General features: G+C 70.5%; 111 protein-coding genes, 1 tRNA gene and 1 pseudogene (1 of these 113 only partly in view). 57 read left to right on the top strand and 56 right to left on the bottom strand.

What is annotated here, in order from left to right; all coding sequences use genetic code 11:
* Positions 1-48: 48 nt before the first annotated feature.
* Positions 49-1,560 (bottom strand): M20/M25/M40 family metallo-hydrolase, encoded by a 1,512-nt coding sequence (locus N912_RS54495; protein ID WP_051580738.1) that lies wholly within the window; start codon positions 1,558-1,560, stop codon positions 49-51.
* 103 nt (positions 1,561-1,663) lie between these two features.
* On the opposite strand from N912_RS54495, the gene N912_RS0125190 reads away from it, so the two are divergent.
* Positions 1,664-2,857 (top strand): MFS transporter, encoded by a 1,194-nt coding sequence (locus N912_RS0125190; RefSeq protein WP_028924576.1) that lies wholly within the window; start codon positions 1,664-1,666, stop codon positions 2,855-2,857.
* On the opposite strand, the gene N912_RS0125185 is transcribed toward N912_RS0125190, so the two are convergent.
* Positions 2,835-3,626, bottom strand: coding sequence for a DUF72 domain-containing protein (locus N912_RS0125185; protein ID WP_245645413.1), 792 nt, complete (start codon positions 3,624-3,626; stop codon positions 2,835-2,837). The two genes, N912_RS0125190 and N912_RS0125185, sit on opposite strands and share 23 nt — an antisense overlap.
* 51 nt (positions 3,627-3,677) lie before the next feature.
* Positions 3,678-4,067, bottom strand: a complete 390-nt coding sequence (locus tag N912_RS0125180) for a cupin domain-containing protein (RefSeq protein WP_028924574.1) — start codon at positions 4,065-4,067, stop codon at positions 3,678-3,680.
* A 49-nt stretch (positions 4,068-4,116) separates the two neighbouring features.
* Between N912_RS0125180 and N912_RS0125175 the strand changes: the two genes are divergently transcribed.
* Entirely contained in the window at positions 4,117-4,935 is an 819-nt protein-coding gene (locus N912_RS0125175) for a serine hydrolase domain-containing protein (protein WP_028924573.1), read from the top strand.
* Here the strand turns inward: N912_RS0125175 and N912_RS0125170 are convergent.
* The gene (locus N912_RS0125170; RefSeq protein WP_156993971.1) at positions 4,901-6,403 is read right to left on the bottom strand and encodes a WS/DGAT/MGAT family O-acyltransferase; all 1,503 of its coding nucleotides are present in this window, start codon (positions 6,401-6,403) and stop codon (positions 4,901-4,903) included. The two genes, N912_RS0125175 and N912_RS0125170, sit on opposite strands and share 35 nt — an antisense overlap.
* Before the next feature lie 51 nt (positions 6,404-6,454).
* Here N912_RS0125170 and N912_RS0125165 point away from each other — a divergent pair, with 51 nt between their 5' ends.
* Genes N912_RS0125165 through N912_RS60675 form a run of 3 tightly spaced genes read left to right on the top strand, consistent with a single transcriptional unit; the run spans position 6,455 to position 11,450 of the window.
* Complete coding sequence (locus N912_RS0125165; RefSeq protein WP_084211175.1) at positions 6,455-6,748, top strand: PepSY domain-containing protein; 294 nt, start codon at positions 6,455-6,457, stop codon at positions 6,746-6,748.
* A 55-nt stretch (positions 6,749-6,803) separates the two neighbouring features.
* Entirely contained in the window at positions 6,804-10,676 is a 3,873-nt protein-coding gene (hrpA, locus tag N912_RS54490) for an ATP-dependent RNA helicase HrpA (protein ID WP_084211174.1), read from the top strand.
* 48 nt (positions 10,677-10,724) lie between these two features.
* Positions 10,725-11,450, top strand: coding sequence for a J domain-containing protein (locus N912_RS60675; RefSeq protein ID WP_028924570.1), 726 nt, complete (start codon positions 10,725-10,727; stop codon positions 11,448-11,450).
* Between the two features lies 1 nt (position 11,451).
* Here N912_RS60675 and N912_RS54480 read toward each other — a convergent pair whose 3' ends face one another.
* Entirely contained in the window at positions 11,452-12,198 is a 747-nt protein-coding gene (locus N912_RS54480) for a DUF899 domain-containing protein (RefSeq protein WP_037066329.1), read from the bottom strand.
* Between the two features lie 195 nt (positions 12,199-12,393).
* Here N912_RS54480 and N912_RS54475 point away from each other — a divergent pair, with 195 nt between their 5' ends.
* From N912_RS54475 to N912_RS0125135, 3 genes are all read left to right on the top strand, one after another.
* Positions 12,394-15,912 (top strand): AAA domain-containing protein, encoded by a 3,519-nt coding sequence (locus N912_RS54475; protein WP_156993969.1) that lies wholly within the window; start codon positions 12,394-12,396, stop codon positions 15,910-15,912.
* The gene (locus N912_RS0125140; protein ID WP_425415315.1) at positions 15,909-16,751 is read left to right on the top strand and encodes a hypothetical protein; all 843 of its coding nucleotides are present in this window, start codon (positions 15,909-15,911) and stop codon (positions 16,749-16,751) included. Before N912_RS54475 ends, N912_RS0125140 begins: the two co-directional genes overlap by 4 nt.
* A 71-nt stretch (positions 16,752-16,822) precedes the next feature.
* Positions 16,823-17,794 (top strand): zinc-binding dehydrogenase, encoded by a 972-nt coding sequence (locus N912_RS0125135; protein WP_425415314.1) that lies wholly within the window; start codon positions 16,823-16,825, stop codon positions 17,792-17,794.
* Positions 17,795-17,836: 42 nt separating this feature from the next.
* On the opposite strand, the gene N912_RS0125130 is transcribed toward N912_RS0125135, so the two are convergent.
* Entirely contained in the window at positions 17,837-18,997 is a 1,161-nt protein-coding gene (locus N912_RS0125130; protein WP_028924567.1) for an acyl-CoA dehydrogenase family protein, read from the bottom strand.
* Positions 18,994-20,991: an acetyl/propionyl/methylcrotonyl-CoA carboxylase subunit alpha gene (locus tag N912_RS0125125; protein ID WP_028924566.1), complete on the bottom strand. Its 1,998-nt coding sequence runs from the start codon at positions 20,989-20,991 to the stop codon at positions 18,994-18,996. The genes N912_RS0125130 and N912_RS0125125 overlap by 4 nt, the downstream gene beginning before the upstream one ends.
* Positions 20,992-21,041: 50 nt before the next feature.
* Between N912_RS0125125 and N912_RS0125120 the strand changes: the two genes are divergently transcribed.
* A complete protein-coding gene (locus tag N912_RS0125120) occupies positions 21,042-21,290 on the top strand; it encodes a ribbon-helix-helix protein, CopG family (RefSeq protein ID WP_028924565.1) in 249 nt (82 codons plus the stop codon).
* Complete coding sequence (locus N912_RS0125115) at positions 21,287-21,739, top strand: type II toxin-antitoxin system VapC family toxin (protein WP_028924564.1); 453 nt, start codon at positions 21,287-21,289, stop codon at positions 21,737-21,739. The genes N912_RS0125120 and N912_RS0125115 overlap by 4 nt, the downstream gene beginning before the upstream one ends.
* On the opposite strand, the gene N912_RS0125110 is transcribed toward N912_RS0125115, so the two are convergent.
* Together N912_RS0125110 and N912_RS65260 are read right to left on the bottom strand one after the other, a co-directional pair.
* Positions 21,718-23,283 (bottom strand): carboxyl transferase domain-containing protein, encoded by a 1,566-nt coding sequence (locus tag N912_RS0125110; RefSeq protein ID WP_028924563.1) that lies wholly within the window; start codon positions 23,281-23,283, stop codon positions 21,718-21,720. The genes N912_RS0125115 and N912_RS0125110 overlap by 22 nt on opposite strands.
* An 87-nt stretch (positions 23,284-23,370) precedes the next feature.
* A complete protein-coding gene (locus tag N912_RS65260) occupies positions 23,371-23,910 on the bottom strand; it encodes a hypothetical protein (RefSeq protein WP_084211173.1) in 540 nt (179 codons plus the stop codon).
* Positions 23,911-23,982: 72 nt separating this feature from the next.
* On the opposite strand from N912_RS65260, the gene N912_RS0125100 reads away from it, so the two are divergent.
* The gene (locus tag N912_RS0125100) at positions 23,983-24,918 is read left to right on the top strand and encodes a LysR family transcriptional regulator (RefSeq protein ID WP_028924561.1); all 936 of its coding nucleotides are present in this window, start codon (positions 23,983-23,985) and stop codon (positions 24,916-24,918) included.
* Between the two features lie 5 nt (positions 24,919-24,923).
* Here the strand turns inward: N912_RS0125100 and N912_RS0125095 are convergent, their stop codons facing one another.
* Positions 24,924-25,394: an NUDIX domain-containing protein gene (locus N912_RS0125095; RefSeq protein WP_028924560.1), complete on the bottom strand. Its 471-nt coding sequence runs from the start codon at positions 25,392-25,394 to the stop codon at positions 24,924-24,926.
* Positions 25,387-26,760 (bottom strand): helix-turn-helix domain-containing protein, encoded by a 1,374-nt coding sequence (locus tag N912_RS0125090; RefSeq protein WP_211261375.1) that lies wholly within the window; start codon positions 26,758-26,760, stop codon positions 25,387-25,389. Before N912_RS0125090 ends, N912_RS0125095 begins: the two co-directional genes overlap by 8 nt.
* Positions 26,761-27,105: 345 nt before the next feature.
* Between N912_RS0125090 and N912_RS0125085 the strand changes: the two genes are divergently transcribed.
* Together N912_RS0125085 and N912_RS0125080 are read left to right on the top strand one after the other, a co-directional pair.
* Positions 27,106-28,071 carry a helix-turn-helix transcriptional regulator gene (locus N912_RS0125085; protein WP_028924558.1) on the top strand — a complete coding sequence of 322 codons (966 nt, stop codon included), beginning with the start codon at positions 27,106-27,108 and terminating at the stop codon, positions 28,069-28,071.
* The gene (locus tag N912_RS0125080) at positions 28,068-28,655 is read left to right on the top strand and encodes a class I SAM-dependent methyltransferase (RefSeq protein ID WP_028924557.1); all 588 of its coding nucleotides are present in this window, start codon (positions 28,068-28,070) and stop codon (positions 28,653-28,655) included. Before N912_RS0125085 ends, N912_RS0125080 begins: the two co-directional genes overlap by 4 nt.
* Here the strand turns inward: N912_RS0125080 and N912_RS0125075 are convergent.
* Positions 28,652-29,197 carry an SRPBCC family protein gene (locus tag N912_RS0125075; protein ID WP_028924556.1) on the bottom strand — a complete coding sequence of 182 codons (546 nt, stop codon included), beginning with the start codon at positions 29,195-29,197 and terminating at the stop codon, positions 28,652-28,654. The genes N912_RS0125080 and N912_RS0125075 overlap by 4 nt on opposite strands.
* A gap of 111 nt (positions 29,198-29,308) precedes the next feature.
* Here N912_RS0125075 and N912_RS0125070 point away from each other — a divergent pair, with 111 nt between their 5' ends.
* Entirely contained in the window at positions 29,309-29,728 is a 420-nt protein-coding gene (locus N912_RS0125070) for a hypothetical protein (RefSeq protein ID WP_028924555.1), read from the top strand.
* On the opposite strand, the gene N912_RS0125065 is transcribed toward N912_RS0125070, so the two are convergent.
* On the bottom strand, positions 29,703-30,899 hold the full coding sequence (locus N912_RS0125065; protein ID WP_051580735.1) for an MFS transporter: 1,197 nt from the start codon (positions 30,897-30,899) through the stop codon (positions 29,703-29,705). The two genes, N912_RS0125070 and N912_RS0125065, sit on opposite strands and share 26 nt — an antisense overlap.
* A 55-nt stretch (positions 30,900-30,954) precedes the next feature.
* On the opposite strand from N912_RS0125065, the gene N912_RS66500 reads away from it, so the two are divergent.
* Positions 30,955-31,536, top strand: coding sequence for a TetR/AcrR family transcriptional regulator (locus N912_RS66500; protein WP_037066323.1), 582 nt, complete (start codon positions 30,955-30,957; stop codon positions 31,534-31,536).
* A gap of 21 nt (positions 31,537-31,557) precedes the next feature.
* Positions 31,558-32,967: a dihydrolipoyl dehydrogenase gene (lpdA, locus tag N912_RS0125055; protein ID WP_028924552.1), complete on the top strand. Its 1,410-nt coding sequence runs from the start codon at positions 31,558-31,560 to the stop codon at positions 32,965-32,967.
* A gap of 54 nt (positions 32,968-33,021) precedes the next feature.
* Here the strand turns inward: lpdA and N912_RS0125050 are convergent, their stop codons facing one another.
* From N912_RS0125050 to dapA, 6 genes and pseudogenes are all read right to left on the bottom strand, one after another.
* Positions 33,022-33,651 (bottom strand): LysE family translocator, encoded by a 630-nt coding sequence (locus tag N912_RS0125050; protein WP_051580734.1) that lies wholly within the window; start codon positions 33,649-33,651, stop codon positions 33,022-33,024.
* Positions 33,648-34,163 carry a YbaK/EbsC family protein gene (locus N912_RS0125045; protein WP_028924550.1) on the bottom strand — a complete coding sequence of 172 codons (516 nt, stop codon included), beginning with the start codon at positions 34,161-34,163 and terminating at the stop codon, positions 33,648-33,650. The genes N912_RS0125050 and N912_RS0125045 overlap by 4 nt, the downstream gene beginning before the upstream one ends.
* The gene (locus N912_RS0125040; protein ID WP_028924549.1) at positions 34,153-34,455 is read right to left on the bottom strand and encodes an ArsR/SmtB family transcription factor; all 303 of its coding nucleotides are present in this window, start codon (positions 34,453-34,455) and stop codon (positions 34,153-34,155) included. The genes N912_RS0125045 and N912_RS0125040 overlap by 11 nt, the downstream gene beginning before the upstream one ends.
* Before the next feature lie 33 nt (positions 34,456-34,488).
* Positions 34,489-34,812 carry an ArsR/SmtB family transcription factor gene (locus tag N912_RS0125035; protein ID WP_028924548.1) on the bottom strand — a complete coding sequence of 108 codons (324 nt, stop codon included), beginning with the start codon at positions 34,810-34,812 and terminating at the stop codon, positions 34,489-34,491.
* A pseudogene (locus tag N912_RS54470) lies at positions 34,812-35,165 on the bottom strand (SRPBCC domain-containing protein); the annotation flags it as partial. The gene N912_RS0125035 and the pseudogene N912_RS54470, both read right to left, overlap by 1 nt.
* A 25-nt stretch (positions 35,166-35,190) precedes the next feature.
* Positions 35,191-36,054 carry a 4-hydroxy-tetrahydrodipicolinate synthase gene (gene dapA / locus N912_RS0125025; protein WP_028924547.1) on the bottom strand — a complete coding sequence of 288 codons (864 nt, stop codon included), beginning with the start codon at positions 36,052-36,054 and terminating at the stop codon, positions 35,191-35,193.
* Between the two features lie 55 nt (positions 36,055-36,109).
* Here dapA and N912_RS0125020 point away from each other — a divergent pair, with 55 nt between their 5' ends.
* Together N912_RS0125020 and N912_RS0125015 are read left to right on the top strand one after the other, a co-directional pair.
* A complete protein-coding gene (locus N912_RS0125020) occupies positions 36,110-36,574 on the top strand; it encodes a GNAT family N-acetyltransferase (RefSeq protein WP_037066316.1) in 465 nt (154 codons plus the stop codon).
* 107 nt (positions 36,575-36,681) lie between these two features.
* Complete coding sequence (locus tag N912_RS0125015) at positions 36,682-38,115, top strand: M20/M25/M40 family metallo-hydrolase (protein WP_211261374.1); 1,434 nt, start codon at positions 36,682-36,684, stop codon at positions 38,113-38,115.
* Here N912_RS0125015 and N912_RS0125010 read toward each other — a convergent pair.
* Positions 38,100-38,585 (bottom strand): NUDIX domain-containing protein, encoded by a 486-nt coding sequence (locus N912_RS0125010; RefSeq protein WP_028924544.1) that lies wholly within the window; start codon positions 38,583-38,585, stop codon positions 38,100-38,102. The genes N912_RS0125015 and N912_RS0125010 overlap by 16 nt on opposite strands.
* A 109-nt stretch (positions 38,586-38,694) precedes the next feature.
* Between N912_RS0125010 and N912_RS0125005 the strand changes: the two genes are divergently transcribed.
* Positions 38,695-40,128, top strand: a complete 1,434-nt coding sequence (locus tag N912_RS0125005; RefSeq protein WP_028924543.1) for a M20/M25/M40 family metallo-hydrolase — start codon at positions 38,695-38,697, stop codon at positions 40,126-40,128.
* A gap of 16 nt (positions 40,129-40,144) precedes the next feature.
* Here the strand turns inward: N912_RS0125005 and N912_RS0125000 are convergent, their stop codons facing one another.
* The 3 genes from N912_RS0125000 to boxC are packed head-to-tail and all read right to left on the bottom strand — an operon-like array spanning position 40,145 to position 43,656.
* A complete protein-coding gene (locus N912_RS0125000; RefSeq protein ID WP_156993967.1) occupies positions 40,145-40,504 on the bottom strand; it encodes a hypothetical protein in 360 nt (119 codons plus the stop codon).
* A gap of 45 nt (positions 40,505-40,549) precedes the next feature.
* Positions 40,550-41,962 (bottom strand): benzoyl-CoA 2,3-epoxidase subunit BoxB, encoded by a 1,413-nt coding sequence (gene boxB, locus N912_RS0124995; RefSeq protein WP_028924541.1) that lies wholly within the window; start codon positions 41,960-41,962, stop codon positions 40,550-40,552.
* A gap of 5 nt (positions 41,963-41,967) precedes the next feature.
* Positions 41,968-43,656, bottom strand: a complete 1,689-nt coding sequence (boxC, locus tag N912_RS0124990) for a 2,3-epoxybenzoyl-CoA dihydrolase (protein ID WP_028924540.1) — start codon at positions 43,654-43,656, stop codon at positions 41,968-41,970.
* A gap of 223 nt (positions 43,657-43,879) precedes the next feature.
* Here boxC and N912_RS0124985 point away from each other — a divergent pair, with 223 nt between their 5' ends.
* Genes N912_RS0124985 through N912_RS0124975 form a run of 3 tightly spaced genes read left to right on the top strand, consistent with a single transcriptional unit; the run spans position 43,880 to position 48,150 of the window.
* On the top strand, positions 43,880-44,440 hold the full coding sequence (locus N912_RS0124985; RefSeq protein WP_084211171.1) for a cupin domain-containing protein: 561 nt from the start codon (positions 43,880-43,882) through the stop codon (positions 44,438-44,440).
* Between the two features lie 44 nt (positions 44,441-44,484).
* Positions 44,485-47,649 carry a carboxyl transferase domain-containing protein gene (locus N912_RS0124980; RefSeq protein ID WP_028924538.1) on the top strand — a complete coding sequence of 1,055 codons (3,165 nt, stop codon included), beginning with the start codon at positions 44,485-44,487 and terminating at the stop codon, positions 47,647-47,649.
* Positions 47,650-47,706: 57 nt separating this feature from the next.
* Complete coding sequence (locus tag N912_RS0124975) at positions 47,707-48,150, top strand: SRPBCC family protein (RefSeq protein WP_028924537.1); 444 nt, start codon at positions 47,707-47,709, stop codon at positions 48,148-48,150.
* Here the strand turns inward: N912_RS0124975 and N912_RS0124970 are convergent.
* The 3 genes from N912_RS0124970 to N912_RS0124960 form a co-directional block, all read right to left on the bottom strand.
* Complete coding sequence (locus tag N912_RS0124970; RefSeq protein ID WP_028924536.1) at positions 48,147-49,673, bottom strand: class I adenylate-forming enzyme family protein; 1,527 nt, start codon at positions 49,671-49,673, stop codon at positions 48,147-48,149. The two genes, N912_RS0124975 and N912_RS0124970, sit on opposite strands and share 4 nt — an antisense overlap.
* 5 nt (positions 49,674-49,678) lie before the next feature.
* On the bottom strand, positions 49,679-50,662 hold the full coding sequence (locus N912_RS0124965) for a phosphotriesterase family protein (protein ID WP_028924535.1): 984 nt from the start codon (positions 50,660-50,662) through the stop codon (positions 49,679-49,681).
* A gap of 125 nt (positions 50,663-50,787) precedes the next feature.
* A complete protein-coding gene (locus tag N912_RS0124960) occupies positions 50,788-51,255 on the bottom strand; it encodes a MarR family winged helix-turn-helix transcriptional regulator (RefSeq protein ID WP_028924534.1) in 468 nt (155 codons plus the stop codon).
* A gap of 86 nt (positions 51,256-51,341) precedes the next feature.
* On the opposite strand from N912_RS0124960, the gene N912_RS0124955 reads away from it, so the two are divergent.
* Positions 51,342-51,713: a VOC family protein gene (locus N912_RS0124955; protein ID WP_028924533.1), complete on the top strand. Its 372-nt coding sequence runs from the start codon at positions 51,342-51,344 to the stop codon at positions 51,711-51,713.
* Here N912_RS0124955 and N912_RS0124950 read toward each other — a convergent pair.
* Positions 51,697-53,865, bottom strand: coding sequence for a tetratricopeptide repeat protein (locus tag N912_RS0124950; RefSeq protein ID WP_051580732.1), 2,169 nt, complete (start codon positions 53,863-53,865; stop codon positions 51,697-51,699). The genes N912_RS0124955 and N912_RS0124950 overlap by 17 nt on opposite strands.
* Positions 53,862-54,197, bottom strand: a complete 336-nt coding sequence (locus N912_RS0124945; RefSeq protein ID WP_028924531.1) for a hypothetical protein — start codon at positions 54,195-54,197, stop codon at positions 53,862-53,864. Before N912_RS0124945 ends, N912_RS0124950 begins: the two co-directional genes overlap by 4 nt.
* A 57-nt stretch (positions 54,198-54,254) precedes the next feature.
* Here N912_RS0124945 and N912_RS0124940 point away from each other — a divergent pair, with 57 nt between their 5' ends.
* Positions 54,255-55,388 (top strand): DNA cytosine methyltransferase, encoded by a 1,134-nt coding sequence (locus tag N912_RS0124940; protein WP_037066312.1) that lies wholly within the window; start codon positions 54,255-54,257, stop codon positions 55,386-55,388.
* Positions 55,389-55,465: 77 nt separating this feature from the next.
* On the opposite strand, the gene N912_RS0124935 is transcribed toward N912_RS0124940, so the two are convergent.
* Positions 55,466-56,794: an amidase gene (locus N912_RS0124935; protein ID WP_028924529.1), complete on the bottom strand. Its 1,329-nt coding sequence runs from the start codon at positions 56,792-56,794 to the stop codon at positions 55,466-55,468.
* Between the two features lie 206 nt (positions 56,795-57,000).
* Between N912_RS0124935 and N912_RS0124930 the strand changes: the two genes are divergently transcribed.
* Positions 57,001-57,603 carry a hypothetical protein gene (locus N912_RS0124930; protein WP_028924528.1) on the top strand — a complete coding sequence of 201 codons (603 nt, stop codon included), beginning with the start codon at positions 57,001-57,003 and terminating at the stop codon, positions 57,601-57,603.
* A gap of 312 nt (positions 57,604-57,915) precedes the next feature.
* On the opposite strand, the gene N912_RS0124925 is transcribed toward N912_RS0124930, so the two are convergent.
* From N912_RS0124925 to N912_RS54465, 4 genes are all read right to left on the bottom strand, one after another.
* On the bottom strand, positions 57,916-58,188 hold the full coding sequence (locus N912_RS0124925) for a DUF6295 family protein (protein WP_028924527.1): 273 nt from the start codon (positions 58,186-58,188) through the stop codon (positions 57,916-57,918).
* Between the two features lie 7 nt (positions 58,189-58,195).
* Positions 58,196-58,936 carry a dienelactone hydrolase family protein gene (locus N912_RS0124920; RefSeq protein ID WP_028924526.1) on the bottom strand — a complete coding sequence of 247 codons (741 nt, stop codon included), beginning with the start codon at positions 58,934-58,936 and terminating at the stop codon, positions 58,196-58,198.
* 61 nt (positions 58,937-58,997) lie between these two features.
* Positions 58,998-59,777: a polyphosphate--glucose phosphotransferase gene (gene ppgK, locus N912_RS0124915; RefSeq protein WP_028924525.1), complete on the bottom strand. Its 780-nt coding sequence runs from the start codon at positions 59,775-59,777 to the stop codon at positions 58,998-59,000.
* A 3-nt stretch (positions 59,778-59,780) separates the two neighbouring features.
* Positions 59,781-60,644 carry a helix-turn-helix transcriptional regulator gene (locus tag N912_RS54465; protein WP_037066309.1) on the bottom strand — a complete coding sequence of 288 codons (864 nt, stop codon included), beginning with the start codon at positions 60,642-60,644 and terminating at the stop codon, positions 59,781-59,783.
* Positions 60,645-60,740: 96 nt separating this feature from the next.
* Between N912_RS54465 and N912_RS0124905 the strand changes: the two genes are divergently transcribed.
* A complete protein-coding gene (locus tag N912_RS0124905) occupies positions 60,741-61,808 on the top strand; it encodes an aldo/keto reductase (RefSeq protein WP_028924524.1) in 1,068 nt (355 codons plus the stop codon).
* A gap of 16 nt (positions 61,809-61,824) precedes the next feature.
* Here the strand turns inward: N912_RS0124905 and glgA are convergent, their stop codons facing one another.
* Both glgA and pgm read right to left on the bottom strand, forming a co-directional pair.
* Positions 61,825-62,982: a glycogen synthase gene (gene glgA, locus N912_RS0124900; RefSeq protein WP_028924523.1), complete on the bottom strand. Its 1,158-nt coding sequence runs from the start codon at positions 62,980-62,982 to the stop codon at positions 61,825-61,827.
* Complete coding sequence (gene pgm / locus N912_RS0124895) at positions 62,979-64,628, bottom strand: phosphoglucomutase (alpha-D-glucose-1,6-bisphosphate-dependent) (RefSeq protein ID WP_028924522.1); 1,650 nt, start codon at positions 64,626-64,628, stop codon at positions 62,979-62,981. The genes glgA and pgm overlap by 4 nt, the downstream gene beginning before the upstream one ends.
* A gap of 134 nt (positions 64,629-64,762) precedes the next feature.
* Here pgm and N912_RS0124890 point away from each other — a divergent pair, with 134 nt between their 5' ends.
* From N912_RS0124890 to N912_RS54460, 3 genes are read left to right on the top strand one after another with little or no spacing between them, the layout of a single operon-like run.
* A complete protein-coding gene (locus N912_RS0124890; RefSeq protein WP_028924521.1) occupies positions 64,763-65,290 on the top strand; it encodes a DUF6879 family protein in 528 nt (175 codons plus the stop codon).
* A complete protein-coding gene (locus N912_RS0124885) occupies positions 65,274-66,134 on the top strand; it encodes a helix-turn-helix domain-containing protein (protein WP_028924520.1) in 861 nt (286 codons plus the stop codon). The genes N912_RS0124890 and N912_RS0124885 overlap by 17 nt, the downstream gene beginning before the upstream one ends.
* A 55-nt stretch (positions 66,135-66,189) precedes the next feature.
* Positions 66,190-66,462, top strand: a complete 273-nt coding sequence (locus N912_RS54460; RefSeq protein ID WP_037066306.1) for a hypothetical protein — start codon at positions 66,190-66,192, stop codon at positions 66,460-66,462.
* Between the two features lie 107 nt (positions 66,463-66,569).
* Here the strand turns inward: N912_RS54460 and N912_RS0124875 are convergent, their stop codons facing one another.
* The 3 genes from N912_RS0124875 to N912_RS67085 form a co-directional block, all read right to left on the bottom strand.
* Positions 66,570-66,932, bottom strand: coding sequence for a nuclear transport factor 2 family protein (locus N912_RS0124875; protein WP_028924519.1), 363 nt, complete (start codon positions 66,930-66,932; stop codon positions 66,570-66,572).
* Between the two features lie 84 nt (positions 66,933-67,016).
* Complete coding sequence (locus N912_RS65840) at positions 67,017-67,898, bottom strand: HhH-GPD family protein (RefSeq protein WP_028924518.1); 882 nt, start codon at positions 67,896-67,898, stop codon at positions 67,017-67,019.
* Positions 67,899-68,070: 172 nt separating this feature from the next.
* A complete protein-coding gene (locus tag N912_RS67085; protein ID WP_028924517.1) occupies positions 68,071-68,877 on the bottom strand; it encodes a hypothetical protein in 807 nt (268 codons plus the stop codon).
* Between N912_RS67085 and N912_RS60670 the strand changes: the two genes are divergently transcribed.
* Complete coding sequence (locus tag N912_RS60670; RefSeq protein ID WP_425415312.1) at positions 68,867-69,808, top strand: hypothetical protein; 942 nt, start codon at positions 68,867-68,869, stop codon at positions 69,806-69,808. The genes N912_RS67085 and N912_RS60670 overlap by 11 nt on opposite strands.
* Positions 69,809-69,811: 3 nt before the next feature.
* Here the strand turns inward: N912_RS60670 and radA are convergent, their stop codons facing one another.
* Positions 69,812-71,188, bottom strand: coding sequence for a DNA repair protein RadA (radA, locus tag N912_RS0124855; protein ID WP_028924516.1), 1,377 nt, complete (start codon positions 71,186-71,188; stop codon positions 69,812-69,814).
* 4 nt (positions 71,189-71,192) lie between these two features.
* Entirely contained in the window at positions 71,193-71,729 is a 537-nt protein-coding gene (locus tag N912_RS54450; protein ID WP_169747945.1) for a copper chaperone PCu(A)C domain-containing protein, read from the bottom strand.
* A 323-nt stretch (positions 71,730-72,052) separates the two neighbouring features.
* Between N912_RS54450 and N912_RS0124845 the strand changes: the two genes are divergently transcribed.
* The 3 genes from N912_RS0124845 to ispF are packed head-to-tail and all read left to right on the top strand — an operon-like array spanning position 72,053 to position 73,706.
* Positions 72,053-72,541 carry a CarD family transcriptional regulator gene (locus N912_RS0124845; RefSeq protein ID WP_028924515.1) on the top strand — a complete coding sequence of 163 codons (489 nt, stop codon included), beginning with the start codon at positions 72,053-72,055 and terminating at the stop codon, positions 72,539-72,541.
* Positions 72,542-72,546: 5 nt separating this feature from the next.
* Positions 72,547-73,224, top strand: coding sequence for a 2-C-methyl-D-erythritol 4-phosphate cytidylyltransferase (ispD, locus tag N912_RS0124840; protein ID WP_028924514.1), 678 nt, complete (start codon positions 72,547-72,549; stop codon positions 73,222-73,224).
* Positions 73,221-73,706 (top strand): 2-C-methyl-D-erythritol 2,4-cyclodiphosphate synthase, encoded by a 486-nt coding sequence (ispF, locus tag N912_RS0124835; RefSeq protein ID WP_028924513.1) that lies wholly within the window; start codon positions 73,221-73,223, stop codon positions 73,704-73,706. Before ispD ends, ispF begins: the two co-directional genes overlap by 4 nt.
* A gap of 39 nt (positions 73,707-73,745) precedes the next feature.
* Here ispF and N912_RS0124830 read toward each other — a convergent pair whose 3' ends face one another.
* On the bottom strand, positions 73,746-74,048 hold the full coding sequence (locus N912_RS0124830) for a muconolactone Delta-isomerase family protein (RefSeq protein ID WP_028924512.1): 303 nt from the start codon (positions 74,046-74,048) through the stop codon (positions 73,746-73,748).
* A 95-nt stretch (positions 74,049-74,143) separates the two neighbouring features.
* Here N912_RS0124830 and cysS point away from each other — a divergent pair, with 95 nt between their 5' ends.
* Both cysS and rlmB read left to right on the top strand, forming a co-directional pair.
* Positions 74,144-75,547: a cysteine--tRNA ligase gene (gene cysS, locus N912_RS0124825; protein WP_028924511.1), complete on the top strand. Its 1,404-nt coding sequence runs from the start codon at positions 74,144-74,146 to the stop codon at positions 75,545-75,547.
* Between the two features lie 8 nt (positions 75,548-75,555).
* Positions 75,556-76,527, top strand: coding sequence for a 23S rRNA (guanosine(2251)-2'-O)-methyltransferase RlmB (gene rlmB / locus N912_RS0124820; RefSeq protein ID WP_028924510.1), 972 nt, complete (start codon positions 75,556-75,558; stop codon positions 76,525-76,527).
* A 34-nt stretch (positions 76,528-76,561) separates the two neighbouring features.
* On the opposite strand, the gene N912_RS0124815 is transcribed toward rlmB, so the two are convergent.
* The 3 genes from N912_RS0124815 to N912_RS0124805 form a co-directional block, all read right to left on the bottom strand.
* Complete coding sequence (locus tag N912_RS0124815) at positions 76,562-77,404, bottom strand: metal ABC transporter permease (RefSeq protein WP_037066299.1); 843 nt, start codon at positions 77,402-77,404, stop codon at positions 76,562-76,564.
* Positions 77,401-78,186 (bottom strand): metal ABC transporter ATP-binding protein, encoded by a 786-nt coding sequence (locus N912_RS54445; protein ID WP_245645420.1) that lies wholly within the window; start codon positions 78,184-78,186, stop codon positions 77,401-77,403. Before N912_RS54445 ends, N912_RS0124815 begins: the two co-directional genes overlap by 4 nt.
* A gap of 113 nt (positions 78,187-78,299) precedes the next feature.
* On the bottom strand, positions 78,300-79,226 hold the full coding sequence (locus tag N912_RS0124805; protein ID WP_028924508.1) for a metal ABC transporter solute-binding protein, Zn/Mn family: 927 nt from the start codon (positions 79,224-79,226) through the stop codon (positions 78,300-78,302).
* 191 nt (positions 79,227-79,417) lie between these two features.
* On the opposite strand from N912_RS0124805, the gene N912_RS0124800 reads away from it, so the two are divergent.
* Positions 79,418-80,521: a LacI family DNA-binding transcriptional regulator gene (locus N912_RS0124800; RefSeq protein WP_028924507.1), complete on the top strand. Its 1,104-nt coding sequence runs from the start codon at positions 79,418-79,420 to the stop codon at positions 80,519-80,521.
* On the opposite strand, the gene N912_RS0124795 is transcribed toward N912_RS0124800, so the two are convergent.
* The 3 genes from N912_RS0124795 to N912_RS0124785 are packed head-to-tail and all read right to left on the bottom strand — an operon-like array spanning position 80,518 to position 84,140.
* Positions 80,518-81,942: an alpha,alpha-trehalose-phosphate synthase (UDP-forming) gene (locus N912_RS0124795; protein WP_028924506.1), complete on the bottom strand. Its 1,425-nt coding sequence runs from the start codon at positions 81,940-81,942 to the stop codon at positions 80,518-80,520. The genes N912_RS0124800 and N912_RS0124795 overlap by 4 nt on opposite strands.
* A 10-nt stretch (positions 81,943-81,952) precedes the next feature.
* On the bottom strand, positions 81,953-83,467 hold the full coding sequence (locus N912_RS54440; protein ID WP_245645411.1) for a threonine/serine exporter family protein: 1,515 nt from the start codon (positions 83,465-83,467) through the stop codon (positions 81,953-81,955).
* A gap of 10 nt (positions 83,468-83,477) precedes the next feature.
* Entirely contained in the window at positions 83,478-84,140 is a 663-nt protein-coding gene (locus N912_RS0124785; protein WP_037066294.1) for a GOLPH3/VPS74 family protein, read from the bottom strand.
* Between the two features lie 74 nt (positions 84,141-84,214).
* Here N912_RS0124785 and N912_RS0124780 point away from each other — a divergent pair.
* Both N912_RS0124780 and N912_RS0124775 read left to right on the top strand, forming a co-directional pair.
* Positions 84,215-84,289, top strand: a tRNA-Thr gene (locus N912_RS0124780).
* Between the two features lie 541 nt (positions 84,290-84,830).
* The gene (locus N912_RS0124775; RefSeq protein ID WP_156993964.1) at positions 84,831-86,318 is read left to right on the top strand and encodes a hypothetical protein; all 1,488 of its coding nucleotides are present in this window, start codon (positions 84,831-84,833) and stop codon (positions 86,316-86,318) included.
* Positions 86,319-86,539: 221 nt separating this feature from the next.
* Here the strand turns inward: N912_RS0124775 and N912_RS63730 are convergent, their stop codons facing one another.
* Complete coding sequence (locus N912_RS63730) at positions 86,540-87,079, bottom strand: hypothetical protein (RefSeq protein WP_156993962.1); 540 nt, start codon at positions 87,077-87,079, stop codon at positions 86,540-86,542.
* Positions 87,080-88,297: 1,218 nt separating this feature from the next.
* Here N912_RS63730 and N912_RS67080 point away from each other — a divergent pair.
* The 4 genes from N912_RS67080 (at position 88,298) to N912_RS0124760 (ending at position 90,007) form a co-directional block, all read left to right on the top strand.
* Positions 88,298-88,489, top strand: a complete 192-nt coding sequence (locus N912_RS67080) for a BRO family protein (protein WP_084211163.1) — start codon at positions 88,298-88,300, stop codon at positions 88,487-88,489.
* 400 nt (positions 88,490-88,889) lie between these two features.
* Positions 88,890-89,147 carry a helix-turn-helix domain-containing protein gene (locus tag N912_RS0124770; RefSeq protein WP_028924503.1) on the top strand — a complete coding sequence of 86 codons (258 nt, stop codon included), beginning with the start codon at positions 88,890-88,892 and terminating at the stop codon, positions 89,145-89,147.
* 212 nt (positions 89,148-89,359) lie between these two features.
* A complete protein-coding gene (locus N912_RS0124765) occupies positions 89,360-89,545 on the top strand; it encodes a hypothetical protein (protein WP_028924502.1) in 186 nt (61 codons plus the stop codon).
* A gap of 9 nt (positions 89,546-89,554) precedes the next feature.
* Complete coding sequence (locus N912_RS0124760) at positions 89,555-90,007, top strand: hypothetical protein (protein ID WP_028924501.1); 453 nt, start codon at positions 89,555-89,557, stop codon at positions 90,005-90,007.
* Here the strand turns inward: N912_RS0124760 and N912_RS0124755 are convergent.
* The gene (locus tag N912_RS0124755) at positions 90,000-91,226 is read right to left on the bottom strand and encodes an IS110 family RNA-guided transposase (protein ID WP_028924500.1); all 1,227 of its coding nucleotides are present in this window, start codon (positions 91,224-91,226) and stop codon (positions 90,000-90,002) included. The two genes, N912_RS0124760 and N912_RS0124755, sit on opposite strands and share 8 nt — an antisense overlap.
* A 336-nt stretch (positions 91,227-91,562) precedes the next feature.
* Here N912_RS0124755 and N912_RS63725 point away from each other — a divergent pair, with 336 nt between their 5' ends.
* Together N912_RS63725 and N912_RS0124735 are read left to right on the top strand one after the other, a co-directional pair.
* Entirely contained in the window at positions 91,563-91,856 is a 294-nt protein-coding gene (locus N912_RS63725; protein WP_156993960.1) for a hypothetical protein, read from the top strand.
* 490 nt (positions 91,857-92,346) lie between these two features.
* On the top strand, positions 92,347-92,730 hold the full coding sequence (locus tag N912_RS0124735; protein WP_028924496.1) for a hypothetical protein: 384 nt from the start codon (positions 92,347-92,349) through the stop codon (positions 92,728-92,730).
* A 244-nt stretch (positions 92,731-92,974) separates the two neighbouring features.
* Here N912_RS0124735 and ribD read toward each other — a convergent pair whose 3' ends face one another.
* Complete coding sequence (gene ribD / locus N912_RS62305; protein ID WP_084211161.1) at positions 92,975-93,856, bottom strand: bifunctional diaminohydroxyphosphoribosylaminopyrimidine deaminase/5-amino-6-(5-phosphoribosylamino)uracil reductase RibD; 882 nt, start codon at positions 93,854-93,856, stop codon at positions 92,975-92,977.
* A 22-nt stretch (positions 93,857-93,878) separates the two neighbouring features.
* A complete protein-coding gene (locus N912_RS67075; protein WP_483826445.1) occupies positions 93,879-94,952 on the bottom strand; it encodes an NsdA family TPR-like regulatory protein in 1,074 nt (357 codons plus the stop codon).
* A 207-nt stretch (positions 94,953-95,159) separates the two neighbouring features.
* Here N912_RS67075 and N912_RS66495 point away from each other — a divergent pair, with 207 nt between their 5' ends.
* From N912_RS66495 to N912_RS0124710, 4 genes are all read left to right on the top strand, one after another.
* Positions 95,160-95,285: a hypothetical protein gene (locus tag N912_RS66495; protein WP_281176290.1), complete on the top strand. Its 126-nt coding sequence runs from the start codon at positions 95,160-95,162 to the stop codon at positions 95,283-95,285.
* 420 nt (positions 95,286-95,705) lie between these two features.
* Positions 95,706-95,945 (top strand): putative ATP-grasp-modified RiPP, encoded by a 240-nt coding sequence (gene tgmA, locus N912_RS0124720; protein WP_028924493.1) that lies wholly within the window; start codon positions 95,706-95,708, stop codon positions 95,943-95,945.
* Between the two features lie 26 nt (positions 95,946-95,971).
* Positions 95,972-96,916, top strand: a complete 945-nt coding sequence (locus N912_RS0124715) for an MvdC/MvdD family ATP grasp protein (protein WP_051580726.1) — start codon at positions 95,972-95,974, stop codon at positions 96,914-96,916.
* Entirely contained in the window at positions 96,913-98,040 is a 1,128-nt protein-coding gene (locus N912_RS0124710) for a protein-L-isoaspartate O-methyltransferase family protein (RefSeq protein WP_051580725.1), read from the top strand. Before N912_RS0124715 ends, N912_RS0124710 begins: the two co-directional genes overlap by 4 nt.
* A 100-nt stretch (positions 98,041-98,140) precedes the next feature.
* On the opposite strand, the gene N912_RS0124705 is transcribed toward N912_RS0124710, so the two are convergent.
* The 3 genes from N912_RS0124705 to N912_RS63720 form a co-directional block, all read right to left on the bottom strand.
* Positions 98,141-99,037, bottom strand: coding sequence for a tyrosine-type recombinase/integrase (locus N912_RS0124705; protein WP_211261372.1), 897 nt, complete (start codon positions 99,035-99,037; stop codon positions 98,141-98,143).
* 311 nt (positions 99,038-99,348) lie between these two features.
* Entirely contained in the window at positions 99,349-100,407 is a 1,059-nt protein-coding gene (locus N912_RS0124700; RefSeq protein WP_037066280.1) for an XRE family transcriptional regulator, read from the bottom strand.
* The gene (locus N912_RS63720; protein ID WP_064745374.1) at positions 100,404-101,048 is read right to left on the bottom strand and encodes a hypothetical protein; all 645 of its coding nucleotides are present in this window, start codon (positions 101,046-101,048) and stop codon (positions 100,404-100,406) included. The genes N912_RS0124700 and N912_RS63720 overlap by 4 nt, the downstream gene beginning before the upstream one ends.
* Before the next feature lie 349 nt (positions 101,049-101,397).
* Here N912_RS63720 and N912_RS0124690 point away from each other — a divergent pair, with 349 nt between their 5' ends.
* Positions 101,398-102,321: a dihydrodipicolinate synthase family protein gene (locus N912_RS0124690; RefSeq protein ID WP_037066277.1), complete on the top strand. Its 924-nt coding sequence runs from the start codon at positions 101,398-101,400 to the stop codon at positions 102,319-102,321.
* 17 nt (positions 102,322-102,338) lie between these two features.
* Here the strand turns inward: N912_RS0124690 and N912_RS65255 are convergent, their stop codons facing one another.
* The gene (locus tag N912_RS65255) at positions 102,339-102,749 is read right to left on the bottom strand and encodes a DUF5666 domain-containing protein (protein ID WP_156993958.1); all 411 of its coding nucleotides are present in this window, start codon (positions 102,747-102,749) and stop codon (positions 102,339-102,341) included.
* A 710-nt stretch (positions 102,750-103,459) separates the two neighbouring features.
* Here N912_RS65255 and ectA point away from each other — a divergent pair.
* The 8 genes from ectA to N912_RS0124645 all read left to right on the top strand — a co-directional run bounded on the left by ectA (position 103,460) and on the right by N912_RS0124645 (position 111,677).
* Positions 103,460-104,047, top strand: a complete 588-nt coding sequence (gene ectA / locus N912_RS54430; RefSeq protein WP_342670875.1) for a diaminobutyrate acetyltransferase — start codon at positions 103,460-103,462, stop codon at positions 104,045-104,047.
* A 127-nt stretch (positions 104,048-104,174) separates the two neighbouring features.
* Entirely contained in the window at positions 104,175-105,422 is a 1,248-nt protein-coding gene (gene ectB / locus N912_RS0124675) for a diaminobutyrate--2-oxoglutarate transaminase (RefSeq protein ID WP_028924486.1), read from the top strand.
* The gene (locus N912_RS54425) at positions 105,422-105,856 is read left to right on the top strand and encodes an ectoine synthase (protein WP_051580722.1); all 435 of its coding nucleotides are present in this window, start codon (positions 105,422-105,424) and stop codon (positions 105,854-105,856) included. The genes ectB and N912_RS54425 overlap by 1 nt, the downstream gene beginning before the upstream one ends.
* A 44-nt stretch (positions 105,857-105,900) precedes the next feature.
* Positions 105,901-107,499 carry an AMP-binding protein gene (locus N912_RS54420; RefSeq protein ID WP_211261371.1) on the top strand — a complete coding sequence of 533 codons (1,599 nt, stop codon included), beginning with the start codon at positions 105,901-105,903 and terminating at the stop codon, positions 107,497-107,499.
* Positions 107,499-108,731, top strand: a complete 1,233-nt coding sequence (locus N912_RS0124660) for an acyl-CoA dehydrogenase family protein (protein WP_028924485.1) — start codon at positions 107,499-107,501, stop codon at positions 108,729-108,731. The genes N912_RS54420 and N912_RS0124660 overlap by 1 nt, the downstream gene beginning before the upstream one ends.
* A 13-nt stretch (positions 108,732-108,744) precedes the next feature.
* Positions 108,745-109,488: an enoyl-CoA hydratase/isomerase family protein gene (locus N912_RS0124655; protein ID WP_028924484.1), complete on the top strand. Its 744-nt coding sequence runs from the start codon at positions 108,745-108,747 to the stop codon at positions 109,486-109,488.
* 92 nt (positions 109,489-109,580) lie between these two features.
* Entirely contained in the window at positions 109,581-110,531 is a 951-nt protein-coding gene (locus tag N912_RS0124650; RefSeq protein WP_037066274.1) for a VOC family protein, read from the top strand.
* Between the two features lie 3 nt (positions 110,532-110,534).
* Positions 110,535-111,677 (top strand): acyl-CoA dehydrogenase family protein, encoded by a 1,143-nt coding sequence (locus N912_RS0124645; RefSeq protein ID WP_028924482.1) that lies wholly within the window; start codon positions 110,535-110,537, stop codon positions 111,675-111,677.
* Here the strand turns inward: N912_RS0124645 and N912_RS54415 are convergent.
* On the bottom strand, positions 111,674-112,289 hold the 3' portion of the coding sequence (locus N912_RS54415) for an SGNH/GDSL hydrolase family protein (protein WP_211261370.1). The gene runs 194 nt beyond the window's last position; only the last 616 of its 810 coding nucleotides appear in the window; the start codon falls outside the window, past its right edge; it ends in the stop codon at positions 111,674-111,676. The two genes, N912_RS0124645 and N912_RS54415, sit on opposite strands and share 4 nt — an antisense overlap.

The following is a 112,289-nucleotide window of genomic DNA, read 5'->3' as shown; positions in this document are numbered from 1 at the left end:
CCGACTCACCCTGACAAATATCCCGACTCGCGGGCGCTTTTGGGGGTGTCATGGGGTACGGAGGGGCGCTAGGACGCGGTACATGAGGTCGTGCGCGTGGTGGAGGGCGTCGGCGCGGACGCGTTCGTCGTTGCCGTGCATGCGGACGATGGTGTCGTTGTCCACGGGGTAGGGGTAGATGCCGTAGACGGGGATGCCTCGTTCGCGCCATGGGCTGGAGCTGGTGCCTGCCTCGAACGGGCCGGGGGTTACGGGGACGCCGGCATAGGTGTCCTTCAGGGCCTGTTCCAGGGCGCGGTAGACGTCGGTGTCGGTGCCGGACGGGGTGTTGGTCAGGCGCCCTTCGTACTGGGTGAGCAGCTGCTCGGGGGTCTGCTGGCCGAGGCCGCGCGCGGTGAGCTGGAGCTTGAGCTGGTTGTCGCCACCCAGCGTGGCGCGCATCTGGTCCAGGGTGCCGGCCACGGACGGGCCGCCGGGGATCAGGCGCAGGTTCATGATCGCGGAGGCGGAGCCGGGCATGACGTTGGTCCGGTACCCGGACTGCTCAATGACCTGTGTGATGGTGTGGCGCATCAGCGCGTTGTGCAGCCAGGGGTACGGGCTGAGCTGCACGACCAGGTCGCCGGCGCGGTTGCGTTCGTTCTGGTCGCCGGCGCCGAGGAGGATCCGGACGGCGGAGGCCAGCTGGGGGTTGTCGGTGGCGGCGGCCAGCGCCTCGAAGTAGGGGCGGGCGGTCGGGGTGATGGCCACCGGGGGCTGGTAGTCCGCGAGCCGGCCGATGGCCCGGTTCAGCCTGATGATCGCGGAGTCGGGCATCGGCTTGGACGAGTGCGTGGTGGTGCCGGTCGCGGTCAGCTCCACGTTGGCCGCCGTCTTGTCGATCACGGTGACGGCGGCCAGCATCGGCGTCACGCCGTCGGACCTGGTCAGGATCCAGCCGCCCTCGGTGATCACGGCGCCGGCGTCGATCTTCGCCCAGTCCTGCTTGGCCAGCCAGGAGGTGCCGTGCGGGCCGGCCTCCTCGTCGCAGTCGGACAGGAAGACGATGTCCCTGTCGAACCGGGCGCCCTCGCCGAGGTGCTTCAACAGCGCGCTGACGAACGCCGCGTTGGTGCCCTTCATGTCCAGGGTGCCCCGCCCGTACACCCAGCCGTCCACCACGTCCGCGCGGTAGGGGTCCACGCTCCAGCGTTCGCGCTCCACCGAGACGACGTCCGAGTGGCCGAGGAACAGCAGCGGCCGGGCCCGGCCGGCGCCGGGGACGCGCGCGATGAAGTGCGCGTTGTCCGGCTTCGGCGTCGGGATGATCTCGGTCCGGGCGCCGGCCGCGTCGAAGATGTCCCTGAGCATCTGGGCGTGCGGCAGGGTCCGCCCGCCCTCGCCGTTGTGCGAGGTGTCGAACCTGACCATCTTCTTGGTCAGCTCCACCGGGTCCAGGTCGAACGGGTCGATCTTCGGCCGGGGCGGGGCCGACGGCGCGGCCGAACAGGCTGCCGTCAGCGCGGCCAGCCCCGCCGTCCCCCCGATGCGCATCGCCGTCCGCCGCGAGATCCGCTCCATCGCCGCCCCCCGAGGGTCTGCTCGCCTGATCAAGGACGGTACCCGGATGCGAGACTGGACACGACCTGTTGCGAGCGGTCAGCGCGCGTCGCAGGCTGAATCAATGGTCACCGGGGACGCGGAACGCAAGGCCGCGGTGAAGGCGGCGTTCGGCGCGGTGGCCACCACGACGGCATCGGTGATCCCGGTGTTCCTGGTCGGCGGGTTGGCCGTGCAGATCAGCCACGAGCTGGGGTTCTCGCCGGCCGGCCTCGGCGTGGTGGTGGCGCTGTACTTCGCCGCCGGCGCGCTGTGCTCGATCCCGGCCGGCTGGTTGGTGGAACGCTACGGCGACAAGCTGACCAGCCGGGCCGGGGTGCTGCTCGCGGCGGCGTCCATGCTGTCCATCGCCGGCCTGGCCCGCTCGTACCTCAGCCTGCTGGTGATCATGATGGTGGGCGCGGCGGGGAACTCGCTGGGACAGCTCTCGTCCAACCTCTCGCTGGCCCGCCAGGTCCCCAAGCACCGGCAGGGGCTCTCGTTCGGGGTCAAGCAGTCGGCGATCCCGATCGCCACCCTGCTCGCCGGCGCGACCATCCCGACGATCGCGCTGCCGGTGGGCTGGCGGTGGGCGTTCGTGGTGATCGCCTGCCTTGCGCTGCTCGCGCTCCCGCTGGCGCCGCGCGGGCCACGCCCGCCGGTCCGGCCGAAGGGCGGCTCCGACCCGCGCACCGAGCGGGCCACCGGGGCGCTGGTGGTGCTGGCGCTCGGGGCCACCCTTGCCGCCGGGTCGGCCAGCGCGCTGGGCATCTTCCTGGTCAGCTCGGCGGTGGCGCAGGGCATCGGCGCGGGGACCGCCGGGCTGGTGCTGACCGCGGGCAGCCTGGTCGGGGTGGGCGCGCGGCTGGGCGGCGGCTGGCTGGCCGACCGGCGGGGGCGTCAGCACATCCTGGTGGTGGCGGCGACGCTGGCGATCGGCGCGGGCGGGCTGGCGCTGCTGGCGCTGCCGGGGATGTGGACGCTGGTGATCGGGACGGTGGTGGGCTTCGGGCTCGGCTGGTCATGGCCGGGGGTGCTGAACTTTGCGGTGGTGCGGTTGAACCCGCTGGCGCCGGCGGCGGCCACCTCGATCACGCAGGCCGGGGTGTACTGCGGCGGCTGCCTCGGGCCGCTGGTGTTCGGCGTGGTGGCCGCGCGCTCCTACCCGCTGGCCTGGTTGGTCGGCGCGGGCGCGATGGTGGGCGCGGCGGTCACCATGCTGATCGGGCGGCGGCTGCTGATGGCGCACCCCTCGGTCACCCGGCTGCGGCGCTCGTGAGGTGGGTCAGGGCCATGGCGTCGGCGGGGGCGCGGACCTTGACGTCGTTGTCGAAGTAGACGAACACGTCGTGCTCGGCGGCTCGCCAGTTGTTGATCTTCTCGGCCCAGGCTTGGAGAGCGGCGTCGGTGTAGCCGCTGGTGTACAGCTCGGCGTCGCCGTGCAGGCGCAGGTAGACGGTGCGGCTGGTGGGTTGCTCGAAGTAGGGCCAGGTGCCGGCCGAGTCGGCGGTCACCAGCGCGATGTCGTGCTCGGCCAGCAGCTCCGGGAAGTCGTCGCGCTGGAAGCTGGCGTGGCGGACCTCCAGCGCGTACCGCAGCGGACGGTTGGCGTCGGTGGTGGTCCAGGCCCTGCCTTCGAGGCGTTCGTCGTGCTGGCCGGCGAGCTTCGCGGCGGCCTCGGTGTCCCTGGGAAGCTGGTCGAAGAACGCCGCGAGGGTGTCCGGGTCGTACTGGAACGTCGGCGGCAGCTGCCAGAGCACCGGCCCGAGCTTGTCGCCCAGCGCGAGCACGCCGGAGGCGAAGAAGTTCGCCAGCAGCGTGTCCGGGGCGCGCAGCCGCTTCATGTGCGTGATGAACCGCGATCCCTTGACCGCGAACACGAAGTCGTCGGGCGTCTGCGCGTACCACGCCTGGTAGCTGCTCGGCCGCTGCAGCGCGTAGAACGAGCCGTTGATCTCCACGGTGCGCAGCCGCCGGGACAGGTACTCCAGCTCGCGGCGCTGCGCCAGCTTCTCCGGGTAGAACACGCCGCGCCACGGCGGGTACACCCACCCTGACGTCCCGACCCTGACTTCGTGCTCGTCGCCGATCCGGAAAGCCTAGAGCGAGTGGCCCGTTGTGCTGTCGACGTGGGCGGGCACGGCGTCGTGGCGGTCGCCGGTGCTGGACGTGCCGATCGGCTCGAACATGAGGATCACGCCCCCGGTGGAGGACGGCTTGTGTTCGACGCCCTTGGGTACGACGAACGTGTCGCCGGCGCCGAGGACGACGTCGCGCACCACGCCGGACGCCTCCCGCACGGACACCGTGAAGTCCCCGGAGACGACCAGGAAGAACTCGTCGGTGGTGTCGTGCGCGTGCCAGACGTGCTCGCCCTCCACCCGGGCGATCTTGACGTGGTAGTCGTTGATCTTCGAAAGGATGCGCGCGCTGTAGACCTCGGTGAACGTGGCGAGGGCGGCGTCGATGTTGACCGGTTCGGAAATCACGGCCCCAGCGTGCGCCCCCGCCGAGGACGCCGTCTTGTACGTTCCTGGCGTGGACAGCGTGCGGATGGTGACCCAGTGGCCGGCCGAGCACGTCGCGGTGGCGGTGGTGAACGCCGACGGCACGGTCCTCGGCGGCCACGGCCCCCAGGACAGACCGTTCAAGCTCGCGTCCGTGACCAAGCTCCTCACCGCGTACGCCGTGCTCATCGCCGTCGAGGAGGGCGCCGTCGAGTGGGACGACCCGGCCGGGCCGCCGGACTCGACCATCCGGCACCTGATCGCGCACGCGTCCGGCCTGGCGTTCGACAGCGACATGGTGCAGGCGCGGCCGGGCGAACGCCGGATCTACTCCAACACCGGTTTCTCCGTGCTCGCCGACGCCGTGTCCAAGGCCGCCGGCATGACCTTCGCGGACTACCTCACCGAGGCCGTCTTCACCCCGCTGGGCATGCGCGACTCCCGGCTGGACGGCAGCGCGGGCGCCGGCGCGGTGTCCACCTGCGCCGACCTGGTGCGGTTCGCCGCCGAGCTGCAGGCGCCCCGGCTGATCGACCCGGCCACCCTGGCCGAGGCCACCGGGCGGGCGGCGTTCCCCGGGCTGGACGGCGTGCTGCCCGGGTTCGGGCGCCAGCGGCCCAACGACTGGGGCCTCGGCTTCGAGCTGCGCGACGGCAAGGACCCGCACTGGACCGGGCGGACCAGCTCGCCGCGCACGTTCGGGCACTTCGGCCAGTCCGGCACGTTCCTCTGGGTCGACCCGGCCGCCGGCTGCGCGTGCGTGGCGCTGACCGACAAGCCGTTCGGCGAGTGGGCGGCGGCGGCCTGGCCGACGTTCACCGACGCGGTGCTTGCGGAGCTGCGCTCGTGAGGACGGCCAGCTCCTCGCGCAGGTGCTCGACGATGGTCTGCACGTCGGAGACCTGGTCGCGGTCGGCCACGATGCCGACGTCCACCGAGCCGCAGTAGCTCATCACCGTGATGTTCAGGCCCATCCCGTCGGTGATCACCGACACCGGGTAGGTGGCCAGCACCTTCGCGCCGGCCATGTACATCGGGAACTGCGGGCCCGGCACGTTGGACACCACCAGGTTCCACGCCGGCCGCCCGCCCCAGCCGGTGGACAGCGCGAAGCTGAGCTGCGCGGCGCGGGAGAACATCGCGGGCGGGATGAAGTGGCTGACGTCGGAGAGCAGCGCGGCCGGCATGCCGCGCTGGGTCTCCTTCATCGCGGCCAGTGCGTCGTGGGTGGCGCGCAGCCGGCGCACCGGGTCGGCCACGTCGGTGAGCAGCGGCGCGGTCAGCATGTGGATCTGGTTGCCGTAGGTGCCGGCCTGCTCCGGGGTCCGCACCGAGATCGGGATGCCGGCCACCAGCGGCCGGTCGGGCAGCGCGTCGTGCGCCACCAGCCAGCGCCGCACCGCGCCCGCGCACAGCGAGACGATCACGTCGTTGACCGTCACGCCGCCCTTGTGCGCCCGCTTGACCGCCTTGACGTCCGCCAGCGACAGCCCGCCGAACCCGAACCTGCGGTGCGGTGACAGCGGCTCGCTGAACGGCGTGCGCGGCGCCTCCAGCCCGCCGAACCCGCGCACCACCGGCCCGCCGCCGAACCCGCGCCGCACCAGCCCGGCCAGCCGGCCCAGCGCGCGCACCCCCGGCACCGGGCCGAGCTGGCGGATCTCCTCCAGGTGCGGCAGCGCGGTGGGCAGCGCGCGGGCCACCCGCAGCGGGTAGCCGGCCAGCCCGACCAGCCCGCGCCCGAGCAGCTCGACCGTCCCCGGCATCCGGTCGCCGTGCACGCCGTCGTCCGGCTCGACCTGGCGGATCTCCGGCGTCAGGTCCAGCAGCGCGCCCAGGATCTCCGCGCCGGACAGGCCGTCGATGAGCGCGTGGTGGATCTTGGTGAGCACGCCGATCTTGTCGCCGTGCACGCCGTGCAGCAGGTAGATCTCCCACAGCGGCCGGGCCCGGTCCAGCGGGCGGGCCACGATCCGGGCCACCTGCTCGGCCAGCATGTCGTCGGAGCCCGGCGTGGGCAGCGCCAGCTCGCGGACGTGGAAGTCCAGGTCGAAGTCCGGGTCGTCGAGCCAGTAGCCGTGGTCCAGCCCGAGCGGCACCTCGACCAGCCGCCACCGCAGCGGCGGCACCAGCACCAGCCGCTGGGCGATCACCCGCTGGAAGGCGTCCAGGGTGAGCTCGCCACCGGGTGCGGTGGACGGATCGAGCAACATCAACATGCCGACGTGGCCGGACTGGCGCGGGCTCTCCAGGGCTAAAAACTGGGCATCAAGGCTTGTGAGCTGGCGCACACCGCACACTAACTCAACCCGGTCCATTCCGCGCCGCGCACGGAGTTCCCGCTCTCTCGCGGCCTAGCCTCGACGGGCATGAAACTCGTTATCAGTGTTGTCGCCGTCGCGGCGGGCCTCGTGCTGGCCGGCTGCGCCGGCGGTGGTGGCCAGGCAGCCGCGCAGCAACCACCACCGCCACCCAAGATCACGCCGGACCGGGCCGGGCAGATCGCCACCGAACGGTATGGCGGCGAGGTGATCAACATCGAGCCGGACACCGCTCAGGGCAAGCCGAGCTGGGAGGTCGAGGTCCGCAACAGCCGGGAGGGCCGCATCGAGGTCGACGTCTCCCAGGACGGCGGCGTGATCGTGGAGATGGAGCGCGACTGAGTCCGGACTCACGCCACGGAAAGGCAATGGCCGGGTCGGTGTCGACGTTGAGAGTATGGACGCGTCGAACCAAGCCGGAGCAGTAAAGGAACCCGTGAGCCCGCCCGTGAGCTCAGCACCGCCCGTAGCCGCCGTCACCATCAGCTACCCGCCGGAGCTGCCCATCACCGCCCGGCGGGACGACCTGGCCGCCGCGATCAGGGACAACCAGGTGGTGATCGTGGCCGGCGAGACCGGCTCCGGCAAGACCACCCAGCTGCCCAAGATCTGCCTGGAGCTGGGCCGCGGCCGCGACGGCGTGATCGGCCACACCCAGCCGCGACGGTTGGCCGCGCGGACCGTGGCCGCCCGCATCGCCGAGGAGCTCAACTCACCGATCGGCGAGCTGGTCGGCTGGAAGGTGCGGTTCACCGACGAGGTGTCCGAGCGCACCCGGGTCAAGCTGATGACCGACGGCATCCTGCTGGCCGAGCTGGGCCGCGACCGGATGCTCAGCAGGTACGACACGCTGATCATCGACGAGGCGCACGAGCGCAGCCTGAACATCGACTTCATCCTGGGCTACCTCAAGCGGCTGCTCCCGCAACGCCCGGACCTGAAGCTGATCATCACGTCCGCGACCATCGACCCGCAGCGGTTCTCCCGGCACTTCGACGACGCGCCGGTGATCGAGGTCTCCGGCCGGACGTATCCCGTCGAGGTTCGCTACCGCCCGCTGACCGACCCGGACAACCCCCGCGCCGACGAGCTGGACCAGCCGGAGGCGGTCGTCAAGGCGTGTCGCGAGCTGGCCGCCGAGGGTCCGGGCGACGTGCTGGTGTTCCTGCCCGGCGAGCGGGACATCAGGGACGCCGCCGAGGTACTTGCCGGCGAGATCACCTCTGACGGCACCACGGGCGTGCTGCGGAACACCGAGATCCTGCCGCTGTTCGCCCGGCTCTCCGCCGCCGAGCAGCAACGGGTGTGGGCGCGGCCGGGGCGGGGGGTCGCGCGGCGGATCGTGCTGGCCACGAACGTGGCGGAGACCTCGCTGACGGTGCCCGGGATCAAGTACGTGGTGGACACCGGCCTGGCCAGGATCTCCCGGTACAGCCACCGCACGAAGGTGCAGCGGCTGCCCATCGAGAAGGTCTCCCAGGCGTCGGCCAACCAGCGCGCCGGGCGCTGCGGGCGGACCAGCGACGGCATCTGCATCCGGCTCTACGCCGAGGACGACTACGACGCGCGCCCGGAGTTCACCGACCCGGAGATCCTGCGCACGAACCTGGCGTCGGTGGTGCTGCGGATGATCGCGCTCGGGCTCGGCGAGGTGGCCGCGTTCCCGTTCGTCGACCCGCCGGACAAGCGCGCGGTCACCGACGGGGTGAACCTGCTGCTCGAACTGGGCGCCGTCGCGCCGGGCGCGAAGATCACCGAGGTTGGACGCTCCCTGGACAAGCTGCCGATCGACCCCCGGTTCGCCCGGATGCTTCTGGAGGCCGGCCGCAACGGCTGCGCGACCGAGGTGCTGATCATCGTCGCGGCGCTGTCCATCCAGGATCCCCGGGAACGTCCGGCGGACGCGCAGCAGGCGGCGGACGCGAGCCATGCCCGGTTCGCCGACCCGCGCTCGGACTTCATGAGCTACCTGAACCTGTGGCGCTATCTCGCGGACCGGCGCGGGGAGCTGTCCGGCAACCAGTTCCGGCGGATGTGCCGCGCGGAGTACCTGCACTTCCTGCGCATCCGGGAGTGGCAGGACCTGCACGGGCAGCTGCGCCGGGTGCTGCGCGAGCTGGACATCACCTCGTCGACGAAGCTCCCGGACGACGTCGACCACCGGGCGATCCACCAGTCGCTGCTGGCCGGGCTGCTCTCGCACATCGGGCTGCAGACCGAGCCGCCACCGTCGTCGTCGAAGAACAACCGACGGAAGGAGCGCAACGCCTACCTGGGCGCGCGCAACGCGAACTTCGCGATCTTCCCCGGCTCCGCGCTGTTCAGGAAGCCGCCGCGCTGGCTGATGGCCGCCGAGCTGGTGGAGACGTCGCGGCTGTGGGCGCGCACCGTCGCGCGCATCGAGCCGGAGTGGATCGAGCCGCTGGCCACCCACCTGGTGCGGAGCACGTTCTCCGAGCCGGCCTGGTCGGCCAAGCGCGGCGCGGTGATGGCCCGCGAGCGGGTCACGCTGTACGGGGTCCCAATCGTGGTCGACCGGCTCACCGCGTACACGTCCATCGACCCGGAGCTGTGCCGCGAGCTGTTCATCCGCCACGCGCTGGTGCAGGGCGAGTGGCACACCAACCACCGGTTCTTCCACCGCAACCGCGAGCTGCTCGACGAGGTCGGCGAGTGGGAGCAGCGGACCCGCCGCCGCGACATCCTGGTCGACGAGCAGACCCTGTTCGACTTCTACGACAAGCGCGTCCCGGAGCGGGTGGCCTCGGCGCGGCACTTCGACAGGTGGTGGAAGGGCGCGCGGCGGGAGACGCCCGAGCTGCTGGACCTCACCCTGGACGAGCTGACCCACGGCGACGCGGCGGTGTCCGAGGAGGAGTACCCGTCGGTCTGGTCGACGTCCACGCCCGGGGCCGAGACGCCCGCGCGGCTGGCGGTGAACTACCGGTTCGAGCCGGGCGCGCCCTCGGACGGGGTGAGCGTGGACGTCCCGCTGGTCACGCTGCGCCAGGTGGACGCCGACGCGTTCAGCTGGCAGGTGCCCGGTCACCGCGAGGAGCTGGTCACCGCGCTGATCAGGTCGCTGCGCAAGGACCTGCGGCGCAACTTCGTGCCGGTGCCGGACACGGTGCGCGCGGCGCTGTCCCGGATGCGGCCGGGTGAGGGAAACCTGCTGGACGAGCTGAGCCGGGTGCTGCGGGAGCTGGCCGGGGTCACGGTTCCCCGGGACGCGTGGCGGCTGGACAAGGTGGCCGAGCATCTGCTGATCACGTTCCGGGTGGTCGACGAGGACGGCTCCGTGCTGGGCACCGGCAAGGACCTCGACGAGCTGCGGCGGCGGTTCGCGAAGCGCACGCGCACGGCGGTGTCCGAGGCGGCGGGCGCGGACCTGGAGCGGTCCGGGGTGCGGACCTGGGCGGACATCGGCGTTGACGAGCTGCCGAGCGTGGTGCGGCGGGAGCGGGACGGCTACCAGGTCGTCGGGTACCCGGCGCTGGTGGACGCTGGCGACTCCGTGGACGTGCGGGTGCTCGGCTCGTTGCCGGAGCAGCGGGCGGCGATGTGGCGGGGCACCCGGCGGTTGCTGCTGCTCGCGGTGCCGTCGCCGGTGCGCCAGGTCCGCCGGACGCTGAGCAACACCGACTCGCTCGCGCTGAGCGGGAGCCCGCACGGCTCGGTGGACGCGCTGTTGGCGGACTGCCTGGACGCGGCCGCCGACGCCGTGCTCACTCGCGCCGGCGGCCCGGCCTGGACGGCTCAAGGGTTCGACGCCCTGGTGGCGGCCGCTCGCGCGCAGCTGACCGGCGAGCTGACATCCGTGGTGACCGCCGTCGTCCCGGTCCTGACCGCCGCCACCGAGGTGCGCTCGCGCCTGGCCGACGTCCGCGCCCCGGGCGTCGAGCCGTCCCTCGCCGACGTCCGCGACCAGCTCGCCGCCCTGGTCTACCCCGGGTTCGTGTCCGCGACCGGCGCGGCCCGGCTGCCCGACCTGGCCCGCTACCTGCGCGCGGCCTCCCGCCGCCTGGAGACGCTGCCCCGAGAGCCGGCGCGCGACCGTACCTGGATGGCCACCGTGCACGAGGTACGCGCCGCCTACGACGAGCTGCTCGCCGCCCTCCCGCCGGACCGAGCCCTGGACCCGGAGGTGACCGAGATCCGCTGGATGATCGAGGAGCTGCGGGTGAGCTTCTTCGCCCAGGGCCTGCGCACCCGCTACCCCGTCTCAGAGAAACGCATCTATCGCATTCTTGACGACCACCACACGCGCTGACCTCCCTATTTCACTGGCACCGGCGGCCGCTCCTGCTACTGTCGCGCGGTGTCGACGACCAAGGGGGCCTACGACCACTACGAGCTGTTGGGCGTGACGCCGGCCGCGACCACCGACGAGATCAACGCCGCCTACCGCAAGCTCGCCAAGCAGCTGCACCCCGACGTGGTGGGAGACGCGAGCACCGCCCTGTTCGCGATGGTCGCGGACGCCCGCGCCGTGCTCACCGACCCCGACCGCCGGGCCCGGTACGACCTGGAACGCAGCCGCCCGGTCGTCCCGGAGCGCCGCCCGCCCGCGCCACGACCCGACTACGCCGCCGAGGACATCCCGCCCCGACCCCCTCCCGGGTCCTGGGAGGCGACGGGTTTCCGGCCCAGCTCGTACCCGCCGCCCACGTACCAGACCTACTTCGGAACGGCCGGTGCCACCCCGCCGCCGGGGCAGCAACGGCCGTTCCGGCACGGCTCGTACGCCCAGCAGAGCTGGCCCCGGCCGTCGGCCACGCCCCCGCCCCGCCCATCACCGCCGCCCCCGCCGCCGTCTCCCGGATGGCAGGTCATGGAGCGGGCGCTGGACCTGCCGCTGCCCAGCACCGTGCGAGGCTGGGCGGCCATGCTGCTGACCTGGCTGTGCTTCGTCCTGCTGGTCACCGGCCTGTTCGAGGTGCTGGACGCGTCGCTGTTGGTCGGCGCGGCGATCGGCTGCGTGCCGCTGCTGCTGCTCGTCGCCCTCGTCGTCGTCAAGGAAACGACCGACCAAGGGCGCCGCTGACCTACTCGTTGAAGTCCGGCCTGGGCTCCCGCGCGAAGTCGGCCCGGCCCTTGGGCTCCTCCCACTCCTCCTGACGCCCCAGCGCCGTGAGGTCCAGGTAGTAGTACGAGCCACCGAGCTGCTCGGCGCCCCGGCCGTAGGTCGAGTAGGTGTGGAACACATCCGCACCGTCGCGCAGGAAACAGCTCAGCCCCGGCTGCTCGGACGGCTGCGGGCCGCTGAAGTAGTAACCGGTGCCGGCCCGCTCATGCTCCTCCCGGGTCTTGTAGTTGTACACAACGGGCGCGACCGACTCGTCCATCGTGACCGCGTAGTCGTAGTTGAACTCGCTGCCGTACGACGAGTACCACGGAAACGTCCAGCCCTTGCGCTTCCGGTACGCCTCGATCTTGTGGATCGGCGCCCTGGATACGTGCACCAGCGTGGTGTCCCTGGTCGCCAGGTGCTCGTACAGCCCCCGCGACAGCTGCTCCGCGCCGGCCGAACAGCTCGAGCACCCCTCCTCCCACTCCGGGTCGAACATGAAGTGCCCGACCATCAACTGCCGGCGCCCGCCGAACAGCTCCACCAGGCCGACCGTCCCGTCCACCCCGGTGAACACGTAGTCCTTCTCCACCCTGACCATCGGCAGCCGTCGCCGGTCGGCGCTGAGCCGATCCCGCGCCCTGGTCATCTCCTTCTCCCTGGCCAGCAGCTCCCTGCGGGCGTCCAGCCACTCCTCACGCGAAACCACCTGCGGCAAGCTCACGAGCGTCTCCTTCGCTCTCGACGACACCCCGTGGTCGTACCCACCGCCCGAAACCGGACACCGGCCCCTCCCGGCTTCATAAGCGGCGACGAAACACCCGAAAACAAGCGGCGCTTTCTTCACGAGTGGGGGACACCTCCGCGCCGCAACAAATGGTCACCCTGCGAAAGCGTTCGGTACGTGATCAACACCCGATTGGCAGATGACACCGCGTCGGGATTCTCGCCATACAAGATCAATGATCTTGCCGGAGAGCTGGTCGACGTCACCGAGATATTCGAGGTACTGGCCGAGCCGGCCCGTCGGCAAGGGCTCGACCTACGGCTCGAACATGCCGTCGTCATAGGCCTTTTCAACTACCAGAAGATGCCGATGGTGCAGGATCTGGAGTCCGCGACGAGCCTGCTCGCGGAACACGACCTCGTGGCCGCGCTCGCCGATGTCCAACGCTCCGAGGTACCTACTCCGGACGACGACTACTCCCCTCCACCCGTGGACGCCATCAAGCCCGACAAGGAGTTCCTGGTACTGGACGCGGACTCCTCTCAGCAGCAGGCCATCCAGGCGGTACTGGCCGGGCGCGACCTCGTCATCGAGGGCCCGCCGGGGACCGGGAAGAGCCAGACCATCGCCAACCTCATCGCGTCCGCCTCGGCCAGGGGATGGCGGGTGTTGTTCGTCGCCGAGAAGCGGGCGGCCATCGAGGCGGTGACCCAACGGCTCGACGACGCGGGGCTGGCCGACCTGGTCCTCGACCTGCACCGGACCACCGTCGACAAGAAGCACGTGGCCGAGCAGCTCGCCGAGAGCCTGGCCAGGCTCGCCCAGGAACCGCCCGTGGACGCCAGCGAGCTGCACCGCAGGCTGGCCGAGCGACGGACCTGGCTCGCCGGCTACACCCGCGCCTTCCACGAGCGCCGGGCGCCGTGGGGACGCAGCGCCTACGACGTGCGCGAGGAGCTGCTGCGCCTCGGCGACGAGCACCTCACCCGCCACGCGATCCGAGGTGACCGGCTGCGCGTCCTGGACGCCCGCACCGCGCCGACGGCGGCGGATGACATCGAGCGGTTCGTGGAGCTGGGCGGGGTGCGCATCCTGCGCCGCGAGTCGCCGTGGTGGCGCGCCGAACCCCGGCAGGAGGACCTGGGTCCGATGCTGGCCGAGCTGGATCAGCTCGCGAGCACCACCCTGCGGCACGGCACCGACGGCATGCACCATCTGCTCGCGCGGGTGGGCCTGCCGGTACCGCCGGACATCGCCGGCTGGCAGCAGGTGCTCGAGCTGCTCGACGAGGTCACCGACACGGTCACACGGTTCGGACCCTACGTCTTCGGCGACGGGCTCGACGACCTGCATCTCGCGACCGCCTCCCGGGCCGAGCGGTCCCGCCTGGGGCGGAAGATGCCCTGGCTGCAACGCCGTGCCCTGGTCAAGCAGGCCCGCGCGATGAACACCGACGGGCTCACCAACAAGCCCGCGCTGCACCGGGCGCTGTCCGACGCGATGCGGCAACGGGCACACTGGCGCCAGCTCGCCGGGCCGGGGGCTGTCCCGGTGCCCGACGCCGGGCTGCACCAGGTGGCGGCCGTCTACCAGCAGCTCCGGCGTCAGCTCGCCTCGGTGGCGCTGTCCGCTCGACTGGACGGCCTGGAGCGGCGGGCACCGGCCGAGGTGGCGAACACGCTCCACGCGCTCCGCCAAGACAAGGACACCCTGTACAAGCTTCCGGAGATCACCACACTGCGGCGCCGGTTCGAAGGAGTGGGCCTCGGTGACCTGCTCGCCGAGCTCGCCGAGCGCAACGTCACCCCTCGCCAGGCCAAACAGATGTTCTGGCACAGCTGGCTGCGCAGCCTCGACGACGAGTTCAAGCTCGCCAGCGCGTACCTGCGCAACTTCACGCCTGAACAGCACGATCGGCTGGTCAAGGAGTTCCAGGAGTCCGACCGGCGGTACCTGGAAGCGACCGTGCGACGAGTGCGGCGGCAGGTCGCCGTCCACGCCCGGCGCGCCCGTGACGACTACCCCGACCAGGCCAAGACGCTGCGCAACGAGGCCAGCAAGGTCCGCCGGCTGATGCCGCTGCGCAAGCTGGTCGAGCAGACCTCAGACGTGCTGCTGGCGTTACGGCCATGCTGGGCGATGTCGCCGCTGGTGGTGAGCCGGACCCTGCCCGCCACCCGGCTGTTCGACCTGGTGATCTTCGACGAGGCCAGCCAGGTCAAGCCACACGACGCGATCACCTCGATCATGCGCGGGAACCGGCTGGTGGTGGCCGGCGACGAGAAGCAGCTTCCGCCGTCCTCGTTCTTCGACCGCCAGCTCAGCGGGGAGCTCGACGAGGACGACGAGGCGTTCGACCTCGGCGACTACGAGTCCATCCTGGGCTCGATGCGGCCGATGGTGCGCAACACCCGCCTGCGCTGGCACTACCGCAGCCGGGACGAGCGGCTGATCGCGTTCTCCAACTCGGCGATCTACGACGGCGACCTGGTGACCTTCCCGGGTGCCCAGCAGGAGACCCCGCTGCGGCTGGAGGTGGTCGACGGCACCGCGTCCCCCGGCACGGACGGGCTGCCGGCACAGGAGGTGCACAAGGTCGTCGAGCTGGTGTTGGAGCACGCCGAGCGGCGCCCGGACGAGAGCCTTGGCGTGATCACGCTCGGCGCCAAGCACCAGGACCGGTTGGAGCAGGCGATCAGGCAGGCCCGGCGCGCCCGCCCGGACCTCGACGAGTTCTTCGCCGAGGACGCCGGGTCGACCCATCGGTTCTTCGTCAAGAACATCGAGACCGTGCAGGGCGACGAGCGTGACGCGATCATCCTGAGCATCGGCGTGGCCAGGAGGGCCGACGGCGTCGTGTCCCGGACCGGGTTCGGGGTCTTGAACCAGGAGGTCGGCAAGCGGCGGCTGAACGTGGCCATCACCAGGGCGAAGCGGCGCATGACGGTGGTGAGTTCGTTCCCTTCCAGCGCGCTGGCGCCCTCGGACAACGTCAACGGCACCGAGCTCCTGCGCCGCTACCTGGAACTTGCCGAGCGGGACATCGACCCTCGGGACGTCGGCCGCTCCGCCGGTACCGAGCTGAACGGCTTCGAACGCGACATCCGCGCGCGACTCACCGAGGCCGGCATCACGGTCAATCCGCAGTGGGGCGTTTCCGGATACCGGATCGACTTCGCGCTGGCCCACCCGAACGAGCCGGGCCGGATGGTGCTGGCCGTGGAGGCCGACGGCGACAGCTATCACCGCATCACCAGCACCCGCGACCGCGACCGGCTGCGGCAGAACCACCTGGAGACGCTCGGCTGGCGGTTCCACCGGGTGTGGGCCTCGGCGTGGTTCTCCGATCCGGAGGCAGAGACCGAGAAGATCGTCAACGCCTGGCGTGCGGCGGTGGCCGAACACGACGCGAGGCCGGCATCGAGCCCCCGGCCGCCCGAACGCAAGACGCCCGCCCCTGCCCCTACCAACGTGCGCCAAGGCCCGTACCACCACGTGCCGCCCGGCTTCCCGATTCAGAAGTACACCGACCGGCAACTGCTCGCGGTCTGCCGCTGGCTGATCAGTGACGGGCTGGCACTGGACCGCGAGGAACGGGTCGCCCAGGCCATGAAGGAGCTCGGCTTCAAGCAACGAGGAAAGCGAATCGTCGAACGGTTGACCTGGGCAGTTCAGATTGCCCAGGACCAAGCCGACCAGTGCGAGTCATGATGTCCACTCTCGACCCGAGGACCGTTGAGCGCCTGGCCAGGATCATCGTGGACCAGGACGGCCCTTACTCCCGCGCCGGGTGGCAGCTCGAACGGCTGCTGCGCGACTCCGGCTGGCCCGACCCGCCCGAGTACGACGGTTCGTTCCGGGTCGGCTGGCTGGTGGACCAGATCGCCGACCGGCGGGACGACCAGGCGGCCGTCGAACGCTTGCTCTGCCGGGTGTGCGATCCGTTGGAGTACGACGAGGGGATGTCGGTCGCCGAGGAGTTCCGGCGAGCGGTGAACGGCGTGCTCGAACCGGAGCGGCTGACAATCAACTACGTGGCCGGGCGTCCGGTGCTCGCTGAGCTGAGCCCGGACGGCTCCGGCCCGCGCTACACCGAGCCGCCCGACCTCGAAGCGCGCATCCGGCGGCTGGTCCGCGACGACGACACGGTCACGGTGCTGGGCAGGCGGATCGCGGAGACTCGGATCTGCGAGCACGGCGGAGCGCACACCATGGCGATCATCGGAATTGGCAGCGTGGTGGAGGGCCTGCTGCTCGCACTGCTCACCGAGCGCGATCCGGACTCGAAGTTCCTGGACGGCAACGGCAAGTGGGCGCGCAACCAGCGGCCCGGCCTGGCATCGCTGATCGACACCGTGCACGCCAAGGGCTGGATCCAACTCGACGCCAAGACCTTCATGCACAACGTGCGCGACTTCCGCAACTACATCCACCCCCGCAAGGAGCTCGCCGAGCTTCCCGACTTCGACGCGGACAGCGTGCAGCTGTGCTGGTCGCCGGTGCGGGCGCTGCTCAACGACCTGGAGGCCCGGCTCGACTCGTCGGACTGACGGGTTGACCTCAACTAATCTTCAGGTTCCACACTGTGGCGGACGGAGCGGTTCGACACGGGGAAGTGATCATGGTGCGCGCGGTCAGGGTGCGGGAGTTCGGTGGTCCCGAGGTGTTGGTTGCCGAGGAGGTGGCTGATCCGGTCGCCGGGCCGGGGCAGGTCGTGGTGGGGATGGCCGCGGCGGACGTCATCTACCTCGACACGCTGCTGCGCGGCGGCTGGGGCGGGGACTACTTTCCGCTGGAGCCGCCGTACGTTCCCGGCGGCGGTGGGGCGGGCCGGGTGCTCTCCGTCGGGGAGGGGGTGGACCGCGGCTGGCTCGGGCGGCGCGTCGTGGCCAGGGCGTCCGGCGGTTATGCCGAGCGGGTCGTCGCGGATGCGCGCGACCTCGTGGCCATGCCCGTCGGCGTGGGCCCGGTCGAGGCGGCGGCCGTGCTCCACGACGGGGTGACGGCGCTGAGCCTCGTGCGCAAGGCGGGGATCCGGAACGGTGAGTGGGTGCTGGTGGCCGCGGCGGCCGGTGGCGCGGGCTCGCTGCTGGTGCAGTTGGCACGGGATGCGGGGGCTCGGGTCGTGGCGGCCGCCCGGGGCGAGCGCAAGCTGGCGCTGGCCCGCGAGCTGGGCGCCCAGGTTGCCGTCGACTACTCCGAGCAGGGCTGGCAGCACCGGGTGCGGGAGGCGGTCGGTGGCGCGGGCGTCGACCTCGCCTTCGACGGCGCGGGCGGGGCGCTCGGCGAGGCGGTGTTCGAGGCGGTGGCCGACGGCGGGCGGTTCGTCACCTACGGCACGTCCAACGGCCGGCTCACCGACATCGACGCCGCGACCGCGCGACGGCGGCGGGTGACGGTGACCAACGCGCTGGAGGACGGGCCGCTGGACAGGGCGCTGGTCACCGAGCTGCTCGCGGAGGCGCTCGAACTGGTCGCGCGGGAACGGATCCGCCCGGTCATCGGCGCGACCTACCCACTGGAACGGGCCGGCGACGCGCACGCCGCGCTCGCGGCCCGCACCACCGTCGGCAAGTCGCTGCTGACCCCGTGAGTGGTTAGCGTTGCTATGACAACGCTAACCACTCACGGGTCGTCAGGCGGTGGCGCCGATCTCGCGGGCGATGAGCATGCGCTGGACCTCGGAGGTGCCCTCGCCGATCTCCAGGATCTTGGCGTCCCGGTAGAACCGGCCGACCGGGAACTCGTTCATGAAGCCGTAGCCACCGAAGATCTGGGTGGCGTCGCGGGCGTTGTCCATGGCGGCGTTGGAGGCGACCAGCTTGGCGATCGCGGCGTCCTTCTTGAACGGCTCGCCGCGCAGCAGCCGGCTGGCGGCGTGGTAGTAGGCCAGCCGGGCGGTGTGCGCGCGTGCCTCCATGTCGGCGAGCTTGAACTGGATGGACTGGTACGAGCCGATGGCCCGGCCGAACGCCTCGCGCTCGCGGATGTAGCGCAGGCACTCGTCCACGCAGCCCTGGGCCAGGCCGACGGACAGCGCGGCGATCGCGATCCGGCCCTCGTCCAGGATCCGCAGGAACTGGGCGTAGCCGGCGCCGCGCTCGCCGAGCAGGTTGGCAGCCGGCACCCGGCAGTCGTCGAAGGACAGCTCGTGGGTGTCCGAGGCGTTCCAGCCGACCTTGGAGTACTTCGGCGCCACGGTGAACCCCGGCGTGCCGGACGGGACGATGATCGCGGAGATCTCCTTGCGCGCGCCGCTGACTCCGGTCACCGCGGTGACGGTCACCATGGACGTGATGTCCGTCCCGGAGTTGGTGATGAACGCCTTGGAGCCGTTGATCACCCACTCGGAGCCGTCGTCGGAGAGCACGGCGGTGGTACGGGTGGCGCCGGCGTCCGAGCCGCCGCCCGGCTCGGTCAAGCCGAACGCCGCCAGCTTCTCGCCGGCGCACAGCGCGGGCAGCCACTCGCGCTTCTGCTCGGGCGTGCCGAACCGGTAGACGGGCATGGCGCCGAGGGACACGCCGGCCTCCAGAGTGATGGCCACCGAGGAGTCCACCCTGGCCAGCTCCTCCAGCGCCAGGCACAGGGCGAAGTAGTCGCCGCCCATGCCGCCGTACTCCTCGTCGAACGGCAGCCCGAACAGCCCCATCCGCCCCATCTGCGCTACCAGCTCGTACGGGAACTCCTCGCGCTCGTAGAACCCGCCGATCACCGGCGCGACGCGCTCGCGGGCGAACTCCTCCACGGTCTTGCGCAGGTCCTGGTACTCCTCGGACAACCTGTGATCGATCATGGCTTCGCCTCCGGTGCGACTGTGGCCAGGGGTTGTTCGACGGCTACCTGGTGGCCGGTGCGGACGGGCAGTTCGGTGACGACGCCGTCGGTGGGCGCGGCGATGGTGTGCTCCATCTTCATCGCCTCGATCACCAGCAGCGGCTGTCCGGCGGTGACGGTGTCGCCCTCGGCCACGGACACCGACAGCACGGTGCCGGGCATCGGGCTGCGCACGGTCCCGCCGCCGGCGCCGGTGCCGGACAGCCCGGAGTGCGCGGCGGCCAGCCGGTCGGTCTCGGCCAGCGCCCAGCTCCGTCCCCGCCGGCCCAACCAGCGCTGGCCGGTGCTCCCGCGAGCGTCGAACGCGGTGGTGTAGCGCTGGGTGGCGCCGGCGTAGCTGAGCACGAGCGTGTCGCCGTCCGCGCGCAGCGAGCACGCCACCGGCTCGCCGTCGCCGACCGCCACCTCGGCGGCATCGGCCCGCCCGCGCACCCGCACATCCACCGGCTCGTGCCCGGCCAGCTCGAACCGCCACGTGCTCCACGCCGGCTCGCCCAGCCGCCAGCCGCCGGGCAGGTCCCACGGGTCCGTGACGGGGCCCGGCGGGTCCAGCGCGAGCAGCCGGCGCAGGGCGGCCACCGCGTACACCGGCTCCGGGATCTCCCCGTCGACCAGCTCCGGCAGCGCGCGCTCGACCAGCCCGGTGTCCAGCTTCCCGGTCGCCACGTCCGGATGCCGCAGCAGCGCGCGCAGGAACGCGACGTTCGTGGGCACCCCCAGCGTCACGGTGTCCACCAGCGCGCCGTCCAGCCGCCGCAGCGCCGTCTGCCGGTCCGGGCCGTGCGCGATGACCTTGGCCAGCATCGGGTCGTACGCGCCGCCGATCTCCAGGCCGGGCCGCAGCGCGGAGTCCACCCTGATCCCGGGCCCGGTCGGCTCGTGCAGCGTCAGGACGCGTCCGCCGGTCGGGAGGAAACCACGCGCCGGGTCCTCGGCGTAGATCCGGGCCTCCACGGCGTGTCCGTCGATCTGGACGTCGCGCTGGCTCAGCGGGAGGCGTTCCCCCGCCGCCACCCGCAGCTGCAGCTCGACCAGGTCCAGGCCGGTGACCAGCTCGGTGACCGGGTGCTCCACCTGCAGCCGGGTGTTCATCTCCATGAAGTAGTGGTCGTCGGGGTCGGTGCCGGAGACGATGAACTCGACGGTGCCGGCGCCGGTGTAGCCGACGGCGCGCGCGGCCGCCACCGCCGAGGCGCCCATCCGCTGCCGCTGCTCGTCCGTGAGCAGCGGCGACGGCGCCTCCTCGATGATCTTCTGGTGCCGGCGCTGCAGGCTGCACTCGCGCTCGCCGAGATGCAGCACGGTGCCGTGGGCGTCGGCGAGCACCTGGATCTCGATGTGCCTGGGGTCGGTGACGAACCGTTCCACCAGCAGCGTGTCGTCGCCGAAGCTGGCCAGCGCCTCCCGCCGCGCGCCTGCGATCGCCTCGGCGAGCCCGTCGCGGGAGTCGATCCGCCGCATGCCCTTGCCGCCCCCGCCGGCGGACGGCTTGAGCAGCACCGGAAAGCCGACCTCCTCGGCGATGGCGGCCAGCTCCGCGTCGGACTGACCGGGCGCGCCCCCGCCCGGCACCACCGGCACCCCGGCCGCGGCGACCGTCGCCTTGGCCCGGATCTTGTCGCCCATCGCAGCGATCGCGGCCACCGGCGGTCCGACGAACACCAACCCGGCCTTTTCGCAGGCGCGCGCGAACTCGGCGTTCTCGGACAGGAAGCCGTACCCGGGATGCACCGCCCGCGCCCGCGTACGAACTGCCGCGTCGACCACCGCGTCGATGTTCAGGTAGCTGCGCGCCGCCCCGATGTGCACGGCCACGTCCGCCTCCGCGACGTGCCGAGCGCCGGCGTCCGCGTCACTGAACACCGCGACACTCCGTACCCCCAGCCCCCGCAACGTCCGGATCACCCGGACCGCGATCTCCCCCCGGTTCGCGATCAACACCGTGTCAAACACACGCGCCTCCGACGGACAATCTCGATGGTGACGCCCGATACACTCGACCTATGGCAGAGGTGACGGTGTCGATCCCTGACGACCTGCTCGCGGTCATCGACGCCGAGGCGACAGCTCGCTCCACCACCCGCAGTGAGGTCATCTCGCTGTGGGCTCGTCGGGGTCTCCCTCGCCGTGACCCTGAGGCAATCGACGCCGCCATGGCACGGATGCGCGAAAGGTTCAAAGATGTCGGGCCGGTCGACTTCACAGCGCTGGTTCGGGCCGAACGAGACCGGGACGAACGAGACAGCTCGTGACCGATCTCCGGGTGGTCGTTGACACCTCGGTGCTGCTCAAGTGGTTCTACTCCGACAATGAACTCGAAGTGGCTGAGTCGCTGCTGGTTCACCATGCGCACCGGACAGGTTTGCTGACGGCACACATCCTTGATCTGACCTTGTACGAGCTCGGCAACATCCTGCTTCGAAAGCGGCACTGGCCCGCCGACGAGGTGGCCGACACACTCGACGATCTGTTGGTGATCTGCGGGCCGACCCTCGTGCCACCGCCGGAGTGGCGCCGCAATGCGACGGCGCTTTCCGCTGAGTACGGGTTGAGCTTCTACGACGCGTCCTTCGTCTCCGCCGCACGTGCCCTGGAAGCACCGCTGTTGAGCGCGGACAAGAAGTTGCTCGACCCCGGCCTGGCGCAGTCCGCCACTCAGTTCGTCGAAGAGCACGGCGATCACATCCGGAACACGCCGTAGCGGACCGGATCGAGCGGGGCGTTCGCGGCGGCGGACAGGGCCAGGCCGAGAACCATCCGGGTATCCGCCGGGTCGATCACGCCGTCGTCCCAGAGCCGGGCGGTGGAGTAGTACGGGTTGCCCTGGTGCTCGTACTGCGCGCGGATCGCGTCCGGGTCGGCGCGCCCGACCATGGACAACACCGTCGCGGCCTGCTCGCCGCCCATGACCGAGATGCGCGCGTTCGGCCACATCCACAGGAACCGGGGCGAGTACGCGCGCCCGCACATCGCGTAGTTGCCGGCGCCGAACGAACCGCCGATCACCACCGTGAACTTCGGCACCCGGGCGCACGCCGTCGCGGTGACCATCTTGGCGCCGTGCTTGGCGATCCCACCCGCCTCGTACTCCCGGCCGACCATGAACCCGGTGATGTTCTGCAGGTACACCAGCGGCGTCGAGCGTTGGTCGCACAGCTCGATGAAGTGCGCGCCCTTCATGGCCGACTCGGAGAACAGCACCCCGTTGTTCGCCACGATCCCCACCGGATGCCCGTGGATCCGGGCGAAGCCGGTCACCAGCGTCGGCCCGTACTCGCGCTTGAACTCCGCGAACGCGCTGCCGTCCACCACCCGCGCGATCACCTCGCGCACGTCGTAGCCGATCCGCGAGTCGGTCGGCACCGCGCCGTACAGCTCCTCGGTGGCCACCGTCGGTTCCACCGTGGGCTCGCGCGACCAGGGCGCGGGGGTACGAGGTCCGAGCGTGGAGACGATGGAGCGGACGATCTGAAGCGCGTGCGCGTCGTCCTCGGCCAGGTGGTCGGTGACCCCGGAGACCCGCGCGTGCAGCTCGCCGCCGCCCAGCTCCTCGGCGCTGACCTCCTCGCCGGTGGCCGCCTTTACCAGCGGCGGGCCGCCGAGGAAGATCGTGCCCTGGTTGCGGACGATCACGGCCTGGTCGCTCATGGCCGGCACGTACGCCCCGCCGGCCGTGCAAGATCCCAGCACCGCCGCGACCTGCGGTATCCCGCGCGCGGACATCGTCGCCTGGTTGTAGAAGATCCGCCCGAAGTGCTCCCGGTCCGGGAAGACGTCGTCCTGCTCGGGCAGGAAGGCGCCGCCGGAGTCGACCAGGTAGACGCACGGCAGGTGGTTGTGCAGCGCCACCTCCTGCGCGCGCAGGTGCTTCTTGACGGTCATCGGGTAGTACGTGCCGCCCTTGACCGTGGCGTCGTTGGCCACGATCACGCACTCCCGCCCGGCCACCCGGCCGATGCCGGTGATGATCCCGGCGCCGGGCGCGGCGTCGTCGTACATCCCGTTCGCGGCCAGCGCGGACAGCTCCAGGAACGGGCTGGACGGGTCGACCAGCGCGTCCACCCGCTCGCGCGGCAACAGCTTGCCCCGCGCCGTGTGCCGTTCCCTGGCGCGCTCGGGGCCGCCGAGGCGCGCGGTGGCCAGCCTGTCGCGCAGCTCGCCGACCAGCTTGCGGTGCGACGCCGCGTTCCGCTCGAACTCGGCGCCGGCCGGGTCGACGGCGCTGGTCAGCGTCGGTGCTTCCATCGGTGGCGGGCTCCTGGCGCGCGACGGGTTAGCGTTCGTTAACGAGGTTAGCGCTCATTAACGCGCGCCGCCAGGAGCCTCGCCCGGTCAGAAGCAGGGGCTGGGCGCCGTGAGGTGCGTCCGCCAGAACCAGACGCCGCCGGCCAGGCACACCGCCGGGAGCGCGACCACGGTGGCCGCCTCGAACACGATCGTCATCCCGCTCAGCGCCAGGCCCAACGCGGCACCGGCCGCGCCGACGCGCAGCGCGAACCGCAGCGGCCGGGTGCCCTCCGGGCCGGTCAGCCAGGCCCACGCCCAGGCCAGCATGCCGACCACCACGAACAGCACCCCGGTGGCCGCCAGCGCCGCCACCGGCAGTTTGACCACCGCCATCACCACCAGCACGCCGGCCGCGAGCAGGGCCAGGTTGCCGAGCATCCGGCGGATCACCGAGCGCCCGCGCGCCCCCACCCGGCCGGACCGGCTGGACAGCACGGGAGCGGCCGCGTCGCCGTGGCGGACCTGTAACCGCCCGCACACACAGCGGGTGTAGACGACGGTCCCCTCGGACGTCTCATGGCGCGACACGATCTCGTACGGATCCGCTTCTGGCCAGCCACAACAGGGGCAGTGCCGGGTGCTCATGAATCCAGGATGGCCCGCCGAATCCCATACGTCCATTTCACGTTCCTTCAGAACAACGTATGATCCTGCTACATGATCGACCTGCGCAGGCTGCACGTACTGCGTGTCGTGGACCAGCTCGGCACCATTACCGCCGCGGCGAGTTCGTTGCATCTCACCCCTTCGGCCGTATCGCAGCAGCTTCGGGGGCTCTCACACGATCTTGCGGTGCAGTTGCTGGAGCCGGACGGGCGCCGGGTGCGGCTCACCCCGGCCGCGCATGCGCTGCTCAAGCACGCCGACGACATGGCCGCGCGGTGGGAGGAGGCCCGCGGTGAGCTGCGCGCCTACGCCGAGGAGACCGGCGGCGTGCTGCGGTTGGCCGGCTTCCCCTCGGTGCTGCCCGCGCTGGCCGTCCCGGCCGCGGACATGCTGCGCCGCCGCGAGCCCCGGCTGGAGCTGCGGCTGGTGGAGCTGGAGACCGTCGACGCCTACGAGCGGCTGCTGGTCGGCGAGGTGGACATCGCGATCACGCTGCCGAACCTGGGCGGGCCGACCGCCGACGACCCCCGGTTCGACCAACAGCGGCTGCTCGACGAGCCGCAGGACCTGCTGGTCCCGCTGGACCACCCGTTGGCCGGACGGGACACCGTGGGGCTCGAACAGCTCGCGCACGACGACTGGGTGCTCCCGCCGCCGCACAGCTGCGACCAGTACGAGCTGGTGGCGGTGGCCTGCGCGACCGCCGGCTTCACGCCCAAGATCGCGCACGAGGTCAAGGAGTGGGCGCCGACGATCGCAACCGTCGCGTACGGCTTCGGGGTGTGCCTCAAGCCCAGGCTCGTACCCATCCCCGCCGACACCCCGGTGGCCTGCATCCCGCTGCGCCGGCCCGCGCCCCGCCGCCGCCTGCTCACCTGCACCCGCCGGGGCAGCCGCGAGCAGCGCCCGATCGCCCTCGGCCTGGAAGCGCTCGCCGAGGCCGCGGCCCAGATGAACGCCAAGGCCGCCGCCCGCCAGCAAGCCTGAGGTGACTAGGAACCGGGCAACGCCGGGGTGCCGTGCTCCAAGTACAACGTGGTGCCGTCGCGATACGCACGGTAAGCGTGGGAGAGCCGCCGCTCCAGGCGAGGGATGACGTACTCGCCGAGTCGGTCCACCCGCACCCATTCCCAGTGATCCAGCTCGACACCGTCGACTGCGATGCGCCCCTCGTCCGCGCCGAGCTCACCGCAGCCGAACACGTACAGAATCTTGTCGCCCTCGCCCTCCGACGGCGCCCAGTCCTGTACGAGCAGACGGACCGGGTCCCGCTCGATCCCGATCTCCTCCATCAGCTCGCGCCGACACGCGACCCTCGGCGACTCACCGCGATCGACGTAACCCCCCGGAATGTCCCATCGGTTCCCATAGGTCTTACGCACCAGAAGCAACCGGTCACCGTCGACAAACAACGCCCCGGCGGCGATCCTGGGCGTGGCGAACTCCTCGGTCGGATCACCCACGGCGGCTCGTCCTCGCGATGCCCATGCGGTCGGCAAGGCGGACCAGCTCGATGTGCGGCTCGCCGTGACCGTGCCGAATCCAGGTACATACCAACCGCCGACTCACATAGTGGTTGGCGATTTGATCGGGTGCCAGTCGTTCGGCGGCAAGGACAGTACCAAACGCCGAGTCTTGGCGCCCCGACGCGTTGTAGGCACGCGCCACGTCGAGCAGGTGCCGGACCCGTCGCTCTATTGGAACAGCAGAGGTATCCAGGCCGGGACCGAGGTCGAGTGCAATCTGGACGTCGCCAAGTTCCATCGCTGTATTGATTCGATGAATCTTGACATTCGTCGGCCCGAAGGCCGTCCATAGATGGTTGCCGTCCCCACGGAGGCGCTGTGCCGCGACCTCGGCCTCGTGAAGACAGCCGGCCGTGGAGGCACGATCGCCGGAGCGAGCGGCGGCCATCGAGGCGACCAGGAACAGCGTGCCGTACACGGACCACAGATTGCCATCGCCGTTGACCAGGTACGGCCGTAGGTAGCTGGCGCCCGCCTCGCTGAGCTGTCGGGCCGGCTCGTTCCGTCCGGCTGACAGCAACGCGAACGCGACCGCGCGGATCAGGGATCCGACCACAGCACACTCGCCGCCGCTCTGCGCCGCGGTGAGTCCGCGCTCGGCCGCTACCAATGCAAGACCGGAATCACCCAGCTTGGTGAGAACCGCAGCGGTCGCCTGGTAAGTCAGCGCCAGCAACTCGTGCGCTCGGCACCGCTTATCGTGGTCGCAGTTCCGGGCGGCAAGGATCGTGTCCATGAGCAGAAGCGGCAGTCGGCTCGCGGCAATACTGAACCGAGAGGCCTGATAGGCGTCGAATACGAGTTGGAGCTCGTGTTCAAGCTCCGCAAGCGAGGAGGGCTCCGCATCCAGATCGGGCCCGCTCAGGATCGGTGTCAGCGGTCGGTAATCCATGAGAAGCGCCCGCAGCGCAGACATCGGCGTCGTGTCGCCGTCCGTCGCGTCGCATGCAACACTCGGTTCGCCGATCAGGTCTCCTAAGGAAACCCCGAGGGCGTCCGCCAGCCGGCGAAGGACCGACAGCCTGTCCAACGGGATGTGGCCGTTCTCCACCTTGCTCAGCCAGTCACCCGTTCGGCCGACCAACCCCGCGAGAACCTCTTGCGACAACCCCCTGCGGCGCCGATACCACGCCACACGTTCACCGTTGGTCAGATGCTCTGTACTGCCCCACACTGGTTCAACCCTCCGCCAGTTCAAACGTACCCGGAAGGTAATTCCGGGCTTTCCCGCGGTATCGGTCAACGCTGGTTGCCATGCGAAAACGTCGAACCAGGCCTTCCGACACGCGTCAACCTGAGGCACCGGCGGCACAGTACTTGGTCACCTGGATGACCTGCATCCAAGATCGACTCGAACACGCGGTTACCGACGAAAGGGTTGCCGAGGCTGTCCTCACCCGGTCAGGGCATTACTGGTCGGTGTGCGGCCACCTTGTCTTTCCTCGAGCTCTCTGCGCACCGTCAGGTGAACGCTGCCGACGCTGCTCCACGTTGACAGCGTCAAGAGACGACACCGGCCGGATCCGTTGATGAGCCTCCCTTCTCTCCTCGCCAGATGTCGTGCTCGCGCGCGCCGGTGACCCGAATGCTGTCCATGCCCCGACGCTACGAGTAGATGTGGTCAGATTATGGCCGCATAATCGTGGGCGTGAGCGGGCCGAGCGAGCGGATGCTGGAGCTGCTGTCCCTGCTGCAGACCGGACGGGCCTGGCCGGGCGCGGAGCTGGCCGCCCGGCTGGACACCTCGCCGCGCACGCTGCGCCGGGACGTGGAGCGGCTGCGCGCGATGGGCTACCCGGTGTCGTCCGCGCCGGGGCCGGGCGGCAGCTACCAACTCGTGGCCGGGCGCGCGATGCCGCCGCTGCTGTTCACCGACGAGGAGGCGGTGGCCACCGTGGTCGGGCTCCGGTTTGCCGCGCTGGCCCAGGTCACCGGCGAGACCGGCGCCGCCGAGGGGGCGCTGCGCAAGCTGGAGCAGGTGCTGCCGCCCCGGCTGCGGTACCGGATGGCCGCGATCCAGGCGTCCACCGAGACCGCCATGCGCCGCGCCGCCACCGTGGACCTGGCCGTCCTGCACACCCTGGGCACCGCCGCCTACGCGCACCAGGACGTGCGGTTCGCCTACACCAGCAGGGCGGGCGAGCGCTCCGAGCGGCGGGTGGAGCCGTACCGGCAGGTGCTGCTCGGCCGACGCTGGTACCTGCTCGGCTGGGACCTCGACCGCCGCGACTGGCGCACCTTCCGGCTGGACCGGATCACCGGGCTCACCGTGCCAGGCACCGGCTTCACGCCGCGCGAGCTCCCACCGGACGGGGCCGCCAGCTTCGTGCAGGCCAGCGCCCTGGTGCCGCTGAGCCGACACCAGGGCGTGGTCCGCTTCCAGGCCCCGGTGGAGGTGGTGTCCGAACGGCTGATGGCCGACGCCGGCAGCCTGGAACCGCTGGACGAGCACAGCTGCCGCTACGTCACCGGCGTGGACTCCTGGGAGTGGCTGTCCATCACGCTGGCCATGGTCGGCGTGCCGTACACGGTGGAGAGCCCGCCCGAGCTGATCGAGCACACCCGCGAATTGGCTGTCCGGATCGCGGCCGCGGTGCCACCATCGAGCCGGTGAGTGTGGATCAGGAACGCTGGAACCACAACATCCACTACCACCGCGTGATCCTGGACGCGGTCTCGACCGGCGCCAAGCGGGCACTGGACGTCGGCTGCGGCGAGGGGATCCTGGTCCGGCAGCTGGCGCGGACGGTGCCCGAGGTCGTCGGGATCGACCAGGACGGGCCCAGCATCGAGCTGGCGCGGGAGCACGACGGCGTCGAGTACGTCCACGGCGACTTCCTCGACCACGAGTTCGAGCCCGGCTCGTTCGACCTGGTCGCCTCGGTGGCCACGCTGCACCACATGCCGGCGGCCACCGCGCTGCGCCGGATGCGCGAGCTGCTGCGCCCTGGCGGCGTGCTGGCCGTCGTCGGGCTGGCCCGCGCCCGGCTGCCCGCCGACCTGCCGTACGAGCTGGCCGGGGCGGTCATGCACCGGGTGCACCGCGCCACCAAGGGGTACTGGGAGCACTCCGCGCCGACGGCCTGGCCGCCGCCGGAGACGTACCGGGCCATGCGCCGGATCGCGGCCGAGGAGCTGCCCGGCGCCCGGTTCCGCCGGCATGCGATGTGGCGTTACTCGCTGGTCTGGACGGCCTAAGCGGCGCCGAGCACCTTGGCGTACCGCTCGTTCAGCTCGTCCCAGCCGTACTCCCGCGCCTGGTCGCCCACGATCGGCCCGAACGGCGCGCCGGCCAACAGCGCGTCCGCCACGTCCAGGCACAGGTGCCAGCCGGCGGCCAGCGCGGACGCCCAGTCGCCGTCCCTGCCGGCGAACGTGTGCCGCAGCACCAGCCGCGTGCCGTCCTCGATCGGCGTCAGCTCCCACCGCAGCGCGTCGTCGCCGAACGCGTGCTCGAGCAGCCGGGGCCGGTCGTAGCGGCGCACCGTGCCGTCCATCGACGCCGCCGGCTCGCCGCCGCCCCCGTCGAGCATGGACAGCGAGGCGGCGCCCTCGGCGGTGAGCTCGTGCTCCGCCGTGTACGGCGACCACTGGCGCAGCTGGTCGGGAGAGGTCAGCGCCCGCCAGACGGCTTCGGGGGCGTGCGGAAGGTCACGGGTGAACACCAGGGTCCAGCCGTCGTCGCTGCGCTGCCGGTGGACCGGGACGAGCGGGCTGGGGTGGTAGGTCGTGTTGGTCATGACGTCGAGTATGACCCTCACGGCATATAACCGTCAAGAAATGTTTGAGCGCCCGGAATAGAGCGGCATGCCGGCTCCGTTGGCGGGTACGGAGGAGCGGGAGGTGACGCGGTGGCGGCCGTACTCGATGGGGTCCTGTCGGTGTTTCGGAGCTACCAGCGCGAGCTGGTTTGCGCGCGCTGCGGCAGCGTGGTCGCCTGGGTGCAGCTGCGCCCGTTCCGACAGCCCGAGGTGCGCCACATCAGCGGCCCGGACGTGATCCCGATGGGCGAGAGCCTGGCCAGGGCGGTCGCCCAGACGCGGCTGTCGACGGCCCAGGACACCGGGCGCGACCCGCTGTTCGCCGGCGACCCCGAGCTGGACGGCGCCATCGAGCGCACCCGGCACGAACTGGAGTACCTGAACGGCCAGGGCGGCGAGCCGGTGTACGAGCTGCTCTGCACCGGGTGCGGCTCGCAGCACCTGCGCTCGATGCCGCACCTGAGCTGGATGGTGCGCCGCGCCCCTACCGGCCGGGTACCGCTGCGCTGACCGCCCGCACCCGCACAGTGATCAACAGCGCCGCCAGCGCGACGGCGGCCGCGAGCGCGAACGCCGGCCGGTAGCCGAGGTGGTCGGCGACCAGCCCGCCGGCCGGCCCCGCGACCAGCACGCCGACGTCCCACAGCGAAGTCATCGCGCCCACCGCGAGCCCGGGCGCCCGCGCGTGGGTGCGCTGCAACGTCATAGCGGTGGTGGCCGGGAACATCAGCCCGACGCCGACGCCGGCCAGCGCGGTGCCGAGCAGCACGGCGGGGTCGGTGGGCACGGCGGCCAGCAGGGCAAGGCCGGCGGCCGCGAACCCGAGCACGACCCTGGCCACCGCCGCGCCGCCGTACCTGTCGATCAGCGGGCTGCCGGCCGCGCGGACGGCCAGGAACGCGACGGCGAACACCGTGAGCGCCACGCCCTGCGCGCCACTGCCCTTCCCGGTCAGGTACAGCACCAACAGCGCGGTCAGGGTGCCGTAGCCGTACGAGGCCATGCCCAGGCACAGTCCGGGCAACCCCGCGCCGCGCGGCACCAGGTCGCGCCAGGACGCCAGCCTTGGCCGCGACCTCAACCCCGGCCCGGCCCCGCCGCGCGGTGGCGCCGACCGGAGCCCGGTGCTGGCCACCAACGCGGTGGACACCATCGGCAGCGCGGCCACCACCCACCACGTCACGCCGAACCGGTGCGCGCCGACGGCGACCAGCGGCCCGAGCGCCAGCCCACCCCACATGGACAGCCCGAACCAGCCGGCCACCCGCCCGCGACGGTTCGCCGGCGTCCGCCCGAGCACCCAGGGCAGCGCGGCGGAGAACAACGCCGCCTCGCCCGCGCCCATCACCAGCCGCGCCACCAGCAACACCGCCACGTTCGGCGCGAGCAGATGCCCGAGCGCGGCGACCGTGGTCAGCACCGCGCCCGCGGCCACCATCGGCGCGGCCCGCCCCGCGTCACCGGCCATCCCGGCGAACGGCCTGACCACCGCCGTCGCCGCGAACGCGATGCCGACCGCGAGCCCGGCCACCGCCGGCCCCTCACCGAACCGCTCGACCAGGTACCCGGGCAGCTCCTGCAGCGTCGCGCCGAGCGCCAGGTAACCGCACAGCACCGCCACCCACAACCGCCGCACCGGCGTCCGCACCACCTGCCCCAGATCGGCGTTTACGCTCGTCATAGACGAGACGGTACAGTTCGGTACTGTCACAGTACAAGTCGGTATCCTCAGACCCGTGACCACGACGACACCCGGCACCGCCGCAACCAGGGACCGCATCCTGGAGACCGCCGCCGCGCTGTTCTACGAGCACGGCATCCACGCCGTCGGGGTCAACGAGATCGCCGCCAGGGCGCGCGCGTCGAAGCTGAGCATGTACAGGTACTTCGCGTCCAAGGACGACCTGGTCGCCGCGATCCTGACCGAGCACAGCGACAAGATCCACGCCTGGCTGGAGCGCAAGACCGCCGACGCCCCGGCGGGCCCGGCCCGGGTGCTGTCGGTGTTCGATCTGCTCATCACCTGGTTCGCCCAGCCCGGCTACCACGGCTGCACGGTGATCAACACGGTCACGGACACCCGCGCCGACCCGCGCACGGCGGCCATCGCGCGCCGCCACCTCACCCGCTACCGGGGCCTGCTCACCGCGCGCCTGCGCGAGTCCGGCCTCCCCCCGCACGCCGACCCCGACGCGCTGGCCCGCCAGCTGCTCCTGCTCATCGAGGGCGCCAGCGTCGTCACCACCATCGACGGCTCCCCCACCGCCGGCGCCGACGCCCGTGCCGCCGCCTCGGCGCTGCTCGCCGCGGCGACCTGACCCGCGTACTAGCGTGGCGGTATGCCGCACTTTGACGTCGTTGTGCTCGGGGCCGGGCCTGGCGGGTATGTCGCCGCGATCCGGGCCGCCCAGCTCGGGCTGCAGGTTGGGATCGTCGAGGAGAAGTACTGGGGCGGGGTGTGCCTGAACGTGGGCTGCATCCCGTCCAAGGCCTTACTCCGCAACGCCGAGCTGGCGCACATCGTCACCAGGGAGGCCAAGACGTTCGGCATCTCCGGCGATGTGAGCTTCGACTTCGGCGCGGCGTACGACCGCAGCCGGATCGTGGCCGACGGCCGGGTCAAGGGCGTGCACTTCCTGATGCGCAAGAACAAGATCACCGAGTTCGACGGGCGCGGCACCTTCCGCAACGCGCACTCCCTCGACGTGGCGCTGTCCGACGGCGGCACTGAGACGATCACGTTCAACAACGCGATCATCGCCACCGGCGCGGAGACCAAGCTGCTGCCGGGCACCACGCTGTCCGAGCGGGTGGTGACCTACGAGGAGCAGATCCTCACCCGCGAGCTGCCGGAGAGCGTGATCATCGCCGGCGCCGGCGCGATCGGCGTGGAGTTCGCCTACGTGCTCGCCAACTACGGCGTGCGGGTGACCATCGTGGAGTTCCTGGACCGCATGCTCCCGCTGGAGGACGCCGACGTCTCCAAGGAGCTGGCCAAGCGGTACCGCAAGCTCGGCGTCGAGGTGCTCACCTCCACCCGGGTGGAGTCCATCGTGGACAGCGGCTCGGACGGCGTCGAGGTCACCGTGACCGGCGCGGACGGGGCTACCAAACAGCTGCGCGCGGACAAGGTGCTGCAGGCGATCGGCTTCACGCCCAGGGTGAAGGGGTACGGGCTGGAGGGCACCGGCGTGGCGCTGACCGAGCGCGGCGCCATCCAGATCGACGACCGGATGCGGACCAGCGTGCCGCACATCTACGCGATCGGCGACGTCACCGCCAAGCTGATGCTCGCGCACGTCGGCGAGGCCCAGGGCGTGGTGGCCGCCGAGACCATCGCCGGCGCCGAGACCCAGGAACTGGACTACACGATGATGCCGCGCGCCACGTTCTGCCAGCCGCAGGTGGCCAGCTTCGGCTACACCGAGGCGCAGGCCCGCGAGCTGGCGCCCGAACGCGGCTGGAAGATCAAGGTCGCGCAGTTCCCGTTCACCGCGAACGGCAAGGCGCAGGGCCTCGCCGACCCCACCGGCTTCGTCAAGCTGATCAGCGACGACACCTACGGCGAGCTGCTCGGCGGCCACCTGATCGGCCCCGAGGTCACCGAGCTGCTGCCCGAGCTGACCCTGGCCCAGCGCTGGGACCTCACCGCCCACGAGCTGGCCCGCAACGTGCACGCCCACCCGACCCTGTCCGAGGGCCTGCAGGAGGCCATCCACGGCCTCACCCACGGCATGATCAACTTCTAGAGACCCGTGAGTGGTTAGCGTTGCTATGACAACGCTAACCACTCACGGGTTGGGTTACGGGCGGGCCAGGGCGGCGCCGATGGCCACGAACAGCCCGCCGGTGATGGCGTCGATGGCCTTGCGGGCTCGGGCGTAGGCGGCGATCGCGGCGGGCACGCTGGCCAGCACCGCGACCGTGGCGAACCAGGCCATTGCGGTGGTCAGCATGGCCACGAGCACCTCTGCCCTGGCGAGCGAGCCGGCCTGCGCCGGCAGCAGCGTGGCGAACAGCGCGCCGTGGAAGACCAGCGCCTTCGGGTTGGCCAGGTTGGTCAGCAGCCCGAGCCGCCAGCTCCGCCAGCCGGACACCGGCGCGGGCCGTTCATCGTCCGCCTCGACCGGACGGTCCGGAGCGCGCCGCCACGCCGAGCGCAGCGTGGTCAGCCCGTAGACGATCAGGAACGCGGCGCCGGCCAGCCGCACCCCGGTGTAGAGGTGCTCGTAGCGGGCGAGCAGCGCGCTCACGCCGGCCAGCGCGGCCACCACCCAGCAGGCCTGGCCGGTGACCACCCCGACCGCCGCGAGGACGCCGGCCCGCCGGGACCGGGTGGCGGACGTGCGCAGCACCACCAGGAAGTCCGGGCCGGGGCTGACCAGCGCCACGATCCAGGCGGCCAGCAGCGGCAGGTACGGCAGCACCGTCACGACGCGGCCGCCTCGACGACGATCCGCTCCACCCGGGGCGCCGCGACGCGCACGTAGTCCTCGGTGTTCAGCGCCATCGACCTGTCCAGCCGGGCGGCGTTGAAGTACAGCTCGGGCGCGTCGAGCAGGCTCGGGTCCACGATCAGTTCCAGCCGCTCGTGGTAGCTGAACGGCAGCACGGTGCCGGACACGCTGCCGGCCAGCTCCTCCGCCCGCTCGGTGCCGGCGAAGCCGACGTAGCTGCCGCCGTACAGCCCCTTGACCGTCGCCAGGCACACCCGGGCGTCGCCGGGCACCACCGCGAGCACGTACCGGCTCTGCTTCTTGCCCACCTTCACCAGCACCACCAGGCACTTCGCCGCGTGCCGCACGTCGTTGCCGCGCAGCGCGCTGACCAGGTCGGTCTGTCCCTCCGGTGGGTGGTCGATCAGCCGGTACCGCGCCCCGGCCGCGTCCAGGTCGGCGATCAACCGGGAGTACATATCGGCCTCGACCTGCGTGTCACCACTCACCGCTCAGCTGCTCCTTCACCGAAGCGATCCGCTCCTCGTCCCGCTTGTAGAACACCCACTGCTTGATCTTCTTGCCCCGGACCAACCCCGCCCGGCTGAGCACCTTGAGATGCTCGCCGCAGCTCGGCTGGCTGATCCCGAGCTTCTCCGCGATGAACAGCGAGCACACCCCGTCCTCGACGAGGTCGCCGTCCCGCTGCGGCGGGAAATGCGCCTCCGGGTCCCGCAGCCAGCCCAGGATCAGCACCCGCTTGTCGTTGGCGAGCGCCTTGGCCAGCTCCACGTCCAGCACGGCCTCCAACTTAGGGAATTAGCTAATTACCTGTCAATCGGAGTCCTTGGCGAGGCGGCGCAGGGCGTCCAGGCGCGCGTCCCAGGCCGAGGCGATCTCGTCCAGCCGGCGCGCGGTGTCGGACAGCCGCTCCGGCCTTGGCACGAACCGCACCTCCCGCCCGACCCGACGGCGCCGCACCAACCCGCCGCGCTCCAGCACCCCGAGGTGTTTGATCACCGCCGCCCGGCTCACCGGCAGCTCGCGGCACAACGCCGACGCGCTGCGCTCCCGCTCGGACAGCATCGCCAGCACGCGCCACCGCGTCGGATCGGCCAGCGCCGCCATCACCTCCGACAACGGCGGCTCACCGGCCATCAGCCGGGCACCCGGCCGCCCGCAAGCTCGGCCAGGCCGGCCAACCCGCCGCTCCAGCCCTGCTCGGTGGCGTCGCGGTGGGCCCGCCGCTCGTCCTCGGACACCTCCAGCTCGGCGAACCCGGACTCCGTGACCCGCACCAGGGTCCGCTCGCCGGGCAACGACAGCAGCTCGAACTCGACGCGCGTCTGCCGCCCCGGCCCGGGCTCGACGTCCGGAACGACCGAGTACCGGTAGACCAGCGACGTCGGCGGCCGCACCCGCTCGATCACGCCGAGGAACCGCCCGTGCTCCCGCCAGAAGTGCTCGATCACGCCGCCGGGACGCAGGTCCACCCGAGCGCCGTCGAACGCGTACCAGACCCGAAGCGGTTACACATCAAGCGGGCGCGGGCTCCAGCAGGCCGAGGTGCTCCAGGGCGGTGCGGATGACGGCGGTCTCGGCCTCGTCGGCGGGGACCAGCGGCAGCCGAGGCCTGCCCACCCGGTGGCCGAGCATGTTCAGCGCGGCCTTGACCGGGATCGGGTTCGTGGTCAGGAAAATCGCGTCGTACAGCTCCCGCAGCGACGCATCGATCGCCGCCCGCTGGTCGGGTTCGTCGACCATCCGCCGCATCTGGTCGCCGGCAATGTGGCTCGACACCACGATCCCGCCGCAGCCGCCCATGTCCAGCACCCGGGCGAACGCCCCGCAGTTCCCCGCGTACACGCCCAGCCCGTCGATCGGCGCCAGGCTGTCGTCGTTGGCCTGCTTGACGTAGTCGATGCGCTCGATCTGGGCCAGCTCGGCGAGGAAGTCGTTCGGCAGGTCCAGAACCACCCGGGAGGGGATGTTGTAGAGGATCACGGGCTTGTCGGTGGCCGCCGCCACCTCGCGGTAGTGCGCGACGATCCCGCGCCGGTTGGGCTTGTTGTAGTACGGGGTCACCGAGAGCACGCCGTCCACGCCGAACTCGGTGGCGCGCTCGGTCATCCGGCACGCCTGGCGGGTGTTGTTGGACCCGGTGCTGGCCACGATGGTCGTGCCCGGCGGGCGGTTCTCGCAGGCCAGCTTGATGATGCGCAGGTGCTCGGCGCTGTCCAGGGTCGCCGACTCACCGGTCGACGCGCACACCACGAAGCCGTCGGAGCCGTGCTTGGCCAGGTGGTGCATCAGGTCGACGAACGCCTCCTCGTCGAACGCGAGGTCGTCGTCGAACGGGGTGACGATGGCGGTGAGCACGGTGCCGAGGGACGTGGACATGGCGTGAGCATCCCGCCTTACACGGGCCTTCGTCGAGTCACTTTACGATTTCCTCATGGCCACGATCCGCGAGCTGGAGCTGGGAGATGTCGAGGATGTTGTCGCCCTGCTCGCCGTGCTGTTCGAGCAGGAAGCGGACTTCACACCGGACGCCGCCCGACAACGAAGGGCGCTGTATGCACTGTTGACCGAGCCGGAGCGCGGCGCCTTACTGGTCGCCACCGGTGACGAGCGCGACGACGGGTCCGGGCGGGCGGTGGGCTGCGTGCTGCTGCAGCGGGCGCTGTCCACGGCGGTCGGCGGGGACGTCTGCTGGCTGGAGGACTTCGTCGTCCACCCCGACCACCGGGGCAAGGGCATCGGCCGCCAGCTGCTCGACGCGGCGGTGCGGGAGGCCGAGCGGCGCAAGTGGGCACAGATCAGCGTGCTCACCGACCACGACAACGAACGCGCCCAAGCCATGTACACCGACGCCGGGTTCAAACGTTCCGGGATGGTGCTGCTCCGGCACACCTGCTGAGCCGGAGTTCGCGCGTGTGCGGAGTGCACCGTCGGGGGAAATGCATTCCGCAGGCGCGAAATTACTGAACATCTCTTTAACGGACGGTACGGCCATGTTATAAGTCGATGATGCGGACCGCCTCGGTGATCGCCTGTATCGCTGTTGTGCTCCTCTCCGGCTGCGGGACCGCGGCACCCCCGCCACCCCCGCCGGCGGCGGCGCCGCAAACCGACCGGGCGGCCTTCCGCGACCTCTACAAGGAACTGGTGGAGACCAACACCACCTTCTCCGCCGGCGACTGCACCCTGGCCGCCCAGCGAATGGCCGCCCGACTGAAGAAGGCCGGCTACCCGGACGGCGACCTCAACGTGTTCGTCCCGCCGGACCACCCCAAGGACGGCGGCCTGGTCGCGACCCTGCATGGCACCGACCCGGCCAGCAAGGCGATCCTGCTGCTCGCGCACATCGACGTCGTCGAGGCCAAACAGGAGGACTGGGGCCGCGACCCGTTCAAGCTCGTCGAGGACAACGGCTACTTCACCGCGCGCGGTGCCAGCGACGACAAGTCCATGGCCGCGGTCTGGGTGGACAGCCTGATCCGCTACCGCGCGGAGGGGTTCCGGCCGAAGCGTGACCTCAAGGTCGCGCTGACCTGCGGTGAGGAAGGCGGCGGGCAGGTCAACGGCGCCGAGTGGCTGGTCAAGAACCACCGCGACTGGATCGACGCCGCGTTCGCCCTGAACGAGGGCGCCGAGGGCGTGCTCGACGAGCAGAACAAGAAGGTCAACCTGGAGATCCAGGCCGGCGAGAAGGTCTACCAGGACTTCACCTTCCGGACCACCGACCACGGTGGGCACAGCTCGCGCCCGGAGGCGTTCAACGCCATCCACGCGCTGGGCGGCGCGCTCGCCCGGCTCGGCGCCTTCTCCTTCCCGGTCCAGCTCAACGAGGTCACCCGCACCTACTTCGAACGCCAGGGCGCCCTGACGCCCGGGCCGATGGGCCAGGCCATGAAGGCGCTGGCCGCCAACCCGAACGACGCCGCGGCCGCCGCGACCCTGTCGGCGGACCCGCTGCACAACGCGACGATGCGCACCACCTGCGTGGCGACCGAGCTCAAGGGCGGGCACGCGACGAACGCGCTGCCCCAGCTCGCCGAGGCGAACGTGAACTGCCGGATCCTGCCCGGCGTCCAGGGCGCCGAGGTCCGCCAGACGCTGATCAACGTGGTGAACGACCCCAAGGTCTCCGTCGAGCCGGTCGGCCCGTTCAGCGCCGCCGCGCCGGTACCGCCGCTGTCCGAGACGGTCCTCGGGCCGATCCGCCAGGTGTCGGAGAAGATGTGGCCCGGCGTCCCGCTGGTGCCGACCCAGTCCACCGGCGCCACCGACGGCTCCTACCTCAACGAGGGCGGCATCCCCACCTACGGCCTGAGCGGCCAGTTCATCCGCCCCGGGGACGACCACATCCACGGCCTGAACGAACGCATCCCGGTCCAGGCGCTCTACGAGTCGCGCGACTTCCTCTACGAGGTCACCAAGCTCTACGCCAACTCCTGACCCCGCTCGGGCAGTGCCGGCACGCCGTGCTCCAGGTAGAGCGTGGTCCCGACGCGGTGCGCGCGGTACGCCTGCGACAGCCGCCGGTACAGCCGCGGGATGACGTACTCGTCGATCCGGTCGACGGCCACCCACTCCCAGCCGTCCAGCTCGACGCCGTCCACCGCGATGCGCCGCTCGTCCGCGCCAAGCTCGCCGCAGTCGAACACGTAGAGGATCCTGTCGCCCTCCGGATCGGACGGCGCCCAGTCGTGCACGAGCACCCGGATCGGCTCCCGCTCGATCCCGAGCTCTTCGCGAAGCTCCCGGCGGCACGCCATTCTCGGCGACTCGCCCCGGTCGACGACGCCGCCCGGGATGTCCCACCGGTTCCCGTACGTCTTGCGCACCAGCAGCACCCGGTCGCCGTCCACGAACAACGCGCCCGCCGCGACCAGAGGCGTGGCGAACCGCTCGGCCGGGCTGCTCACGAGACGGATAGTAGGCAGGATGTCCCGACACGGTCGGGGGAAATGCATTCCGCAGGCGCGAATTGCTGAAACATCTCTTCAGCGGACGGTTCGATCATGTTATAAGTCGATGATGCGGACCGCCTCGGTGATCGCCTGTATCGCTGTCGTGCTCCTCTCCGGATGCGGGTCCGCCGCCCCACCGCCGTCGGCACCACCCCCGGCGACACCAACCGACCAGGCCGCCTTCCGCGACCTCTACAAGGAGCTGGTCGAGACCAACACCAGCGCCTCCGCCGGCGACTGCACACTGGCCGCCCAGCGAATGGCCGCCCGCCTGAAGAAGGCCGGCTACCCCGACGGCGACCTCAACGTGTTCGTCCCGCCCGACCACCCCAAGGACGGCGGCCTCATCGCCACCCTGCACGGCACCGACCCCGCCAGCAAACCAATCCTCCTGCTCGCCCACATCGACGTCGTCGAGGCAAAGCAAGAGGACTGGGGACGCGACCCGTTCAAGCTCGTCGAAGAAAACGGCTACTTCACCGCCCGAGGCGCCGTCGACGACAAGTCCATGGCCGCGATCTGGGTGGACAGCCTGATCCGCTACCGCGCCGAGAACTTCCGCCCGAAGCACGACATCAAGATCGCGCTGACCTGCGGCGAGGAAGGCGGCGCCCAGGTCAACGGCGCCGAGTGGCTGGTCAAGAACCACCGCGACTGGATCGACGCCGCCTTCGCCCTCAACGAAGGCGCCGCCGGCACGCTGGACGAGCAGAACAACCGGGTGTCGCTGGACATCCAGGCCGGCGAGAAGGTCTACCAGAACTTCACCCTGCGCACGACGGACCCGGGCGGGCACAGCTCGCGCCCCGGCCCGTTCAACGCCATCGGGGCGCTCGGCGGCGCGCTGGCGCGCATCTCGGCGTTCAACTTCCCAACGCAGGTCAACGACGTGACCAGGGCCTCCTTCGAGCGTCGCGGCGCGCTCACCCCCGGCCCGATGGGGCAGGCTATGAAGGCGCTGGCGGCCAACCCGAACGACGCCGCGGCCGCCGCCACCCTGTCCGCCGACCCGGTGTTCAACGCGACGCTGCGCACCACCTGCGTGCCGACCCAGATCCAGGGCGGGCACGCCCGCAACGCGTTGCCGCAGCAGGCCGAGGCGAACGTGAACTGCCGCATCTTCCCCGGCACCCCCGGCGCGGACGTACAGAAGACCCTGACCGACGTGATCAACGACCCGAAGATCACGATCCAGCCCGTCGAGCCGTTCACCTCCGCCGCACCGGTGCCGCCGTTGTCGGACACGATCCTGCGGCCCGCCACGGAGGTCGCGGCGAAGATGTGGCCCGGCGTCCCGCTGATCCCGACCCAGTCCACCGGCGCCACCGACGGCCGCTACCTCAACGAGGGCGGCATCCCCACCTACGGCCTGAGCGGCCGGTTCTACCGCACCGGTGACGACCACACCCACGGCCTGAACGAGCGCATCCTGGCCCGCTCGCTCTACGAGTCGCGCGACTACCTCTACGAGGTCACCAAGCTCTACGCGAACTCCTGAACCGAGGGGTCGGCCGTCAGGGCAGCAGGATCACCTGGCCTTCCCGCAGGCCCGATCTGACCTCGGTGAGCTCGGCGTTGGCCGCCCCGGCGCCGAACGGCACCTTGAGCGGCTTTCCGTCCGGGCCTTCTACCGTCGCGTACGACCGGCCGCCCTGCTTGGTCACGGCCGCGGTCGGCATCACCAGCACGTCGTGCGCCGAGCCCACCGTGCCGCGCCCCACCTGGGCCGTCCGCACGATCGGCCGCTCACCGCCACCGTCGCCACAGCCCGCCAGCACCGCCGCGCCCAGCGACATCGCGAGCACCGCGACCACCGCTGTCCTCGCCCGGAACCACATCGCGATCACCACTCCCCTCGGCCGGAAACGCCTCATCCGGACCGACCGGTACCGGGCGCCGGAGGTTGGGGAGCAAAACGGTCAGGGCAGATGAACGTACTCGTAGTCGAACGGCTTGCCGTTGATGCCGTTGATCGGCGGGGCGATCCAGCTGGCGATCTTGCCGGGCTCGTACACCGGGCGCATCAGGGACTGGACGTGCGCCTTGTCGGCGTCGGTGGGCAGCCACTTGTGCCGGCTGGCCTCCCAGGCGTCGGCGCCGACGACCTGGCCGGCGGGCGTGACGTGGTGGTCGGAGAAGACGCCGACCTGGCGGTTGAAGCCGACGTGCGGTAGATACAGCCGCCGGTCCACGCCGGCCTTCTCAAGAACGCGGTTCCAGCGCTTGAGCCCACTCTGGCAGTCCTTGACGTACTCCATGCGCAGGTCGTGGTTCAGCGCGAGCAGCGCGGACACCTCGTCGGTGGCCAGCTCGCCGTCGCGGACCACCTCGACGTGCGCGGCGTCCTCGGTGAGGATGTGGTCGTCGCGGCGGCGCTCCTCCTGCCAGCGGCCCTTGAGGCCGGCGGTGAAGTAGTTCGCGGCGTTGGTGGAGCGCTCGGAGCCGAACAGGTCCAGCGACACCGAGTAGTGGAAGTTGATGTAGCGCTGGATGACGTCCAGCGGGATGCCGCCGTGCGGGCCGACCTCCTCGGTGTCGTGCTCGAGCATCAGCTCCGCGGAGCGAGCGACCACTCGGTCGACACCCGTGGTGCCGACGAACATGTGGTGCGCCTCCTCCTTGAGCATGAACTCGCAGGTCCGGGAGAGCGGGTCGAAGGCGGACTCCTTCAGCGTGCCGAGCTGGTACTTGCCGTCCCGGTCGGTGAAGTAGGTGAACATGAAGAACGACAGCCAGTCCGGCGTCTCCTCGTTGAACGCGCCCAGGATGCGCGGCGAGTCCAGGTCACCGGAGTTGCGGTGCAGCAGCGCCTCGGCCTCCTCGCGGCCGTTGCGGCCGAAGTAGGCGTGCAGCAGGTAGACCATGGCCCACAGGTGCCGGCCTTCCTCCACGTTGACCTGGAACAGGTTGCGCAGGTCGTACAGGGACGGCGCGGTCTCGCCGAGGCGGCGCTGCTGCTCCACCGAGGCCGGCTCGGTGTCGCCCTGGATGACGATCAGGCGCTGCAGGTCCGAGCGGTACTCGCCGGGCACCTGCTGCCAGACCGGCTCGCCCTTCTGCTCGCCGAAGGCGATGCGCCGGTCGGCGTTGCGCTCGGCCAGGAAGACGCCCCAGCGGTACTCCTCCATGGCCACGTGGCCGAAGTGCGCCCAGCCCTCCCGGCCGACGTCCACCGCCGTGCGCAGGTAGACGTCCTCGGTGGGCAGCGCCGGGCCCATGGTCGTCCACCAGGTCAGGAAGTTGGGCTGCCAGGACTCCAGGGCGCGCTGCAGCTTGCGGTCGCCGGCCAGGTCGACGTTGTTCGGGATCTTTTCTGTGTAGTCGATGGACATCTGCGTCACACCCGTTTCCGGTCGAAGTCGGCGCGGCGGCCGGTGCCGTAGCGGCGCAGCGCGCCCTCCGGACCCGACGCGTTCGGCCGTATGAAGATCCAGTTCTGCCACGCGGTGAGCCGGGAGAAGATCCGCGACTCCATGGTCTCCGGGCCGACGAACCGGTGGTTGGCCTCCATGCCGGTCAGCGCGTCCGGGGACAGCGACGCGCGCTCCTCCAGCATGATCCGGATCTCGTCGTCCCAGTCGATGTCGTCGTACGCCTCGGTGACCAGCCCCAGCTCCGCCGCCTCCGCCGCGGCCAACCAGTGCCCGGTCTCCTGGCGCAGCTTGGCCAGGTAGTCGTCGTCGCCGTAGCACCGCGAGCCCAGCCGGGACAGCCCGTTGGACATCGGGAACGCGCCGAAGTTGGACTCCGACAGCACGACCTGGGCCGGCTCCTGGCCCTCTTCATCGGAGTCGAGAACCCCGTCCAGCATGTACTGGCGGTCGCAGGCCAGCGCCAGCTCCAGCAGCGCGCCGGCGAAGCAGGAGCCGGGCTCGATCAGCGCGACCAGGCTGCGGGAGGTGACGTCGAGGCGCTTGAGCACGCGCTTGAAGTAGTGCCGGACCTCGACCGCGAGCCAGTCGTCCCGGCCGTGCTCGGCGAGCAGGCGCTCGAACGCCAGCGCGTCCGCCGCGTTGCCCCTGGTGCGGATCACCCAGGTGCCCAGCTCCAGCTCGTTGGTCCGCAGCCACAGGATCAGGTCGTCCAGCTCGCGGGTCATGGCCAGCGCCCAGAACTCGGCGCCCTGCTCGTGCATGCCGGCCACGGTCTTCGGCGGCGGGCCGTCCGGCCCGTGCACGGTGATCTCCACCAGGCCGCGCGCACGGTCCAGCCGGGCGTGCACGTGCCGGTAGCGGATCTCGTCCTCGCCGTGCTCCGGGGCCAGCGGGGGCAGCGTGATGCCGCGCGCGCCGGTCGGGCGGGAGGAGCGGGCGGCGGCCTCGGCGGCCCGTTCGGCGACCTTCTCGTCCCAGGAGCGCTTCGGGATGACCTCGTCGACCAGCCGCCACTCCACGGCCTGGCGCCCGCGCACGCCCTCGGCCCTGGTGGCGAACACGTCGGCGCGGTCCTTGCGGACCCTGCGCTTGTCGGTGACCCTGGTCAGCCCGCCGGTGCCGGGCAGCACGCCGAGCAGCGGCACCTCGGGCAGCGACACCACGCTGGAGTTGTCGTCGATGAGCAGGATCCGCTCGCAGGCCAGGGCCAGCTCGTACCCGCCGCCTGCGGCGGTGCCGTTCAGCGCGGCCAGGTAGGTCTGCCCGGAGTTCGCGGTGGCGTCCTCGATGGCATTGCGCGTCTCGTTGGTGAACTTACAGAAGTTGACCTTCCACGGATGGCTGGACTGGGCCAGCATCCTGATGTTCGCGCCCGCGCAGAAGTTGCGGTCCTTTCCGCTGGTCAGGACCACCGCACGGACCTCGGGATGCTCGAACCGCAGCCGCTGGGTGGCGTCGTAGAGTTCGATGTCCACGCCGAGGTCGTAGGAGTTCATCTTCAGCTCGTAGCCGGGCACCAGCCCGCCGGCCTCGTCGACGTCCAACCGCAGGTACGCGATCTCACCGTCGAGATCGAGCTTCCAGTGGCGGTAGCGCTGCGGATCCGTCTGGAACGACACCGGCCCGGCCGGCCCCGAGGTGGGGACGCTCATCCTCGTTTCGCCTCCCCGCGCTTGCCGCGGCGCACCGATACGCCACGTCCCGAACGATGAGATAACAGTCTACAAATTCCTCGGTAGCCGTCAAGCTCTTGTAGAAGATTGTTGACGACGACAGGATTTGATCACCCGGTGGGTGCCGATCACGGAAGTCGCTCGCCGAACGGGTACAGAATGAAAGGGACAGCACACGCGTACCGCCAGCCTGGGAGGATCCATGTCCGGCCCGTCATCGGTGTCCCACGACTCGGGCGAGTCGGCAGCTGCCCCGCCCGACGGGGCCGCCGGCGACCCGAAGGCGCCCGACCAGGCGATGATCGTTCGCGCCGCCGACGCGGAGACGTTGGAGACCGCGTCCGCCCGGATCCGGCTGCTCGCCGACAGCGGGGCCACCGCCGGGGCGCTCAGCACGCAGCGGGTCGAGCTGGGCGTGGGCGCCGACGGGGCCACGCCGCACCTGCACCAGATCTCCAGCGAGCTGCTCTACGTGCTGTCCGGTTCGCTGGACGTGCTCACCGGCGACCGGGTGGTCACCTGCACCGAGGGCGACCTGCTGGTGATCCCGCCGGGGATGCCGCACGCGTTCGGGGCAACGGCCGGGCACCCCGCCGAGCTGCTCATCGTGCTCACCCCGGGCGTGGAGCGGTTCGAGTACTTCCGCCACCTGGGCCGGATCGCGCGCGGCGAGGTGGCCGCCGAGACCCTGTTCGAGTCCCAGGAGCTCTACGACACGCACTTCCTGGTCAGCCCGCCGTGGCGGGCTGCCCGCTCGCGGTAGCCACTCACGGGGCGACGGGGGCGTATCCGCCGTACAGTCCGGCCGTGCCCGTGACCCGGCTGCTGGTGGCCAACCGAGGCGAGATCGCCGTCCGGATCCAACACGCCGCCGCCGCGCTCGGCCTGCCGACCGTGGCCGTGCATGCCGCCGACGAGGCGGGCGCAGGGCACCTCGCGCGTTCGGGTGCCGCCGTGCCACTGGCCGCCGCCGGGCCGGCCGCGTACCTGGACGCCGCCGCGCTGGTGGCGGCGGCACGGCGGTCCGGGTGCGACGCCGTGCACCCCGGGTACGGGTTCCTGGCCGAGAGTGCCCCGTTCGCCCAGCGCTGCGCGGACGCCGGGCTGACCTTCGTCGGTCCGTCACCGTCCGCGCTGGGGTTGTTCGGGGACAAGACGCGCGCCCGCTCGCTGGCCGCCGGGCTGGACATCCCGGTCGCGGCCGGCACCGGCGTGCTGGCCGGGGCGGACCCGGACGCGGACCTGGCCGTGGCGCGGGAGTTCCTGGCCGGTCTGGGTCCGGGCGGAGCGGCGATGGTCAAGGCGGTGGCCGGCGGGGGTGGTCGCGGCATGCGGCCGGTGGCCGGCGCATCGGACGACCTCGCCGGCGTGCTGGCACGGTGCCGGTCGGAGGCGCGGCGGGCGTTCTCCGACGGCGGGCTGTACCTGGAGCGGCTGCTGCCCCGCGCGCGGCACGTCGAGGTGCAGTTGCTCGGTGACCACGCCGGTGCGGTGGCGGCGCTGGGCGACCGGGACTGCAGCGCGCAGCGGCGCCGGCAGAAGCTGGTGGAGATCGCCCCGGCGCCCGGGCTGTCGGACGGGACGAGGGCGCGGCTGTGGGACGCGGCGGTGCGGCTGGGCGCCTCGGTGGACCGGCTCGGGCTGGCCACCGCGGAGTTCCTGGTCGACGGCGATGAGTTCGTGTTCCTGGAGGTCAACGCGCGGCTGCAGGTCGAGCACACGGTCACCGAGGAGGTCACCGGGCTGGACCTGGTGGAGCTGCAGCTGCGGGTGGCCGGTGGCGGCACGCTCGACGAGCTGGTTCCCGGGCGCCGGCCGCTGCCGAGGGGCGTGGCGGTGCAGGCCAGGGTGAACGCGGAGACGCTGGATCCGACCGGCGAGGTGCGCCCGGCCGGCGGCACGCTGACCCGGTTCACCCCGCCCACCGGCCGGGGGGTGCGGGTGGACACGGCGGCCACCGTGGGTACGGAGGTGAGCGCACGCTACGACCCGCTGCTGGCCAAGGTGATCACGGTCGGCGCCGACCTCGGCGGGGCGCTGGCGCGCGCCGAGCGGGCGCTCGCGGAGTTCGGCGTCGCCGGCATCCCGAACAACATCGGCCCGTTGCGCGCGCTGCTCGCCCACCCGGGGCTGGTGGACGGCCGGCTGCACACCACGTTCGTCGACGAGCACATGGCCGAGCTGGTCCCACCCGCGCCTCAGACGTCCGCCCCCGGGCACGGCACCGTCGTCGCGCCCAGGCAAGGCGTGGTGGTGGAGCTGCCGGCCGGCCCCGGCGAGCACCGCGCCGACGGCGCCGCGTTGGCGGTGCTCGAGGCGATGAAGATGGAGCACGAGGTGCCCGCGCCCGGCCCGGTCACCGTGCGCACGGTGCTGGTCAGCGTCGGCGACACGGTCGCGGAGGGCGCCCCGCTGCTGGTCGTCGAACCGTCCGACGGTCCCGCTACGGACGCGCGGGCCGGCACCGACCACGACCCGAACCGGATCCGCCCGGACCTGGCCGAAGCCGTCGAGCGGCACCGGATCGGGCTGGACGAGGCGCGGCCGGCCGCCGTGGCCCGCCGCCGTGACGCCGGCCGGCGCACCGCGCGGGAGAACCTGGCCGAGCTGTGCGACCCGGGCACGTTCGTGGAGTACGGCGCGCTGGCCATCGCCGCGCAGCGCCGCCGCCGCGAGCTGGCCGACCTCATCGAGCGAACCCCGGCGGACGGGATGATCACCGGGATCGCCCGGGTGGACGGGCTGCGCTGCGCGGTGATGTCCTACGACTACACCGTCCTGGCCGGCACCCAGGGCTTGCAGAACCATCGCAAGACCGACCGACTGCTCGACCTGGCCCGCCGGGAGAGGCTGCCGGTCGTGCTCTTCGCCGAGGGTGGCGGCGGGCGGCCGGGCGACACCGACTCCAGCGGGTTCACCGGGCTGGACATCACCACCTTCCGCGCCGCCGCCGAGCTGGTCGGCCAGGTGCCGACGGTCGCGGTGGTCGGCGGCTACTGCTTCGCCGGCAACGCCGCGCTGGCCGGGGTGTGCGACGTGCTGATCGCCACCGAGGGCAGCAGCATCGGCATGGGCGGTCCCGCCATGATCGCCGGCGGTGGCCTTGGCGAGGTCGCGCCCCAGGACGTCGGGCCGATGTCCGTGCAGGTGCCGAACGGCGTGGTCGACCTGCTGGTGAAGGACGACGGCGCGGCCGTGGCCGCCGCCCGCCGCTACCTGTCCTACTGCGCCGGCCCCGCGCCCGCCCCGCACCGGCACGCCGACCAGCGCCGGCTGCGCCACCTGGTGCCGGAGAACCGCGTGCGGACCTACCCGATCCGCCCGGTGCTCGACACCCTGTTCGACAGCGGCAGCGTGCTGGAGCTGCGCGCCGGGTTCGGGGTGGGCATCCGCACCGCGCTGGCCCGGCTGGACGGGCACCCGGTCGGCGTGCTGGCCAACGACCCGATGCACCTGGGCGGCGCGATCGACGCCGACGCGGCCGACAAGGCCACCCGGTTCCTCGGCATCTGCGACGCCTACCGGCTGCCCGTCGTCTCGCTGTGCGACACCCCGGGGTTCATGGTCGGCCCGGATGCCGAGCGCACCGCGACGGTCCGGAAGTTCGGCGCGATGTTCGTGGCCGGCGCCCGGTTGCGCTCGCCGCTGGCCATGATCGTGCTGCGCAAGGGTTACGGGCTGGGCGCGATGGCGATGGCCGGCGGTGGGTTCCGGTCGCCGGTGCTGACCGCGAGCTGGCCGACCGGCGAGTTCGGCGGCATGGGGCTGGAGGGATCGGTCCGGCTCGGCTACCGGGCGGAGCTGGATGCGATCGCCGACCCGGCCGCCCGCCAGGCCCGCTACGACGAGCTGGTCGCACAGGCCTACGAGCACGGCAAGGCGCTGAGCGTGGCCACCGTGTTCGAGGTCGACGACGTGATCGACCCCGCCGACACCCGCACCGTGCTGACGCACGCGCTGGCGCACCCGTGAATGCTATGACGGCCCTAGCCACTCACGGGTCTGGCGGCGGCGGGCAGGATGGACGGCATGGGACAGGTAAGCGTCACCGCGCAGCGAGTGGTCCACGGTTCGGTCGATCAGGTGCGGGCCGCGCTGGCCGACTACCAGAGCACCCGACCGAAGATCTTGACCGAGCACTACAGCGAGTACGAGGTGCGGGCCGGTGGCCACGGCGCGGGCAGCCAGGTGCACTGGAAGCTGGCGGCCACCTCGAAGCGGGTCCGTGACCAGTTGATCGAGGTCAGCGAGCCGGACTCCGCGCTGGTGGAGACCGACCGCAACTCCAGCATGGTCACCACCTGGACGGTCAGCCCGGCGGACGGCGGGCAGAGCAGCGTCCAGGTGCACACGGTGTGGAACGGGGCCGGCGGGATCGGCGGCATCTTCGAGCGCGCGTTCGCCCCCGGCGGGCTCCGGCGGATCTACGACGGCGTGCTCACCAACCTCGACGCCGTGCTGCGCTCCAGCTAGCCCGCCGGCCAGGGGGTCTCGTCGCGGAGTTGGCGTTTGAGGATCTTGCCGCCGGGGTTGCGGGGTAGCGGGGTGTCGCGGACGACGACGTACTCGGGGATCTTGAAGTCGGCCAGCCGGCCCGACAGGTAGGCGCGGACGGCGGCAGGGTCGGCCACGGCGCCGGGGGCGGAGACCAGCACGGCGCCGACCTTCTCGCCCATCACGTCGTCGGGCACCCCGACCACGGCGGCGTCGGCCACCCCGGGCGCACCGGCCAGCGCGTTCTCCACCTCCACCGAGTAGACGTTCTCGCCGCCCCGGTTGATCATGTCCTTGGCCCTGTCCACCACGTAGACAAGGCCCTGCTCGTCCACCCTGGCCAGGTCGCCGCTGCGCAGCCAGCCGCCGGCGAACGTGTCGCGGGTGGCGTCCGGCTTGTTCCAGTAGCCGGCGACCACGTTCGGGCCTCGGATGAGCAGCTCGCCGACGCCGTCGCGGTCCACGGCGTCCAGCGCGAGGTCCACCACCGGCGCGGCGAACCCCACCGAGTCGGCGTGCGAGGCCGCCCACTCGTGCGGCAGGTAGGTCGAGATGGAAGACGTCTCGGTCAGCCCGAAGCCGTTGCCCACCCGGGCGTTTCCGAACCGCTCGGTGATCCGGCGCACCAGGTCGGGGGCGATCGGCGCGCCGCCGTAGGAGATCCTGCTCACCGCGCTCAGGTCGTAATCGCGGAGGTCGGGCTGCATGAGCGCCAGCGCGTAGATCGCCGGCACGGACACCAGCAGGTTGATCCGTTCGTCCGCGATGGTGCGCAGGAAGGTGCGCACGTCGAAGCTGGGCATCACCACGGTGGTGCCGCCGAGCGCGAGCTGGATCAGCAGTTGGCTGTTGCAGCCGGTGACGTGGAACAGCGGCACCGAGACCAGGTTGCGCAGGGCGGACCCCTCCGAGGGATCGATGCCGGTCACCCGCACGGCCGTCTCGATGTTGGACAGGAAGTTCTCCTGGGTCATCATCGCGCCCTTGGGACGCCCGGTGGTGCCGCTGGTGTAGAAGATCGCCGCCAGGTCGGCGTGGGTGCGGTCGGGCACGGCGGTCGGCGGGCCCGCGGGCAACGGCTGGCCAGGGCGCAGCACCACCGCCGCGCCGGAGTCGGACAGCACGTACTCGATCTCCGGCTCGGCGAACCGGGTGTTCACCGGTACGGCCACCGCGCCGGCCAACTGCGTGCCGAGGAAGCCGACCACCCAGTCCAGCCCGGCCGGCAGCAGGTTTGCCACCCGGTCGCCGGGGCGCACGCCCTCGTCGGCGAGCCCGCCGGCGACCCGCGCGGCTCGGTCCCACAGCTCGCGGTAGCTGAGCCGCTCGTCCTCCCGACCGACCTCGACCAGCGCCTCGGCGCGCGGGTCGCGCTCCACGGAGTCGCGGAACATGGTCACCAGCGAGCCGGGCAGGCCCGCGTAGTGCGAGACGCCCAGCTCGTCGCGGACGATCCCGGCGGTGTCGAACGGCGCCCGCCCGCGCGGAAGTGGTGTCCTCACGGCCCTCACCCCGCCGGCGTGAAGTACCGCCTGGGGTTGTCCACCAGCATGGTGGTGATCTGGTCCTCGGTCACGCCGAGCTCGCGCAGCGCGGGCAGCACGTCCTTGCTGATGTGCAGGTAGTGCCAGTTCGGCGCGGCCTGCGCGACCGCGGCCTCGGCGTGCTCGCCGGAGAACCAGTCCATGTAGCAGGCGGTGTCGTGGGCGAGCACTATCCGGTCGGCGTAGCCCTGGCCGCACAGCGTGGCGATCGCGGCCACCCGCAGCTCGGTGGGCAGGTAGACGTCCAGCCCGAACCGGTCGCAGCCGATGGTGGCGCCCTGGTCCATGATCCACTTCAGGTAGTCGAGGTCGTCGGTGTCGCCGGCGTGTCCGATCACCACCTTGGTCAGGTCCACGCCGTGTTTGGAGTAGAACTCCAGGGCCAGCCGGCCGGTCTGCAGCGCGGCGTTGGTGTGCACGGTGATGGGCGCGCCGGTCTGCTGGTGGGTCTCGCAGACGGCCTCCTGCACCCGGGTCTGGTCGGGGGTGAGACCGGCCTCCTCGACGACGCACTTGAGGAACGCGGCCTTCACCCCGGTGTCCGCGATGCCCTCTCTGATGTCGCGCACGAACATCTCGGTGAGCACCTCGGGGCCGTTGAGCAGGGTGCCCGGACCCCGGTAGCGGAAGTAGTGCGGCAGCCGCTCGTAGATGTAGATCCCGGTGGCGGCCACGATGTTGATGTCGGCCTCCGCGTTCACCCGCTGCACCCTCGGCAGGTACCGCCCCAGCCCGAGCACGGTCGGGTCGACGATGGTGTCCACGCCGGCCTGCTTGAGCGCGGTCAGCTTGACGATCGCCTCGGCGACCCGTTGCTCCTCGTCCCACCAGTCGCCGCCGTAGTTCTGCATCACGTCCGGGGTGAGCACGAAGACGTGCTCGTGCATCAACGTCACGCCGAGCGCGTCGAGCTCGATCGGACCGCGAACCGTCTCGACCCTCGCCATGGCTGTACCTCCCGGAGTTATGAATTGAAAATCATCATGGTGTCGCGCTTGACAGCGGTCAATGGACCCGCCGTCGCACGCGCTTGGTCTCGGCGCCGGCAGGCGCCCTGACCCATGTGCGCGCGTCAGCCCTCCGGATCGGCCACCGCGCGCTCGTACGCCCGCAGCGCGTCGACGACCACCTTCCGCTGCTCGGCGGTGAGCGGGGCGAGCACCTGGCGCCACGCCACGGCCCCGCGCGCCAGCCAGTCCTCGATCGCCGGGCGGCTGTCCTCGGCGATGCCCACGATCCGCCGCCGCCGGTCGGCCTCGTCCTCGCGGCGGTCCAGGATGCCCTTGCGGCTCAGCTCGGAGACCATCAGGCTCACCGTGGTCGGCGCCACCTCCAGCCGCGTGGCCAGCTCGTTCACCGTCATCGCCCCGTCGAAGAGCAGGTAGGACAGCATCGAGAGGTGCCGGGGCGCGAGCGAGAGCGACCGGAACCGCTCGGGCACCGGGATCCGCTTGGCCCGCCCCACCATCCTCGGCACCAGCAGCAGCAGCGCGCGGGTCGCGTCGTCGACGCTCAGCCCGGTCTCCGTCTCGGTTGACATGCCACTACCCCTTTGAGTACAAATACCCTTTGCTTTCAAAGCAAAGTCAGTCGTGCACGCCGGACCCTACCGAGCGGAGAGCAGAGATGACCATCGTGCTCAACCACACCATCATTCGATCGCGTGACAAGCGGCGGTCGGCGCGGTTCTTCGCCGACCTGCTGGGGCTGCCGGTCGGGGCGCCGACCGGACCGTTCGTGCCGGTCCAGGTCAACGAGGACCTGACCTTCGACTTCGACGACCGGTTCGAGTTCCTGTTCGGGCACTACGCGTTCCTGGTCGACGACCAGACGTTCGACGCGGTGCTGGCCAAGCTGGAGGGCTCGGACATCGAGTTCGGCTCGGGCATCGGGCCGGCCGGCAAGGACCGCACGATCAACCACCGGAGCGGGGGGCGAGGGGTGTACCTGCGGGATCCGGACGGTCACAGCTACGAGCTGTTCACCGCCGTGCCTTAGCGATCCACTCGGCCAGGTCGCGTTCGGTCCGGAGGGTGTCGGGGTGGTCCGGGCCGAGCAGCTCGCGCCGGTCGGCCAGCAGGTCGGTGTACAGGCGGACGGCACCGGCGGCATCGCCGGCCCGTCCGCGCCAGGCCGCCACCCCGTGCCGGGCCAGGTAGGTGTCGGGGTGGTCGGGTCCGAAGACCCTGGTCATGTCGGCGACCAGCTCGGTGAGCGCGGCGGCAGCGGCGGCCGGATCACCCGCGTCGCCGCGCCAGCGGGCCAGGCTGAGGCGGTTGCCGAGGGTCTCGCGGTGGTCGGGCCCCAGCACCCGGGCGCTGTCCGCGACCAGCCGCTCGAACTCGGCCACCGCGCCGGCCGGGTCTCCGGTGAGTCCCAGCCAGCGCGCCAGTCGGGAGCGCGTGACGAACGTGTCGTGGTGGTCAGGGCCGAGCGCGCGTTGGACATCGGCGAGCAGCTCCCGGTACGCGGCGACGGTGCCGTCGCCGCCTCCGGCGTCGCCTTCCCACCTGGCCAGCGAGCTGCGGGCGAGCAGGGTCTCACGGTGGTCGGGCCCGAGGACCCGGGTCCGGTCGGCGACCAGCTCGCGGCAGGTGTCGGCGGCGCCGCGCGGGTCGCCGGCCAGCCCTTGCCAGCGCGCCAGGCTGGCCCGGTTCAGCAGCGTCTCCGGGTGGTCCCGCCCGAGCACCCGTTCCCGGTCGGGCAGCAGGTCGGCGAGCGTGGCCGCCGCGGCCGCCGCGTCCCCGGCGGCGCCCAGGGCGGAGGCGAACCCGTGCCGCCCGTTGAGCACGTCGGGGTGGTCGGCACCCAGCGCGCGCCGCCCGTGCCGCAGCTGCCGGCGCCAGAGCGCGACGGCCTTGCGCGCATGGCCGCTGTCGATCAGGCTGGCGGCCAGCCTGGGCAGCAAGGTGTGCCCGCGCGGCCGCCACAGCAGGTCCTCGCCCCGCCCGACCAGGGCTTGGGCGTTCGCGCGCAGCATCTCCGCGGCCCGGTGGTCGCGCTCGACGTCGGGCCAGATCTGGATGAGCCCGTCCGCGGCCGCCCAGACCGCGCCGGCGACCTCGGTGCGCTCCAGCACCGCCCGCTGCACCAGCGCATGCATCCGTACGCCGTCCGCGTCGATGCCGACCAGGTTCAGCCGCGCCAGGTTCCGCAGCGCGTCGTGGCAGTCCCGTCCCGAGACGTCCTCGCCCAGGTACCGGGCCACCGGCTCGGACTCGACCAGCTCGGCGGGGAACCCGTTCGGGTCCAGCACGGCGCACACCCGCAGCAGCGGCTTGGCCAGCCCGCGCGGCGCCAGCTCGTCGGCGGCCTCGATGGAGATCGACCAGGTTGCGGCCACGGTGGAACGGTAGTCGTCGGCCAGCGCGTCGGCAGGGAAAAGCTCGTCCAACCGCCGCCGCTCGGCGAGCCTTTCCCGGTAGCCGGCGCAGGTGTCGTCCCGGTCCTGGATGAAGGCGGCGGCCTGGGCCAGCGCGAGCGGCAGGTATCCCAGGTCGCGGGCCAGCTCGTCGGCCTGGTCGAGCGGGCGGGCGTCCGCGAGCTTGGCGGCCAGGAAGCCGCGCGCCTCGTCCGGGGTGAACAGCCCGACCTCGATCCGGTGCCGGCCCCGCGCCGCGAGCACCGCGTCCCGGCGCCGGGTGGTCACCACGGTGTGGCCACCGGGGCCGTCCGGCCAGAGCTCGCGCAGGTCGGCCGGGTTCGACAGGTCGTCGAGCACCACCAGCCAGCGGCGGTCGGTGCGCTGCAGCCAGGCCCGGAACCAGTCGGCGGCCGCCTCGACCTCCGAGGGCACCGCGCGCCCGATCTCCCGCGCCGCCCGCGCGTAGCCGGCCAGCACCGAGTCACGCCCGGTGGCGGTCAGCCAGAGCACCAGGTCGGCCTCGGCGTGCCCTCGGGCATGCGCGGCGGCCAGCTGTGACTTGCCGACGCCGCCGAGCCCGGACAGCACCCGGGTGGCCGCCGTGGAGCCGGCCAGCTCGGCGGACTCCCGGCGGCCGCCCTGGTAGCAGTCCGCGAGCGCGGGCACCACCCCCACCCGCACCGGCCAGGCGACCTCGGCGGACTCGCTGACGTAGACGTTGATCTGCGTGCCGTGATCGCCGGCCTGGACGCCCCTGGCGCCACGCGCGTCGACGGGCTGGGTCATCCGAACTTGTTGATCTGCGTGCCGTGATCGCCGATCTGCACGCCCTGCGCCTTGCGGGCGTCCACCTGGTACTTGCCGCCCTGGTCAAGCAGCTCCAGCAGCCGCCGCGCCGCCGACACCAGCTCCTCGTCCGCGCCAGCGTCCACCGCTTCCAGCTCGGCACGCAGCTCCTCGGCCGGACGGTCCAGCTCCTTCGGCCGATCCCCGAACCGCCGCGTGACCAGGCCCTTCAGCCCGCCGTACGCGTCCTTCACCGCCTGCGTCGCGGTGCCCTGGGCGCCGGCCGCCGCGCCCGCCGCCAACGCTTCGACGATCAGTGAGACGGAGTCCATCGCGCCATCCTCCCGTATCTCCCGGCCGCGCGGGCGACATCCGGCTAAGGTCCGCTGGTGCCCGCTCCCGAGCTGACCAGCGTCGAGCTGTTCGGCGGTGGTGGCGGGCTGGCGCTGGCCATGCACCGGGGCGGGTTCCGGCACCTGCTGGTCAACGAGCTGGAGCCTCGGGCGTGCGAGACGCTGCGCCACAACGGCGGCCGGGGCTGGCCGCTGGTGCCCGGTGACGTGCGCGGCATCGACTTCACCGAGCTGGCCGGCCGGGTGGACGTGGTGGCCGGCGGGGTGCCCTGCCAGCCGTGGAGCCTGGGTGGCGCGCACCGGGGCGCCGAGGACCCGCGCAACCTGTGGCCGGAGCTGTTCCGCTGCGTGCGCGAGACCCGGCCCCGTGCGGTGCTCGCGGAGAACGTGCGCGGCCTGCTGCGGCGCTCGTTCCGTCCGTACTACAACTACATCCTCGGGCGACTGGCGCTGCCGTTCGAGCGCCGGGTGAACGGCGAGGACTGGCGCGACCACGACCGGCGGCTGCGCAAGGCGCTGGCCGGTTCGCGCACCGACCCGACCGAGCGCTACGACGTGTTCTGCCTGCCGGTGAACGCCGCCGACTACGGGGTGCCGCAGGTGCGGCAGCGGGTGTTCGTGGTCGCCTTCCGCCGCGACCTGGACCTGGCCGACTGGCGGCCCCCCGAGCCGACCCACTCCGAGTCCGCGCTGGTCCGCGCCCAGGCCGACGGTTCGTACTGGTCCCGCCACGGCCTGCCGCCCCAGCCCGTACCGGCGCCCGCCGATGGTGCCCGCCTGAAGCCGTGGCGCACGCTCCGGGACGCCATCGCCGACCTGCCCGAGCCGCCCGGCCCCGCGCGCGTCGAGCACCCGGACTGGCTGCACCACTACGGCTGGCCGGGCGCGCGGGTGTACAAGGGCCACACCCCGAACGAGCTGGACCGCCCGGCCAAGACTGTCAAGGCCGGCGTGCACGGGGTGCCCGGCGGAGAGTCCGTCCTACGCCGCGACGACGGCTCCATCCGCTACCTCACCGTGCGCGAGGTGGCCCGGATCATGACCTTCCCGGACACCTGGTGGCTCGCCGGCCCCCGAGGCGAACAAATGCGCCAACTAGGCAACGCCGTCCCCGTGGCGCTTGGCGAGGCCATGGCCCACGCCGTAGCCACCGCCCTCCGCGCCCGGTGATTGGCTCGCACACCCACTTCGTACCCCGCACACGCGTTCCAGTGCGTGTGCCAGGCACGAAGTGGTTGTGCGGGTCCTCAGAAGAGCTGCTCGGCGGCGGTCAGGAGGAGTTCTTCGGAGTTGGGTGGGGCGATTAGTTGGATGGCTACCGGCAGGGCGTCGACCAGGCCGGCGGGGACGCTGATCGCGGGCAGGCCGAGCACGCCCCAGGCGCTGGTCATGGACAGCAGCACGGTCCTGCCGTCGATCTCCTCGCCGTTGACCCGGATCGTGCGGGCGCCCAGCGGCGGCGCGACGACGGGCACGGTCGGGAGGGCGAGCACGTCGTGGTCGGCAAACAGCGAACGGACCGCGCTCAGGGCGCTGTCGCGGGCGGCCAGTGCGCGGCGGTGGTCGGCGTCGGTGACCCGGGCGGCCAGGCGGATCCGTTCGAGCACCTCGGGCTGGTACAGCTCGGGGGCGGTGGCCACCCGCTCGGCGTGCAGCCTGGTCACCTCGGGGGCGTGCATGCCGAGGTACGCCTCGCCGATGTCGGCGGCGTTCGGCAGGGTCACCTCGGCGGCCCCGGCCAGCTTCTCGTCGACGACGGCCGCCACCGCGTCGTCCACCGGCCCGAAGCCGTCGGTACGCAGCCGCGCGATCTTCGCCCGTCCGGTTGCGGGCGAACCGCCGCCCGCGATGCCCGGCCCGGTGCCGGCCAGCACCCGCCAGAACAGCCGGCAGTCGTTCGGCGTGCGGGCCATCGGGCCGACCGTGTCCAGCGACTCCGCCAGCGGGAACACGCCCTCGGTGGACACCGCGCCGTACGTCGGGCGCAACCCCACCAGCCCGCACAGCGCGGACGGCAGGCGGACCGAACCGCCCGTGTCCGTGCCCACCGCCAACGGCACCATGCCGGCCGCCACCGCCGCCGCCGAACCCGCGCTGGACCCGCCGGTCATCCGCTCCGGGTCGTGCGGGTTGGTCGCGGCGCCGTTCGCGGACACATCACCGAACCCGCCGTAGGCGAACTCGTGCGTGGTCGTCTTGCCGATCACGATCGCGCCGGCCGCCCGCAGCGCGGCCACGCAGGCGGCGTCGCGGTCCGGCACGTTGTCGGCGAAGTGCCGCGAGCCCATCGTGGTGCGCAGGCCGGCGGTGTCCACGATGTCCTTCACCGCCACCGGGATGCCGTGCAGCGGCCCCCGGTCGGTGCCGGCGGCGAGCTCCTCGGCCGCGGTGCGGGCGGCCGCGCGGGCGCCTTCGGCGTCCACCGTGACGTACGCGTTGAGCACCGGGTTCAGCCGCTGCGCCTCGTCCAGCGCGCGTTCGACCAGGTCACCGGGCGAGCAGCGGCCGGCGCGCAGCTCGGCGCCCAGCCCTTCGACGTCGTGATCGGCGAAGTACCCGGGAGAAACCGGCCGCATATGTCGTCCCCTCACGCGCGCAAACGATTGGCCCAATCGATTGGGCACCATGCAACGCGCGTCACAGCGCACTGTCAAGACCACCCCGGGGACAGCGCCGGCAACCCCCGTTGGTCGAGGTCGAGCAACAGTATGTGACGCGCCGTCCCACCGAGGGAGGATGTCCGGCAGGATCACGGTGTGACGCCACGACTCGGGGGTGACCGATGAACATTCGCGAGGTCATCGAGGGCTTGCGGGAGGTTGCCGACCGGCTGCCCGACGGCATGGACAGCCAGGTGCGCATCCACGTCTGTCACGGGCACGACTCGGGCACGCTGATCAAGTCGATCCAGGTCGACTCGATGGCCGAGCAGAACCGGGAGACCTTCGAGATCATCGATGCCTACGCCATCGTCCAGGGCCATCCGCACCTCGACGACAGGCCGGGCGGCTCCACGCTGCGCCCGGTCACCATGGACATCGAGAAGGTCGTGCAGCGCTGGGCCGATGAGGGCCCCGGCGACGCACCGAAGGAGCCCGACCCCAGCAACCTGCCGAGCATCGACTACACCGAGGACCCCGAGACCGGCGTCCGCTACATCCTGCTCCGCTCGCAGGGGGTGATGTACGTCAAGATGGAACTGGACGCCAACGGCAAGATCCGTTATCTGCCCGGCTCACCGGACGCGGTGGCCGCCGGCTGCACCTGCGATCCGGAGCGCAACAACCACGGCGCCGGCATGGCGGACCTCGGCGAGGGCGGCGGCGTCCAGTTCGTGTACCGCAACAGCTGCCCGCTGCACCAACACGTCCGCTGGCCCAACTGACCGGTCGACGGCCATGTGCTCTCGATGTATGCACAGATATGCATTCAATGTGCACGAGCGCCATAGCCTCGTCGCATGACTCACTTCTTGAGCACGCTCAGCGACAGGCTGATCGATCGGATCGTCCCGAGGACCCAGGCGTCGGCCCAGTGCCGACCGCGTTGTGAGTGCGAACATATCGGTGCCCATACCCGGTGGTGCTGCCTCTCACCGACCTGCGAGTGGAGCTGCCACTCCGACCAGTGCTGAAGCCGCCCACCCGAGCGCCGATTGCGACCAGTCGCGGTCGGCGCTCCTCGCGTGCTCGGCCCGTTACTGGTCCTTGGAAGCGATCTTGGGCGGGGCCGAGGCGATGGCCTGGTGGATGGCGTCGGCCAGGGCCAGCGCGGACTCCTCGGTCAGCTCCATGGCGACCCGGGCGGACGGGCCGATGCCGGGGTTGAGCAGGTCGATGTTGACGGTGTGGGTGTACGGCGCGTGCACGGCGTGGTCCACGTAGACGATCGCCTCGCTGGCGCCGAACCAGCCGCGCGCGCCCTTGCCGCTGCCGTCGACGGTGATCTTCTCGGTCAGGTACGTGCACATCAGCTGGTCACCCCAGGTTCGTGGCGAAGAAGTCGAGGATCCGGCGCCAGCCGTCCACGGCGGCCTCCGGACGGTAGGCCGGGCGGTCCACCGAGAAGAAGGAGTGGCCGGCGCCCTCGTAGGTGTGGAACTGGTGCGCCTTGCCCAGCCGGGACAGCTCGGCGTCCAGCTTGGCGACCGACTCCGGCGACGGGTACTGGTCGTCGGCGCCGAACAGGCCGAGCAGCGGGCAGCTCAGCTCCGGCGCCAGGTGCAGGATGGGCTGCATGTGCTTGGGCATGTTCGGCGGCGGGTCCTCGACCACGAAGGCGCCGTAGCAGTCCACGGCGGCGTCCAGCCGCAGCGAGCAGGCCGCGAGGAACGTGTGCCGCCCGCCCGAGCAGTAGCCGATGACGCCGACCTTGCCGTTGGCGCCGTCCAGCCCGCGCAGGTGCTCTGCCGCGCCGGCCACGTCGCCGACCAGGCGCTCGTCGGGCACCCCGCCGGCCGCGCGCACGGTGGCCGCAGCGTCGTCCGGGTCGGCTCCGGGAGCCTCGCGGGAGTAGAGGTTCGGGCACACCGCGTTGTAGCCCTCCGCCGCGAACCGGCGCACGATCTCCTTGTTCTCCCGGTCGAAGCCGGGCATGTGGTGGATGACCACCACGCCGCCGCGCGGGCCGCCGCCGACCGGGTGGGCCAGGTACGCCTCGATCGGGTCGCCGCCGTGGCCGGCGATGGTGATCGTCCCGGCCGTCATGGCATCGGTCATGCTCATCCGAGACCCTCTCGACAAGTAGTTAGCAGAACTAGCGAAACCGTACTCGGGTCGCTCAGTGCTTGTGGTGGTGGCGCTTGCCGGCGTGTCCGAGCTGCTCGGCGGCGAGCACGGCGGCGCCGACGATCCCGGCGGTGTTCAGCAGCGTGGCGGGCACCAGCTCGGTGCGGGCCTGCACCAGGGGCAGCCATTTCTCGGCCTTCTTGCTCACCCCGCCGCCGGCCACGATGAGGTCCGGCCAGACCAGGTCCTCCACGTGCCGGTAGTACCTGGTCAGCCGGGCCGCCCAGTCCTCCCAGGAGAGGTCCTCGCGCTCCCTGGCCGACTCGGCGGCGCGCGACTCGGCGTCGTGGCCGTCCAGCTCCAGGTGCCCCAGCTCGGTGTTCGGCACCAGCCGCCCGTCCACCACGATCGCCGAGCCGATGCCGGTGCCCAGGGTGGTCACCAGCACGACGCCCTTGTGCCCGCGCGCCGCGCCGAACCGCACCTCGGCCAGGCCGGCGGCGTCCGCGTCGTTGACGACCAGCGGTTCGCGGCCGGTCGCGGCGCGCAGCAGCTCGTGCGCGTCGGTGCCGATCCAGGACTTGTCCACGTTGGCCGCCGTGCGCACCATGCCGTGCTGCACCACCGCCGGGAACGTGCACCCGAACGGCCCGTCCCAGCCGAAGTGGTCGAGTACCTCGCGCACGGTCTTCGCGACGGCGTCCGGGGTGGACGGTTGCGGGGTGGGCACCCGGAACCGCTCCTTGGCGAGCTTGCCGTGCTCGAGGTCGACGGGCGCGCCCTTGATCCCGCTGCCGCCGATGTCAACGCCGAAACCTTGCTTATGCCCCATGCCTCACCCCAGGCCGGCCAGCGCCCGGTCGCCGGCCTCGCGGGCGATCGCGTCCAGCGCCACCCTGGACTCGGCGTCCGCGCCTCGGTAGATGACCAGCCGCTGGTCCGGGTCCTGCAGCGGGGCGAGCACCTCGTAGGCCACCGTCAGCGGCCCCACCCCGGGGTGCAGCAGCGCCTTGCGGCCTCGGCCGTTCACCTTGACGTCGCGCATCGCCCACAGCCGGGCGAACTCGTCACTGTGCGCGGCGAGCTCGTCGATCAGCCCGCCGAGGGCGGCGTCCTCCGGGTGGGCCGCCCAGGCCGCGCGCAGGTCGGCGATGCCCTCCCGGATGATCAGCTCGCGGTCCCGGTAGAAGTCGCGCAGCGGCGGGTACAGCAGGCACAGCCACATCGAATTGCGCCGGTGTTCGGGCAGCTCGCCGAAGTCCAGCATCAGCCCGGCCATCTCGGGGTTCCAGGCCAGGATGTCGAACCGGTGGTTGACCAGCATGCACGGCAACGGGGACAGGTCGCCGACGAGCTGGGCCAGGGAGTCCGGGACGCGCCCGGCCCCGGGTCGTGGACGTCGTGGGCGCGCGCGCCGCTGCCCCGCGAGGTCGAACAGGTAGGAGCACTCGTCATCGGTGAGCCGCAGCGCCCGGGCCAGCGCCTCCAGCACCTCCGGCGACGGGCGCAGCCCACGGCCCTGCTCCAGGCGGACCACGTAGTCGACGCTGACCCCGGCCAGCTCGGCGACCTCCTCGCGGCGCAGCCCTGGGGTGCGGCGCGGGCGGCCGCTGGTCCGCAACGCGAAGTCATCGGGCGCCAGCCGCTCCCGGCGGGTCCGCAGGAAGGCGGCCAGCTCGCGGGTCGCGTCGTCGCTCATCGGGCTCGATATTACGGCGCGCGCGGGCCTAGGAACGCCAGTCCCAGGAAGAACCTTCCGTTTCGCGGGGTGTCGGCGCGGCCGCAGCCTGGGGCCATGACATCACTTGACACCTACCGCACGCTGGGCCGTTCCGGGCTGCGCGTGTCGCCGCTCGCGCTGGGCACCATGACCTTCGGCTCGGACTGGGGCTGGGGCTCGGACCGCGACGAGGCGCGCAAGATCTTCGACGAGTACCGGGGGCGGGGCGGCAACTTCGTCGACACCGCGAACCAGTACACCAACGGAACGTCCGAGCGGTTCCTCGGCGAGTTCACCGACGGCATCCGGGACGAGCTGGTGATCGCCACCAAGTACACCCTGAACACCCGCCCCGGCGACCCGAACGCCGGCGGCAACCACCGCAAGAGCATGGTCCGCTCGGTGGAGGCCAGCCTGCGCCGGCTGAACACCGACTACATCGACCTGCTCTACCTGCACGTCTGGGACGCCACCACGCCGGTGGAGGAGATCCTGCGCGCGATGGACGACCTGGTGCGCGCCGGCAAGGTGCTCTACCTGGGCATCTCCGACACCCCGGCCTGGCAGGTGGCGCGGATGCAGACCATCGCCGACCTGCGCGGCTGGTCATCGCTGGTGGCGCTGCAGATCGAGTACAGCCTGGTGGAGCGGACGGTGGAGCGCGACCTCATCCCGATGGCGGCCGAGCTGGGGCTGGGCGTGGTGCCGTGGTCGCCGCTGGCCAGCGGCGTGTTGACGGGCAAGTACAGCCGCGCGGACCTGGACCACGGCGGCGACCTGGCCAACCCGGTCGGCACCCGCAGGACCGTGGCCGCCGCGAACGGCGCGCTGACCGAACGCGCGCTGGACATCGCCGAGGTGGTCAAGGAGGTGGCCGCCGAGATCGGTGAAACGCCGTCGCGGGTCGCGCTGGCCTGGACCCTGCTCAACCCGTCCGTGACCGCGCCGATCATCGGAGCCCGTACCCCCGCCCAGCTCGCCGACAACCTCGGCGCCCTGGACCTCGTACTCCCCGCCGAAGCCCGTACCAAGCTGGACCGCGCCAGCGCCGTCGACCTCGGCTTCCCGCACGAGATGCTGACCCGCCCGATGGCCCGAGGCCTCATCGCCGGCGGCACCAAGCTGGACCCCGTGAGTGGTTAGCGTTGCTATGACAACGCTAACCACTCACGAGGTCCTCGTAGACGGCGACGGTGTGCGCGGCGATGGAGGCCCAGCCGTACTCCTGGACGGCACGTTCCCAGCCGGCCAGGCCCATCGCCCGCGCGCGCTCGGGGTTGTCCAGCAGTTCGTTGACGCGCTCGGCGAAGGCGTCCTCGAAGCCGCGCGGGTCGGACTCGTTGTAGGTCACGAGCAGGCCGGTCACGCCGTTGCGGACCACGTCGGGGATGCCGCCGACGTCGCTGGCCACCACCGCCGTCCGGCAGGCCATCGCCTCCAGGTTCACGATGCCCTGCGGCTCGTACACCGACGGGCAGGCGAACACGGTGGCCCCGGAGAGCAGTTGGATCACCTCCTCGCGCGGCAGCATGTGCTGGATCCAGTGCACGCCGCCGCGCGAGGCCCGCAGGTCGTCGACCAGGGAGAGGAACTCCCGGCCCAGCTCGGGGGTGTCCGGTTCGCCGGCGCAGAGCACGAGCTGCGCATCCGGGGAGAACCTGGCGGCCGCACGGACCAGGTGGGGCACGCCCTTCTGCCTGGTCACGCGGCCGATGAACAGCACCGTCGGGCGGTCCGGGTCCAGGCCGTACTTCTCCCACGCGTCGCGGGAGTCGGTGTAGGCGTAGAGCGTGGAGTCGATTCCGTTCGGCACCACGTGCACCCGGTTCGGGTCCACCGCCGGGTACACCCGCAGCACGTCCGAGCGCATGCCGTGGCTGACCGCGATGATCGCGTCGGCGGACTCGATGGCCGTCTTCTCGGCCCAGCACGACACCCGGTACCCGCCGCCGAGCTGCTCGACCTTCCACGGCCGCAGCGGCTCCAGCGAGTGCGTGGTGACCACGTGCGGGATGCCGTAGAGCAGCTTGGCCAGGTGACCGGCCAGGTTGGCGTACCAGGTGTGGCTGTGCACCAGGTCGCGGTCGGCCACGGACGCGGCCATGGACAGGTCGGTGGACAGCGTGGCCAGCGCGGAGTTCGCACCGGTCAGCGCCTCGCCCGGGGTGTGGCCGCGCGCCCCGGGGCGGTCCACGCCCCAGCAGTGCACGGCCAGGTCGACCAGGTCGCGCAGCTCGCGGGACAGGAAGTCCACGTGCACGCCCGCGCCGCCGTAGACGTTCGGCGGGTACTCCCTGGTCAGCAGGCCGACCTTCATGACGTCGGTCCCAGCGCGGCTGCCACCACCTCACGGGCTTCGGCCTGGATTCGGGCCAGGTGGTCGGGGCCTCGGAAGCTTTCCGCGTACACCTTGTAGACGTCCTCGGTGCCGGACGGGCGGGCGGCGAACCAGCCGGACTCGGTGGTCACCTTGAGCCCGCCTAGCGGGGCGTTGTTGCCGGGCGCCTCGGTGAGCTTGGCGCGGATGGGCTCGCCCGCCAGCTCGGTGGCGGTGACGTCGGCGCCGGTGAGCCTGCCGAGGCGGGCCTTGGCCGCGCGGGTGGTGGCCACGTCGACCCTGGCGTACGCGGGCTCGCCGAACCTGTCGGTGAGCTTGCCGTAGCGCTGGCTGGGCGTCTCGCCGGTGACGGCGGTGATCTCGGACGCGAGCAGCGCCAGGATGATGCCGTCCTTGTCGGTTGTCCACACCGTGCCGTCGGTACGCAGGAAGGACGCGCCGGCGCTCTCCTCGCCGCCGAACCCGATCCCGGCGCCGCCGGCCGCGTCCAGCAGCCCCGGCACGAACCACTTGAACCCGACCGGCACCTCGATCAGCCGGCGTCCCAGGTCGGTGGCCACCCTGTCGATCATGGACGAGCTGACCGCCGTCTTCCCGACCGCCGCCGTGGCCGGCCAGCCCTCGCGGTTGCGGTACAGGTAGTCGATGGCCACCGCGAGGAAGTGGTTCGGGTTCATCAGGCCGTGGTCGGCGGTCACTATGCCGTGCCGGTCGGCGTCGGCGTCGTTCCCGGTGGCGATCGTGAACTCGCTCTTGCGTTCGACCAGTGACGCCATGGCGTACGGCGACGAGCAGTCCATCCGGATCTTGCCGTCCCAGTCCAGCGTCATGAACGCGAACCTGGGGTCGGTGTCCGGGTTGACCACTGTGAGGTCGAGCTTGTGCCGCTCGGCGATCGCCGACCAGTACGCCACGGAGGCGCCGCCGAGCGGGTCAGCGCCGACGTGCAGGCCGGCCGCCCTGATCGCGTCGAGGTTGACCACGGCCGGCAGTTCGTCGACGTAATGCCCGAGGTAGTCGTACCGCTGCGTGGCCGCCTTCTCGTACGGTGTGCGGCGGACGCCGGAGAGCTTGGCTTCGAGGAGTTCGTTGGCCCGCTCGGCGATCCAGGCGGTGGCGTCCGTGCCGGCCGGGCCGCCGCTGGGCGGGTTGTACTTGAACCCGCCGTCTGGTGGCGGGTTGTGCGACGGCGTGACGACGACGCCGTCCGCGTAGGCGGCTGTGCGGCCGGAGTTGTAGCGCAGGACGGCGTGCGAGATCGACGGCGTCGGGGTGAAGCCGTCGCGGTCGTCGACCATGACCGTGACGTCGTTGGCGACGAACACCTCTACGGCCGTGCGCCAGGCCGGCTCAGAGAGTGCGTGGGTGTCCCTGCCGAGGAACAGCGGGCCGGTGCTGCCCTGGCCGGCCCGGTACTCACAGATCGCCTGGCTGGTGGCGGCGATGTGATCATCGTTGAACGTCGCGGTGAGCGAGGAGCCGCGGTGCCCGGAGGTGCCGAACGCGACCCGCTGCTCCGGTACGCCCGGATCCGGGTGTACGTCGTGGTAGGCCGCGAGCAGCTTGCCGAGGTCAACGAGGTCCTCGGCCTGCGCCGGCGTGCCCGCGCGCGGATGTACTGCCATCGCGCAACCCTAGTGCGCCCGTACCCCCGCCTCTCTTGTGCCGTAGCTAGTCAGTCACTTATAGTTAGAGAACGACTGGAGAAGTGCCCATGGACCTCGGCGGGTCGTCGCGGACGCCAGGATCAGGTAGCGCCATGGACCTCGACGACCTGATTCGAATCTCGGACGCAGCCACCGATCACTTCAGGCTAGAGACGTTGCCGCAATACCTGGTTCCGGAAGAGGTTGACGATTTCGCGGCATGGAGACGGGGCGAGCGCATACGGATCACGCCGGAGAACAATTCATGGGTGTCGGAGCTACGCGACCTCACCGCAGCCGGGGAGCACTGGTGGCGGGTACGGATCCTGGACTACCCGCTCAGCGAGTACAGCGCTTTCGAGCTGTTCGGCTACCAAGACCTTGACGCCGTCGGCCAGGAGACCTTCGTCGCCAACCGAGCCTGGCACGCCGAGCTGAGCGACCTGCACGAAGACTTCTGGATCTATGATTCAACAGCGGTACGCATGGTCTACGACGAGGAAGGACACTTTCGGCACCCCGAGCAGCGCGACGACCTGCAGCGCTACCTCGAGCTTCGAGACCGCGCACTGCGGCACGCCATCCCACTCACCGACTACCTGAGAAAGTACGAACCCGATCTCATTGCCGACCCACTCTGACGACCGCCAAGAACTCGCCGCGGGCCTGCGTGCGCTTCGGCTGGACGCAGGCCTCAGCACGACCGAACTGGCTCGCAGGCTCGGTTGGTCGCAGTCCAAGGTGAGCAGGGTAGAGCGCGACGTCACGCTGGCCAAGCCGGACGATGTGGACGCCTGGACACGGCTCCTCCACGCCGAGCCAGATCTACGGCGACGACTTGTCGCGCTCGCCGAACGGCAGGGTGTGGAACTTCTGGAGTGGAAGCGGGCGATGGCTCCAGGCCGCCGCCGGCTGCAGGAGGAGATCAACACGCTGGAAGCCGCAGCCAGCGTGATCTGGGTGTTCTCCATGGATGTGATACCTGGGCTCGTGCAGACCAAGCGGTATGCCGAGGGAATGATTCGACTCGATCACAATCCCGTTCCCTCCGAAGAGGAGATCGTCGAGTCCGCCGAAGCAAGGCTTGCACGGCAAGCCGTCCTGAACGATCCGGCGAAACGGTTCAAACTGCTGTTCGCCGAGACAGCCCTTCGACGGTCCCTCCTGCCGCGCGAGGACATGCAAGCTCAGATCGCTCGACTCATCGAGGTCACCAGGCTGCCCAACGTGGAGATAGGAGTGATTGCGTTCGCCACCCGAGAGCGGACTCAGACCTTTCATGCGTTCGCCGTCCTCGGAGATCCCGACGTCGATGACAACGCGATCGTCCTCGCCGAACTGCTGACCCGAGGTCTCACGATTCGGGCGCCGGATGAGGTGCGGGAGTACATCGCGCATTACGAGCGGTTGGCCGAGGGCGCGCTGTTCGGCGATGACCTGCTGCGGCTGCTCCGGGAGGTTTCCGAGGAGGCGCCGTGGTCATGAGCCATGCTCGTAGCTAGTCAATCACTGGTGGCAAGTAATCGACTGGAGACTCAGCGTGTTCAGCTTCCTGGCCGGGCCGCGGCGAAGGAGGGCCGGTGACCGGCCGCCCGTGCCGTCCGGGCCGTTGGCGATCTGGATGACGTGCGTGGAGGACGGCCGGGAGCACGGAGTGACCGACGAGGAGGTTGCGCGCGGCTCGCGGCATGGCGGTCGGTACGTAGCCGTGTGCGGGCACCTGGTCACGCCGGGCTCGATGACCTGCGCGCCCGGGCGGCGTTGTCGCGCCTGCCACGCCGCCCTGACCCCGCCCGCCCGCACCCGCTGGTAGCGCGATCGCCTCGCACACCCACTTCGTACCCCGCACACGTGCTTCAGTGCATGTGCGGGGTACGGAGTGGGTGTGCGGGCGATAGTGGCGGCAGGCGCGGACGGCGGTTAGGGGGCGAATACGGGGGCGAGGTCGATGTAGACGCGCATGTCGTCGATCTTGCCGTTGGGGGTGGCGTGCCAGTGGACGGCGGCCGGAACGGTCACCTGGCTGCCGTCGTGCTTGGTGAAGGTGACGTCGGCCTCCGTGAGGGTGTCGTCGCCGGGGTACCAGTCGCGGAGTATGCGGTGCTCGATGCCGGCGACGGCGGCGAACACGCCCGCGATGACCTGCTCGACGGCGGCCGGGCCTACGAGCGGTTCGTTGTTGCCGAACGTCATCCGACCGTCCGCGGCAAAGAAGCCGGCCACGGCGGCGGCGTCCCGCGAGTCGACGGCCTTGAAGTACGCCTCGGTCAGGTCCCGTGACATGGGTCCTCCCCCGGTCGTGAGGGCCTTGCGCGGCCCTCGCCGGAGGCGATCGTGCCGTAGTTGATCCGCCGCGTACAGCGGCAATCAGTGCCGCTCGCCGGGGAGCGCGAAACGCACGTCGTCGAGCTGTTCGACCAGGCCGTCGTCCAGCAGCGAGAGCAGGCAGCGGTCCCGCTGCACGGCGTCGGACCAGGCGGCGTCGAGCGCGTCGCGGGGCACCGGGCCGGGGGCGTCGCGCAGCACGTCGAGCAGCCGGCCGCGCACCTGGCGGTCGGTGCCGGCGAAGCGCTGCACCGGGCGGGTGGGGCCGGTGTACTCGGGGCGGCCGGCGGTCAGCCAGGCGCAGTCGGCGCGGACCGGGCAGGCGTCGCAGCGCGGCCGGCCGGACACGCAGAGCACGGCGCCCAGCTCCATCAGCGCGGCGGAGAACCTGGCCGCGGCGGCGTCGTCGGCGGGCAGCAGCGCCTCGGCGTCGGCGAGGTCCGCGGTGGCGCGCGGCGGACCGGCGTCACCCGCGCCGTGCACCACCCGGGCGATCACCCGGCGCACGTTCGTGTCCACCACCGGCGCGCGGCGGCGGTACCCGAACGCGGCGACCGCCCGCGCGGTGTAGGAGCCCACGCCCGGCAGCGCGAGCAGCTCATCGACGTCGGAGGGCACCCGGTCGGCGTGCCGCTCGGCGATCACCGTGGCGGCGGCGTGCAGCCGCAGCGCCCGCCTCGGGTAGCCGAGCTTGCCCCAGGCGCGCAGGACGTCGGCCTGGGCGGCGGCGGCCAGCGCGGACGGGGTGGGCCAGCGCGCCATCCACTCCTCCCACACCGGCGCGACCCGGGACACCGGCGTCTGCTGGAGCATGAACTCGGAGACCATGACGCCCCACGGGGTGGTCCCTTCCCGGCGCCAGGGCAGGTCGCGGGCGTGCTCGTCGAACCACCGCAACAACCGCTCGGGCAAGCTGGCAACCACGCTCGCAGTGTGCCCTGCCGGCCGGGTGCACCGGGTGTCAGGGGCTGACGCTAGGTTGTACTCGGTAACTGAGTGCGATGGACGTCCTCCGATTCTCGGGCTCAGCGAGGTAAATCTCGACTGAGTTCGTGACTCGCCGTGCGCAGTTACCGGGACAACCCTCAGGCTCAAGTTAACGTTCAGGCATGATCGAGCCGAGCGCAGCCGTGTACTGGCGTCGGCGGGCCGTCGCGGTCGCCGTCGTCTTAGGGCTCGTCCTGCTGGGGGTGTGGGCGTTCTCCGGCCCGAGCTCCAGTCCGAACCGGCCGTCGGCGCCCGGGCAGTTCGGCCCGGAGCAGAACACGGCCGGCTCGAAGGCGCTGTCCGAGCCGCAGGCCGCTCCGGCGGCGGGTCCCGAGGGGATGAAGCTCTCCACGCCGGCCTCCGAGTCGGCGTCGCCCGCCGCGGACGCCGTGCCGTCCACCAACCCGGCGCCGCCGTCCGCCTCGGCACCGGCTCCGGGCACCACATCGGCGACGGACTCGACGCAGACGTCCGGCACGACACCGGGCACCCCGGGTTCGCCGGCCACCGGCACGGTGGGCTCGGCGCAGGTACCCGGCGCGCCCGGCTCGGCGGTCACCCCGGGCACCCCAGGCACCCCAGGCACGGCGGCGACACCTGGAACGGCGGCCACGCCCGGCATGACGCCCGGAACGGCACCGGCTTCCGGTACGGCGGCCGCATCGCCGTCGGGCTCGACGCGGCCTTCGGGCCTGGCGCAGCCGGAAACCGCCCGGCCCTCCGGCATGGCCCGTCCGTCCGCCGCGCCCCGTGCGCCCGGATCGGCGGAGTCCTCGACCACCGTGCTCCCGCCCGCGCCGCTGCGCCCGTCGGGAACCCCCCAGCCGACCCAGCAGGCACGACCGTCCCAGCAGGTACGGCCGTCCGGAGCCAACGCACCCGTCACGGTGCTGCCGAGGGCCTCGGTGCCGGCCACCCCGAGCGCGCGACCCGAGTCGGTCCCGTCCGGCGGCGCCCGCCCGCAGACGCAGTCACAGGCCGTGCCGTCCGGTGCGCAGCGGCCGCAGTCCGTCCCGTCCGGCGCGCAGCGACCGCAGTCGGCGCCCTCCGGCGCCGTCCGGCCACAGACGCAGGTCACGCCCTCGGCGGCCGCCCGTCCGCAGACACCGTCCGTCGCGGCCCGCCCGGAGTCGGTCACCCCCTCCGGCCAGCACGCGCCGAAGCCGACCGTCCCCGCGAGGCCGGCGCACCCCTCGACCGCCAACGGCCCGGTCACCCACCAGCCAGGCCAGCCGGGCCAGGCCCCCGGAACCACCACCGGCCAGAACGGCACGCAGCCCACCGCCGGCACCGCCAACACGCCCACCACCGGCACAGGCGGCAACGCAACCCCCGGCACGCTCGCGGCCCCCGGCGCCCCGGCCCCCGCCGGCGCCCCGACCCAGACCGCCCCCACCCAGAACACGCCGAACGCCCAGGTCGCCCCGAGCGCCGTCACCGCCCAAGGCTCCCCCGCCGCCTGCGCCGACAAGTCCGTCGGGCTGATCGCCCAGGTCAGCGAGCCCAGCTTCAAGGTCGGCGACCGCCCGCTGTTCCGTCTGGTGGTGGCCAACCTCGGCAGCGCGCCGTGCACCCGCGACCTGGACCCGGGCCTGCAGCAGCTCACCGTCATCGGCCCGAACGGCGCCCGGATCTGGGACAGCAACGACTGCGCCCCGCAGCGCAAGCCCGATCTTCGCACCCTCGAACCCGGCAAGCCGCTGGTGTTCCCGGTGAGCTGGGCGGGCCGCACCTCGGCGCCCGGCTGCGGCGGCGAGCGCACGGCGGTCGGCGCGGGCTCCTACCAGCTGACCGGCAAGCTCGGCTCGCTGAGCAGCGGCCCCGCGCCGTTCACGCTGACGTCCTGAGGATCACTCCCGGTCGAGCACGAGCAACGCCTCGGCCAGGTGCTTGACCTCGACCACCTTCGGCGAGTCCGCACGCCCGTCCAGGTCCGACCCGGCCGGCACGATCGCGTGGCTGAACCCCAACCGGGCCGCCTCGGTGAGCCGCCGCGACAGCCCGCCGATGCGCCGCAGCTCGCCGGTCAGCCCGATCTCGCCGAGCAGGATCAACCCCGGCGGTATCGGCCGGTCCCACTTGGCGGACGCCACCGCGAGCGCGATCGCCAGGTCGGCGGCCGGCTCCGTCATCCGCATCCCGCCGACGGTCGCGGTGTAGACCTCGGCGTCGGCCAGCCGTATCCCGACCCGCCGCTCCAGCACCGCCAGGACCATGGCCACCCGCGAGGAGTCCAGCCCGCTCACGGCCCGCCGGGGCGAGGCAATGTCGCTGCCCGCCACCAGCGCCTGCACCTCGGCGAGCAGCGGCCGCTTGCCCTCCACCGCCACCGTGATCGCCGTCCCCGGCACCGCCATGTCCCGACCACCCGGCTCGGCCAGGAACAGCCCTGACGGGTCGGCGACCCCGACGATGCCCTCGTCGCGCAGCTCGAAGCAGCCCACCTCGTCGGCCGGCCCGAACCGGTTCTTGATCCCGCGCACCAGCCGCAGCGTCGAATGCCGGTCGCCCTCGAACTGCAGCACCACGTCCACCAGGTGCTCCAGCACGCGCGGCCCCGCCACCGAGCCGTCCTTGGTGACGTGCCCGATCAGCACCACCGGCAGCCCGCGCTCCTTGGCCAGGGCGGTCAGCGCCACGGTGACCGCCCGTACCTGCGTGACCCCGCCCGGCGAGCCCTCCACCTCCACCGAGGACACGGTCTGCACCGAGTCCACCACCAGCAGCGAGGGCTTCAAGGTGTCCAGGTGCCCGACGATCGCGCCCAGCTCGGACTCGGCCGCCAGATACAGCTCGGGGTGCAACGACCCCGTGCGCTCCGCGCGCAGTCGCACCTGCCCGGCCGACTCCTCCCCGGTCGCGTACAGCACCGGCCCGCCGTTCGCGGCCACCTTCGCGGCCACCTCGAGCAGCAGCGTCGACTTGCCCGCCCCCGGCTCGCCGGCCAGCAGCACCACCACGCCGGGCACCAGGCCGCCGCCGAGCACCCGGTCCAGCTCGTCCACCCCGGTCGGCCGGGCCCGCGCCGAGTCAAGCTCGACGTCCGCGATCGGGCGGGCCGGCGTGGCCGGGGCGCCGGCGGCCACCTTGCGGGTGCCGGCGCGCACGGTGGCGACGGCCTCGACGGTGCCCCAGCTCTGGCACTCCGGGCAGCGGCCGACCCACTTGGTGACCTCGTGCCCGCACTCGGCGCAGCGGTGGCTCGCGGCCGCCTTCCGGGGGCTCAGCCGACTACTTCCGCTCGGCGAGCTTGCCGGTCGGGTAGCCGACCGGGAGCTCGATGGTCACCGGGCCGCCGCGCTCGAAGGTGAACGTCACCGGGTACTTCAGCCCGGGCTGGATGTCCTGGGTGAGGCCGGCCAGCCTGATGCTGATGGTGCGGTCGGCCAGCGCGACGGCACCGGCGGTGGCGTTGGTGTTGCCCACCTGCACCGCCCGGTCGCCACCGATCACGGCCTCGCCCTGGATCTGCCCTGGGCCGCCGGCGGCCGGGCTGGTCACCGAGACCAGCCGGTCGGCGGTGGCGCCGCTGTTCACCAGCGTGAGGCTCAGCTCGGCGGTCTGGCCCTTGCGGTACACCGCGTCGGTGTTGGCCTGGCCGGCGTACGAGAAGCTGGCGTCCCGGACCTCGATCGACCCGGCGCGGCCCTGGGCGCCGTTGACGGCGGCGGCCTGCTGGGCGGTCTGGCTGATCGCACCGGCACCGCAGCCGGTCAGCGCGGCGGCCCCGGTCAGCACTGTCAAACCGAGCACGAGCTTGGCTGTCACGGCGGCGCGACGGTTCACTGTGTGCGGGTCCTTTCCCTGCTCTACGCGGCCGGCACGCCGACCTTGGCCGCGCGCGTTGCCGCGACCGGGCCGCCCAAGTGCGCACCGGATGACCTGGGAGAAGCCTAGCCTCGGCGGGTCCGGCTAGGTCATCGCGGGGCCCGTGACGGTCGGTGACGCTCGACACCGCCCACGAAGGTTGACCTTGCTTGCACGATCTTGCGTCGTTGTCAACCCCCTGACCTGCGAGGACGACCCATCCCGCTTCGGTGGGTCGGCTTCGGGCGTGTTAACCTTGAGTCAGCGAAAGGGGCAGAGGACATATGGTTTTCAAGGTCGGAGAGACCGTCGTCTACCCGCACCACGGTGCCGCACTCATCGAGGCCATCGAAACACGGATGATCAAGGGCGAGGAGAAACAATACCTCGTCCTCAAGGTCGCCCAGGGCGACCTGACCGTTCGCGTCCCAGCGGACAACGCCGAGTTCGTCGGCGTCCGTGACGTGGTCGGCCAGGAAGGCCTGGACCGGGTGTTCGACGTCCTCCGGGCGCCGCATACGGAGGAGCCGACCAACTGGTCTCGGCGCTACAAGGCAAATCTGGAGAAGCTCGCTTCGGGAGACGTGAACAAGGTCGCCGAGGTCGTTCGTGACCTGTGGCGACGGGAGAAGGACCGTGGTCTCTCGGCCGGCGAGAAGCGAATGCTGGCCAAGGCCCGGCAGATCCTGGTGAGCGAGCTCGCGCTCGCCGAAGGCACCGACGAGGAGAAGGCCGAGCTGCTTCTCGACGAAGTGCTGGCCACCGCCTCGTAAGTCCCTTGAGCGTGCTCGCGCTCGTCCCGGCGGCGGGCGATGGCGTCCGGCTGGGCGCCGGTATACCCAAGGCGTTGGTGCGCCTCGGCGGCGTTCCACTGGTGGTGCGCGCGGTCCGGGGCCTGCTCGATTCCGGCGCGGTCGATCACGTGCTGATAGCTGTGCGTGACGGCGACGTCGGCGAGATGCGTGACCTGTTCGCCGACACGGCGGCCGTGGGCGTGGCCGTCGGCGGGGCGGACCGGACGTCCTCGGTCGGCGCGGCGCTTCGGTGTGGGCTGCGCGAGTGGCCGGGCACGGAGATCGTGTTGGTGCACGATGCGGCGCGGGCGCTCACGCCGCCGGCGCTGGTCGCCTCGCTCGTCGCGGCCGTGGCCGGCGGCATGGACGCGGTGGTGCCGGTGCTGCCGGTGGCGGACACGATCAAGGAAGTGGACGCCGCCGGTGCGGTGGAACGAACCGTTGACCGGTCTAGGCTGCGCGCGGTGCAGACCCCGCAGGCGTTCCGGCGTCCGGTGCTGGAACGGGCATACGCCGCCGGTTTGGTGGACGCCGCGACCGACGACGCCGGCCTGGTCGAACGGCTCGGCGTGAAGGTGCACACCGTCCCGGGGGACCCGCTCGCGTTCAAGGTCACCACCCGCTGGGACCTTGAGCTGGCCGAGCACCTGGTCGGCTCGTGACGTCACCCCGGGTGGGAGTGGGTACGGACGTGCACCCGGTCGCGGCCGGCCGGGAGTGCTGGCTGGCCGGGCTGCGCTGGGACGGCGTGGACGGCTGCGACGGGCACTCCGACGGCGACGTGGCCGCGCACGCCCTCTGCGACGCGCTGCTCTCCGCCGCCGGCCTCGGCGACCTCGGCTCCGTGTTCGGCACCGGCGACCCGCGCTGGGCGGGCGTGCACGGCGCCGCGATGCTGGCCCACGTGCGCCGGCTGCTCACCGCCGCCGGCTGGACGGTGGGAAACGCCGCCGTCCAAGTGATCGGCAACAGTCCGCGCATAGGCCCCCGCCGCGAAGAAGCCCAAACCATCCTGTCCGACGCCGTCGGCGGCCCCGTCTCCGTCTCCGGAACCACCACCGACGGCCTGGGCCTGACCGGCCGAGGCGAAGGCATCGCCGCCGTCGCCACCGCCCTGCTCGTCCCCCGCAACAACAACCCGTGAGTGGTTAGCGTTGCTATGACAACGCTAACCACTCACGGGTCATGACCAGCGCTTACGGACGTCGGAGGCGAACGAGGCGTACTCCCGGACCGGGGTGATCTCCTCGAACTCCAGGACGTGCGCCATCGGCAGGGTGGACATGAAGATCTTGTCCAGCTCGTCGTGCGAGTCCGCGTCGATGAAGCCGATCACCCGGCGCTGGCCGCTGACCTTGAACACGTGCTTGATCTTGCCGGCGGCGATCGCGCCCTCGGCGGCGTCGGCTTCCTTCTCCCACAGGTCCCACAGCTCGTCGGCCGTCAGGTCAGCGTGATCGACCCGGACCTTGAAGAAGTACAGCACGGCGACACCTCCGTTGGAATCGAGAGTTCGAGCGTTCCGGACGAACATCGCCCTGACAAGGGGGTGTCCTCCGGAGGTCCGTATCATGTGGACGTGTGAGTCTGCGCCTGTACGACACGGCCACCAGAGGGCAGCGGGAGTTCCTCCCGGTGCGGTCCGGGGCGGCGTCGATCTACGTCTGTGGCGCGACCGTGCAGGGCATGCCCCACATCGGCCACGTGCGCAGCGGGCTCAACTATGACGTGATGCGCCGCTGGCTGACGCGAGGCGGCCTGGACGTGACGCTGGTGCGCAACGTCACTGACATCGACGACAAGATCCTGAACAAGGCCGCCGAGGCCGGCCGCCCCTGGTGGGAGTGGGCCGCCACCCACGAGCGCGCGTTCGAGGCCGCCTACGACGCGCTGGGCTGCCTGCCGCCCTCGATCACGCCGCGGGCCACCGGGCACGTGCCGCAGATGATCGAGCTGATGCACCGGCTGATCGACGGCGGGCACGCCTACGCCAACGGCGGCGACGTGTACTTCGCGGTGCGGACGTTCGACGGCTACGGCGCGCTGTCCGGGCAGCGGCTCGACGATGTGCAGCAGGGCGAGTCGGACTGCGTGTACAAGAACGACCCGCGCGACTTCACCATGTGGAAGGCGGCGCGGCCCGGCGAACCGTCCTGGCAGACGCCATGGGGCCCCGGGCGACCCGGCTGGCACCTGGAGTGCTCGGCGATGTGCGCCACGTACCTGGGCGCGGAGTTCGATATCCACGGCGGCGGGGTGGACCTGGTCTTCCCGCACCACGAGAACGAGCGCGCGCAGTCACGGGCCGCCGGCGACGAGTTCGCCAGGTACTGGACGCACAACGCCTGGGTCACCCTCGGCGGGGACAAGATGTCCAAGTCGCTGGGCAACACGCTGTCCATCGACGTGCTGCTGCACCGGGTGCGCGGCGCCGAGCTGCGCTACTACCTGGTCGCGCCGCACTACCGGTCGATGATCGAGTACTCGGACGCGGCGCTGTCCGAGGCGGTCGCGGCCTACCGTCGCATCGAGTCGTTCCTGCACCGAGTGCGGGAGCGCATCGGCGAGCCCCGGCTCGTGCCGGACGGCCCGCTGCGGCCGGACTTCGTCGCCGCGATGGACGACGACCTGGGCACGCCGGGCGCGGTGGCCGCGATTCACGGCGCCGTCCGGGAGGGCAACGCCGCGCTGGACGCCGGCGACCGCGACACCGCCGCGGCGGCCGCCGAGGCTGTGCGCGCGATGGCCGACGTGCTCGGGCTCGACCCGCTCGGCGAGCACTGGCGCGCCGGCGGGGATGGCGGATCCGACACGGCGGGCGCGGCGCTGTCCGCGCTGGTGGACGACCTGCTCGCGCAGCGGGCCGAGGCGCGGGCGCGCAAGGACTTCGCCGCCGCGGACGCCATCCGGTCTCGGTTGCTGGCCGCCGGCGTGCTCGTCGAGGACAACCGCGACGGGGCCACCTGGACACTGAAGGACGGTTGAAAAGCTGAATGGCCGGCAGTTCACGCCGTAAAGGCGCGGTTCGCAAGCCGGGAACCAAGAAGGGGCCGACGCTCGGCTCGGGCGGCCAGCGCCGGCGCGGCCTGGAGGGCAAGGGACCCACCCCGCCCGCCGAGATGCGCCCCGGTCACCCCGCGCAGAAGCGCGCGGCGGCCGCCGCCGCCAAGGCCAAGAAGGTCGGCAAGGTCGCGGGCAAGGGCGGCCGCAAGCACGGCGACTCGGACGGACCGGAGACGGTGTTCGGCCGCAACCCGGTGGTGGAGTGCCTGCGCGCCGGCGTTCCGGCCACCGCGCTGCACGTCGCCCAGGCCACCAACGCCGACGAGCGGATCGCCGAGGCGGTCCGGCTGGCCGCCGACGCGGGCATCGCCATCCTGGAGGTGCCCAAGAGCGACCTGGACCGGATGGCCAGCGGTGCCCTGCACCAGGGCATCGGCCTGACCGTCCCGCCGTTCGAGTACGCCCACCCGGACGAGCTGCTGGAGACCGCCCGCGCCTCCGACCGCCCGCCGCTGATCGTCGCACTGGACGGCGTCACCGACCCGCGCAACCTGGGCGCCGTGGTGCGCTCGGCGGCCGCGTTCGGCGCGCACGGGGTGCTGCTGCCGCAGCGGCGCTCGGCCGGGATGACGGCGGTGGCCTGGCGCACCTCCGCCGGCGCGGCCGCTCGCATCCCGGTGGCCCGGGCCACGAACCTGACCCGCACGCTGCGCGAGTACGCCACCGCCGGGCTCATGCTGGCCGGCCTGGACGCCGACGGCGACCTGACCGTGGACGAGTTCCACCTGTCCACCGACCCGCTCGTGATCGTCGTCGGCTCGGAGGGCCGTGGCCTGTCCCGCCTGGTCCGCGAGACCTGCGACCTGACGGTGTCCATCCCGATGATCGGCCCGGTGGAGTCGCTGAACGCCTCGGTCGCCGCCGGCGTCCTCCTCGCCGAGGTCGCCCGGAGGCGCAGGTAGAGACCCGTGAGTGGCTAGAGGCGCTATGGCACCTCTAGCCACTCACGGGTTTGCGAACCCGCCCGATCAGCCTGCACACGAGGTAGCACAGGAAGATCAACGTCGCCACGTAGCCGGAGATCGGCAGCCCGGGCGCTAGAGACAACACCGTGCCGCCTACCAGCGCGAACTCCGCGAACAGCACCGCCAGCACGGTCACCACTACCGGGTTGGACGACACCCGCGCGGCCGCCGCGCCCGGCGTCACCATCACCGCCAGCACCAGGATCGCGCCCACCGCCGGCACCGCCAGCGCCGTGGTCAGCCCGATCAGCACCGCGAACACCGGCGACAGCAGCCGCACCGGCACCCCGCGCGCGGCGGCCACCTCGGGGTCCGCGCTGGCGAACAGCAGCTGCCGGTACCAGACCAACAGCACGCCGACCACCACCACCGCACACCCGGCCAGCAGCCACAGGTTCGTCGAGTCCACCGACACGATCGAGCCGGTGAGCAGGCCGAACTTGTTCGCCGCCCGCCCCGGGTAGAGCGCGAGCAACAACACCCCGAGGCCCAGCCCGAAGGCCAGCACCACCCCGATCACCGAGTCCCGCTCGCGCTGGCGCAGCCCCAGCAGCCCGAACACGATGGCCGCCAGCACCGCCCCGACCACCGCGCCCAGCCCCACGTACACCCCGACCAGCAGCGCGGCCGCCCCGCCGGTGAAGGCCAGCTCGGCGGTGCCGTGCACGGCGAACGCCATGCCCCTGGTCACGATCAGCGGCGCGAGCAGTCCGGCGGCCAGGCCGAGCACGGCGGCGGCTATCAGCGCGGTCTGCACGAACGGCTGGCGCAGCAGCTCCAGCGTGCCGTCGAAGGTGATCAGCCGCTCGATCATGACGCCGCCTCGTGCAGGTGGTCGCAGTGGGTGCCCGAGTCGTCGGCGCCGACCACCACCAGCCGGTCCCTTACCTTGATCACATCGACCCGCGTGCCGTACAGCTCGGAGAGCACCGAGGAGGTCATCACCTGTTCCGGGGTGCCGATCCGGAACCGCCCGTTCACCAGGTACAGCACCCGGTCCACCAGCGGCAGCACCGGGTTGATCTCGTGGGTGACGAACAGCACGGCGGTGGCCGCGTCCACCCGCCGCCGGTCGATCAGGTCACTGACCACGCGCTGGTTGGCCAGGTCCAGCGACAGCAGCGGTTCGTCGCAGAGCAGCACGGCCGGGTCGCCGACCAGTGCCTGCGCCACCCGCAGCCGCTGCTGCTCGCCGCCGGAGAGCCGGCCGACCGGGGCGTCGGCGTACCCGGTCGCGCCGACGGCGGCCAGCGCGGCGTCCACCCGCTCGCGCCGCCGCCTGGCAACCGCCCCGAACGGCAGCCGCGGCCCCAGCCGATGCCCGTCCAGACCCAGGCCGACCAGGTCACGCGCGCGCAGCGGCAGCTCGGCGTCCATCGCCTGCTGCTGCGGGATGTACCCGACGGCCGAGCGCACCGACCGGTCCGTGCGGCGGCCGTTCACCAGAGCCGTGCCGGAGGTCAGGGCGCGCTGCCCGAGCAGCACCTTGAGCAGCGTGGTCTTGCCCGAGCCGTTGGGGCCGAGCACGGCGACGAACTCGCCGGGGTCCACCCGCAGGTCCAGCCCGTCCCACAGCACCCGCTCGCCCAGCGCCATCCGCGCGCCGCGCAGCTCGACGGCGGGGATGCGCTGGCGTGCGTTTTCCGCGCGGGAGGCCGCGCGATCGGCCCGTGCCGTGCCCCGGGCCGGCGCCGAGGACTCGATCGCCGTCACCGCCGGTCCATCGCGCCGGCCAGCGCGTTGATCTGCCCGCCCATCCATGTCACGTAGTCCATCGTGCCTGCTGGCAGGGTCTCCGTCATCTTGACGACAGGCACCCCGCCCTGGTTGGCGGCCTGCTCGACCTGCTTGGTGGCCGGGCTCTCGGTCTGCGCATTGGCCAGCAGCGCACCGACCTTCCCGGGGCCGTTGAACAGCGCCAGCGTCTGGTTCAGCACGGCCGCGGGCGGGTCGCTGCCCTTCTCCACGGCCTCGGAGAACTCCTCGGGGGTGGCGTTGGTCATACCGGCCGCCTCGACCAGGTACAGCGGCACCGGCTCGGTGACGGCGACCCGGGCGCCCGGGTGCCCGGACTTGATCGCGTTGACCTGTGCGGACAACCCGTCCAGCTTGGCCTTGAACGCGGCGGCGTTGGCCTGGTAGGCGGCGGCGTCGGCCGGGTCGGCCTTGCTCAGCTCGGCGGCCAGCCGGTCGGCGAGCTTGGCCATGGTCGGCAGGTGGTACCAGACGTGCTCGTTGAACTCGCCGGCCCCGGTGCGCAGCCCGGACAGCTCGGACACGTCGACCAGCGTGGCCTTGCCGCCGGTGGCCTGCGAGAGCTTGCCGACGAAGTCGTCGTAGCCGCCGCCGTTCGCGATCAGTACCTTTGCCTCACCGGCCGCCGCCGCATCGGACGCCGTGGTCTCGTACTCGTGCGGGTCCGCGTCCGGAGAGTGGATCAGCGAGGTGACCTTGACGTGCTCGCCGCCGACCGCGCTGGCGATCGAGCCGTACACGTCCGTACTCGCCACCACGCCGACCGCCGCCCCGGACGGCTGGGATGACCCGGACGACGGCGCCGGGCCGCCGCAGCCGGTCAGGGCCAGCGCGCCGGCGGCGACGGCCGTGCAGAGGACGGACGGTAAGCGGTGGGTCATGTGGGGGGCTCCGGGGTTCGTGGCGGGCGGCTATTCGGTTCACTCTTCACCATACGCGATATTGGAAATCGTTGTCATTAGTCGTGACGGAGTAAACGCATGCACCCTCGGCGCCCGGAGCCGGACCCGACGCCCGAACCGGGTTCGACGGAGCCCTACCCGGCCGTGTACTGAACCGTTACGGTCGTGGAATGACCCGCAGCCCGCGCGTGCGGAGGCCCGCCACCCTGGCGTCGCTGGCCGCCGAGCTCGGGGTGTCGCGCACCACCGTCTCCAACGCCTACAACCGCCCCGACCAACTGTCCGTCCAGCTCCGCACCCGGGTGCTGGAGACCGCCCGGCGGATGGGCTACCCCGGGCCGGACCCGGTGGCCCGCTCGCTGCGCACCCGCCAGGCCCGCGCGGTCGGGCTGCTGCTGACCGAGGAGCTGTCCTTCGCGTTCAGCGACCCGGCCGCGCTGGGCTTCCTGGAGGGGCTGGCCAGCGCGTGCGAGGACGCCGGCCAGGGGCTGCTGCTGATGCCGGCCAGCCGCCGCGACGCCGAGCACAGCCCGGTGAACCAGGCCAGCGTGGACGGCTTCGTCGTCTACTCGGTGCACGAGCGCGACCCGCATCTGCGCGCGGTGCTGGAGCGGCCGCTGCCCACGGTGGTCGCCGACCAGCCGATGGACCTGCCCGGCGTCGACCGGGTCGGGGTGGACGACAGGGGCGGGATGCTCGCGCTGGCCCGCCACCTGACCGGCCTAGGCCACCGGCGCATCGGCGTGATCTGCATGCGGCTGAGCGACACCCGCCACGATGGCTACGTCGACGGCGAGCGCCTGCGCCGCACCAGCTACCCGGTGCAGCGGGCCAGGCTGGGCGGGCTGCGCGAGGGACTGGCCGAGGCCGGCGTTGACTGGGCCGAGGTCCCGGTGCTGGAGCGCTACGAGCACTCGGCGGAGGCCGGCGCCTCGGCGGCCGCCCAGCTCCTCGACGAGCACCCCGGGCTCACCGCGGTGGCCTGCACCTCCGACGTGCTCGCGCTGGGCGTGCTGCGGCTGGCCGCCGAGCGGGGCCACCCGGTGCCCGGCAAGCTCTCGGTGGCCGGGTTCGACGGCGTGCCCGAGGCCATGCGCGCCGGCCTGACCACCGTGCGCCAGCCCGTCCACGACAAGGGCCGCGCGGCCGGCGAGCTGCTGCTCGGCCGGGGCGAGCGCACCGAGCCGAAGACCGTGATCCTGCCCACCGAGCTGGTCGAAGGCACCACCACCGCCCAGCCGGCGACCCAGGACCGCTGGTTCTCGGGGCTCTAAGCGGGACGGCCCAGCGCGGCCAGGAACGAGCGCGCCCAGCGGTCCACGTCGTGCGTGAGCACCTGCCGGCGCAGCGCGCGCATCCGGCGCCTGCCCTCCTCCTCGGGCAGGTTCAGCGCCGAGGCCAGCCGGTTCTTCACCCCGTCCAGGTCGTGCGGGTTGACCAGCAGCGCGCTGGTCAGCTCACCGGCCGCGCCGGCGAACTCGGAGAGCACCAGCACCCCCGACAGGTCGTACTTGCAGGCCACGTACTCCTTGGCGACCAGGTTCATGCCGTCGCGCAGCGGCGTCACCAGCATCACGTCGGCGGCCACGAAGAACGCCGCCAGCTCGTCGCGGGGCAGCGACTGGTGCAGGTAGTGCACGACCGGGTGGCCCACCTTGGCGAACTCGCCGTTGATCCGGCCGACGCTGAGCTCGATCTCGTCACGCATCTGCTGGTAGTGCTCGACGCGCTCGCGGCTCGGCGTGGCCAGCTGCACCATCACCGTGTCCGAGGCGTCCACCCGCCCGTCCATGAGCAGCTCGTGGAACGCGAGCAGCCGCAGGTTGATGCCCTTGGTGTAGTCCAGCCGGTCCACCCCGAGGATGACGTGCTTGGGGTTGCCCAGCTCGGCGCGGATCTCGTCGGCGCGCGCCCGCACCGCCTGGGTGCGGGCCAGCCGGTCCAGCGCGGCCGAGTCGATCGAGATCGGGAACGCGCCGACCTTGACCACCCGCCCGTCGTAGTCGACCTCGCCGGGCCGGCTGCCCGTGCTCGCCGTGGTGCCCCGCACGTGGTCGCCGGCCAGCCGGGACGCCAGCCAGCGGAAGTTGCGCACCCCGCCCGAGGTGTGGAACCCGACCAGGTCGGCGCCGAGCAGCCCGCGCACAATCTCCGCCCGCCACGGCATCTGCATGAACAGCTCGGTCGGCGGGAACGGGATGTGCAGGAAGAACCCGATCTTCAAGTCCGGCCGCAGCGCCCGCAGCTCGGCGGGCACAAGCTGCAGCTGGTAGTCCTGCACCCAGACCGTGGCGCCCGGCGCCGCCACCTTGGCCGCCGCCTCGGCGAACCTTTTGTTGATCTTCACGTAGGTGTGCCACCAGGTCCGGTGGAACACCGGCGGGGCGACCACATCGTGGTAGAGCGGCCACAGTGTGGCGTTGGAGAAGCCCTCGTAGTACTCGGCCACCTCGGTGGCGGACAGCCGCACCGGATGCAGCAGCAGCCCGTCCTGTTCCAGCGGCTCGACGTCAGCGTCGGCGATGCCGGGCCACCCCACCCAGGCGCCGTCCCTGCCGCGCAACATCGGTTCCAACGCCGTGACCAGCCCGCCCGGGCTACGCTTCCACTCCCGACCACCGTCCTCGGTGGCGACCAGGTCGACCGGCAACCGGTTGGCCACCACTATGAAGTCGGATAGTCCAGCGGCGTCCACGTAATGCAGCCTACTGGCCCCCGGGGCCCGGTGTGGCCGTTATCGGTGCAGGTGGTGTGCGCGGGTGGATCCGGCTGGTGAGCCATTCCCCGAACGCCACCCCGCCGGCCAGCGCCAGCCCGATGGCCAGCGCCACCATCACGGTGACCAGCCCGTCCGCCACGCCGATCACGGCCAGCTGGTAGAAGCCCCGGTACGCGGTGAGACCGGGCAGCAGCGGCGTGATGCCGGCCAGCGTGATCACCAACCGGGGCACCTCGAAGCGCCGGTACAGGAAGCCCGAGGCCATGCCCAGCGCGATCGCCGCGACCAGCGTGGACACCACCGGCTCGAAGCCGGCCTGCTCCATCAGCGTGTAGATGACCCATCCGCCCGCGCCGGTGCCGGCCGCCGCCGCCAGGTACCGCACCGGGGTGTACCCGGCCAGCGCGAACATCCCGGCGGTCAGCCCCGCCGCCACCGCGCGCACCGCCAGCGACACGTTGCTGGCCGGCAGCGGCGCGGCCACCGCCAGCTCCACGTCGAACACCAACGCCGCCTTCAGCCCGAGCACCGCCCCGGCGAGCAGCCCCGCCGAGTACATCGCGATCTCGCCGGCCCGGCCGGCGGCGGTCAGGAAGAACCCGTCGATGGCGTCGCGCACCGCGCTGACCACCGACAGCCCGGACAACAGCACGGTGATCGCGGCGGCCACCACGAACGAGGGCCGGGTGCCCGCCGGGAGCAGGTTGAGCATGATCAGCGCGGCGGTGATCACCGTGGCCAGCAGGGCGCCGGTGATCTGCTGGAAGAACATCGGCAGCCCGGCACGGTTGAGTAGCCTGCCGATCCGGTCGATCGCGCCGGTGGCACCGAACGCGACGGCCGCCGCCACCCAGTTCCCGCCCAGCAGCACGGCGATCGAGGCGGCCATGCCGGCCCAGGCCACGGTGGCCAGCCAGCGCGGATACGGGTGCTTGGCCCTGGTGATCTGGTCCAGCTCGGCGGCGGCCCGGCTCAGCGCCTCGGTGTCGTCCACGCCGGCACCGTCCTGCTCGCCGCTCAGTCCGTTGAACTCGCCGCGCTCGATCCGGTCGACCAGCCGGGACACCTCGTCCAGCCGGGTCAGGTCCAGCGACCGGTACCGCACCAGCCGCATGGTGGTCACCGGCGGGGCGACCATGCCTCGGTGGCAGCACATGGTGATCGAGGTGAACGTGATGTCCACCTCGCAGGTCGGCAGCCCGCCGGCGTTGGCCAGCCGCAGCATGGTCGCCGTCGCCTCGGCAACGCCCTCGCCGCTGGACAGCAGCACCTCGCCGACCCGCATGGCCAGGTCGAGCACCCGCTGCACCCGGGTGTCGTCCGGCACGCTCGGGCCCGCGGCGGGCGCGGTGGGGGCAAACTTCGTCTGGAGCGGGTCCGCCTCGGCGTCCGCGCCCGCCTGACCACCGTGCCGCCCCCACAACTGCAGCCGGCCGGCACCCTGCTCCGGGCGCAGTACTCCCCGCAGCCGCGAACGCGCTCGCTGACCGAACCGAGTCACGCCGGTGACATTAGCCGCCACTGCTCGACGCGGCGGCGGCATTGGCCGCGGAGATCGCTGCCACCGTGGCCGCGTGCGCCGCTCGGATCGCCTTGCGCACCGCCTCGGCCGCCCAGTCGCCCTCGGCCAGCTCCTTCAACCGGGCCTTGACCGCGCGCTGGTCGTCGTCCGGGAACACCCGCCGCCCGAGCCCGGCCGCCTGGATCAACCCGGCCAGCGCGGCCGTACGCTGATCCGGCTCGGCGCCGTCGACCACGGCCGCGCGCAACCGCCCGAGCGCCTGCTCCCTCGGCCCCGGGTCCGCGACCGGAAACCTCTTCCCGGGAAACACCCCGAGCACCCGTCGCGACTCCTCGGTCAGCACGCCGCTCTCGACCAGGCCCGCCAGCAACCGCCGCCGCGCCCCCTTGGACAGCCTGCTCACACAGGCCTTCGGCCGCCGCGGCTTCACCGCGATCTCCTCCAACGCGCCCGCCAGCACCGGGTTCCCCGGCGTCGACCCGCCCCCGGCGGCGGCGATCTCCTTCTCCTCGACCTCGAGGTACCCGTCCAGCGCCAGCTCGGTCAGCAACGCGCCACCGAGCGCCATGTCAAGCTCGGTACCCTTGCCGTGCGCGGTCCCATCGGGACGATAGGCGAGCAGCAGCAACTGCTCGGCGATCAGCTGTGTCATGCTGCCCACCGTAGGGGGACAGGGTGACATGATTTAACCCGGCGTGACGGCGCACCCGTACGCCCACGCCCGATGCCGGTGTAGCTCAGTGGCAGAGCAACCGCCTTGTAAGCGGTAGGTCGTCGGTTCGACCCCGACCACCGGCTCCAATACGACCTCTCACCTGCGACGATACATGAAGACCATGATCGTCGCTAGTGAGCGGAACACACTCATGACCTACCGCTTGTGGCCGGTCGGGTACTCCCTTCGGTCCGTCCCTCCCTAAGGCAGTTGCTCTGCCACTGAGCTACACCGGCATCCGTAGACCGGGCCACGATCGAGTCCTAGCGAGCCCCCAAGAGCCACCAGGAGGCCGCCGCTCCACCTGGGCGGGGCTACGTACATCGGCGCTCGGTGAGCGGTTCAGGGCGCCGATAGCGGGACCCGATACCGCTGCTCCGATCGCGTGCGGTGGGTAGCGGCTTCGGCGGCCTGTGCGATGAGTCCTGAGGTGGTGCGCGCTGGCTTCGCGTCGGGCGTGCCACGTGCCGGGCATAACGAACATGACCGGTGCAGTAGACGCGGAGACGGTCGAGAGGATCACGTCGGAGATGGGGTACCGCAAGCTGCGGGTGCTGAGCACGGGACAGCGACTCGAACGACTCTCATGGGAGTCCCGCGATGGCGCGTAGCGGTGAAAGAGTTGAGATGGTCGAGTCGCTGGCGCTGGCGGTGGTCCGTGCTGGCGGAAACGCACTCTTGATCAGTCCGGACAATACATCCGATGGGTTCGTGTCGATTCGGGATGCTGTTGAGTCCGGCCGAGCTTTCACGGTAGAGGTCAAGCGCGGCTTGATTGCTCTGGACCTGGATAGCCCGGAGCTAGTCGAACTGGGCGAGCGTGCCCGAAAGTTGTGTGAGGACTCCGGCCTTTCGACGCTCACAGTTGCCTCGGGTCAGGACGGACGCCGGCATCTCTTCGTTTGGGCCGGAAGTCAGGTCGAGGCGGTCACCGATCATCTTCGCGCGGAGGGGTTCCCGGGGGTTGCGTTCCGGAAGTCGATCCGGCCGCCGCTGGCTCCGCATCGGTTGGGCCTGGAACCGGCCCTCATTCGCCCTGAGAGCGTCGTGGAGGCCCTGGAGGTACTGGGACCGCCGGACAGGTTTCGGAACCTGTCAGATGCCGATATCCGGCTGATTGAGGAGGGCGACACCGAGGGGCGGTTCGACGGGAACCGCTCGGCTATGGCGTTGTCCATCGCTGCTCGGATGCGGTTGAGCGGCGGCAGTCTCGACGAGTTCCGGGCGGCGATGCTGAACCGGGACAACGCGGGTGGCGCCAAGGCTCACGAGCTGCAAGACCAGCGCCGGGACGTAGATGCGTTCTTGGTCCGGACCTGGGACAAGGCAGCGAACGCGGCGACGTTCGCGCCGGAACCGGTGGGGGATGTTGTCGGCAGCGTGGTCGCTGCTGTGCACGCGGCATCGTGGTCGGGGCGTAGCGGCCTGACCGATCGGGCGGTGATGCTGGCCCTGTGCTCGCTGGCCGTGGAGCACGGGACCAGGGAACCGACGTTCGGTGTCCGCCGGATCACCGAGGTTGCCCAGCTCGGCTCAGACCAGACGACCAGGAAGGCCCTGGCGCGGCTGGTGGCCGCTGGTTGCCTGGCTCGTATCGAGAATGGGCCACGGCAGGCGGACGGGTATCGGTTCAGGCGGGGGTCGGAAACTACCGCACTTGCTACCGTCCCCCCAGGAATAGAAGTAACAGATGCGGTGATTCCCGACCCGTGGGTATGGCATCCGGCCTTCAGGGCCGGATCGGGGTTGGGGAAGTCGGCTGGCCTGGTTTGGAGTGCATTACGCCGGCACGGTCCGCAGACCGTGCCCTCGCTGGTCGAGATGACTCATCGCGGCAAGACCACGGTGAAGGATGCCGTGAAGCGGCTGGCTGCCTTCGGCCTCGCAGAGAAGACCGAGGAGGGCTGGCGGGCAATCGGCGACGAAACCGACCTCGATCGGATCGCCGAGCAGACCGGCGCGGCCGACAAGGCGCGGCGGCAGGCAGACAGTCACGACCTCCAACGCTGGAGCTATCACCAGAGCGACCGTGGCGCCGCTGCACCCGATGTCGAACCTGATGACGAGGACGAGATCCGGCGCCGGTTCGAGGACGAGCACGAGCTACCGAGGTAGCGCTGATTCCGACCAGTGCATGGGCCAGACCACCGGCATGAAGGCGGTAAGCCAGGTCCGCGTTACCCGGTCATGGTCGGCCCGCTTACGGGTTCGAACAGCTGTCGTCTCTAGCAACTCATGCATGGTCTACGGACGCCCGCTGCCAAAGATTCACCGCATCAGTGCGACGACATGAGGAACACGAAGCTCCGAGCGGTCCAGGCGAGCAGATCAAACTATTACTTCCTGCCGCACGGATGGTATTCGAATGGATCGGGATTGTTCCCTCGGTACCACTCCCAGCTTCCTTCGGTGGACTTACTCAAGTCGGGATCGTCTGCACGAACAAGCCTCACGGCGGCGCCGCACACTTCATAGGCGTCCACTGGCATACTCGTACCGGTCGGTTCTTTATGCTGCTCGTCGCAATAAAACTTGACCAAGAAATTGAAGTGTCGTACCTTCGAGCCAATCTCCGCGACGTACTCTTTGCCGTCTGCGGGAATATCGAAATGTGCAGTATCTCCCGCAGTGGCGGACTTTCCGACGTCAACCCCCCATGTCTGCTTAAATGTGATCCCCACTGAAGCCTTTGCTCCCTCCGCTTCTGCGCCCAGCTCACCCGAAGTGCCAACTTCGGTTTGAGAATGAACGTCAATCTTTCGTGTCAGTGAGTAGTTCAAGTCCAACGGTCCAGCCTTAGGGCTATAGACTCGATTAAGAATGCCGCGTTCAGAGAAATCGTCCGATAACTTACGTACAAACTGCAACTCGGCCACAGGATTCCCCGACAGCTTTGCGTTCCAGCAGAAGCCCGAACTAGGTTGAGCTGGTACCCGCGCCGGAGGCGGCGACTGGGCGAATGACGGGCCTGGCACAGCGAACGTCGTGGCAGCGGCTACAACGCAAGCTAGCCCCCGGACGACGGCGAACGCTACGAGTGACATCACGGTCCCCCTCTCGGGCAGGCGCGCGACCTACCCGCTGAGTCCAAAATTGCAACCCTGCCCTCGGCAGGTTGCTTCCGATGCTTGTCGCCGACCTGTGGTCGGTGCGAGGGTCATCATCGTGCCAGACGTAACGATCCCGCAACGGCCATAACATGGTTTTGCCACGAGCCTCGAAGCTGACTCTTAAACGCATCACAGACAGATCACGAGCATCCTGCTGATCTTGTGCACGGCGTACAAGGTTCAACCTCGGGCTTGTACCTGACTTGCAACTGTCGCTTGCTTGAAGGCACCAGTCGACTAAACATTCGATCACCAACATCGAGGAAGAAGTAGATCCGGGGTGGAAGACGATCTTCTCCCGACGCCCCCGCACGTGCTCGGCCCGACCTGGCGCCGTAAGAGCGAGGGCTAAGGGCATCTGCACCGCTGACCCATGGGGGTGACTAGCAGGTTCCAGAGCGAGCGAGCCGGATACGAACTTGAGCCTCGTTACCACCGGTAACGAGCCCTTGAGTTTCCGCAGCTCAGGACTAGATGACCGGAAGTCATGTAGCTCCTGACATCGCAGCACCCGGTACCCGCTGGACTCCAGCCCTTCGCGGTGCCGAATGGCGACCCTCTCCCGCACGGCACGACAAGGCCATAGCGCGGGCAAGGCCGCATTCCGGAACTGGGCTAGCTTTCCTAGCTCAGCCCTGGGCTTGACGAAGATGACGTCAGCAGAACTGAGGTGATATTTACGGCGGACCGGCCTTACGGGGCCACGGCTGGCGCCTTCCAAACTGAACCAAAAGGTTTGGGTCAGACTTCAGTCCTGAGGCTGGCTGCTTCCGGCAACGAGCCCTTGAGCTTCCGCAGCTCGGGACTACCGGACCGAAAGGCCGTTAGGCTCTGACCTCGCAAAACGCGGTTCATGGATGCGTGACTTCAGGTCACCCATAGCCCGACCTCGGAGAACGCAGTGTCCGGTCGTCTCCCGGATGACGAGAAGGGGCGGACTACTGTTCCGACCCTGGCGGCGACCAGCCGGTTCCACGGCCACCGGTGAGCTGTGGTTCGTCCCCAAGGGACGTGTGCCACGCGCTCGGGTTCAGCAACGGCCGTAAGGCGATCCGAGACCACGTACGTGCAGATCAGGCCCACACGGAACGAATCGTTACGCCTGGGGACGTGGTACCGCACAGAGACATGACGGTGATCAGCGAGGCCGGGCTGTACTCGCTACCAAATGGGTGAAAATGATCCCGCGATGTCCCTGCAATCGGCCGATGGACACCCACTTACATAGTGAGGAGTGGGCGAGATGGAGAACCTATGGCCGGCAAGGTGGACGCCTCCCATTCGGAGTGATTCGTGTCACCGGCCTGTCACAAAGCTGCCCGGTCGACACCTACTGACTGAGTGAGGGGCAGGTCGGGCAGTGCGGTCCCCGTCACACGATGTTCCGCTTTAGCGTTTGGAACACCTCTAGATATGGGGAGGGCAAAGGCGGTAGTTGACCGCCGGTTAGATGCTCCTGCTCTGCCCCGGGTGTTCAGTTCTCGACTCCTCGCGTAGCGCCGGCCTTCGCCAGGCGCCGGAAGGGGTCTGATTCTTTGCGGTCACCTGACCGATGATGAGTACAGAAAGGATAGGCATGATGACGATCGAGCTTCCCGATGTGGAGCGCTCGGCGCTGAGTATCGGAGTCCAGCGAGCGGTAACCCGCTCGGGACTCAGCAAGATTGATTTTGCGAGACGCTGCGGGGTAAGCCCGTCAACGCTGGCCCTGTGGATCAAAGGCGCCACCGTCCCGACCGAGGCGAACCTGTCGAGGGTTGCCCGCCTGTTGGGTGTCACACAGGACGACCTCCGCGAGGGCCTTCCGAATCTGCTCCCGGAGAGTGCGGCATGACCGCCTGGTTGCGGAAGCTGCGTCGGCTGCTGCTGCCACCCCTGGACTGTGATTACTGCCGACGGGGTAGCACTCAGAGCCATCGAACCTAGCTCCCCGGTGTCCTACCCCTCGGAAGCCGAAAAAGTCGCTCAGATTCGCGTTCCGGGAAGAACGCGAGCCTGTGACCAGCGGCGCTAGAAACCCAATGTCCGGAATTTGGAAGGTGCACCATGCCGTCTAAGCGGCAAATCGAGCAGACGGTCACGTTGGTGGCCCGTGACGACATCCCCACCCTGTACGGCGTGACCGACCGCACGGCACGCCGCTGGACCGAGACCCTGAAGCCGGCGGGGGCTTACGTCAAGGACAAGAAGGCGGTGGCCCTCTACGCCACCGCTGACATCGCTCACCAGTAGGAGGCACACATGATCGACAACAAGGCTCATCAGATGCTCACGATCCGGCGGACCCGTGAGCTAGCTCAAACGCTGACCGCGATCGGCACCAAGGTGCCAGCCGAGCTCACCAAGGCGCTGAGCTTCGCCACGATCAAGCACACGCCAGGAGAGCCGACCCGGAAGGCGCTCAGCGCGCTCCAGGCAGCCGAGACCAAGCAGGACGTGGCGAAGGCCCTGGACGCGCTCGCGCTGGCCTACGCGACCGACTACGCCGTCACCCAGACAGTCGAGGAAGCCCTCCTCGCTGTCCAGCACCAGCGGGTGATGGTCGCCCTGGCCGAGCACGAGTACGACCTCTTGTCGTCCCTCGCTGCTGCGTTCAACGCCGTAGCCCCAAGCTTCGAGCAGGCTTGCGTAGGGCTCCCGGAGCTTGGCCAACCGAACCGGCTAGACACCCCATGGGCTTTGGTTGTCAAGTAGCGTTTTGTTGATCTTGATTGTGGTGTGCCCAGGCGGTGCGTTCGTCGTAGGTGGTGCCGGTTTTGAGGCAGCCGTGCAGGATGCCGACCAGCCGGTTGGATAGCTGGCGCAGCGCGGCGTGGTGGTTCGCGCCACGGCCGCGGAGCCGGTCGTAGTAGGCGCGCGCTCCAGGCGAGGCGTTCAGGGCGCAGAAGGCCTGCTGGTGCAGGGCGTCGGTGAGCCGGTCGTTGTGGATGAAGCGGGCCAGCACGGTCTTGCGCTTGCCGGAGGCCCGGGTGATCGGGCTGGTGCCGGCGTAGTTCTTGCGGTTGCGCGCGGTGGCGTAGCGGGTCGGGTCGTCGCCGAACTCGCCGAGGGCCCGGGCCGCCAGGATCTGTCCCAGACCGGGCTGGGACAGATAGATTTCAGCGGCCCGGGTCCGGCCAAAACACTGCTTCACCTGCTCTTCCATCTGCGCGATCTCGGTGTTGAAGGTGGCGATCACGCTGGCCAGCGACCGCACCGTTACCGCGTAGGCGGCGGCCACGGTCGACGGTTGGGTCAGCTGCTCGGCGCGCAACGCCGCCTGCATCGTCGCGGCCTTGCCCTCGACATCGCGGCGACGAGCACGTGTGAGCGCGCCGGCGATCTGCGCTCGCGACAACCTGGCCGCACGTTCCGGGTTCGGCGCCTTGGCCAGCAGTTCCAGCGCATCCGGCGCGGTCAGATCGTCGAAGGCATCCAGCGCGGCGGGGAAGAACTCGCGCAGCGCACTACGCAGCCGCAACATGTGCCGGTGCCGGTCCCAGATCAGCGTCTGATGCGCCCGCGCCACTACCTTCACCGCCTGTGCCCGCGCACTGTCACCGGCGACCGGGCGTAGCTGGTGGCGGTCGGTGCGCGCCATGTCGGCCAGCGTGTGCGCGTCCCCGGCATCGCTCTTCGCGCCCGAGGTGCCGTGCCGCTCCCGATACCGCGCCACCTGGCGCGGGTTGACCGCGTAGACCGTGTATCCGGCCGCGATCAACGCGGCCACCCAGGGACCGCGATCGGTCTCGATCCCGAGCGCCACCTGCTCCGGCTCGCCATCCTCAGCCAGATGCTCACCGATCAGCTCATGTAGCCGGGCAACACCAGCGATGCCCTCCGGCAGGCGAGCCCGCGCCACACGGCGCCCGGTCGCGTCCTGAAGCTCGACATCATGATGATCTTCAGCCCAGTCATCCCCCACGAACAGCACATATCCTCCAGGCGCTCTCCCAACCTGTCCCTGGCAGCGTGGAAGAGGAACACCAGCGGCCTAATGGATCAGTGCTCACGCCACACGAGCGGGCACGTCACCCCATCAGCGGTCTCGTCCTCCTCACGCCCAGCGGGGGCACGGTCTAGCCGTAGGCATCGGATGCCTGGCCGTATGAGTGCTCACCCGCCGGCCGCTACCGGACCCGAGTCTGCCCCGTGGCTTCCCCGGCACCTCCCATTAGGCCCCTTCGCGTACTCGCCGGAGGAGCACCAAGCCATCCAGGACAGCCAGCCGTTAGCGGCAGAGTTGCACGCGATCTACCGCCCGTACCGGATGCTCGGGACGATCCTCGGTCACCTGGATGAGAGGCACCCGCCGTTGCCCGAGGGCCTACCGGACTACGTGGAAGAGGTCTACCTCCTCGGCACGCCTCAGAACGACGGCCAGGCACAGCGAGCCGGACAGATGATCGGCGAGACCGGGCTAATCGACCAAGCCGAGGCTTACAAGCCGGTCATGCCGTTCGCCGCACTGCCGTTCAAGAACATTCCGCTCAAGCTTCGTGACCACCCGTCCGAGGCCCGAGAGGCCCGGATCACGCTCATGGAATCCGCACTAGTCAACTAAGGAGCACCAATGGATCTGCATCAGTACGTGATCGGTCAGCTTGAAAACGGAGAGGCCGAGTCGCGTTCTAAGTCGACAGAGTCGGACATCGCAATAGCTATAGAGGATATGGTGGCCGACTCTCGGCAGCGGTCTACGGTGACCTGTGAGGTCGTTCGAGATTTGTTCCTCGGGGAGCACGAGGAGCCGACCCCGTTTGACCGCTAGCACTTAGCGGCCTGACATAGCAGCGGTGTGCACTACTACGGCTTGCGTGTAGACCTGCTACGGACAGATGGTGCGCTGCTGTGGCACTGCATTGAGATAGTGTGCATTGGCCGCTTGACCATCGCGGATCTGTGCATTAGATTGACGACACAACCGCAAATGGTGATCGGCCCCCAGGGAGGCACCCCCTTGGGGGCCTTAAAGATCGGGCCGTAATGCGGCAGCCTGGTCCTGCGTGCGGTTGACCTTGTGATTTGGCCCTCGGTGGCCGATTGGATCAGTAATGAAAAGTAAACGTGCCCCGGCCGGACTAGGTTCGGCCGGTCGGTCGTTCTGGAAAGAGATCACCGAGCTGTACGAGCTAAGGCCCGATGAGCATCGGGTGTTAGAGCAGGCAGCGCGGGAGCTGGACCTGATCGCCCGTCTGGAAGCCGAGTTGGCCGAGGCGCCGACCATGGTTCGTGGGAGTCAGGGCCAGCTCGTGATTAACGGGATGATCCAAGAGCTTCGACAGCACCGGTCGGCGTTCACGTCCATGATGCGGTTCTTGAAGCTCCCGGACGAGGCCGAGAAGGAAGCTCAGAAGGCGGTAGACCGGTCGACGGAGATGCGGCGGATAGCGAACATCCGCCACGCCAGAGCGCGAGGGCTGGACCGTGGCGCGTAGACGAGATGGCCAGGCGGACGGCACGGGGATGGTCCCGGCCGATCTGCCGGACCATCTCCGCAACCCAACCGCGTACAACATCACCGACCGGTTCGAGGCATACTCCGCGTTCCGCAGGTATGCGCGTGAGCTTGCCGAGTGGACGCGGGAGAAGCGCGGCCGGAACGAGCCATGTCCTGACGTGCTGGAGCTGATGCAGGCGCTAGGCACCGACATGCCGGCGTGGTTTGCCTTAGCCGACGAACTATGGAGCGCCGCCGGACATAGCGTTAGCGCTATTTCGGACCGCATGACCTAATACGCCTGTGGAGGTTCGCGTGAACGAAGTCCACCGATAGCCGGTCGGAAGACAAGCCCAGTTTGCCACCTGCCCCGATGAACCAGTAGCGAGTGTGCTGTGAACCTCGATTCGATCGACCGCCTGGCCAGCTAGGAATGGCTCAACGAGGTCTGGAGGACCGAGGAGCAGCAGCGAGCGCACTCCGCTGGCGTACAGCGTTTCCAGGGTGGGATTGGGATCGTACGGCGACTGCAAGACAGGCAGGCGCATCACGTCGGGCGGATGGGCACCTGTTCTCCCCTCTTCCAGAGAAGATTCTGCCAAATTTAAGATCGCGTCGAACTGGTAGCGGCGTTCGTCGATGAATTTTTCATCGATGGGCCAGATGTCGTTAGTCGACACTTGGTAAGCCAGCGTGATGAATGGTCGGCGGTCTTCGAGTGCATCAAGCCATGGTCCAATGACCAGACGGGCCTCACCTGCGAGTACGCCAACGTCCACATTGATACCTGCTCGGCGCAACAACGCCACTCCGCCATTGCCGCGCGAGGTGGGATCTTTAAGAGCCACTATTACATTGGTGATCTTAGCGTCTATGATCGCTTGGTGGCACGCCGGGGTGCGGCCTACATGATTGCAAGGTTCGAGCGTGACTACAGCACTACCGCCACGCGCGCGGTTACCTGCGGCACGGAGGGCATGCACTTCAGCGTGTGACTCTCCTTTGCGTTCGTGATAGCCCTCGCCAACAATAGCGCCTTCGGCGTCGAGAATAACGCAGCCAACGGGTGGATTGGGGCTCGTGCTTCCGATACCGTGAGCTGACAGGAGAATTGCTCGACGCATGGCGTCTATGATTACTGTCGAGCTAGGCACGAGCCAACCTACGGTCAGCTAGTTCTTCCAAGAGGGAACGCACAGACTGATTCTTCTTGTGTGATCGAAGAGAAATGGCTAGTCGATGTATCTCGTCGGTAATTCTCGCCGAACCGGCCGCCTGCGCTGCCCGGAGCGATTGAGTAGCCAAGCTTGCTGCCTCAGCGGGCTGGTCTGCGGCAGCGTAGGCCGCAGCCATGCCGCTTAGGGCCGCAGCTCGGTCACGTTGATAAACCGCCGGCAATCCCGGCAAGGCTTGATCATAAACAGAGATAGCCCGTTTAGGCTGTCCGAGACTCACCATGCTGGCAGCCCTATTTATCTCGATGTAGCTTTCTGTGCAGAATGACCCATGCCCTCCGCGTGCATCTCCCGCCGTGTCGTCCGTGGCCCATGCATGAGCTTCCTCTAGGAGTCGCTGTGCGGCTCTTTCGTCGCCGTAGGCCGCATGTCCGCGAGCCTCTTGCACACGTATGGCGGCTCGCATGGGCGACGGCAGTCGAACCTCAGCCCGACGAGCAGTCTGGGCAAGACTAATTGCTTGAACCGCATCGTTAACCTGGCTGGCCAACTGACTGCGGCGAAAGAGGGTCCACGACTGCATTTTGAGGTCATCAGCCTCATAGGCCCACTCTAGAGAGCGACTGGTCCAGTAGCGGGCGCGAGACAGTTCACTAGAGTCTTCATACAGCCAAGCGGCGGACTCTGCGTATTGGGAACCAAGCCGGACAACGCGGTTCCGCAATGATCGAAGGTCTGTGGCCAGTAATGCCTCAATCGTGTTTATCTGATTGACCACACCGTTAAGGGCGAATCGTGGACCCAAGAGGTTGTCAGTCCTGACAAGCCAATGCCACTGTTCGCTCAGGTGCTCGGAAATCTCCTCAATCTGATCTATTGAATAGTCCGGGAGTTTATCGACCAGTAGTGTTGAGGTCTGCCCAGGCTCCTCGACTACCTGTGCCTTGGCTTGCTCCAACTCGGCGAGATCGAGACGGAGTACCTGTGCCAGGTAGGGCAGCCAGTAGTTGCCGGGGGTCCGATCCCCCCGCTCCCAACGGGACACGTAGTGCCGATCCAACGTCGTGCGCCCGGACTCTTCGATGAGCGCGCTTGCGAGGCGTGCTTGCGACCAGCCACGGCGCCGACGCGCCGCCGAGATCTTGACTCCGAAGCTGCTCACATCCGTTGGCCCCTCTGTGTGCCTCTGGCCCACATTATGGCCCACACTACGGGCACTCCTTCCGGTGATCACCAGCGGTGGACTGTCGGCATGCGCTCGAAGAGAGCTGGTGACTACCCCTCGGTCTGGGACTTCCTGAGCTACTACGTGACCAGGTGGCGCAGCGCTCGCGCGCTGCGTCGAGCCCGGCAGCGCGGACCGGTCGCCCATGGCTGAGCCGGAGGAGTGCACGTGCGGTATCAGCCCGAAACCGCCCGGCGACGGCGAGTGGTGGTGGCCCCAAGCCGACCCTGAACCCGGTCCAGACGTTCGCGCCGTGGTCCGCTACGGCGAGCACCCGTACATGAACCGAATCATCCGGACCAAGAGCGGATGGATCCCCCGCCATGGTCCCTACCAGCCGCAGCCGTGGCGAGAGGTTGGTCTTTGCTCGGCAGGCAATTGTCACCCCGTGGTTCGCGCGAAGGTGCTTTAGAGGGGACGTGACGGATGAAGCCGCTGAGCGTGTTGAAGATTCGGCTGTGGTCGTGCAAGCAATGGCTTCTCGGTTCTTGCGAGATGGTTTGGGCGATGCTCAAGCGAAACTAGCCGCGTTGAGGTTATCCCGGTAGTGATGTCCGATAAGGAGGAGAGTAGATGAGTATCGATGCCGCACTTGAGCCGTTCGGGCTGACGTTCCGTGATCCGGTGCCCGCTGATGCCCAGGTGTCCGAGGCTCTGCGGACGGCGGTGTATGACCAGCAGCGGCAGATGGCGATGTTCAACGGTCGGCCGTTGTCGGAATTGACAGCAGAGGAGCGGATGCAGAAGTCCGAGCCTACGGAGACCGACGGGAAAGATCCGATCGCGGTCGATACTGACCCGTTCTACGACTAGCGATGACGTGTCGTCACGGTCCGCGGGTGCTGGTCGTCACGGCGCCCGTGGACCCCACGGCCGACATGGTGCTGACCCACCTGGAAGCCGACGGGGTTCCGTTCCTGCGTCTAGACGCGGCACAGTTTCCCACGGTCGTCAGGCTGACTGGCGAGATCGGGGCAGGCGGACCGTGGAGCGCTCGACTCGACGGCGTGCAGCTCGACACGGTGGAGGCGGTGTACTACCGGCGGCCGGGGCGGTTCGAGTTCGACACGGCGATCCCCCTGGACATGATCGAGTGGTGCGAGGGCCAAGCCCGGTTCGGGTTCTGGGGTGTCCTCGAATCGCTGCCCGCTCGGTGGATCAACGCCCCGACCGCTGTGCATCGAGCCGAATACAAGCCGCGCCAACTCGCTCACGCCGTGAACGCCGGCCTGAGCATCCCGGACACACTTGTCACCAACGATCCCGATGCCGTGGCGGAATTCGCCGTCCGTCACCCGGACGGGATCATCACCAAGACGCTTTACGCCCGGATGCCCCGAACCGAGGCCGGCCACCTGTCGGGAGTGGTATACACCAACACCGTGCCCCCGCAGCGCTACCGCGATCCCACGATCGCGGCCACCGCGCACCTTTTCCAAGCCCAGCTCAAGAAGCGGTTCGATGTCCGCGCCACCGTCGTTGACGGACAGGTCTACGCCGCGCGAATCGATAACCTGGGTGAGCTGGACTGGCGCCGCAGCCACCGCAAGATCACATACCAGCCATACGAACTGCCTGACAGCGTGGCCGCCGGAATCCACCGCCTGATGGCCTCGCTCGGCCTCGTATTCGGTGCCCTGGACTTCGTGGTCACCGACCAGGCAGACGAGACCCATCAGTTCATCGAAATCAACCCCAACGGTCAATGGGGCTGGATTGAGAACCACACCGGACAACCCATCTCCCGCGCTCTCGCGGATGCTCTGAAGGGCGACCTGTCATGACCAACCCGCCGGCCACCAACAACGCACGCAGCGTCAGCGTCGACACCGAGCAGACGCGCGACCTCCGTACCCGCATGGTTGACGCGTTGGTCAAGGACGGCTCGCTCACCGACGAGCAATGGACGGCGGTGTTCCTCGAAGTCCCCCGACACGCGCTCGTACCCGAGTACTACGAGGGCGGCACCCACATCGCCGGGGAGACCAGCCGCGATGCCTGGCTACAGGCGGTGTACTCGGACACGACCCTGATCACCCAACGCCAACACGGCGCGCCCAGCTCATCCGGCACCATGCCCAGCCTGGTCGCCACCATGCTCGAAGCGCTCAACGTCGAGGACGGTGACCGGGTGCTCCAGGTCGCCACCGGCACCGGCTACACAGCCGCGCTGCTGTGCGAACGCCTCGGTTCGGCCAATGTCACGAGCATTGACGTGGACCCGGACCTCACCGCCGCCGCGTGGGAACGGCTGTACCGCTGCGGCTACCAGCCCACGATCATCACCGCAGACGGCAACCACGGGTACGCGCGAAACGCTCCTTACGACCGGTGCATCGTCACCTTCGGCGTGACCCGCGTCCCGCCGGCCTGGATCGAGCAGACCCGAACCGGCGGCACCATCGTGGCGCCGGTCTGCAACGGGCTGGCACAGCTCACCGTCACCGGCCCCCGCACCGCACAGGGACGGTTCATCGGAGCGGGGTACTTCATCCGCCACCGCGAGCCCACCCCGGCCCCACAGATCAGCCCACCGGCCCCGTTGGCCGAGCAGCCGACATGGCCGGAACGGACCACCGACCTACCGAGCAGCGTCTACTACGACGCGAACTTCCGGTTCGTCCTCAGCTTCACCCACCTCGACCTCGTACCCGCGTTCCGCGACGGCAACCTGTACGACCTGACCCTGATCGCCCCGGACGGCTCGCACGCCCACATCACTCCCGACGGGCAGCTCACCCAAACCGGACAACGCCAGGTCTGGGACGACATCGAGCGGACACACGCGACGTGGCAGGACCTCGGAGCACCCGCACGCGAACGGTTCGGCCTCACCGTGACCGCCGACGACCAACAGGTCTGGCTCGACAGCCCCGAGAGCCCTCACCGCTGGCCGCTCCCCGCCTAGTGCAAGCCGGTGGCTCGACGAGCCGACATCGGCACGACCGGCTTGTACGAACACGAAGAGGCCCCCTCTCCGGTCCGGAGAGGGGGCCTCTTGAGTCCAACTACAGCCGGTCCCCGAGCGCTGCCCTTCGGTGGGCTGCCCGCGCTCGTTCATCGGCTGCTGATGCGCCGTAGATTTCCAGCATCCGCCGACTCTTCCACCCGCAGAGCCGCATGAGATCAATCTCCCCGTTGCCGTCCGCGAGCCAGCGGTGGGCGAAGGTGTGCCGGAACTTGTGCGGGTGGACGTTCGGGACGCCCGCTTCCTTCGCCCTCCGCTTGAGCATCAGGCGAACCGAGTCAGGCTGTAGCGGGCCGACCTTGCCTAGCCACAGCTTCGGAGATTCGGCGTGCGGGTCCCTGGCTCGCTTCCTGAGGTAGCGACGTAGGGCTTCCGCCGTCTTGGTCCCGAACGGGATGATCCGGACCCTGCCGCCCTTGCCGACCACGCGAACTGTCTGGAGCTTTAGATCAACATCCTCCAGTCGGAGCTTGGCGATCTCCGCACGCCTGGCACCGGTATCGATGAACAGGCGGATCATCGCCATGTCCCGCCGCTGGTAGAAGTCCGTGCCTTCGCATACGGACAGAAGTGCCTTGAGCTGATCTTCTGTCAGTACGTCGACCGGCTTCTCGGCGACCTGCGGCGCGCTCATCCTGGCGAACGGGTTCTCGTCGATCTCCTTCTCGACCTCGTGCAGCCACCGGTAGAGCTGCTGCACGGCCCGGTAGTGCTGCGACACGTACGCCTGGCTGAGCTTCCGCCCAGGCCGGCGCCGGTTCGGTCGGGAAGCTAGGGCGGCAACCCACGCCTCCAGCTCCTTACGACCCGCCTCGGTCGGGTCGCCACCGTCTAGGTAGTCGGTCCACGACTCGGCCGCCTGCTGGTAGACCTCGACAGTTCTCCGGGCCTTGCCGGCCGCCTGGAGGTGGCAAACCCAGTCCTCGATGATCGACACGATGACCTCTCAACACTCGGATTTGGGTCGAGAGGTCGTGCTTGTTTCCGCAGGTCAGGTGACCGTACCGCTCGTTCGATCTTGTAAGCGGTAGGTCGTCGGTTCGACCCCGACCACCGGCTCCACGCCTGACCAACGCAGACGTTGCCGGCGAGATCAGGGCGGCAACGGCTCCGTCTCAGTTGCCGTCTCAGTCCTGTTCCGTTCGCTGCGCGGCGGGTCGGAGCCGGCCGCGCAGCGAACTGGCCAGAAGACCGCAGTGACCCCCGATGTGACGACGGCCCAGCGCGGCCCGGGCCGGGACTCGGTACTTACACCGCGCGTAGGTGTTTGCCGGGGATGGTAAGCATGGTGTTGTGCTGCGGGCTGGCGTAGCCGGCGACACGCGCGACATCCTCGGCGGAAAAGCCCTTGTCGCGCAGTGCTTCGGCGATAACGGTGGTGAGTTCGGGTTGTTCGGCGCGCAGTTCGTCGCTGATGGGTTCGCGGGTGCGCCAGCCGAGCCGGCTGAACTTCTTGTACAGGGCGCTGCGCTGCTCGGCGGTGATGGTTTTGAGCTGGTGGGCGCGTTCGACCAGAGCTTGCATGGACACGCCCCACTGGCGTTTGAGGTCGGCGAGCCGGCCCGGGTCCAGGTTCCGTAGCTGCGGGCGGATTACCTCGGCGGGCATGAGGAACTCGGCGGCGAATGCATTGGCCTCCTGTTCGGGGGCATCGCCTACGAACTCCGAGTGCAGACACAGGTGAGCCAGCTCGTGAGCGAGGGTCCACCGCAACCGGTCGACCGGCTGGCGTGCGTTGAGCAGCATCACGGGGTGGTCACCGATCCACTGGGACAGCCCGTCGACCCTCGGCGTGCCGAAGTCCTCGACGATGACCACACAACCGGCCGCCTCGACCCAGCCTGTGAGGTTGTTCACCGGCCCGACGGGCATGCGCCATTGCATGCGAGCCAGGCGCGCGGCGTCGCGCGGATCGGTGTCGAACGGGTCGAACGTCGCGATGATCTGCTCGGCGTGCAGGGAGACCTGTTCGAACAGCGCGCTGACGTGCATCCGGTACTCGTTGAGCCGGGCTTCCTGACGTCGCCATACCGTGGCCTTGGCCGATGCCCGCCGACGCATGTGCGCGTCGACCGCCGTCGCCCCGCGCAGCCTGCCGGCGTGACGCAGAAACTCAGGGGTGACGCCGAGAACCTCGGCGATCCGCTCGAGCATCTCCTCGTCGGGTTCTCGCTCGTCGTGCTCGTAGCGGTTGATCGTCGGCTGGCTCACGCCGAGCAGGCTGGCGAGATCTTCCTGGGTGTAGCCACGCGCAAGCCGCAACGTGATCAGCACCTCGCCGACCGCCGTCCCCGCCGCTGCTGTCATGACTGATCCGACCCCGTACCGTTCTCGTCGCGTGCCTCATCCTCACTCTGCAAACTGATACTCGGAAGGACCGGTCCGGGAGTGGTGGGCTGAGTGACCGTACCGCCGCCAATACCTGTGTGCGGGGTGAGTGGCAGGGTCCACAGCACATTGTCCCGGCCATCACGTAGCGTGATCAGTGGCCCACCCATGGCGCGCGTGTCGGCGTCCCACTCGTACCCGGCTTCTAAACGCACTTCTCCGTAGCCAGGGAATGTCTGGTTCGGACCCTGCAACTCAAAATCGATCACTGTCTGGGTCTGATAGCTGCTGGTCGATCCGTCCAGGTGGTGCCGCTTGAGGCGCAGCAGGTAGGACAGCCGGTGCTCGGACTCCACACGGATCGCCAGCTCGCGCACCGGGTCCCTGTCGATGATTACCACATGCGGCGCCTCGTCCAACGCCTTGGCGACAGCGGCCCACATCCAGTCGTGGATCAGACTGGCCACCGTCCGCTTCGTGTTGCTCGCCAGCCAGTCCGGGTGTTGCTGCTGGTAGATTCCGAACTGCTCCTTCGCGTGCGCGACGCCGAGACTCACTGCGTCGAGAACCTTGTCACCCAACTCGGCCTTGACATCTTCGGGCGAAGGATGCGGAATCATGCCGGAAGATATACCAGCATGATCCACCCTTCACACCCGCCTAAACGGGTCAATATGCCGAGGAGATCCGATCACATCCAGTAGTCAAGCGCAGGGTCTAAGCAGCCGAGGAGTTTGTAGGCCAGGCGCCCACGCACGGGACCACAGTCTTCCAGGTGCCGCGATGGCACCGGCCGGGTGTGAGTGGCCGATGGGTCGGATGTGTTGGCAGTGAAGAGCGTTTGTCGGCTTAGTGGTGACGTTGAGTGAACGTCGGTTGGTGGTTGCGCCGTCGGGTTCTACCAAGTAGCCGTCCCGGGCCGGCTTTCCGTGGAAAGGTGCCGGGTGCGGGTCGGACTGGGGAGGGGTTGTGGCGCGAACGTCCGCTTTGACCGGGGTTGTCCCGGTGGTGCCGACGATCTTCCAGGACAACGAGGACCTCGACATGGCGGGGCTTCGGCGGGTCGTGGACTTCTTGATCGACTGCGAGGTCGACGGGGTGTGCGTGCTGGCCAACTACTCCGAGCAGTTCGCGCTGACCGACGGCGAGCGGGACGAGGTCGCCGGGGTGATCCTGGAGCGCGTCCAGGGGCGGGTGCCCGTGATCGTGACGACCAGTCATTACAGCGCGCGGGTCGCCGCCGAGCGCAGCCGCGCGGCGCAGGACATGGGCGCGGACATGGTGATGCTGATGCCGCCGTTCTTCGGTGCCACGCTCGGTGTGGCGGCGCCGGGCGTCGTCGACTACTTCGCGCGGGTCGCCGAGGCGATCGACATCCCGATCATGGTGCAGGACGCGCCGATGTCGAGCACGCCGCTGCCGACGGACCTCCTCGTGGAGCTGGTCGACCGGGTGCCGTCGGTCCGGTACGCCAAGATCGAGGTCCCGGGGGCGGCGGACAAGCTGCACGCGCTGGTCGAGAGGCTCGGCGGGCGGCTGGTCGGGCCGTTCGACGGGGAGGAGTCGGTCACGTTGATCCCGGACCTCGACGCCGGCGCCACCGGCACCATGTGCAGCTCGATGGTGCCCGACCGGCTCGGGCGGATCGTCCGGCGCTACCTCGCGGGCGAGCGCGCCGGCGCGACGGCCGACTGGGAGCGGCTGCTGCCGCTGATCCATTACGAGAACCGGCAGTGCGGGCTGCGCGCGCAGAAGATCCTGATGGCCGAGGGCGGGATCATCCGCTCGGAGCGGACCCGGGCTCCGTTCGCCCCGGTGTCGCCGAGAACGCGCGCCGGCCTGGTCGAGCTGGCCCGCCGCCATGACCCGCTGGTGCTCGGTTGGGCCGGTTGACGGCATAGCGGGAATGGTCAGCCATTGGGCGGGGGCGGGCTCGGGCTGGTCGACGGCTTGGGCGCGGCCTCGGCGATTCGGGCGGCGGAAATGGCGTCGCGGTCGCGTTGGCCGGTGACCCGCACGGTCTGGCCGACGGTGAATTTGTCGGCGGTGGCCGGGGCCTTCTTGGTGCCGAACTGGGTTTGCGGAGTAATGGTCACCGTGACGTCCTTGCCCTTCGCGGAGTGGACCGTCCAGGTGCCGCCGTTGATCGCGCTGATCTGGCCGGTCACGCCGTGCGCGGCCGGTGTGGCGGGGCCGGGAGCCGTCAACGGGGGCGGCGGCGCCGAATCCGTTCCCGAGCACCCGGCAGTGAGCCCGGCCGCTATCAGAACGAGCGCGCCGAACCGGGCCGGCTGAGAGCGAGAAATACTGGTCAGGGACATCACACTTCCTAGTCAGGTCGCCGTTCCACCTTCCGCGACCGCCCGCGACCAGCACGGACGTCACGCCTGAGGTCACACCGGTCAGTCTGGACGGCGGCTGTCAGGGCCGCGTCAGCCGAATGTTCGGGTTCGGTAATTATCCGGCGATACGCATTTATGTCCTTATTCTCGCCCGAGTCGAATGTGCCAGCGCGTGATCTTCACCGTCTCGGGGGTACGTCGCCGTCGCGGGGTAACCGTGAGAGAGGCCAGCGCTCTCGGAGCGCGGGACCGAAGCCGGGCCCGCGCGCACACCCGCGCCGCCGGGCGCGCGCACCCGCCTGAGCCGATCTCCCGAGCGCACGACCTCGGGACCGACGGCGTCCTCGGACGGACGGAGACGGGCGGACAAGGAGCCGCACGATGCTCCGCGTCACCGGCTAGTCCAAACGAGGTAGCACCTCGCCACACGAACGGCCGTGAGGTCGATCACTGAGTGTAATCTCACAAGACCGCGTCAGCACCCCATGGAGGGCACACCAGATACGCACGCGTCAGCGACCGCCCGCCGACGTGCAAATTTGGTGGTGAGTGACCTTCTCCCTCGCGGTACCCATGTGCGCCTTGAGCTAAACGTCCTTATCGCACTTTTCACAGAACTTAGTCGTTTTGGCTGGTCGGAGGCCCGTGGGAGTGCATTCAGGCGCACATCCTGTTACTTTAAGAGGATCATGAAAGTTGGTGACTTAACCGTCCCGTACGCCATGTCCCCTGACCAGACAATTCACATTGAGCGGCCCTCGATCGACGACGGAGTCGAGTGTTGGCGGCTGGCCAGCGAGTCCAAAGTGCTGGACGTCAACTCGAAGTACGCGTACCTGCTGTGGTGCCGCGACTTCGCCGAGACCTCCACCGTGGCGCGGCTCGGCCGGCGGGTGCTCGGCTTCATCACCGGGTACCGGCGGCCGGAGGAGCCGCGCACGCTGCTGGTCTGGCAGGTCGCCGTGCACTCCGACGCGCGCGGCCAGGGCCTGGCCGGACGGATGCTGGACGCACTGTTCGACCAGGTCGACGGCGTCGACCACCTGGAGACCACGATCACCCCGGACAACACCGCGTCGATCGCGCTGTTCCGGGCGTTCGCGAAGCGCCGGGGCGCGCGGGTCAGGACCGACGAGCTGTTCGGCGCCGACCTGCTCGGTGGCGACCACGAACCGGAGCACAAGTACCGCATCGGACCCATCTCGCCCGACGGCGATGGCGTGGGTCCGTCAGAGCGGGCGGGACCACGAGCGAACGTCCTGCCCGAGAGGACGTGAAGCGTTTGTACAGCCCGATCGCAAGTGTCCCTGCCCGGCGAGCCTGAGGAGCGCCTCCGTGACGATCACCAAGACGACCCCCGACGCACCGACCGTCGCGTCGCAGGCCGAGCCTGCCAGCGACCCGTTGAGCACGTTCGCCGCGCTCGAGTCCGAGGTCCGCAGCTACTGCCGAGGCTGGCCGGTCATGTTCGACACCGCCGTCGGGTCGCGGATGACGGACGTCGACGGCAAGACCTACCTGGACTTCTTCGCCGGCGCGGGCGCACTGAACTACGGGCACAACAACCCCGCCCTCAAGGGCGCGCTGATCGACTACCTGCAGCGTGACGGCGTGACGCACGCGCTGGACATGCACACCGTCGCGAAGCGGGAGTTCCTGGAGACGTTCTCCGAGCTGGTGCTCAAGCCCAGGAAGCTGGACTACAAGGTCCAGTTCCCCGGCCCGACCGGCACCACCGCCGTGGAGGCCGCGCTCAAGCTGGCCCGCAAGGTGACCGGCAAGGAAGCGATGATCAACTTCACCAACGCGTTCCACGGCATGACGCTGGGCTCGCTGTCGGTGACCGGGAACTCGATGAAGCGCGGCGGCGCCGGCATCCCGCTGGTGCACGCCACCCCGATGCCCTACGACAACTACTTCGACGGCCAGGTGCCGGACTTCCTGTGGTTCGAGAAGGTGCTCGAGGACGCCGGCTCCAGCCTGAACGAGCCGGCCGCCGTGATCGTGGAGACCGTCCAGGGCGAGGGCGGCATCAACCCGGCGCGGGCGGAGTGGCTGCGCGGGCTGGCCGAGCTCTGTCGCCGGCACGACATCCTGCTTATCGTTGACGACGTGCAGATGGGCTGCGGGCGCACCGGGCCGTTCTTCAGCTTCGAGATCGCCGGCATCCAGCCGGACATCGTGTGCCTGTCCAAGTCGATCAGCGGCTACGGCTCGCCGATGGGCCTGACGCTGGTCAAGCCCGAGCTGGACGTCTGGTCGCCGGGCGAGCACAACGGCACGTTCCGCGGTTACAACCCGGCGTTCGTGACGGCCACCGCCGCGCTGCGCGAGTACTGGGCCGACGAGCGGCTGGAGAAGAGCACGCTGGCCAAGGGCGACACCGTGGAGGCCAGCCTGACCGAGCTGGTGGAGTCGCTGCCAGGGGCGGACCTGCAGGTCAAGGGTCGCGGCCTGGCCAGGGGCCTTGGCTTCGGCAAGGCCGAGCTAGCCGACCGGGCCGCGGCGGCCGCGTTCGAGCGCGGGCTGCTGCTGGAGACCTCCGGCCCGGACAGCGAGGTCGCCAAGATCATGCCGGCGCTGACCATCAGCGACGACGAGCTGACAGACGGACTGGACATCTTCGCCGACGCGGTCAGGAGTGTGGTCTGATGATCGTTCGCAGCCTTGACGAGATCACCGGTACCGACCGGGACGTCATCACGCCGAACTGGCGCAGCAAGCGCATCGTGCTCGGCGGCGACCGGGTGGGCTTCTCGCTGCACGAGACGGTGCTCGACGCCGGGTCGGTGAACGACTTCTGGTACGCCAACCACATCGAGGCGGTCTTCGTCGTGGAGGGCGAGGGCGAGCTGCTGGACAAGGACAACGACGTCACCTACCAGCTGCGGCCCGGCTCGATGTACCTGCTCAACGGGCACGAGCACCACCAGCTGCGGCCGAAGACGCAGATGCGCACGGTGTGCGTGTTCAACCCCCCGGTGACCGGGCGCGAGGTGCACGACGAGAACGGCGTCTACCCGCTGATCCCCGTGGACGACCTTGAGCCGACGACCGAGGGCGGGGCGACCAAGGAGGCGTCCTGACGCCGCCGGAACCGGGGACGGGCAACCAGCCGCTGGAGGACCTGGTGCTCGGCGAGGTACTCGCTCGCCGGGCGCTGACCCACCGGACGGAGACCTTCCTCGAGTTCCGAGGCGGAAGTTTCAGCTACGGCGAGGTGGACCTGGCCGCGAACCGCATCGCACAGGGGCTGCTCGCGGCCGGGGTCCGCCCCGGCGACCACGTCGCGGTGATGCTGCCCAACTGCCCCGAGATGGTCTTCGTGATCTTCGCACTGGCCAGGGCGGGCGCGGTGGCGGTGCCGGTGAACACGGCGTACCGGGGCGAGCTGTTGCGCCACGTGATCGCCACCGCGGACGTGTCGAGCATGGTGATCGACGCGAGCTACGCCGACCGGCTGCCGCCGATCGTGTCCGCGCTGCCGGGGCTGAACCGGCTGTTCGTGCGCACCGACGAGGCACCGGGCATATCCCTGCACGGGCTCGGTCGCCCGGCCACCCGGCTGTCCGACCTGATGGTGCACGGCGCCTCCGCGCCGGAGGTCAAGGCCAGCTTCTCCGACCTGCAGGCGATCATGTACACGTCCGGGACCACCGGGCCCTCCAAGGGCGCCATGGTCCCGCACGCGCTCGCCCTGACCTGCGCGGAGGACTCGCTGAAGTTCCTCGACAGGTGGGGCAAGAAGATCTACTGCCCGCTGCCGCTGTTCCACGCCGCCGGGCTGTGGGACGGCATGATGGCCGCGCTGCTCGGCGGCGGCTCGATCGCCGTGGTGGAACGGTTCAGCGCTTCGCGGTTCTGGGACGACGTGCGGTACTTCAACGCGCAGGTCACCATGAGCGTGTTCGCCATGATCCCTATCCTGCTCAACCGCCCGGCCACCGACCGCGACCGCGACCACTCGATGGAGATCTTCTACATGGGCAAGTCCGCGCTGGACGAGCCGCTCTACGAGCGGTTCGGGGTGCGGTCGGTGGAGACGTACACCAGCACCGAGGCGGGCATCCCGACGGCGAGCCCGTTCGGCGAGTGGCGGCACGGCTCGTGCGGCCAGGCCAACTCCGAGCGGTTCGAGGTCGGGATCGTGGACGAGCACGACAGGCTGCTCGGCCCGGGCGAGCCCGGCGAGATCGTGGTGCGGCCCAGGCAGCCGTGGGTGATCACGTCCGGCTACTACGGGCGGCCGGACGCGACGGCGCACACCTTCCGCAACATGTGGTTCCACACCGGGGACAGGGGTTGGCGCGACGACGACGGGTACTACTACTTCCTGGACCGGATGTCCGACGCGATCCGCAGGCGCGGGGAGAACATCTCCGCGTTCGACATCGAGTCGGAGGCGAACCTGCACCCCGCCGTGCTGGAGACGGCGGCCATCGGGGTTCCGTCCGAGCTGGAGGAGGAAGAGGTGAAGCTGGCAGTGGTGTGCCGGCCCGGCGCCGAGGTCTCCCACGAGGAGCTGATCACGCACCTGAAGCTCAAGCTGCCGAGCTTCATGGTGCCCCGGTACCTCGAGTTCGTCGACGAGCTGCCGCGCACGCCGACGGACAAGATCGCCAAGTACGAGCTGAGGGCCGCCGGGGACAGCGGGATCACCGCCGCCACCTGGGACCGGGAGGCGTACGCCTCGCGGCCGGCCACCGACCAACCGGTGGTGGGTGACTGATGGACTGGGCGGACACGCCGGAGCAGGCGGCCTTCCGCGCCGAGGTGCGCTCCTTCATCGGGGAGAACTTCCCCGCGAGCTACCGGCCGGACCCTGACGCGGAGCAGAGCCTGGAGCCGGAGGACGTCTACGGCTACAACTGGCCGGTCGACCGCTCGTCCGACGACCCGGCGCGGCGGGAGGGCGCGCGGGCGTGGGCGTCCGCGCTGGCCTCCCGGGGGTGGATCACCCCGGGCTGGCCGGAGGAGTACGGCGGCGCCGGGCTGTCCGCGCTGGAGGAGTTCATCCTCTCCGAGGAGATGATGCGCGCCGGGGTGCCCACGGTGAACGGCATCGGCGCGTTCCTGCTCGGGCCAACGCTGCTCGCGCACGGCACGGACGCCCAGAAGTCCGAGCACCTGCCGGCCATCGCGCGCGGCGAGCGGACCTGGGCGCAGGGGTTCTCCGAAACCGAGTCGGGCTCCGACCTGGCCTCGCTGCGCACCCGCGCTGTTCGTGACGGCGAGGAATACGTGGTGAACGGCCAGAAGGTGTGGACCTCGCTGGGCCACCACGCCGACTGGCTGTTCGTGCTCGTCCGCACCGACCCCACCGCCGAGCGCCCCCACCGGGGCATCACGTTCCTGCTGGTCGACACCGCGACCCTGGGCGTGACGGTCCGGCCGATCCAGGACATCCGGGGCGACGCTCCGTTCTCCGAGGTGTTCTTCGAAGACGCGCGGATCCCGGTGGCCAACCGGGTGGGCGAGGAGAACCGCGGCTGGTACGTGGCGATGGACGCGCTCTCGTTCGAGCGCGCGGGCATCGGCGCGACCGTCAAGTACGAGCAGGCGCTGGCCCGGCTCACCTCGTACCTGGGCTCGCCCGAGGGCGAGGAGTACCGCAGGGCGGACTGGGGCCACGGCGCGCGCCGCGACCTCGCCCGCCGCTACACCGAGATGCGGGTGCTCTACAACCTCGCCCGCTACACCGTCTCCCAGCAGGCGGCCGGCGCCGTGCCCGGCTACGAGGCGTCGGTGAACCAGCTGTTCAGCGCCGAGCTGCACCAGCGACTCGCCCGCACCGCGGCGCGCGTGTTCGGCCCGTACGCCCAGCTCTGGCGCGGCGGCCCGCTGGACGCCCGCTTCACCCACCAGCGGCTGGACTCGGTGGCCGCTACCTTCCTCGGCGGGACCGCCGAGATCCAACGCAACGTGATAGCCACCCGGGGCCTGGGACTGCCCCGTTCGTGACCCTGGAGGACCGATGTACGAAGGCCTGGACGTCCAAACCAAGGACAGGGTCTGCTGGATCACGCTGAACCGGCCGGACAAGCTCAACGCGCTGACCCCGGAGATGATGCACGCGCTGCGGCGGGTGTTCACCGAGATCGACGACGACCACGACGTGAACGTGGCGGTGCTGCGCGGCGCGGGCGAGCGGGCGTTCTGCGCCGGCATGGACCTCAAGTGGTCGGAGTCGCTGACCAAGGCCGACCGCATCGAGCAGGGCCGCCTGGGCGAGAAGACATTCGCCATGATGGAGCGGCTGTCCATCCCGGTGTTCGCGGCCGTGCACGGCTACGCGGTGGGCGGCGGCCTGGAGTTCGCGCTCGGCGCCGACTTCATCGTCGCGCACGAGAACGCCAAGATGGGCCTTGTCGAGATCACCCTGTCCGCCCGCCCGCCCTACCGCCCGAAGATGACCGAGGACGGCGACCCCGACCAGCCCGAGTTCGGCGGCAACGCCCCCGGCTGGGGCGGCGTCAAGCGCCTGCCGCAGCGCATCGGCCTGGCCCGCGCCAAGGAGATGCTGTTCACCGGCATCCGCCTGGACGCCGCCCGCGCGCTGCAGCTCGGCCTGGTCAACGACGTGTTCACCGCGGAGGAGTTCGACGACCGCGTGGCGGCCCTGGCCGAGCGCATCGCCGCCATGAACCGCTACAACCTGCGCCTGGTCAAGGAGCTGGTGGCCGGCGGCTACGACTGGATCGAACCGCACCCGGTCTGATGCAAATGCCCAGGTCACGACCCGTGAGTGGCTAGGGGTGCTATGGCACCCCTAGCCACTCACGGCCTCTGACCTGCGACGAAGGAGGAGTTGTGCTCCGGATTTACCGGATCGATCACGTCGCGGTGGCCACGCCGGACCTGGACAAGCACGTGGGGCTGTTCGAAAGGGTGTTCGGGTTTCGGCGTACGCACGAGTGGGACAACCCGCTGGCGGGCGTGCGCGGCGTGCGGCTGGAGGTGCCCGGCGCGTTCGGGCAGTACTGGGTGGTGATCGCGCCGTCCGGTGACGGGTCGCTGCAGGGGTGGCTGGACGAGCACGGCGGCCGGGCCGGGCTGCACCACGTCGGCGCCGAGGTGCCCGACCTGGACGCGGCCGTGGCCGAGCTGGAGTCGCGCGGGCTGAAGGTCACGGACTCGGTGCCGGGCAACTGGGTGGAGGCGTCGCTGTCGCCGCCCGAGCACGGGCCGGGCGTGCTGTGGCGGCTGCGCGGGCCCGGCAACCTGGCCATGCTCGGCGACGAGGACGCGCGGGCGGTCTCGCCGGGTCCGGTGGAAGGGCCGACGCTGGGGATCCTCGGCATCGACCACATCTGCCAGGCCTTCCACGACCGCGACGAGCTGGCCCGCTGGTACGCCGAGCTGGCCGGGTTCGTGCAGGTCTGGCGAACCGCCGAGGACGAGATCCCGGACATGGCGGACCTGGTGCTCAACGTCCCGGGGTCGTCGATCTGCTGGGAGGTCATCACCGGGCGCGGCGAGGACTCGTTCGTGGACAAGTTCCTGGCCCGCAGCGGGCCGGCCGCGCACCACGTCACCTTCCAGGTGGCGGACTGGGACACCGCGCTGGCCGCCTGCGCCGCGCACGAGATCCCGACCTTCGACGACGAGGAGGGCGTCAAGGACGGGGCGGCGTGGAAGCACACGTTCATTCACCCCAAGCACGCCGGCGGGGTGCTCGTCCAGCTGTTCTGGGAGGAACGGCCGGGGGTGTGGGTCCGCTCGGACAAGATCCCTCCGAACACAACACAGCCGGTCGGCTGACCGATGGACCTCACGCTCACCGAGGACCAGGAGCTGATCCAGCGCACCGCCCGCGAGCTGCTGCAAGCGCGGGCGGCGAGCGCCGGGATGCGTTCGATGGCCGACGACCCGGCGGGCTACTCCGGCGCGCTGTGGAAGGAGATGGTCGAGCTCGGCTGGCCGGGCATGGCGATCCCGGAGGAGCACGGCGGGGTCGGCGAGGGGTTCCTGGAGGCCTGCCTGCTGATCGAGGAGATGGGCGCGGCGCTGGTGCCGGGGCCGTACCTGGGCACGGTGGCCTGCTGTGCGCAGCCGATCGCCGCGCACGGCACCGACCGGCAGCGGGCGCACTGGCTGGCCGAGGTCGCGCGCGGGCGGGTGCTGAGCTACGCCCCGCCCGGTCGGGACGGCGGTTGGGGTACCGACGGTTCGCCGGTCACGGCGGTCGGCGCGGACGGCGGTGGGTACCTGCTCACCGGTACCGCGCGGTTCGTGCCGTTCGGGCGCTCGGCGGAGGACGTCCTGGTGGTGGCGTCCGGCCCCGGCTCGGAGGAGACGACGGCGTTCCTGGTGGATGCGCGCTCGCCCGGCATCACCCACCGGCCGCTGGACACGATCGGCCCGGACCGGCCGGTGCACCTGTCGTTCTCCGACGTGGCGGTGGCCGACGACCGGGTCATCGGCGGCGTGGGCCACGGGCGCGCGGTAGCCGAGTCGATCACCGCGTATGGCGCGGCGGCGACGGCGGCGGAGATGATCGGCGGCGCCCAGCGGGTGCTGGACATGACCGTGGAGTACGCCAAGACGCGCGAGCAGTTCGGCCGCCCGATCGGCGGTTTCCAGGCCGTGCAGCACCACTGCGCGGACATGGCGATCGACGTGCTGGGCGCGCGGTTCATCGGCTACGAGGCGATCTGGCGGCTGGCGAACGCTCCGGCCGGCGACGCCGAGGCACGGCTGGCGGTCGCGCTGGCCAAGGCGTGGACCAGCGAGGCGTACGAACGGGTGTGTGCGCTCGGCCAGCAGGTGCACGGCGCGATCGGCTTCACCGCCGAGCACGACCTGCACCTGTACACCCGCCACGCCACGAGCACGGCGCTGGCCTTCGGCGACGGCGACTTCCACACCGACCGGGTGGCCGACCTGATCGGCCTGCCCCCGGGCTAGATCACGGCGCGCGAGGTCGCCGCCCCGCCGGGCGGGTTCTCCGCGATGTAGGGCATCAGCTCGGGACGTTTGGGCTGGAAGCCGTCGCCGGTCTGGTGTCCGCGCGCCCACTTGGACAGGAACGGCAGCAGGTAGTTGCGCGTCCAGTCCAGGTCCTCCTGGCGGCGGCGCAGCCAGGGGTGCTGGACCGGATCGGCCAGCGGCTCGCGCCAGTCCTCGGTGACCGGGATGCCGAGCACCTCCAGGGTGCGCAGCGACACCCTGCGGTGTCCGTCCGGGGTGAGGTGCAGCCGGTCGCGGCCCCAGGAGCGCGGGTCGGACAGCGGCGCCATCGCCCACAGGTCCACGATCCGGCAGCCGTGCTTGTCGGCGATGGCGCGCAGCAGCTCGTTGAAGGTGGCGATGCGGCCGCGCAGCCGGCTGAGCACCGGCACCTTGCGGGTGTCGAAGCCGGCGAAGATGACCACGTCCGCGCCCGTGCTGACCAGCCTGGCCAGCGCGGCGTCGCACCGCTCGGCCACCGAGTCCGGGTCGCACCGCGGACGGATGATGTCGTTGCCGCCGGCGCTGAACGTGATCAGGTCCGGCCGGAGCTGCTCGGCGATCGGGACC

This window comes from Actinospineispora acaciae DSM 45401 (assembly GCF_000620785.1).
Taxonomy (GTDB): domain Bacteria; phylum Actinomycetota; class Actinomycetes; order Mycobacteriales; family Pseudonocardiaceae; genus Pseudonocardia; species Pseudonocardia acaciae.
The sequence above is the reverse complement of the archived record's forward strand: the minus strand, read 5'-3'. Positions and strand labels throughout refer to the sequence as shown.

Coding starts and splice junctions, on each gene's coding strand:
- N912_RS0125005 (WP_028924543.1), top strand. CDS start 38,695: ATGATGCGGACCGCCTCGGTGATCGCCTGTATCGCTGTCGTGCTCCTC.
- N912_RS0124815 (WP_037066299.1), bottom strand. CDS start 77,404: ATGATCGAGCGGCTGATCACCTTCGACGGCACGCTGGAGCTGCTGCGC.
- N912_RS63720 (WP_064745374.1), bottom strand. CDS start 101,048: ATGATTCCGCATCCTTCGCCCGAAGATGTCAAGGCCGAGTTGGGTGAC.
- N912_RS0125190 (WP_028924576.1), top strand. CDS start 1,664: ATGGTCACCGGGGACGCGGAACGCAAGGCCGCGGTGAAGGCGGCGTTC.
- N912_RS0124785 (WP_037066294.1), bottom strand. CDS start 84,140: ATGACACAGCTGATCGCCGAGCAGTTGCTGCTGCTCGCCTATCGTCCC.
- tgmA (WP_028924493.1), top strand. CDS start 95,706: ATGAGTATCGATGCCGCACTTGAGCCGTTCGGGCTGACGTTCCGTGAT.
- lpdA (WP_028924552.1), top strand. CDS start 31,558: ATGCCGCACTTTGACGTCGTTGTGCTCGGGGCCGGGCCTGGCGGGTAT.
- hrpA (WP_084211174.1), top strand. CDS start 6,804: ATGGACGCGTCGAACCAAGCCGGAGCAGTAAAGGAACCCGTGAGCCCG.
- N912_RS0124700 (WP_037066280.1), bottom strand. CDS start 100,407: ATGACAGCAGCGGCGGGGACGGCGGTCGGCGAGGTGCTGATCACGTTG.
- N912_RS54425 (WP_051580722.1), top strand. CDS start 105,422: ATGATCGTTCGCAGCCTTGACGAGATCACCGGTACCGACCGGGACGTC.
- N912_RS0125065 (WP_051580735.1), bottom strand. CDS start 30,899: ATGACGAGCGTAAACGCCGATCTGGGGCAGGTGGTGCGGACGCCGGTG.
- N912_RS0124875 (WP_028924519.1), bottom strand. CDS start 66,932: ATGTCACGGGACCTGACCGAGGCGTACTTCAAGGCCGTCGACTCGCGG.
- N912_RS65260 (WP_084211173.1), bottom strand. CDS start 23,910: ATGAGCACCCGGCACTGCCCCTGTTGTGGCTGGCCAGAAGCGGATCCG.
- N912_RS54465 (WP_037066309.1), bottom strand. CDS start 60,644: ATGAGCGACGACGCGACCCGCGAGCTGGCCGCCTTCCTGCGGACCCGC.
- N912_RS0125170 (WP_156993971.1), bottom strand. CDS start 6,403: ATGGACCGGGTTGAGTTAGTGTGCGGTGTGCGCCAGCTCACAAGCCTT.
- N912_RS0124805 (WP_028924508.1), bottom strand. CDS start 79,226: ATGACCCACCGCTTACCGTCCGTCCTCTGCACGGCCGTCGCCGCCGGC.
- N912_RS65255 (WP_156993958.1), bottom strand. CDS start 102,749: ATGTCCCTGACCAGTATTTCTCGCTCTCAGCCGGCCCGGTTCGGCGCG.
- N912_RS0125140 (WP_425415315.1), top strand. CDS start 15,909: ATGATGTCCACTCTCGACCCGAGGACCGTTGAGCGCCTGGCCAGGATC.
- ectA (WP_342670875.1), top strand. CDS start 103,460: ATGAAAGTTGGTGACTTAACCGTCCCGTACGCCATGTCCCCTGACCAG.
- N912_RS0125120 (WP_028924565.1), top strand. CDS start 21,042: ATGGCAGAGGTGACGGTGTCGATCCCTGACGACCTGCTCGCGGTCATC.
- N912_RS0124930 (WP_028924528.1), top strand. CDS start 57,001: ATGAACATTCGCGAGGTCATCGAGGGCTTGCGGGAGGTTGCCGACCGG.
- N912_RS63725 (WP_156993960.1), top strand. CDS start 91,563: ATGCTCGGGACGATCCTCGGTCACCTGGATGAGAGGCACCCGCCGTTG.
- N912_RS0124890 (WP_028924521.1), top strand. CDS start 64,763: ATGGACCTCGACGACCTGATTCGAATCTCGGACGCAGCCACCGATCAC.
- boxB (WP_028924541.1), bottom strand. CDS start 41,962: ATGTCCATCGACTACACAGAAAAGATCCCGAACAACGTCGACCTGGCC.
- N912_RS0125110 (WP_028924563.1), bottom strand. CDS start 23,283: ATGGAAGCACCGACGCTGACCAGCGCCGTCGACCCGGCCGGCGCCGAG.
- N912_RS0124905 (WP_028924524.1), top strand. CDS start 60,741: ATGACATCACTTGACACCTACCGCACGCTGGGCCGTTCCGGGCTGCGC.
- N912_RS0124710 (WP_051580725.1), top strand. CDS start 96,913: ATGACCAACCCGCCGGCCACCAACAACGCACGCAGCGTCAGCGTCGAC.
- N912_RS66495 (WP_281176290.1), top strand. CDS start 95,160: ATGCGCTCGAAGAGAGCTGGTGACTACCCCTCGGTCTGGGACTTCCTG.
- dapA (WP_028924547.1), bottom strand. CDS start 36,054: ATGTCCACGTCCCTCGGCACCGTGCTCACCGCCATCGTCACCCCGTTC.
- ribD (WP_084211161.1), bottom strand. CDS start 93,856: ATGCGTCGAGCAATTCTCCTGTCAGCTCACGGTATCGGAAGCACGAGC.
- N912_RS0125165 (WP_084211175.1), top strand. CDS start 6,455: ATGAAACTCGTTATCAGTGTTGTCGCCGTCGCGGCGGGCCTCGTGCTG.
- N912_RS0124800 (WP_028924507.1), top strand. CDS start 79,418: ATGACCCGCAGCCCGCGCGTGCGGAGGCCCGCCACCCTGGCGTCGCTG.
- glgA (WP_028924523.1), bottom strand. CDS start 62,982: ATGAAGGTCGGCCTGCTGACCAGGGAGTACCCGCCGAACGTCTACGGC.
- N912_RS0125035 (WP_028924548.1), bottom strand. CDS start 34,812: ATGGCCGGTGAGCCGCCGTTGTCGGAGGTGATGGCGGCGCTGGCCGAT.
- N912_RS0124655 (WP_028924484.1), top strand. CDS start 108,745: ATGTACGAAGGCCTGGACGTCCAAACCAAGGACAGGGTCTGCTGGATC.
- N912_RS0125015 (WP_211261374.1), top strand. CDS start 36,682: ATGATGCGGACCGCCTCGGTGATCGCCTGTATCGCTGTTGTGCTCCTC.
- N912_RS0124955 (WP_028924533.1), top strand. CDS start 51,342: ATGACCATCGTGCTCAACCACACCATCATTCGATCGCGTGACAAGCGG.
- N912_RS0124845 (WP_028924515.1), top strand. CDS start 72,053: ATGGTTTTCAAGGTCGGAGAGACCGTCGTCTACCCGCACCACGGTGCC.
- boxC (WP_028924540.1), bottom strand. CDS start 43,656: ATGAGCGTCCCCACCTCGGGGCCGGCCGGGCCGGTGTCGTTCCAGACG.
- N912_RS0124965 (WP_028924535.1), bottom strand. CDS start 50,662: ATGGCGAGGGTCGAGACGGTTCGCGGTCCGATCGAGCTCGACGCGCTC.
- N912_RS0124660 (WP_028924485.1), top strand. CDS start 107,499: ATGGACTGGGCGGACACGCCGGAGCAGGCGGCCTTCCGCGCCGAGGTG.
- N912_RS0124985 (WP_084211171.1), top strand. CDS start 43,880: ATGTCCGGCCCGTCATCGGTGTCCCACGACTCGGGCGAGTCGGCAGCT.
- ppgK (WP_028924525.1), bottom strand. CDS start 59,777: ATGGGGCATAAGCAAGGTTTCGGCGTTGACATCGGCGGCAGCGGGATC.
- pgm (WP_028924522.1), bottom strand. CDS start 64,628: ATGGCAGTACATCCGCGCGCGGGCACGCCGGCGCAGGCCGAGGACCTC.
- N912_RS0124735 (WP_028924496.1), top strand. CDS start 92,347: ATGAAAAGTAAACGTGCCCCGGCCGGACTAGGTTCGGCCGGTCGGTCG.
- N912_RS0124760 (WP_028924501.1), top strand. CDS start 89,555: ATGATCGACAACAAGGCTCATCAGATGCTCACGATCCGGCGGACCCGT.
- N912_RS54495 (WP_051580738.1), bottom strand. CDS start 1,560: ATGGAGCGGATCTCGCGGCGGACGGCGATGCGCATCGGGGGGACGGCG.
- N912_RS0124775 (WP_156993964.1), top strand. CDS start 84,831: ATGGTCGAGTCGCTGGCGCTGGCGGTGGTCCGTGCTGGCGGAAACGCA.
- N912_RS0124975 (WP_028924537.1), top strand. CDS start 47,707: ATGGGACAGGTAAGCGTCACCGCGCAGCGAGTGGTCCACGGTTCGGTC.
- N912_RS0124920 (WP_028924526.1), bottom strand. CDS start 58,936: ATGACCGATGCCATGACGGCCGGGACGATCACCATCGCCGGCCACGGC.
- N912_RS0124950 (WP_051580732.1), bottom strand. CDS start 53,865: ATGACCCAGCCCGTCGACGCGCGTGGCGCCAGGGGCGTCCAGGCCGGC.
- rlmB (WP_028924510.1), top strand. CDS start 75,556: ATGGCCGGCAGTTCACGCCGTAAAGGCGCGGTTCGCAAGCCGGGAACC.
- N912_RS0124765 (WP_028924502.1), top strand. CDS start 89,360: ATGCCGTCTAAGCGGCAAATCGAGCAGACGGTCACGTTGGTGGCCCGT.
- N912_RS0125100 (WP_028924561.1), top strand. CDS start 23,983: ATGATCGACCTGCGCAGGCTGCACGTACTGCGTGTCGTGGACCAGCTC.
- N912_RS0124925 (WP_028924527.1), bottom strand. CDS start 58,188: ATGTGCACGTACCTGACCGAGAAGATCACCGTCGACGGCAGCGGCAAG.
- N912_RS54445 (WP_245645420.1), bottom strand. CDS start 78,186: ATGGCGCTGGGCGAGCGGGTGCTGTGGGACGGGCTGGACCTGCGGGTG.
- N912_RS0124935 (WP_028924529.1), bottom strand. CDS start 56,794: ATGCGGCCGGTTTCTCCCGGGTACTTCGCCGATCACGACGTCGAAGGG.
- N912_RS0124960 (WP_028924534.1), bottom strand. CDS start 51,255: ATGTCAACCGAGACGGAGACCGGGCTGAGCGTCGACGACGCGACCCGC.
- N912_RS0124945 (WP_028924531.1), bottom strand. CDS start 54,197: ATGGACTCCGTCTCACTGATCGTCGAAGCGTTGGCGGCGGGCGCGGCG.
- N912_RS0125135 (WP_425415314.1), top strand. CDS start 16,823: ATGGTGCGCGCGGTCAGGGTGCGGGAGTTCGGTGGTCCCGAGGTGTTG.
- N912_RS0125020 (WP_037066316.1), top strand. CDS start 36,110: ATGGCCACGATCCGCGAGCTGGAGCTGGGAGATGTCGAGGATGTTGTC.
- N912_RS0124645 (WP_028924482.1), top strand. CDS start 110,535: ATGGACCTCACGCTCACCGAGGACCAGGAGCTGATCCAGCGCACCGCC.
- N912_RS0125130 (WP_028924567.1), bottom strand. CDS start 18,997: ATGATCGATCACAGGTTGTCCGAGGAGTACCAGGACCTGCGCAAGACC.
- N912_RS0124770 (WP_028924503.1), top strand. CDS start 88,890: ATGATGACGATCGAGCTTCCCGATGTGGAGCGCTCGGCGCTGAGTATC.
- N912_RS0125000 (WP_156993967.1), bottom strand. CDS start 40,504: ATGAGGCGTTTCCGGCCGAGGGGAGTGGTGATCGCGATGTGGTTCCGG.
- N912_RS0125075 (WP_028924556.1), bottom strand. CDS start 29,197: ATGACCAACACGACCTACCACCCCAGCCCGCTCGTCCCGGTCCACCGG.